This window comes from Rickettsia africae ESF-5 (assembly GCF_000023005.1).
Lineage (GTDB): Bacteria > Pseudomonadota > Alphaproteobacteria > Rickettsiales > Rickettsiaceae > Rickettsia > Rickettsia rickettsii.
In genome coordinates this window covers 634386-749728 of sequence record NC_012633.1, presented here as the reverse complement: position 1 = coordinate 749728, position 115343 = coordinate 634386, and the positions used below count along the sequence as shown (strand labels likewise).

Here is a 115343-nt window from a genome sequence, read left to right as displayed (position 1 = left end):
TAATATTGTTTTATTTTTATTAATTAAATCTATTGCTGCATAAGTAGCATGAGCTGTGCCTTTAGGTTCTTCTTGCAGTACAAAGCGACACATATTTGCATAGGGCGTTAAATGTTTTTTAAGTTCTTCTGAATACACTATAATTACATCATTTGTAACGTTAAGCGAATTCTTTAATACCGTTTCAAGCATTGGAACTCCACCGACTTTATGCATTACTTTCGGTAAATCGGACTCCATTCTAGTACCTTTACCGGCTGCTAAAATAATTATTTGATAATTTGCATCGTTATAAGTCATGGTTCTCCTTGTATTATTTCGTAAACATCATCAGATAACTCATAATTCCCAAAAACTCTTTGCACATCATCGCTTTCTTCTAAAACTTCCACAAGCTTTAGTAATTTTTCGGCTTTTTCCTTATCATCTATAATTATTGTATTTAATGGGATCCAGCCTATATACGAATCTTCAGGTATGCCGTATTTGCCAGTTAAAAATGCTAGAACTTTAGAGAAATTTTCAATATCCGTATAGATTGTATGGGTGGTATCATCGGATATAATATCATGCCCCCCGGCTTCTATGACTGCCTCTAAAACATCTTCATTAGATGCTATATTTATTGGATACTGAATAACTCCGCAATGGTTGAATAAATAATTGACACTACCGGTTTCGCCTAAACTCCCACCATATTTAGTAAAACTAGAGCGTACTTCTGCAGCAGTGCGGTTTTTATTATCGGTTAAAACTTCAACTATTATAGCAATACCATTCGGTGCATAACCTTCATATCTAATTTCCGTATAATTTTCGTTATTAGAAGAATCATTAGCACTATTAATAGCTTTATCTATTCTTTCTTTAGGGAGATTTTGACTACGTGCAGCGGTTAAAGCATTTCTAAGACGTGGATTATTTTCAGGGTTATTAGAAGAACCGGTTTTAGCTGCAGTAACTATTTCACGAATTAATTTAGTGAAAACTTTTGCTCTTTTTTTATCTTGAGCCCCTTTACGATGCTGAATATTTTTGAACTTTGAATGACCGGCCATATTTATTTCTTTTCTTTCAAAAGTAGTATTATATACTCTGAAGTAAAATGAAAAGTAATATACGAAGATCAACTGGAAAAAGAGCAAGAAGTCTGCAAACCGAGGAGCGGAGCATATAATAAACACTCAGCATCCGAGGACTTATAAAGACGACGTAGCTAATTTTTCAAGTTCATCGAGTATATTTTTTTTCTCCAAAAACGATTAATTAACCTTGTTTTGCTTTAAATCTTTTATTCTTTTTATTTATTACAAAAATTTTGCCTCTTCTTTTAACGATCTGACAATCTTTATCACGTTTTTTTAACGATTTTAATGAGCTAACAACTTTCATAAAATATACTTTTACATTTAATTTGGATTGATAATAAACATTTTTATTTAATCAGTCAATTAGGTTCTGTACTCTTGTAATAGAATAATCATAATTATGGCCATTTTTAGTTGCAAATTATAAGATTTTTTTGAAATATGAATAACTATTTCTGCAAAAATCTTATTAATTTTTGCTAAAAAATATCTCAAAATTATAATCATTAATCAAAAGTGTACAGGACCTAACAATTTAAAGTATTTAAAAAATACCATACTCAAGAAACTATAAATGAAATCAAGCACAATGGAAGAGAATGGAGTTTAAACAAACCATATTATGATGAATTTCTTGTTGAATTACCGAAATTAGTTCAAAAATTTGACCTATCTGAAATCATTACAAAAGTAGATTATAGATTATCCAGGTAAACATATATCCATATTTAATGCAGTAGGGGAGCTAGCATCATATGCTCAACTTGCTAAATGGGCTGAGAATGCTATTAAAGATGAGCAGCAAGGTGAAAATGAAAAAGCTAATAATCAATGGAAAGCTATAAAAGCAGTATTAGAGCATGCTAAAACATCAGGTATAGATTATTGTAGTTTAATAAGAGGCTGGGAAAATAATAAAGGGGCAGCACAAGGCGATCAGATACTGAAACTTCTTTTAAACAAAGTGAAACAAAATATTGACTTAAGTATAGATGAACTGAAGATAGCTAAAATCATAATAGACGAAGCAGATAAAGGAGAATACGGCTTATACGCTATTCCAAATAATTATAAAAATAATGAAAATGCAAAACATGCAGCTAACGAACATAAAAAATGGTATGAAAGCGTAATTAAAGATGATGATTTTTCAATGTTAAGCTTTAAGCTATAGTGTGGATACAAGCTCTATATTGCAAGCAAAAGATCTAATTGATCTATCTGAGGATGATTCTACTATATCTCCAGAAATGTCAAAGGAACAAAATAATCTTAACGATCAACAACTTGCAGCTTTGGTTCATCAAGCAACTGCTCACGCTAACAGAGAGGAAATACCACATATACAATCTTCTACTAGTTCTAATAGAGGAGAGAGCGGTACAGAAGGTACTATTTTAGGTATGCAAGCTAAGGATTTAGTAACATTAATTTAATGCCGGAGTTCAAGTTTTAGATGGGACTACTAATCCTCAAGATACTCAAGGTAGCACTGCTGAAGACTTTGTAACACAAGTAAGTAATCTTTTGCAAGCGACAGGAGGCGATATTAATAATTTGTTGGATATGGTACCCGATATATTAGGTAATCCTCAAAACACTAATGATGCTGCTTGGGATTGATATTAAATCCTTACCTCTTAAATTCTATAACTTCCCTTGCTTCATAAGATAAGTTATGGTAGGCTAGTTTATCTTATTGTAACTCAAGTTATTTTAGCGTTGTCGGTATGGTTTGGGAATTATGCCAAAATTGTTATTGCGAGCGACTACAAGGAGCGTGGCAATCCAGCAAAACAATAAAAAAATTCTGTAAATCAGAATTTTTTACTGGACTGCTTCGTCAATTACTCTGTAATTTTCCTCTCGATGACGTTAAAACCATACTACTCCTATTATTATCCTTTATCCTCTTCTCTAAGCCGGCTATTGCCGATCCTGAAATAGCTGAATCCTTTAAATGTTCAAAACTTTTTCCTTACTTTGAAAAAAAATTTAATATCCCATCTAATACGTTACATTCAATAGCTTTAAAAGAATCGGGAAAAAAACATACAACCCGTAAAATTAGAGTAGTATGGCCTTGGACAGTAAATGTTGAAGGAAAAGGCTATTATTTTAACACAAAAAGAGAAGCCGTAAGGTTTGTTAGAGTAGAGCTTATAAAAGGGCGAGAGAGTATTGATGTCGGATGCATGCAGATTAACTTAAGGCATCATTTAGGGGCTTTTAATTCTCTTGAACAGGCATTTGATCCAAATAATAACATTCGTTACGGTGCAGAATTTTTGCGTTCAAAATATGATCAGCTAGGGAGCTGGCACAAGGCGATAGCTCATTATCATTCGGCTACACATTCTTTAGGGTTTAAATATAAACAAGATGTAGTTAAAATAGCAAGTAATATGGCTCTTTATAAAGCATCCTTACATAGTTATCTAAATAATAATGAAGGGGCTTTAGAAGATACAATTCCAGTAAATAATAACAAAGTTCAAAAAAAATCACTTTTTAGTGGTAATAAAAGATACAGAAGTAGTATTATGATACAGGTTCCTGCTAAAATTAATTAATTCTATGAATATTAAATTAATTACATGTTTTTTAATATTAGTAAGTGCGGTAAAAGTAAATGCCGATTTTAACAATATTCAAGATAATTTTGAATATCAGGAAGAGCAATTAATAATAGAATTACCTTGGAGCGATTGTACCGAAATTCATAAATTATTAGAGGAAAAATTATCTTTTTCAGAACAACAAATAAAAAAAGAAAATAAAATTCGTGAGAAATATAAACAATTTTATTTAAAACATAATAATCCTACTAATTTTTCTATGCAATTTCTTGAGAAAAAATCTGAGACTAATGGAGTAGAAACTTTAATATCAGGTTTTTTAAAATTTTGTGAAGATAATTTTCAAACTAGTAAAAGTAAATCTAATTCCCTAAATTATTATATTAAAAAACAACAAGACCAATGGTTTAATGATATAAGAAATGAGAATTACAAAATATATTATAGAAAAAAATACGAAGATAATATCTTTAGAAATAATTAATTAAGGCAACTATATATCTTGTATAACCTAAATTGTTTCGATAATTTTATATAAAATTGTGTTAGTATAGTTAAGTGTTAGATTTTAAAAGTGTTGTTGATTTATTCGAAACATTACCTACTGAACAAAAGTGCATAATTATTTTACTGATATACGTTGGGCTAACGGAGCTTATTGTCCGTATTGCGGCAACCAAAAGATTTTTCATTATGTGGATGGAACGAATCACAAATGTTAGGCATGTAAAAAGCGTTTTAGTATCAAAGTTGGCACAATTTTTGAAAATAGTCAGATTTCTTTAAAGAAATGGTTTACAGCAGTTTTGCAAGTTACTACGCAAAAAAAAGTTTATCATCGTTACAGCTTTCAAGAGATATTAATGTTACCCAAACAACTGCATGGTTTATGTTTCATAGGATTAGAGAAGTGACTAAACTAGAAAGTTTTAGTATTCCTTTAAAAAGCACTGTAGAAATAGATGAGACGTGTATTGGTGGTAAAGACAAGAACAAACATCAAAATAAAAAAACTAAAAGTACACAAGGTTGCAGCACAAAGACAAAAACCGTTGTAATCGGCATGATAGAGAGAAACGGTAACGCTAAGGCTCAAGTTATAACAAAGGTTAATTCAAAGACCATAGAAAAAATTGCAATAAATAATATTCTAATAGGGTCAACTATTTTATCTGATAAATGGGGAGCTTACAAGGTATTAGAAAAGTTATATAATCATGAATATATAAATCACGACTTAGGTAAATATATAAGAGAGTCTGTGTCCACAAACACGATAGAAAGCTTTTGGGCGTTGTTTAAGCGTGGTATAATCGGACTCTCTTGTTCTATTAGAAAAAAACACATAGAGAGATATTTAAACGAGTTTGTATTTAGGTGCAACCATAAAAACTATAATGTAAGCAATATGTTTAATGCTATACTTTTAAATACAGGTAATTATTTTTTTTATAAAGCCTTGGTAGGTCGGTATGAAACTCAAAGTAGTTAAAAACGGAGAATTATCTTTTAACGAGGTTTTAGCAATGATAGGTCAAGCTCCGTTAAAAATTAATTCTCCAGAGATTGCAGAAGACAAAATCCCTAAACCGTTTATAAAATGGGCAGGGGAAAAAGAAGCCTTATCAAAGAGTTGTGCTTACGCTTACCTGCTAGTACAATAATCATTATGAGCCTTTAGGAGGAGTACTTTTTTTTGCACTCGTTCCAGACAAAGTTATTATATCAGATATAAACTTAGATTTCATACAAGGCAGTTAAGGATGAAGCTCGAGCATTAATTGAGCTGTTAGCTAAGCATAAAGCTAATCACTCTCAAGATTATTACTATGCTGTTAGAAAGAACGCAAATAGTGATAACCCTATTGAGATAGCAACACGTTTCATATACCTTAACAAGACTTGTTATAATGGTCTTTATAGAGTAAATAGCAAAGGAGAGTGCAACGTCCCGATGGGAGCTTATATGAATCCTAATATTTTTGATAAGGATAACATACTTGTGTGTAGTAAAGCTTTACAAAATGCTGAAATAATATGTCAGGATTTCAGCAATATTTCGCCTAAGCCTAAAGATTTCGTTTATATAGACCCGCCATATCAACCTATTAATAATACTTCATTTACAAAATATACAAAGCTTGGCTTTACAGAGGCAGATCAGGTTAAGCTTTATGAAAAATGCATAGCATTAAATAAGAAAGGTGTATATTTTATTTCAAATTCAGATAGCGATTTTATATTATATCATCCAGAACGTCACCCTAATTGCCTAGTTATAGAATCTCAGTGGCAACAATCAGGAGGATCGGTTGATGAACAATATACTTATCTTGTGCTAAACATAAAAAAACAAGGAATTTATGATACTATAATAATAATTGATGGTGATGGATATAAAAAAGAAGCCTTGAAATGTTTCAAGGATCAAGTTGGCAGTAATTTAATAGAAGTGTTTAGTATGTCTGAATTTACATCTTGGGTAAATAAAAAGAAAATATAGGTTATACAAGTATATAATTTCCTTAATTTATTTCAGTACTTGATACATATATTATTTAATTTATATTAACTGTTAATATACAGGGTTATTTATGTTAAAGAAATTTATATTAGTATTGTTGTGTATAAGTAGTTATAAATCTCTAGGAGAATCTAATAAGACCGAGAACAATGTTTCAGTGATAGAAAGAAAAAAAGTTTCTAGTAATGATAAACAACTAAAACCTGTCTACTTAGAGCATTTTGATCTAACTTCGGATTTAAATCCTACAGAAAAAAGCCTGTTGAGTTTAGAACCTTTATCACCTAATAATAACAATACGAAACCTATAATTGTAGATATTCAGGAGAATTTTGAAGGGCTAGATAGAATTAAAGGGGATGATATTCGCACTGCAAGATAGAGAGAACTTGTTCAAAATAGTTTGCTAGGAGATTTTTTAGGGGGTTTTATTTCTCGACCGCAACCAACAATTTTAGGAGAGAAAATTCAAGATAGGAGAGGATTATATATTCAACAGACTCAAGCTAAAAAATTACCGAAATAATGCAGTAGAGGCGATAAGTAACAGCTTATTTATCAAGCATGCAGCTAATGATATAATAAGTCGATTAGGGATGATTGATAAGGATTTTTCGGATATTCTAGAAATATCGGCTAAATGCGGTTATCTTACGAGCTTACTAACAAATGCTTATCGAAGTGCCGATATTACCGTAACAGATATGTCGCCTTTATTGCTTGATTCTTTTGAGCATAATCATAAATTATTAATCGATGATGAAGATTTAGCATTGCCAAAAGACTCTTTTGATTTAATTATTTATTCATTAGGGTTACACTGGATAAATGATGTACAACGCTTTTTATCTAATATAAGAATATTTTTAAAGTCTGACGGTATTTTTATCGGTAATTTTGTCGGAGGAAATAGCTTAAAGAATTTACGTAAATCCTTAATAGATGCTGAAATAGCAAGTGATTTTAAACACTCTCCTCATATTGCTCCTTTTATTCATTTTGATCATGTTCCAATTTTATTTTCGCAAGCAAGATTTGCCGCAGTAATTGTTGACTATGAAAATATAGAGCTAAAATTTGATAATCCTTTAGCTTTAATGAGAGAAATAAAAAATATAGGTGAGGCAAATTCACTAAATGCTAGTCATAATTATGCTATTTCTAAAAAGATGTTTTCTTTACTACAAAATTATACAAACGGCTTTGAAGATAATATTAATTTAATTAGTTTTATTGCTTCACCACATAAGAATAGTATAAGATTAAAGTTGTTATAAAGGTGATAGTGGTGTATTTTAGCAGTATTACATCATTGCGAGGAAATTATGTAAGTAATTGACAAAGCAATCTCAGGATATTTGACAAGATTGCCACGCAGCCTATGGCTGCTTGCAATGACGATCCAACAATTTATTAAGGTCAAACAAATATGCAAGAATTTGATTTAGTGGTAATAGGTAGCGGTCCAGCCGGTTATACAGGCAGTATTAGGGCTGCTCAACTTGGTATGAAAGTAGCGTGTATTGAGAAAAGCGATACTCTTGGCGGCACTTGTTTAAATATAGGATGCATACCATCGAAAGTTTTACTGAATTCTTCCGAAAAATATGAAGCAGCTCTAAAACATTTTGAGAATATAGGTATTATTGCGGATGTAAAACTAGATTTACAAAAAATGCTAGCTAATAAAGATAAAGTAGTTCTTGATCTCACACAAGGTATAGAAAGTCTCTTTGCCAAAAACAAAGTTACTAGGATAAAAGGTGAAGCTAAAATTAGCTCTAGTAATATAGTTGAAGTAAATAAAGAGCAAATTAAAGCCAAAAATATCCTAATTACTACAGGTTCCAGCATCATAGAAATACCGAATATCAAAATAGACGAAGAATTTATTGTTTCATCTACCGGTGCTTTGAAACTTTCTAAAGTACCTGAGAACTTAATAGTAGTTGGCGGAGGGTATATAGGCTTAGAACTTGGTTCAGTTTGGCGTCGTTTGGGAGCTAAAGTAACGGTTATTGAGTATGCACCGAGCATTGTACCTATGCTTGATAAAGAAATTGCTACACAATTTATGAAACTACAGCAAAAACAAGGTATAGAGTTTAAACTGAATACTAAAGTGCTATCTGCTGAAGTAAAGTCAGGAAAAGTAAATCTAACAATAGAGGAGGACGGTAAGAGTTCAGTAGTAACAAGCGATGTTGTGTTGATGGCGGTAGGCAGAAAAGCCTATACGCAAAATCTAGGGCTTGAGTCTGTCGGTATTATTACGGATAAGCAAGGTAGCATTGAGATTAATGACCGGTTTCAAACAGCAATTTCAAATATTTATGCAGTCGGTGATGTGGTAAAAGGAGCTATGCTTGCTCATAAAGCCGAGGAAGAGGCTGTAGCTGCCGTAGAAATTATGGCAGGGCAGGCAGGACATGTTAACTATAACTTAATTCCAAGCGTAATATATACTTATCCTGAAGTAGCAAGCGTCGGTGAAACGGAAGAACAGCTAAAAGAAAAAGGCATTAATTATAAAGTCGGTAAGTTTCCGTTTTTAGCAAATAGTAGAGCAAGAGCAATCGGTAGTACGGAAGGTATGGTTAAGATCCTTGCCGATAGTAAAACCGATAGGGTTTTAGGAGCTCATATTATAGGAGCTGATGCAGGTACATTAATTGCCGCGCTTACGGCTTATATGGAATTCGGAGCAGCTTCAGAAGATATAGCAAGAACCTGCCACGCTCACCCAACTTTAAGCGAGGCTATAAAAGAGGCAGCACTTAGTGTAGATAAGAGGACTATTAATATGTGATATATTTCTACGTCATTGCAAGGAAAAACTGTAAGTTTTGACTAAGCAATCTCAAGCGTCCTGCTTTATGAGATTGCCACGCTCCTTGCAGTCGCAGCGTTGTTGCATGGCTTGAAAAACCAGTTTGGTGTCATACCGTGGCTTGACCACGGTATCCAGTAAAACCACTCAAAATACTAATAATATTAGTATTTTTAAGATCCCACGAACAAGTCGTGGGATGACAGAGATGAAGCAAGCCATACCATAAGGCCTTCAGTCGCTCGCAATGACGAATTTAAGGATATTTATGACCAAACAAGAGCTGCGTCTTTATTTCAAAGAATTTTTAATACAAAACCAAGATAAGATTAATTCCGATTTAGTCAAAAATTCTCTAATCAATAAAATTAGCCGGTTATTACAGGAGTTAAAAGTAAAGACAGTAGGACTTTACTTTCCTCTAAAATACGAAATTAACTTACTTGAAATAACAAACTTACATCCTGAAATAAGATTCTTCCTACCGAAAATCATAAAAAATGAGATAAAATATTGTTCTTATCATTATAACGATCAATTGGCTTTAGGGGCTTTTAAAACCTATGAACCTATAAATAATGATTTTTTTATTCCTGAGTTAGTTATTATCCCAGGACTTGCGTTTAGTAAGGAGGGTTATAGACTTGGATACGGCCAAGGACATTTTGACCGATATCTTAATAATAACCGAAATATATTAACCGCCGGAGTTTGTTTAAAAGAACAATTAATAGATAATTTTTGGATTGAATCTCATGATCGTAAGCTTAAATTTATGATTTCGGTATAATAACCTTAACTTTTTATTGTATAAAATATTCATTTATATATTATTATAAAAATCAACTTAGGGTAAAATGGTTGATATAATAAAAAAATTGTCGTATTGATCGGTGTACCTTTTGCTTTTTTTGCACAAGCAGTTGGAGATTGGCTAGAAACAGGGCAAATATCCGGCGATACTCAGACTGGAGATATTTGCTTTCAATTAGCATTAGTAGGAGTAGGGACACTTATCATAGCCCAGGCATTTAGTAACTTGCCTGATTATGTATACAACGAATATGTCAAAGTAGTACAAGATAGTGAGATACAAGTTACATTAGTTGGCTAATTTTTTTCTATTTATAATAGGCTACAAGTTATTTGATTTATAGCTTTTGTCTTATAAGTTATTACACAAACTTATTATTTCATCTTTATATTTTTGTTTGTGTAAATATTTGCTTTTTAAATTTAGATTTTTAAAATCCTTGTGATTCAATGGCGGGTATTTACTAAGCTTTATTAAATCTTCATCTAAAATAAAATGCTTACGAGGAATATTTATAGTTTGTGCATTCTCTTCACGATAAGCTGCAAGCATTTGAATTTTGTGATTAAAACTCTTATCATCACTTCCATATTTTATTTTTTTCCAAGCATCTTTCGGCTCAACCTTATAATTTCTAACATCTAATAAAGCACTAAGAGTAGTTTGATATTTATTAGTTAAATTATTTCTAACAATTATATTATTTATCTCTTTATATATCTTATACAAATACTCCACGTCTAACATTGCATAATTTAACATATCACTAGTAATAGGGCGTTTTAGCCAGTTAGATTTTTGGTGGGTTTTATCGATAGTAATACCGATTAGCTTATAGCAAAGGTCATCATAGCTTAGCTGTTTACCGAATCCGCAAATATTTGCTGCAATTTGTATATCAAAAACATTAGCAGGTAGTGTGTTAAATAAATTATAGAAAATCTCTAAATCTTCACGAGGAGCATGAAATATTTTAGTAATATTATTATCTGCAAGCAGCTTATTAAAAATATTCAGATCTAAATTGCTTAATGCATCAATTATTCCGCAATATTCTTCTGCTTTAACTTGAATTATACTAAGCTGAGCATAATAAGTATAGCGACGCTCAAATTCCGTATCTATGCTTAAGCATGCCTTATTTGCTAACCGGTTACAAAATTCTTCTAATGTTTTTTGATTATCGATAATTTGCATAGAAGCTATTTATAAAGCTCCGATAATTTTTAAGAAAAGATTAGTATGAGATAACGACAGAACCACTTCAAGACCGATTAAAATAATAATAATCCACTCAAGTTTGGTGGAATGTTTATAATTAAGATCGTTTGAAAGAATGTTTAAAAGTTCGTGAATCATATTAAGACGATGATTCATTATATTTTGCCGTATTTCTATGTCTTGAAACTCTGCTGTCATGAGATATAGAGGCTCATAACTCGGACGACGCCAAAAAAATTCTGGAGTATCGAATATATCGCTATGCAAACTGATTGAATAACGCTCGTTAAATAATATACCTATTTGCTGTAATATCTCCTTTTTAGAAAGCGATACGCTACCGGTTCTAGCTAGTTCCTGTTGTATAGGGGTTGTCTGAACAATCAAGTTACTAACAGATTGCTCAAGAACGCTAAGTTTAACCGATTGTGCAAGAGCATGGGAAATAGAAAGTTTAACAAAAACTGATTTATCTGCTAAGATTATTTTATTTTTTTCTTCATCAATAAATGTTTTCTTGACTTCCGTATTATATTCAAAATAAATATAATCGGATACCGGCTCTTTAAGCTTATTTACTGGTACTAAATCAGTATCGCTTAAAACTATTTTTTCTTGAATTTCATCGCCGCCCCAAATAGTTACACAACCAAACGGAAAGAAAAATATCTCTATAAAATCAGAATCTTTATTTATCTCTTTCCGAATATATAAAACATCATCAAAATGTTGAGGTTCAAGACCAATCTTTTTTAAATTAGTAACTAGATCACTCATCTTATATTCGGAAGCAGTACAGTAAGATGAACATCTCATGATTATTACGTTTAATTTATATAAATTTAGAGTATAGTAGTTAGGAACCTATAAAGTCAATAATATTATAATTATGTATGAAATATTAAGTAATAGAGACGTGATCAAAATAATAGGTTTCGATTCCGTAAAGTTCCTACAAAATCTCATTACTAACGATATTTGTAAGAGTATAGTCAATTCAGTTGAATTCGGATACAAGGAGCGAGGAGCGAAGCCTATAATAATAGGCAAGACGATGAGTAACGCAGTAGGCGAGTCCAAATTAATTGACTATAATTATTGCTATACTTATTTGCTTAATAATCAAGGAAGATATTTATTTGATTTTTTCGTGTATGTTCATAACCCTGAGGAAATTTACCTTGATATTGATAAAAGTAATAAAGCTGCTTTGATAAAGTATTTAAACTTCTATAAATTTCGCTCAAAAATACAAGTAATAGATTGTAGTAACGAATATAAAGTTATCTACTCACTTCAAAAATTAGATATAGACTCGCTAATTACGGTTCGTGATCCTCGTTATGCTAAGCTTGGTTTCCGCTCAATAAATAAGCTCGATGTCATACCGCTGTGCGGTATCCAGACAATAATTAAAAAAGACTGGACCCCGTGGTTAAGCCACAGGGTGACAGAGGGGGAACCGTCCTCCTCAAAAACATCTCCCTGCGAAAACGGGAATCCAATATACCTAGAAGATAAATATAATTTTGCAATAATAGATGGTGTGGAAGATTTAATCACAGATAAATCTATTCCAAATATGTATGGTGCTGAGGAGTTAAATGCAATTAGTTTTGATAAAGGTTGTTATGTTGGGCAGGAAGTGATTTCAAGGACTAAATATCAAGGAGTTATAAGAAGAAAGATATATAAAATTACAGCAGATGAAGATTTATCTTCATTAGTTAAAGATGAAGAAATACTCGCAGATAACAATAAAATTGGCGTAATATGCTCAAGTTATCACAATAAAGCAATTGCCTTAATCAGAGAAGAAAAATATCTTGCCGATAAAGAAGCTGATGTTACCGTTAAAGGGATTAAAATCAACTTATCTCTCGCACCTTGGTATTAAATAATAGTTTATTTTTTAATAATTACTTGACATTTATCAAGTTTTCATGTATTATTATAATTATAAATAGATACAAAAGACACAAACCATATTTCATGGTATTTTTTATAAAAAATTAATATAAATTGGAGACTTTTATGTATACACCTTTTCAATTATTAACTTCAGGAAACATATAATTAATACCGGCTATATTAAACAGAACTAATGTTAACAACAAACTTAATATTTTTGAAGCTCTTTGTAGTTTAATACCTCAACAATAAGATCAGAATGTTAAAAATGTTTTAGAAAATATTGCTGTACAGATATTAAACAAAATGATCCTCATCCCTGACAATAATTGGGATAAGAAAGATACAAACGGTAATACTATACTTGAATGGGGTATTTGGAGTAATAGCTCCAATGTTATTGATGTATTTCATCATAACCCTGCACTTATGGCAAAATTTGTTTCAACTGAGAAAGCACAAATTCATAATTTTTTCTGTGTTGCTATGGAGTCGCATATTTCTGATGATTTCCGTAAGACACAAATTGAAAAATTTACACAATTAGATTTAGATATTAATGATCTTGGTCAAGATAATCATATTGCTTTATATTCTACAATAAATATCAGCTTATTACTAATAATCCGAGTAATCAAAATATAAGTGTATTTCAAACTCAAATGGATAAATCTTATAAAATAATTGAGAATCTAGTTAAATTTGGTGTTAATCCTTCGCTTGAAGCAAATAATATATTAAATTTATTAGCTACCGGTACTTTACAAATACAAAATACAATATCTAAAATGTCTTATAACGGTCATAAATATTTAGCTCAAGCAGGTTTTAAAACTTTAATAATGAATGTAAAGGAATTAGTAGAAAAAACATTAGGAAATTGTAACCTTGAAAATTCTACCGGCGGTAATAATATGATTGCTACGCTTGGTAATATAATATGGGCTATTAAACAAGATATTGCAAAAGCATCCGGTCAAGAAAAAACATTGTTAATCAACAATTTTAAAGAACTGAAATCTTTAGCTGAGCCTATAATAGAAAAAATAGTAAAACAGCAAGGATTTAATCCTAACATTATGGATCAATTGAATTCTAATGCAATAGCATGGTTTGGTGAATTTGGAGCCGAATTCTTAGAAAAATGCATAAAAATACGCATACAAAACCTGATGTAAATTTCTATGATAAGAGTGGTAAAACACCACTTGATTGGTATAGCGATTATAACGCTACTAAAATCGTAGAAACTTTAATAAAAAATGGCGGTAATGTATCTTGAGTGTACTTAAGATGCAGCTACTCCTAGCCATAGATTATTTTTAAACAATTCAAAAGTATAATGCTAGCAACTCAAAACTGCCAACTCTAAAAGCATTATTAAATAAAGAAAACAAGCCACCGTTTGATCCAAGTATCAAGATGGTAGGTAATAAACACTGCAGCAGATGTATGAGAAGAGAAAAAAACAGCTATAGTTGATGACAATGATTGTCATAATACACTTGATGAGTACACAACTTGGTATAATAACGATTATACTGTAGCATCATTAGGTTAGGGCAGTAGAAGTTTAATCTTTATGAATAAAAATGAGTCTTGTATGTCATTCCTAGCTAAAAGCGGCCTTATTGCATGGCTAGTTTATGTCATGTCCGCAGAAGCAGGAATTTCAGCATAAAGCGAGCTTTAAAAAAATCTTTTATAAAAAGTTTTGAAGTACTGGATTCCCGCCTACGCGGGAATGACATCGAGTCTTATGACACCCATGTGTATTCGTAGGAATGACATACTTTTTTAACTCCACAAAAATATTGTTTGTTTCTTTTTTTATCTTTATTATTATTTGCATAGAAAATCCCTATAACTTAACTCTATGCCAAATATAGATCTCCTTATTTTTACTAGCTTTTTAGCGATTAATTTGCTAGTTGGACTTCTAAATATCACAAATATAAAAAATATTTGCGAATATGCGATAGGAACAAGGAATTTTTCTACAGGTACAATAGTCGCAACTCTTATTGCTACTTGGATCGTTACTAGTACTTTTTTAATCGATAATTCAAGAATATATACGGACGGATTATTGTACTTATTACCTAGTATATTCGGTAGCGTTGTTAGTTGGTTATTAATTAGTGACTTTATAGCTCCTCGTTTTGAGAATTTTTTGGGTAGCTTATCGGTAGCAGAAATAATAGGGGAGGCGTATGGTAACAAAGTTCGTATTCTTACGTCGATAGTTAGTATATTAATGTCTATAGGTAGGATTGCCATGCAATTCCACGTAGCAAGTTTAATATTACAGCTATTCTTTAACATTTCAAATTTTTACATAGATTTATGTATTGCCACTGTAATAATAAGCTATTCTGCTTTTGGCGGTGTAAAATCGGTTACTTTTACCGAAGCCGTACAGTTTTTTACTTATAGTGCAATTATTCCAGTAATAGGAATTGTCGTATGGAATGTTTTTAGTGATCTGTATATAGTTATAGGCTCAAATGTACAAACTCGTCTTACTGATTTACAAGGATTGTTTCACTATACTAGTCCTAAATTTTGGATTTCTTTAAATATTTTTATATATTTTGTGATTCCGTCACTTGGTCCTTCAATTTTTCAAAGAATATTGATGGCAGAAGACACAAGGCAAATATCACGAACATTTTTTATTTCGGCAGTTATTTGTCTTTTTTTATCCGTTTTATTCATTTGGATTGCAATATTATTATTGTCTCAAGATCCGGTAGTTAACACCAATGAATTGTTTTTACGGATCATTAAAAGTTATATAGGATTTAAGGGGTTAATAGTCGGCGTTATTATGGCAATGATAATCGCAAGTACACACTCTTATATTAACGTTGCAGTGGTAACTTTTACTAATGACATAATTAAAAAAGCTTCATTAAATTATAATTATATAACCGCAATTACTATAGGATTAATAGGTTTTGTTATATCGCTCTACATTAAAGATTTAATAAATCTATTTTTATTATTGACTAGCATCTATTTACCGCTAATCACTTTGCCGTTAATTTTGTTAATATACGGTTTTAAATCAAGTGCCAAAAGTTTTTTTATCGGTATGATTACTGCAATATTAACTATTATATTGTGGCAAATATTTTCTTCAAGAGCAGTTCTAGGTATTTATCCGATACTACCCGCAACTATTGTAAATTTACTCTTTTTCCTTGGAAGCCATTATATTTTAAAGCAACCCGGAGGGTTTAGTTCTTTAAAAGAGCCGCTAACCGTTAAAATAATCAGGCAAGAGAGAGAAAGAAAAGGTTTGACTTTATTTCGTGATCTTAAGAATTTTAACATCTTTAAATATTGGGAAAGTACCCTACCAAATCAAGAAATTACTTATAGTTATGTCGGTATATTTATTTTAATATCGATGTTCTCATCTTTATATATCACATCAGGTAGCAGAATAATGAACCATTTGGAGATATATAATATTATTTACCATACCACACTTATAACTGCTGCAATATTAATTACTTATCCTTTATGGTCTTTAAAGTTTCAAAAGAATTATATTATATCTTTATCTGGGTTTGTGGCTACTTTCGTTATATTAATATTTTTCGGTAGTTTACTTGTTATATCAAGTAGTTTTGATCAACTGCATAATTGCAACGATATTCAGGTGGCAAGCTACTTTACTACTTATGACCGTTACGTTTGCTAGTATAGAGCTTTATAAATATTTTATGGATGAGAAGTTATTAATTAGCATAGATAGTTTTCAATTCAAAGTAGTATATTCCTAACCTTATTTAGTAGCCTTTTAATAGTATGCTTAAAACCAAGGCAGGAGCAAGAAAAATTAGTTAACCTAAAAAATACTCCTTTAGGTAATAGAGTTAATTATAGAGAGCAGGAATTAGAGAAGTTACTTGATTTGAAACATGAGTTCTTACGTAATATAAACCATGAAATCAATACGCCGCTAACCGGTATTATTAGCCTTGTGGTGAAACCTTATGGGCTAATTATGATAAATTTAATGAAGATCAGCGTCGCAATACATTAGAGATTATAGCTAAAAGCTCTATTAAATTAAATAGCTTGATAAATAATATTCTAGATTTTTCAAAATTATCCAGTCTTAATTATGCACTCAATAAAAAAGATATAAACTTAAGCGAATTGCTACATGAAAGGATTAAAATATGTAAGAAATTATATCTAAACGGCAAAATCTTAAATTTTGTATCTGATATTGAAAAGAATGTAATAATTATATTCTTTTCAATTTTAACTGTGATCCTCATTATATTAAACACACATTCGATAATCTAATAATAAATGCTATCAGCTATTGTAGTGAGGGAATAATAAAATATTATGAAAAAAATTATTTTTAATAAACAACGAGATTTTATATCAATTATAGCACCGGCGTCAAGCTGTCTAGATGCACAAGATAAATTAAAGGAAGCTATTAAAATACTAGCGTTGCATGGTTTTAAAACTTTAGTAGATGATAAGATTTTTTCAGGTGATGCATTGCCTTTTTTCGCTGCTTCTAAAGAGGAAAGGTTGAGAATGTTTAAAGAAGCTATGGAAAATGAACAGGTTAAAATAATTTGGGCTTTTCGTGGCGGATATGGATGCAGTGAATTTGTAGAAGATTGTTTTAATATAGCACAAAAAGGGGATAAAGTCCTGATAGGCTATAGCGATATTACCGTTTTGCATTTATTACTAAATAACCATTATAATATCCCAACTATTCACGGTTCAGTTTTAACTTCGTTACTACCGCCTACTAATCAGGATATTATGCCTATAATAAATGTTCTTAAAGGAGAAAAGAGTGAAATACAACTTATACCTATAAAGAAAATTAGTGAGGAAAATATAACAGGTACAATAACAGGCGGGAATTTAACGGTTTTAACTAAATTGATTAGTACTGGTTTGCAAATTCATTCTCATTCCTATGCTTCTTTATGTCATTCCCGCAGAAGCGGGAATCCAGAAAAAATAATACTGGATCCCCGTTTTCACGGGGATGACAATAAAATTCTATTGCTTGAAGACGTTAATGAAAAAGCCTATGCCGTACATCGTAATCTAGTTCAATTAAAAAATACCGGTATATTTGAATGCATAAAGGCAGTAATCTTTGGTGATTTTACTAAAGGGGATGAGTTTGTAGAACAAGCTATAAAAAGTTTTTGTTTAAATCATATTCAAAATATTGGAACTTATAAAGCAGCAGGCATAGGGCATGGAGAAGTAAATCATCCAGTTATTATGAATCATGAAGTAATTATAAACAGTAATGTTTTAAGTTTTACTAGCCCTTTTGAAATAATAGAAAACAAATGACAAATTCTATCAGAATAGGTACAAGAAAAAGTCCACTTGCTTTAATACACACTAATTTAGTTATTCAGCAAATCAAACAATTTTTTCCTGATATCAATTGTGAAATAGTGCCGATTATTACTAGTGGGGATTTAATCCAAAATAAACCATTATACGATATAGGCGGTAAAGCTTTATTTTTAAAGGAAATAGAGCAAGCCTTGCTTGATAAAAAAATTGACTTAGCTGTTCATTCTTTAAAAGATGTACCGGGTAGAATACCTGAACCGCTAGTAATAGCTGCTGTTTTAGAGCGTGAAGACCCCAGAGATGTTTTTGTTTGTCTAAAATATAAATCTATAGAAGAGCTGCCGCAAAATGCCGTAATAGGTAGCTCGGCAGTACGAAGAAAAGCATTTATCCAAAAAATAAGACCGGATTTAAAGGTAACGGTTTTTAGAGGGAATGTTGATTCAAGAATAAAAAAGCTAATGACCGGCGAAGTTGACGCAACAATTTTAGCATATACAGGTCTTAAAAGGTTAGAGGTGTTTAATCCGGAGTATTGCCATTTGATAGAGTATTCACAGATGTTACCGTGTATAGGGCAGGGAGTCATTGCAGTTGAGATTAGAAAAGATGATAATGCTATGCTTGAGATATGCAATCAAATTAATCATCTTCCCACTTTTGAACTCATAAAACCCGAAAGAGCATTTTTAGAGTATCTAGATGCTAATTGCCGCACCCCGATTGCTGCTTATTCACAATATCTAGATGCAAATCCTAGACATCTTTCCAAACTCGCTTATAGGGAGGTATTTGAAGGAAACACAGAAGCACTTGCCACCGCAGCGTACAAAAGCAATCGCACAGATGTGAGTACCGGATTGACGTACAAATTACCCCTAGAAGTAGAGTTTGGGAAGGTGTCTAATATACAAACCAATTTTATGCTCGGTAACCTTGACGGCAGTAAAATAACTTTCCATACCGAAACTACCAATATAAAAACTTCAACAGAAGCAGGCATAAAAGCCGCTAAAATGATGTTGGAAGCTATCTGTAAATAAATTTTAATCGATAATTTAATTCTTTTTTGCTGCAAATTATAAGATTTTTTTGAGATATGAATAACACCCTATCAAAAATCTTATCAATTTTTGCTAAAAAAGCTCTTTACTTGCTAATTACAATTTATTTACAGATAACCTCTTAAATCAACTAGATAAATAGCTATTTAGGGAATATACTCCTAAAATATCTAAATTTGTAAGATATTATCATGACAATATACAAAGATTTTTAGACTTAGAATTACCAAAAGGACAGTCCTGTTTTTTGTGGGGAACACGTAAAACTGGTAAGTCAACATATCTGCAACAACGTTTTCCGGATATATATAGATTTATTACAAGCTGATATCTATAAAGTTTACTTTCAAAATCCTGAACGTTTAAGAGAAGAGTTTAAGTCAAAAGACGGCATCTCAACTATTATTATTGATGAGGTGCAAAAAATTTCCTTACTGTTAGATAAGGTTCATTATTTAATAGAATCTAATAAATCTTTACAATTGATCCTTTGCTGCTCCAGTACTAGGCGCTTAAAATCAACAGGTAGCAATTTACTTGGCAGAAGAGCTTGGAGATATATGTTTTTGCTGCTCTATGATCTTCTGAGATAAAAGAGTTTGATTGGCATAAAATTTTTAATCATGGACTAATACCTGATCATTATATTGCATCAAAAAAGATTCATAAATATCTTGCGTCCTATTTATATGACTATATTTTACCTGAAGTACAGTTTGTGAAGCAAATTTAAGAAAACGCGAAGCACTTGCAAGGTTTCTAGAGATTATAGGCATTTCAAACGATGAGATGATAAATTATAGTAATATAGCAAGAGATTGCAGTGTTGATGCAAAAACCGTTAGAACATATCTTGAAATATTAGAAGATATGTATTTAGGATATCATCTTTATCCGTATAGATCACTTAACAAAAGGCAAATTATTACGGGAATGCCTAAATTTTACCTTTTCGATACCGCACTTAGCAAATTACCTAAGGAAATATGAATATCAGGAAATAACAGGGTTTGATGCTGGTAAATCTTTTGAGCATTATGTATTCTTAGAATTAATAGCTTATAAATATTTAAACAACAAAAGAGATGAATTATTTTATTGGCGTACTAAAGCAGGATATGAGGTTGATTTTATATTTCAAAATAATGATGCATTTGAAGTTAAAATTGCTTCTTCTATACAAAAAAATCATTTAGAAGGTCTATTAGAATTTAGTAAAGATAGTGATTTTAAATTACATATATGGACATTTAGTATAGAGCTAAGTATTATTAAATAAAATTAATATTGGGTAGCATAACGTAAGCTTTTATGAAGCTCAAAAAGCTTTTCTAGATATCAAAAGGATAATCCTTCAAGATGTAGACCATAGTGTTACAGAAAAAAGATATTTTTGTTTAGGTAAAGTTGATGGTAATATTTAACAGTCCGTTTTATGTTCCGAGGTAATCATATAAGCATTTTTGGAGCAGGATACTGGTGTAAAGGTAAGAGAATTTATGAGCAAGAGATAAAATACACTGATGGGGAAATAGGGGAAGTAAAAATAGTAAAAGATTTCTTACCACATCCTAGAGAACGGTTTATTAAAAGATGATTCAGTAAAAGTAACCATTTCTTTAAGTAAAGAGAGCGTAGAATTTTTTAAATCAGAAGCAGCAACTGCACATATGCCTTATCAAAAAATGATTAGGATTTTACTAGATAAATATACTAAGCACTATAAAGCAAATAAAATGGTATAATACTATAAACTAAGTTGGCGGATAGGGTGGGATTCGAACCCACGGTACGGTTGCCCGTACGCCAGTTTTCAAGACTAGTGCCTTAAACCACTCGGCCACCTATCCAAGAAGATTCATACCAAATAATCTTATATATTTCAAGGGAAATCTTGCAATATATGAATCTAAATTACAAATCCGAATTGTTCTTTCACTTCATTAACCGTTTCAGAAGCTCTAATTCTTGCTTTTTCTGCTCCTTTGTGCAGTATTTTTAATAAATATTCTTTATCATTCATTAATTCTAAATATTTATTACGTATCGGTTGTAGATTTGTAATAATAATTTCTGCCAAATCTTCTTTAAATTTTGCGAAACCTTGGTTTTGATAATTACCGATTATTTTTTCCAAGCTTTCTTCGGATAAACTGCTATAAATATCTAATAAATTACTAATTTCCGGTCTTGTTTCTTGATCATAGCTAACAAAACTTAAATGATCGGTTTTGGCTTTTTTTATTTTTTGATGAATAAGATCGTTATTGTCTTTTAAATTGATACGGGAAAAATCCGAAATATCAGATTTACTCATTTTCTTTAATCCATCCCGTAAGCTCATGATTCTTGTGCCTGTTTCACTAATTAACACCTCAGGAACTTTTAGAATTTCTTTGTTAAATTTTCTATTTATTACCCCTGCAATATCTCTTGTTAGTTCTAAATGCTGTTTCTGATCCTCACCTACAGGCACTATATCGGCTTTATATATTAAGATATCCGCTGCCATAAGTACCGGATAGGAAAATAACCCAAGACAAGCCTTTTCTTGATCGCTACCTGCTTTATCTTTAAATTGTGTCATGCGCTTTAACCATCCAAGCGGTGTAACGCAATTTAGTAGCCAAGCAAGTTCAGTATGCTCTTTCACCATACTTTGGGCAAAAATCGTTACTTTGTCGGGGTTAAGCCCTGCTGCTAAATAAACAGCAAGCACCTCCATAATTGAATTGTTAAGTTCTGATGGCTTAATATCAACCGTGATAGCATGCAAATCTGCTAAGAAGAAAAAACAATTATATTCTTCCTGCATTTTAACCCAGTTTTTAATTGCACCAAGATAGTTACCGAGATGTAAAGAACCGGTTGCTTGCACACCGGAAAGAACAGTTTTTTTCATTTAATACCTTTTTATTTTACTCATTGTAAAATTATGTTATAAATACCATTTTAATTAATATAATTATCTTAATAATTATGCTGTGGCGTTTAAGAATTTTATCATTTTACGGATTATTATCGTTATTTACATTTATTTTTTTTCTTATATGTTACATACCAGTAACATTTTTCAATGTCAACTATCACATAAGATATAGAATTGCCATTATCTTTTCTTATGCTTTTGTGTGGCTTGCAAAAATTTGTTGCGGTTTAAAATATGAAGTAGAGGGGCTTGAGAAATTACCGAAGACTATTGCAATCGTCGTGTCTAATCACCAATCCTTTTGGGATCAAATGTTTATGCAACTGATTATTCCTAAACATTCTTGGGTATTAAAGCGTGAATTATTTAATATACCCCTGCTTGGTTGGGGACTTCGGATGGTTAAACCTATTGCGGTTGACCGTGGTACTAATAGCTCGGTTGCTCAGATTTTAAGAGAAGGTCAGGAAAAAATAAAAGAAGGATTATGGTTAATAATATTTCCGGAATCAACTAAAGTTCCGCCTGATAGAACGGTAAAATTTAAACCAAGTGCCGTAAAGCTTGCTTCAATTACTAAAGTTCCAATTGTGATGATAGCTCATAATGCCGGTTTATTTTGGCCTAGAGGTTTTTGGTTTAAGCAATCTGGAACTATAAAGATAAAGATTATAGGTGTAATAGAAAAAGAAGAAATAGAGCAAACAGACGTACGTATACTTAATGACAAGGTTGAGCAAATTATTAACAGTGAAAAGCAAAAATTATTAAATTAATATTAGGTTTTAAAAATAATTAGTATTATCATAAAATTACAACTTAGTTTTTATGGAGGTATTTATGGTAAGGACAACAGCGTTAAAATTAATTGCGGTTATCGATAGTAAGCAAATGATGCTTTACGACGCTCAAGGAGTTAAAATTACTACTAATACACCTTTAAAATTATCTTTGGATTTAGAGGAGCATCACCACCATAGAGAAAAAAGACAAAGCCTTTACCAAAATAAATCTACACCGGCTTCGTTGTTTGAGCCGCATACTTCGCTAAAAGATATAGCACATAAAGAAGCAGCAAGGAGCGTTATTAAACATTTAGAGAAAGTAACTACTGCTGATCACGCTAAATATAAGGAATTGATTATTGTAGCAGAACCGCAAATGCTTGGATGTGTTAGACAAGAACTTAAAAACGGTCTAAAAAAGATGATTACTAAAGAAATTGCTAAGGATTTAGTGCAACATAGCGTAGATGCAGTGGAGCGAGTAGTATTTTCTTAGATAATCTTTATATGTCATTCCCGCGAAACCGGGAATCCAGTAAAACCTATACAAAACTTGTGTTTTTAGGTTTATTTTGTCAATAATCTGTAATTTTTATACTAGTATTAAGGTGATCCTTTCTAGACTCCCACTTTTGCGGGAATGACATAGAAGTCGTACAACAAGGTTTTTAGTCGTTTGTAATGATGATACAAATTAGGTGCCTAACTTATTAAATATTTCTTTTGTATTATTTGCAATAGTTAAACCAATTTGCTTATCTGTATTCTCAAAAGTTTTTATAGTCTTTTCATTAGGAATCTTAATATGTGGTTTGAAAGGCAAACCGCCGCTATTTATACATTGAGTTAGAAAAATATCCTCATGGCTTCTGACATAGTCATCCCCATTTGCTTAAATATTTCTGCTGCTTCAAGTTTTATATCTGCTGAAACGCGTAATCTAATATCTACTGTATTCATAATATAGCTCCATTTAGTTATCATTATCCGCTATAGTCAAATGATTTGAATTCACTTACATCGTCTCGCGTCGCTCTCCGATTATCTATAGGCTGCGCTTCTCGCTCTTTGTAATTACATCCAACTGATTTGACTACATTTTAGTATATATGGCGGCATGCGTCAATACACTCATATTTTAATTCAGAATAGTTGCACTAATAAGAAAAAGTGGTAAAATATCATATCGAACAAATTAAATATTATGAATAATTATGCCACAAATTTATTTTAACGGTCCGGAAGGACGAATTGAAGGAAGATATGCAAAAGCTACCGCGCCTAACGCCCCTATTGCATTAGTTCTTCATCCTCATCCTTTATATGAGGGTAATATGAATAATAAAGTAGTTTATAATGCCTATAAGATTTTAGCAGATAACGGTTATACCGTCTTACGTATTAATTTTAGAGGAGTAGGGGGATCACAAGGTAAATTTGATAACGGAGTCGGTGAAGTGGTTGATGCGGGGGCAGCTCTCGACTGGTTACAGCAGAATAACCCAAATGCTCAGTCTAATCTGATATTAGGATTTTCTTTCGGAGCATGGATAGCTATGCAACTTGTAATGCGACGTCCGGAAATAAATCATTTTATTGCTATTTCACCGCCAGTTAATACAATTCATAAATATGACTTCTCATTCCTCTCACCTTGTCCTATTCCAGGGTTTATATTACAGGGAGATAATGATAGTATAGTATCGGCAGATGATGTAAAAGACCTAGCAAATAGATTATCTAAGCAACAATCCCATATTAAAGTTGATTATAAAATTATCAATGGAGCTGACCATTTCTTTCGTTATAAAACTGAAGAATTTTCTAAAGCAATAAATGCTTATTTAATAACAATTCAATCTAATTATCATCACCATAATAATAATGTACATGAAGCAATTAGTAAACACCCAAAGAAATTATTTTTATATTAGTTTTTGTTGTGTGGTTCGGCTTATCCGTCATTGTGAGCAGGCGTTGTTGCAGGTACCCAAGTCGTCATGGCAAGGAAATTGCGTAGCAATCCAGTAAAAATTCTGATTTACAGAATTTTTTTATCACCACGCAGCCTACGGCTGCTTGCAATGACGACTCGGTATCCACGCAACAATACCTCGTGGGAATAACATAAAAAGAATCCATATCACAACGTCTACAATTCTAAATAAGCTTCTATTGCTAAAATTAATATTTCATCTTTTTTAGCATCTAACTCTTGAGTTAATTCTTCATAAATTTGCCTATCTGATAGAGAAGTAAATTTTTTAAATAGCTGCACTAATTTTAAAGAAGGGATAATACGAAAAGCATCTTTTAATATTTTGATCTTTTTATTAGCATTAAGCTTATTATTTAAATTAAAGTAAAATTCTAGTAATTCGTCGTTATAACAATTTAAATCTACAGCCGTTGCCAAATAATCTATAGCATTAGCCGTATTATTACTTTCTACTTCTTGTTTCGCTGCTAATAAATAATACTCAGCAATTTCCGGCATAGACTCATGTTTATGAAATTTTGCGAGCTTATTCGTTATAAAAATAAATTTTGTCCATAGAGAAAGTCTAGCATAACAACGCATTAAAGTAATTAAATTGTCAATATCAAGTTCATTGAAATTATAAGCCTTTGTTGCGTAATTTTCTGCTTGCTCATAAAAAGATTTATCATAATAAAGTTTTGCTAGATTTTTGCTACCGTAAAAAACAAATTCTTTAGATGTAATAAGTTTTTGAAAATAGGAAATTTTTCTATCTACATCCTCTTCAGTTACGGCTAAGATTAAATTATGGAATTCTTGTGAATCTTTTAGATCTTCAGAAGATAAATTTTTGCGAGCAATAGAAGCAGATTTAGCTTTATTATTCATAATATATTCGGCAAAAGCTAAAATTAAAGCATATCTATCATGATTAATTTTTCGTTTACTAAAAATATTATGTATTTTAGATGGTAAATCGATAATTAATATTAGAAATCTAATGACAATAAAACAAGAAATTAGTAATAAAAGGCCTAAAATAAGACTAAAGAACAAGGTAGTCTCTATATTATAATCATATAAACTAATAAAAACTTTTGAATCAAACCTCTCTATAAAAGTAAACCCGAAATAAAGCAGTAAAAAAGTAGCACATATTAATAATAACCTAAACATCTTGATTTACAAACTCCTGCATAAATTTTTCTGAATAAAGACAATCGATTAGATAGTTTAAGTTCTCTAAAATTAGAGGTTTATCTTGTTCTGTTATCATCATAGCAGAAGGTTTTTTTTCAATTTTGATAAACTTCTCCAGCCACTTATGGTTGGTAGGAAAAATTACTTCCGTACTACTTGATTTAGAAAAAAGATAATTATTATATGTTTCTAAGTTATTTAAAATATTCCTTATATCTTGAGGCAGCAGGCGGGATTTTACTATTCTTAGTTCTTTACTATAATCCTTATCTTGCATGAAATTATATACTAATAGATTTACATTTAATAAGTAATTAATATAGTTAAGTGATACCCATACGCCTACCTCATCACTCGTCGCTCTCCTATTAGTTATAGGCTTCTTCGCTCCTTGTTCCTTGTATCCGAATGAAGTTGAATTGACTACAGTGTCTAATTTTGGTTCTACTAAATTAGTCGGTGCTTCAGGAAACTTTAAAGAACTTATGTAATTTAAAAGCGACTTGGTAGATAATAGAGGAGCTGCTTCCTTTTCTTCCAGGGTAGTATTTTCTTTATTTTCTACTGCTTGATCAGGAATTTGGCTTAAATCCTTATTTTTACTTTTAAAAAGTTTTAAAATATCGGATCTATTATGATAAAGAGTAAAAGAAGATAAGACAAATATTACTATTGCTATAAAAAAGATGTTTTTGCTTTTAAATAAACTATCGAATTTGTGCATTTTCAGATAATAACTTGATTATATCGTTAAGGTTTTGATCATCACAATAAACCACATTTTTTATAAAAGGTCTAACTATATTTGCAACTTTCAAACTTATGGCTACAACTAAACTATCTTGTAAGTACTCTAGTAAATTATTTTGCAGTAATAATTTTACTAAAGTCCTAGCACTATTTTGAGAATAAAGTAATATAAAATCAATATTATTTGTAAATTCTTTTATAATAGATACGGGCAGCTCATTCAAATATTCTACATTATAAATGATATGTCTAGCTATTTTGCTAGGTAAATCTTGAGTAATTTCATTTGAAGATAAATATATAGTCTGCTCATATAAATCAGGAGGAAAATGCTTAATCAAATCTTCCACGTTTTTAGCAGTATACATTACTTTCTTGCCTAATAATCGTTTTGACTTACTACCTACTACCCAAATATCTTGTTTTAAGTTATGACCGGTTAAGATACTTGCTGCATATTTACTAGTTATTATTATATTTGAGTAATTATCTAAAATATCGATATTAAAATCTAAGGTTTTATATTTAATTAAAGGACAATGAATATCACGTAAATCTAAATTATATTTACTTATTTCCTTTATAGTTTCATTATTTTCTTCAATATGTCTAGTTAATAAAACCGATTTCATACAATATTTGTACTCCAATATAAAAAGCAACTGCCCAAATAATAATAGCAGCTATTTTATTAATTATAGTTAAAATCGTACTACTTTTATTTAGCTTTCTAATATTATAACCTGCAACTGCTAAAGAAAAAAACCATATCCAAGATATAAGTATGCAAGTTAAGGTAAATATAATTTTTGCAATACCGCTATACTTTAAAGCACTAATACCTATTACTATAATCGTATCCATAATTGCATGCGGATTTAATATTGACACCGATATAGCAAATAAAATTTGTTTTTGAGCTGAAAAAGCCCTGGAATTCATTGTAAGATCAATAGGCGGCTGATTCCAAGTATTATATCCCATATAAATTAAGAAAATAAATCCAACAATAAATATAGATAATTTTAACCAAGAAATTTCAAGAATTAACAAAGATATCCCAAGAACTGCCATACATATAAGCATAGTATCACATATTGAGGCTGCAATTATGCTAGGTAAAGTCTTGCTAAACTTTGGCTGTGTTGCTCCTTGATTGAATATAAAAATATTCTGTACTCCGAGCGGCACTATTAAACTGAGAGCTAAAACGATGCCATGTAAAAAAGCACTTAATATATCATTATTCATTTAAATAGCCATTTTATATACTAGAGCTATGCTCCAAATTGTTACTGCTCCCATTTTATTAATTATTTTTAATATTATAGCATTTTTATTTAATTTTCTAATATTATAACCAATTATTGCCAACGATAAAAACTATATACAAATAAACATGTAAATAATTTTAATGTCATTTCATTGATATTTGTAAAAACCAATATTTAATATACTCATTATATATGGGTTTAATATAGATAATATTGATATCACAATATAGAAACTAAACTTTGTTTCCACATAGAAATAGGCTAAGGTTCTATTGTTAAATTAAAATATGATTGATTCCAAGTATTATATTCCATACAGATTAGAAAAATAAATCCAATTATGAAAAAAGGTATTGCTATATACCAAATCATAAAAATAAAGAAGAAATCATGATTGAAAACGATTATATGTATAAGTATATTATAACATATCGAAGTAACAATTACACTAGGTAGAGCTTTTTTGAAGCTACGATATTTTGCACTTTGATTTAATATAAAAATACTTGGTATAATGGAAGAAATAGCAAAATACGGTATTAAAAATATTATACTTAATATATATCATTCATTATTGTAATTTAGTTTTTATTTTTAATAATATTAATAAAGACGGAATAGTTATAATAGTAGTAAATAAAAAGAAATTTTGCCAACCGAAATGTACTACTATATAGCCTGAAATTATAGGAAAAATTGAGCGCGAAATCCCCATCATCGATGAAAGAAAAGAATATTGAGTAGCTCGAAATTTACCTTGACAGAGTGCAGAAATAAAAGCGATATAAGCAGTCATTGTCATACCGCCGGTAATACTTGCTATTCCTATCGTAATAAATAATAATAAAGAATCTTTACCGTTTATTTCAAGAAAAATAAATAAAATATGTCCTAAAGCATGAATAATACCAAATAAAAATATACTATTTAATATATTTTTATGTTTCATAATAACCCCGCCGACAAGTCCACCGATTATAGCTCCTACAACTCCACAAAACTTTCCAACGCTTGCTATTTCAAAAGCATCATACTCAAGATGAAGCAAAAACGGATTAATCATAACATTAATTAAGTTATCCGGTAACCTATATAATACTAGGAAAATTAATATAAGAATAATGAAATAAACAGAACCTATAGGTTTTAACGCATTATATATAAAATTTATTATGTTTTTTTTATTTTGATTATTTTTTATATCATTCTTGATTATCTGTATATGTATGTTCTCGTTTAAATAACAATACTTAATTCCTACAATCAATAAAATTAAATAAATAAATACTAAACCGGCAAAGATTTTATATATTTCATTAAATGTTAAATAAATAGATAAATAAATAGCTCCAGAACCGGCTAAAAGCATACCGACCCGATAACCGAATATGTATATTCCTGAAGTAAACCCAAGCGATTCTTTAGGTACTATTTCCGTTCTTAAGGCACTTAATATAGTATCTTGTGCAGCACTAAAAAAAGAAATAATTAAAGCCGTGAAAGCAAATAATAATAGATTAGTACTAGGATCTAGAAAGCTGAAAATATATATAAGAAATATCAATGCACTACTAGTTAAGCAAATCCAAGATAATCTATGACCGAATATTTTGTTTAAATATTTAATTTGCACTGAATCAAAAATCGGTGCTAACAAGAAATTAATAGAGTAGGGAAGCGTTATGAATGATAATATACCGATTGTTTGCAGTGCTATATCTTCTTTAGCAAGCCAATAATTTAAAGTATTACCGGTAATCATTAGATTAAAACCGCTAATAAACCCAAACAACCAAATAATACATAAACGAGAGTTATTTAACATGAATTTATAGACTCCTTGCTCTTTTTGAAGTTGATCGAGTATATATGCTTTTAGCTCTAAGTTCCTATAAGCTTAATATGCAAAAATGTGAGTCTTCTGTTTATTTGCGGCATTTAATGTAATCATGTTATTTTAATTTCTCAATATCTTTCTTATCTAATTTTGTTATTGTGTCATAATAGTTTCTAAAGAAAGCCCTTCTTTTTTCATTTCTTTAGCCATAGTAATTTTCTCTTTTTTTCTACCTTCTTCAATACCTGCTTGTTGCCAGCTATGAGCTAAGCTATTCATAAGGTTTCCTCATTTTTTCTATTTCTATTTTATCATTTTCCCTAATCTGATTCAAGGTGTAGAGGACAAAATTAGCTCTATATAATCTATACCGATATTAACTTTAATAAATTCTGGTACAAGATCAGCTACTTCTTGCCATCTCTTTAATACATCTCGTTTGTGGATATGTTTTAAAAAAAACTGCAAGATTCCAGACCAAGCTTTTTCTTTTAATTTTTCATCAGAAATATTTTGAACATTAATTAACTGATAATCATTAATCCATATGTATTTTTTACAAGTTCACTGTTTTCAAATAACTCCCATAGATTAGTCATAAAGTGACAAAAGAATGTAAGAGAAATATAGCTCATTCTTATAAAAATAGCGGGGTAGTATTTTTAAACTTAAAAAATATGCAAAAAAAGCAAGATAAAACTTTACAAAAGTCAAAATGTGATTTTTCTTTTCCTAACCAAGATTTATTAAATCTTATCGATGAGATGGAACTGTTTTACATATTTTGAGATTCAAAGCCCTTATTTTTCTTATTTCATTTTACACTATGCAGGACCTAAGCCATGGACTACCGATAAGCAGGAATTATGGAAGACAAATCAGGATAAATTAGATAAGATCACAAAATATTACTGGCGATATAAAGAAATAACACCTTGGAGTAGTATAAATTAATTATTTTAATTGACTTTAGCACTTAAGAGATTTAAAAGTTAACTTTAATATGTAAGGTTACAATAAAAATGTTACCGCCTAAAATTTTCTTTGAAAAAGTTAAAGAAATAATGTGGCCTATAGAAAGGAAAGAATTAAAGCTATTTATACCTATGGCTTTAATGATGTTATGTATCCTTTTTAATTTTGGGGCTTTAAGATCTATCAAAGATAGTTTAGTAGTACCCTCTATGGGGGCTGAAATTATTAGCTTCTTAAAATTATGGTTAGTATTACCCTCGTGCGTAATTTTTACCGTACTTTATGTTAAACTTAGTAATAACTTAAATTTTGAATATATTTTCTACATTATAGTCGGCAGTTTTTTACTATTTTTCTTATTATTTGCCTATATTATTTATCCAAATCAAGATATTTATCATCCTAATGATGAAATGATAAATAAATTAATTGCTTCATACCCTAATTTTAAATGGTTTATTAAAATAGGTAGTCAATGGAGTTATGCACTGATGTATATTTTCGCGGAATTATGGAGTGCAGTAGTCATAAACTTAATGTTTTGGCAGTTTGCCAATCACATTTTTGATACTTCTAAAGCTAAAAGATTCTATCCTGTTCTTGGAATGGTCGGTAATATCGGTCTTATAATAGCAGGCAGCGTACTTGTCTTTTTCTCAAGCGGGCAGGACGTCATTGATTCAGAATTATTACCGGATTCTTTTAATTCATCTGCCGGAAATGCTATAATGCTTCAGCCAATCATGTCAATTATTGTTACTGCAGGAATAATTGCTATGCTTCTATTTAGAATAATAAATAGATTTATTTTAACAGATTCCATAAATGTTTTAGATGCAAAAAAAGTTACAGCTAAAATGAAAACAAAACTTTCGGTAATTGAAAGTATCAAATTAGTAATGCACTCAAAATATATAGGTCGTATTGCCTTATTAATAATCTGTTATGGATTATTAATAAATATAGTTGAAGGACCTTGGAAAGCAAAAATAAAAGAATTACATCCAAACACTATAGACTATGTTAACTTTATGGGCAGGTTTAATATTTGGATGGGGATATCATGCGTTACTTTCATGATAATAGGCAGTAATATTCTTAGAAGACTCGGTTGGCTCATTTCGGCATTATTAACTCCTATTATGTTGTCTATTACCGGCTTGATGTTTTTTATCTTTATAATTTTTATTGAAGAAATAGAAGAATGTTTCGGTGATTTTAATCTTCTATATGCAGCGATTATTGTTGGAGCAATTCAGAACATACTGAGTAAATCGTCCAAATATTCATTATTCGATTCAACAAAAGAAATGGCGTATATTCCTTTACCTTTAGAGCTTAGAACTAAGGGAAAAGCTGCCGTAGAGGTAATAGGTACTAAATTCGGTAAATCGCTTGGAGCATTTATACAGTCTTTGATATTTATTATTATTCCGACTGCTACCTTTGATTCTATTATAATATATTTATTAGTAACTTTTATAGTTATGATGAGTTTATGGATTTGGAACGTTATAAAATTGAATAAGGAATATGTAGAGCTGTGTAAGTAAACGTCATTGTAAGCGGGCATTGTTGCGTGGATACCACCCAGTCATTGGAAGCAGTCGTAGACTGCGTGGCAATCTCATGAAATAATAACAAACTCCTGAGATTGTTTCGTCAAAATTTTCAATTGTTTCTTGCAATGACGAAAAAACTTCTTCATACAACAACAGAAAATCACACTATAATACCGATTTAAAGATGAAAAAAATTCTTAAAATAATATTATTTATAACTATCTTTATTATACTCGCATATAGTGGGTTGTGGTTTACTATTATGTGCTCTTTATCACACTCTATAAATCAAAAATATGCCGGTACCAACCTCAATATAGAAGAGGCTGATAATAATCCTAATCAGCAATATCTTATTAAGTTTTCTAAAGTTCAGCCATATGGTTTTCCTTTCAAATTAGGTATTTCAGTAATTAATTGGCAAGAAGAGAGTATTAATAGAGTAACTGAATTTACCACACCGATAAATATCGGTTATGATTTACTTAAGCAGAAATTATTTATACATTTTTCCGGAGAAGCATTCGGAAAATTTAAGCCGGTTCAAAGAGGCTTTGGAGTAAGATTTTATAATGAGAACTGTATATTATCAACAAAAATACCGTTAAATTTTAAATTATTTGAAATAGTACGATTTAAAAAAGATTTATTTGAAGTTATAAATTTAATAGAAAATATTAAATTTACTTCCGGTAAAACAGAAATTTTTGACTTAGTCGATAATCAAAAATTATATGAAGAAGATCATACTATACTTACTATGTTATTTGACAAAAGTAAGTATTATACAAGTAAACAGGATTTCCTTGATAACATACCGCAAAAATTAGCAATTTATTATGAAACCGAAATAGTACAAAGTAACCTTGAAGATAGAATAATACCTGCCGGCTTATTATTATATAGACCCGCTTGGAATAATAATTTCAAATTTTCCGGTAATTTCTTGATTAGTACTAGTAGTGTGCATTTTAAAGATATTGCTAAAGATTTAACAATTGAAGTTACTAATGCAAAAATCAATAGTAATAACTTTGAAAATAATATTAATTTATTATATAAAGGTAAGTTAAACGATTTCGGCAATAATAATATTGATCTTTTGGTAGATTCGCAATTTAAGCTAAAACCTGGTTTTATAATAGGTTCATTAGAATTTATAAAGAAATATTACGATAAGCAAACCTATTTATTTAAACTTTCTGATAATAAGCTATATAAAGATTTTAATAATGAACTAAGCTATATTTTAAATAATAATAAACAATATAATTTTAGTATTTTTGAAGATAGGGAATATAATTTTAATTTAAATATTAATTTAGTAACTGAATTAAACAAATTAACTAGAGCACAGATAAATGCTTTAAGTTTCTATTCAAACGCATCGGGATTTAATATAACAAATGAAACTATAGTAAATGCTCTTAAAGATTCTTACAGTAAAGGTACGATAATAATTAATGATTACTCTAGAATAATAGATGTTTTAAGTGCATATATATACGGAGTAGGGGATTTTAAAGATTTTTCGGAAGAGAGTAAGGAAGTATACGGGAATGCTTTGAAATCATTTTTAAAAACTATTTCTGATCACCCGAATTCATCTAATTTAATTGATGCTAGCATTGAGTATGTGTTTGATTTGTCCGATTTAAACAAAGCTAAAATAGGTAATATAGATGATATAAATAAACTTATACCTTTATATTATTTATCTTTATATCAAGCAGCAGTAAAAAAAGTGCAACCCGGTGAAAATGTAAAAGAAAAAATTATGGAGTTAATTCCTAATGTTAATCAAAAAATATTAGAGGAATGTATACTCGATGAACTTCGTTAATCATCATTGCAAGCAACTGAAAGGAGCGTGGCAATCTCAGGGTTTTGGCATGAGATTGCTGAGTCAAAATTTTCAATTTTTTCTTGCAATGACAGAACAACCTATAAAAATACCAACCATGAATATTATAGTAGAAATACAGCAAGATTTAAAAGATGAAGTAACTAAGTTAAACAATTTAATCATTAGCTGTTTAAAAAGTGATGAAGAGTTAATAGAAAAGGTCGGTAAATATTTACTAGAAGCAGGAGGTAAAAGAATTCGTCCGCTTTTAACTATAATAACTGCTAAAATGTTTGATTATAAAGGTGATAATCATATAAAGCTCGCAAGTGCCGTTGAATTCATTCACACCGCCACATTGCTTCATGATGATGTGGTAGACGACAGTACTTTAAGAAGATTCAAACCTACGGCTAACGTTATTTGGGGCAGTAAAACAAGTATTTTAGTGGGTGATTTCCTCTTTAGTCAGTCTTTTAAGTTAATGGTAGCTTCCGGCTCTATTAAAGCTATGAATGTTCTAGCTAAAGCTTCAGCAATTATTTCCGAAGGGGAGGTAGTACAGCTAGTGAAGTTAAATGAACGACGTATTATAACTATAGACGAATATCAGCAAATAGTTAAATCTAAAACCGCCGAACTATTTGGAACTGCTTGTGCAGTTGGAGCTATTATAGCAGAGCAGGTAGACCATATTTCTAAAGATATGCAGGACTTTGGGAAATTACTCGGTACGATATTTCAGGTTATAGATGACTTGCTTGATTATTTGGGTAATGATAAACAGGTAGGCAAAAATATTGGCGATGATTTCTTAGAAGGAAAAGTTACGTTACCGCTGATTTTTTTATATAATAAGTTAGCGCAAGATAAGCAGCTTTGGCTTGAAAATATAATTAAATGTGATAAGCGTACTAAAGATGACTTTGTAAAAATACATGACTTAATGGTAAAGCATGAAATTTACAATGAAACAGTTAATTATTTGAGTAACTTAGAAAATGCAGCAAGTAAGTTATTAAATAAAATTCCGGTTCAGAATATTTATAAAGACTATTTATTTTCGATTATTAAATTTATTTTGGAGCGCTCTTATTAGTTATTTGCATTCGTAGCTCAGCTGGATAGAGCGTTGCCCTCCGAAGGCAAAGGTCGTTGGTTCAAATCCAATCGAATGCACCACCACTATCACTTATTTTCCATAATATAGATTATAGAACAATTTTGAAATATCTAATTGTAAAAATATTGAAAATTGACGAACGGCTGGGACGGGAGGATTCGAACCTCCGGATGACGATACCAAAAACCGTTGCCTTACCACTTGGCGACGTCCCAATATTTAGAAGTAGAAAATTAGAAATGTATAGACTTTATACCAATAAATGACGGAAACGTCAATTACAATATAAATTTATTTCATTATTAAGCCAATTCCTCGCTTGCGTGGATAATAAATCATAAATTTTAGCTCTAATTTTGTTATAATATTCCTTGATATAGTTTATTTCATCAATATTAAGTAGTTTCATATCAGTCAATTTACTAGAATAAGGCACTAGGCTTAAGGTCTCAAACTCAAGCCATCCATTATTGTCTTTTACATACATCAAATTCTCAATCCTAATACCATATTTTCCAGGAACATAAAACCCCGGTTCATTAGATAAGATCATACCTGCTTTAAGTATTGTTTTATTACGAAGATTTATGCTTTGCGGTCCTTCGTGAACACTTAAGAAGCTCCCTACCCCATGCCCTGTACCGTGTGGATAATCTAGCATTTCTTGCCATAAATATTGCCGAGCGAGTATATCAAGATTAGCTCCTGCGATGATATTTTTTGGGAATTTGGCTTTAGCTAAAGCAATATGTCCTTTAAGTACTTGCGTATAACGCTTTTTCTGCTCATCTGTCGGTGTACCTATTACTATTGTTCTAGTTATATCGGTAGTAGCACCTTGATACTGACCGCCGGAATCTATCAGTAATATCCCCTGCCCTTCAATTTTTTTAGCAGTTTTTTGGTCAGCTCTATAATGAATAATAGCACTATTTTCCTGAAATCCGCAAATAGCAGGAAAACTATCCGAAACATATCCCTCTTGTTTAGCTCGTTGCTCTGTAAGCTTTAAACCGAGGGAATACTCGGTCAATTCGTTATTATGTTTTTCTGGATCCCCGTTTTCACGGGGATGACATTGAGAAAAATCAGCAAAAAATTCACATAAAGCTACTGCATCTTTAATATGCAAATCGATTGTATGCTTAATTTCTACATCGTTCTTACAAGCTTTAAGCATTAAGCATGGATCGGTAATTTTTTGTACTTTTTTATCAGCTACTAAGTCCATTATATGAACAGATGCTATAGTATCATCAATAAAAATTCTATAAGCTGGTTTGGAAAGATGTGTATTCTCGCTATCTCTTAAAATATTTTCAAATTCTTCTTCCGGTAAAATCGTTATTTCAGGACGAGCATTAATAATTTCGGCATCGATTCTTGTAGGATTTATAAACAAATATAATTGTGTAGAAGTGAGTATAACTTTTGCAAACATTAAAGGCGTATAAGCAACGTCACTGGCACGCAAATTTAGTAACCAACATATGGAGGAGCTATCGAGAATGACTAAGGCAGATTGCTCGGTGTCATTCCCGCTTTCCTCTATGTCATTCCTGCAAAAGCGGGAATCCAAAAAAATTTCACGACATTTACTTATTTTATCAGTATGACTAACGCCCGCCAACCTAATATCATGCAAATAAACTTTAGAGTTTGGCTCTAGTGGCTGATTTGGCCAAATCTTATCAACTAAATTTCCATTAATCTTCTGAAAATTAAACTTTAAATTTGATATAGTGGGATAAGTAAATAATTCAGAATCATATCCTATTTTTGCATCTTTACCAAACTTAGATATATCTTTTAAGTCAAAAAGCTTAAAAAGCTCTAAATCCAGCTCTTTATTTGCTTGCTCTAAATAACGTCCATCGGTAAAGAATAATGCTGTATCTTTATATATAATAGCTATACCGTTTGAACCAGTAAAACCTGTTATATATTCAAGTCTCTTTGCATAGCTTGGAACATATTCACTCATATATTTATCGTTAGACGGAATTATATAACCGTCTATATCATATTCTGTGAATAAATTTCTAAGCAGATTAATGCGGATTTTTTTCATGTTTATATCTCTTATGTCCTTGCCCGCTGGCTGAGCCGTCATTGCAAGGAAATTACTTAAGTAATTGACGAAGCAATCCAGTTAAAAAATTCTGATTTACAGAATTTTTTTATTATTTTTTCTGGATTGCCATGCTGCTTGTAGTCGCTCGCAATGACAGCTCAGCATCCAGCTAGGCAACGCTCATAGACGGGAATGACATTTATACCATCCATAATACAAAGGAATACCAAAGATAGTAAAAGAACTAGCTATAATCAGAGTTTTAACAGGTGTTTCATAGATAACCCATGCACAAAAGATAATCGATATTATAGCTATAAGTAAATAATAATAAGAAAAATTTTCTTTTGAGCTAAAAATCACCTTTAAAAAAGCTAAGCTACAAATTAAATAGACGAATAAGAATGTGATTGCCGAGAAATCTATTATTTGTGTAATCTGTTTGGCAAAATTATCATTTACCGTAAAGACTAATAACGGCACAATGCCAAGGCAGCTTACAATAATTCCGTGAGTTGGAGCATTATTGCTATTTTTCTTAGCAAAAAATTTCGGTAATAAACCGTCTTCTGCAAGTCCAAGAGCTATCTGTCCGCTAGTTAGCACCCAAGCATTGAGCGTACCTATACATATAATCGAGGCTATAACCGTAATTACGCTTGACCATTTACCCCCGAATAATAATGAAGCGGCATCGGCATAAGGAGCTTTAGCACTGACAAGTTCAGAAGCAGGGATTAATCCCATTATACCTATGCTATTAATAATATATAACACTGCTACGCAAAAAGTTCCAACTATTATGGCTCGTGGAATGGTTTTTGCCGGATCTTTTACCGCACCTGCCGTGGTAGTTGCGCATTCTATGCCGATAAATCCCCAAAAAGTAAGAAGTACAACTCTTCCCATAATGCTCGGAATGCTTAAATGCTCTACTTCCTCGGCAATAGTTATATTATCTATATTAAAATGTGATAAAGCACATAAACCTACTATAAGCAATGGAACAAATTTTAAGAGAGTTAAATAAAACTCTGCTTTTCCTGCTACTTCAGGACCTTTTAAATTTAAAACCATAATAGCACCTAATAATATGATCTGTAATATTAAGTCTAAAATCGCTTGTGATTTAAAAAAAGGCGTTAGATAACCTATTGCCGAAATGACTACTATACTTGTACTGACAAAGGATATAACCCAGTAAGTCCAACCGGTGAAAAAAGCTATTTTATCCCCGAAATTTTCCCGTACATAAACGTGCGGACCTCCTGTTTTAGGAAATTTTGCACAAAGGGTAGAAAATACAAGTGCTATACTCATAGCACCGAATAATGAAAGTACCCAGCCCCAAATGCTGTATATACCGAACGGTGCTAAACTTAACGGCAATATAAAAACGCTAGTACCGATTTGACTGCCGGTTACTAAGGCAAAAACCGCCCAGAAACCTAATTTTTGTGACATATTAATCTAATTTAAAGAAACAGCTTTAACATAGCTGAAATAATGATTTTTAGCAATAGTGAAAACTACTATAATTATTTTACTCTTGATTTCTAAACAAAAGATTGATAGCTTTTTAAGCTATCAAAAATAATCTTAGGAGTTAATATGCCAAATCGCACCGCTAAAGTTTATACAGTGAAATCAGGAGATGCTTTATCAAAAATTTCACAAAATTATGATACTCCTGTTCAGGATTTAGTTAAATATACTAATATATGTGATCCTAAGCATATCGCAGTAGGCTGGGGGATTTCATTTTCCGGTGATTTGCATGATGTTTCTTAAAATAAATCTATTGGTGTAATAGTCAACTGCAATTGACTTTTTATGGATGTGCTGTAATTGCTAGAATAGTGTGATATTATCTTTGTTTGGTCCATAATACCAAAAAATTCTATAAGTAAAAAGAATTTTCAAAGTCATCATCTAAATATTTACTGGAATCTTCTATAAATTTAACTTGCCCTTTAGCAGAATCTTTAATACCGTTATTTAATTGCGTTAAAACCTTTTTGTGATTAAATAGCCAACTTTCTTTTAAAGGTATTTCCGTATAGGGTTCTAAAATAATTTGTCCTTTTTTACTATTGCTTCTAGAATAGACTTTTTATCATTTTCGATATCAGCATCTCTCATAAGTCTAATTTCAGCCCTGCTTTCCTTTTCTTCTGTATTAAGCGGAGAAAAGAAATCAATTCTTTCCTCTAGTGCTTTTCGTAAGCTTTCAATATTAGGTGAAGGATAAGAGAATCTTTTATTATAAACCCAGTTAAACATATTTTAAAACCTTTATTGATTCTAAAGTGTTACACGCTAAAAGATTTGCCGCAGCCGCAATTAGCTTTTTCATTAGGATTGGTGAAAGTGAATTGGGATTTGAATTTAGTCTCTACATAGTCCATTTCAGAACCTAGAATATACATTAATGCCTTTGGGTCGATTAGTATCCGTACGCCCTTTTCTTCAACTACTTCATCGAATTGATTTTTACTATCGGCATATTCCACGTAATAAGTCTGACCGGCACAACCGCCTGACTTAACCCCTACCCTAATACCAAAGGTAGGCTTGGCGCGTTTTTCTATTAGCAATTTTACTTGTTTTGCAGCAGAATCGGTTAATGAAATAACATTTTTCATATTTTAAGAGTCTTTTTTGCTTTCTTTTTTCTGTTTGTAATCGGCTATAGCTGCTTTTATTGCATCTTCAGCAAGTAGTGAGCAATGTAATTTGACCGGTGGAAGTGACAATTCTTTTGCTATTTCGGTATTTTTAATAGTCTCGGCATCTTCTACCGATCTTCCTTTAACCCACTCCGTTACTAAAGAACTTGAAGCAATAGCTGAACCGCAGCCGAATGTTTTAAATTTAGCATCTGTAATAATCCCGTCATCATCAACTGCGATTTGTAACTTCATAACGTCACCGCAAGCAGGAGCTCCAACTAGTCCTGTACCAACATTTTTATTTTCTTTATCAAGCGATCCAACATTACGAGGATTTTCATAATGATCTATCACTTTTTTGCTATAAGCCATTGTTATTCCCTAAAATTTGGTTTTGTATGTTATACTTGCGTGAATACCTGAGCCGTCATTGCGAGGAAAAACTGCAAGTTTTGACGAAGCAATCTCAGGATATTTGATAAGATTGCCACGCAGCCTACAGCTGCTCGCAATGCCGATATTCTCAATGTACAGCCCATTTAATCTTTTTCAAATCAATTCCCTCTTGCATCATTTCCCAAAGAGGGCTTAATTCCCTTAGTTTATCGATTTTTGAGCATATTAAATTTACTGCGTAGTCAACTTCCTGCTCGGTAGTAAATCTACCTATGCCGAACCTAATTGCAGTATGGGCAAGCTCTTCACCGATTCCCATAGAACGTAAAACATATGACGGTTCTAAAGAGGCAGAAGTACAAGCAGAACCGGAGGAAACCGCTAAATCTTTAATGGCAAGGATCATTGATTCTCCTTCAACTCCGGCAAAGCTTAAATTTAAATTACCTTTATATCTTTGATTTTTATCGCCGTTTAAATAAACTTTTGAAATTCGCTTATGTATATTATTTAAAAATCTGTCGAATAAGTAATTTATGTGCTTAGTATCTTTTTCCATCTCACTATACGCTATTTCAGCAGCCATGCCAAGCCCTACGATTAAAGGAGTCGGTAGCGTACCTGAACGTATACCTCTCTCCTGTCCGCCACCGTTTATGAGCGGTGTAACACGCACACGAGGTTTTTTCCTTACATATAATGCACCTATTCCTTTCGGACCGTAAATTTTATGCCCTGAGATACTGGCAAGATCAATATTAAATGCGTTAACATCAATTGGAATTTTACCAAAACCTTGAGCAATATCGGAATGAAAAAAAACGCCCTTTTCACGGCAAATTTGCCCGATTTCCTTTAAAGGCTGAACAACACCTATTTCATTATTAACCACCATAACTGAAACTAACATAGTCTGATCGGTAATGGCATTTTTTAGAGTTTCTAAATCGATTATTCCATTTGGCTTAATCGGTAAGTATGTGATTTTTATACCTTCTTGCTCTAAATGCCTGCAAGCATCAAGTACGCATTTATGTTCACTGACTACGGTAATAATATGATTCTTTTTATTGCTGTAAAATTTTGCTATTCCCTTTATTGCAAGATTGTTAGACTCAGTTGCACCGGAAGTGAAAATAATTTCTTTAGTATCCGCTCCTATTAACTTTGCTACCATACTCCTTGCTTCTTCAACGGCGTTTTCTGCCTCCCAACCGAAAGAATGGCTGCGTGAATGAGGATTGCCGAACTTGGTAGTAAAATAAGGCAACATTGCCTCCATTACTCTTGGATCTATTGGAGTCGTCGCCTGATAATCCATATATATCGGTAAGGTTAAATTGTTTAATTGTGGGTTCATATGGTTAAATTAATTCATGTTTTGGTATAGTTTAAACAGTCATCGATGTCATTCTTGCGGAAGCGGGAATGACATAAACGGAGCCGTGCAACAACGTAGCTTTTAGCTAGGAATGACATCGTAAATCTCCTCAAAAGCCTCTATAAAAGCCTCTATATCACGTACCGTATTAGTATGGCTTAAAGATATCCTAATCGAAGATTTTGCTTCTTCTTCCCCTACACCCATATTGGTTAATACATGCGATTTAGATATTTTTCCCGATGAACAAGCAGAACCGGAACTTACGCAAATATTATGTAAATCAAACCCGATTAATTTCGCTTGTGCATCCGTATTTGGTATAGTAATTAAGGTAGTATTAGGCAACCTAGCTACGTTATTACTAACAATATTTACATTAGGATATTTTTTTAATTTTTTCTCTAAATTTTCTTGTAACTTTTTGATTTTTATATAATTTTCTGAGATATTATCTGTCCTCAATGCAGAAGCTAAACCAAATCCTGCAATTGCTAAAACATTTTCAGTGCCTGAGCGTACTGATTTTTCCTGCCCTCCTCCTATAATCATTGGAGTAATTTGAAAATTAGAGCTAGAAATTAAAGCAGCACCACCCTGCCCCCCTCCTATTTTATGCCCTGAAATTGTAGCAAAATCTAATCCTAATGCTTTGATATTTATTGGTATTCTGCCAAAACCTTGCACTAAATCGCTATGAAATTTTGCCTCATATTTTTTAGTTATTTTACCTATCTCAGCTATATCTTGTAAAACTCCGCTTTCATTATTAGCCATTATTATGGAAACTAGTTTTTTACTAGTATTACTTTGAGCTAACAACTCTTCTAAATGTTCTAAATCAACTAGCCCTTGCGTATTAACACTTATAACTTTAATATTTGGAGCGTAGTTTATATGGTTATAGATCGATAAATGTTCAATAGCTGAAATAAAAATATCGCCGTCATAAAAATTTTTCATTATTAAATTATTACCTTCAGTTCCTGATGAAGTAAAAGTAATATCATATTCTCTAGATGATAAGGTTATACCAAGAGCCGTCGCTATTTGTGCGCGTACCGTTTCTATGAGATTCTTAGCAAATCTACCTGAGCTATGTGCTGATGAAGGGTTAAGCTCCTTGTCCATTAAACTTATTATGAATTCCTTAACTCTAGGGTCGATAAAAGTAGTAGCATTATGGTCTAAATATATCATATATTTAAATTTGAGTTTAAAGCATCTTTAATTGAGATATTTTCAAAATAATCTCTAATATGCTTACCAAGACCTTGCCATAATTTATGCGAATTACATTTTATTGTATCAGGCACGCAAGTTTTAACTGACTTCTTATAGCAGGTAGTCATTATAAAATTTTCGTTAACGGCGTCCATAATATCGGAAATTTTTATTTCTTCTAGGTTACCGATTAAAATATACCCACCTTTCGATCCTCTAATAGCCTTAACTAGATCAGCTTTTTTAAGTTTAGAAAATATCTGCTCTAAATAGTTAAGCGATATATTTTGTTTTACGGACATTTCATTCAAAGTGACCGGTTCGGCACTTGATTTTGAGGCCATTTCAAGTATTGCCATTACGGCATATCTTCCTTTCGTCGTCAGCATCATATAACCAACCTATTAAAACTTAAAATTGTTTAATATTTACAATACCCAAGTAATTTAGTCAAGTATATAATTATATTATTTAATAAAAAATTAGCTTGTTAATATAAACTAAAATTTAATTGTGTAAAAACTAGTAGCAGTAGAAAGGAAGGAGAGAATATTATAAATAAGTGTTAATCCAACATTGCCTAGGGACGTTGTTGCATGGTGCAAAAAACACCTTCGATATCATTCCTAGCTAGAAGCGGGAATCCAAAATTGCTTTGTCATCATCCCGCAAGCTTGTAGCGGGACCCAATTAAATATTAGTACTTTAAATTATTTTTATGGTCCCAGTGGTCAAGCGAACTAGGTGACATAATGGGTTTTACCAATCCATGCAACAATGCTGGAGTATGACATTTAGCTGGATGCTTGCTTTCGCAGGAATGACATTTAATTATAAATAGTTAATTTATTATCCACGCCCTCTGTTTGTTGTTCTATTTCTAGCTTTAGGTTTTGAAGAAGCAGCAATATTTTTTAAATTAGTTTGATAATTTTTAATTTTCTCTATTCTTTCCTCTCTTAGTTTTTCATAATGAGTTTTAGCATTTTTTTTGAAACCTACTTTGGTTTCCATATTTTTTACAAAATCAGTAACAAGTATTCGTAGATGCCCTTGAATATCGATTTGACAATTTTTATCTAAAGCACCGGGCATAGTTTCTTGTATTTTTTTACAGCACAGTACATATCTAAAGCTTCAGGTTGATAATGACCGCTATTATTACGAAGGTAATCAATTTTTCTCCTATCATTTATACCTATAACTCCTGCTGCTTCCGCAGGCTTTCCACTTAAAAATGAATCGTGAACAAGATTTTTAGTATTTGGCAAATATTGATTTTTATGAGTACCCATATAAATTGTTCCATCCTCTCCCATTACAAATGCTTGAACATTATTCATGCTTTTACTTTCTTTACCGATAGTAGAAGCTACTTTACCGTTAGCATCAAGTAATCTTTGAGAGGAGATATCATAGAATAATTGGTGATTTTTTTCTTCTGGTCCCATACGTAATATTTTAAATTTATACCCATCCCATATTTGTTTACCTTGAGCTATTTCTTGAAGATGATGTTCTGCAAGTTTTGGATTTGGATGAACTACTTTAACTCTTACAGAATCTACTATTGCATCGTTTAATTTTCCTAACTCATGTTCCGGTATTAAAGCATGCTTATATGATAATTGATTTTTCTTACATATAGTGCGATAGGTTCTTGTTAATTTGCCAAATAGCGACAAATACTAAACAAGTTGTAAACATTTGTAGTAGCTGTAATAATATGCTTAATTCCGGTATTAATATAATAATAACCGGTTGTAATATTATCGGGACTCCGCTTGAAAACATTACTAACCTTATAGAAGTTTGTATTGAAGTTTTAGTAGTAAGTAAATTAGCTAAGCTATATACTAACAAAACTATAATACTTCTCTCTAATAAGAATGTTACAAACCAAAATAATATAATAGCCGGCATACCGAAATAAATAAATAAATTTGGTGCATATAATAAATGATCGGCAAAATATTTTTTTATTATTTCAGGAGTTAAAATTACTTCATTTTGCTTGAATATCTCAGAATAGTTAACAGTACTTGGGAAATTTTTCTTAGTATTGGCTACAATTAAATTTATCTTCAGCTTATTCTCTTCAAGTACAAACGGTATTTTGCTTTTTTCTTTGTTAGAAACTTGATTTTTTGTATCAATGACGACTATTTTATTGTTATTCTTGCTATATAAATATATAGGTTCTACTTCTTCAACTGAAATGTTTGAATTATTATATTTAATTTCCGGTAATTGATTGATAATATATTCAATGTTGGCTGTAACTTTTGATGATTGTATTCCGTTAAAATAATCTTTTAAAGTTATTATGTAATTTAATATAAAAATACAATAAATTATTGATGGAATAAAAGATAAGGTAAATACATATCTTATTCCGTACCCTTGATAGTTTTTATATACATCTTTATAAAACTCTATAGAGCAAATTGATAAATATAATTGACGGAGTAATGCATTTAATCCTCCTAATATAAATGATAATAAATACATGTATAAGTAATTTATTTAAGTTTTTCAACCTCTTCCTTCTTTAATCCGGTTGAGGTAGCTATTAAATCAGTTTTTACACCAGCTGTGATTAAATTTTTGGCTATATTAATTGTGATTTAAGTATTTTTTCTATTTCTATTATATCATTTTTACCGCGTTTGGTCAAAATGTAGAATAAAATTAACTCTATATAATCAATCCCTATATTAACCTCAGCAAATATAGGTAAAAGGTCTGCTATTTCTTACCATCTCTTTAACAAATCTCGTGTATGAATGTGCTTCATAAAAAATTATAAAATTCCGGACCAAGTATTTTCTGTCAATTTTTCATCAGGAATTTCATGAACATTAATTAGCTGATAATCATTAACCCAAGCAGCTTTTACTAATTCACTATTTTCAAATAATTCCCATAAATTTAAAGGAGCAGTATATTTTTGTATGCCATTATAAAACACTAAAGGATATATGAAAGGAAATTTTGTGTTTTTTAGTACTTTCTATGATATTCAGCAATATTTAACATATACCTAAAATAACCGAAAAGCCATATAATAATATGAACCAATGTCTTAGAAGATAATTAAGGTGATCATAAGCTTTTTAAGCAAGTAGAAAATATGGCTTTGCAGCGTGACTCTCTTGTTGTATCGGTAAAACTACTTATTTCAGTAGAGGAAAATAATAAACGAATACAAAGGCCCGATAGAGTTTTGTGTTATAAATCTTTGAGTATTGAAGGAAACGCAGAGTTAATTAATATAACGCATTCTCATTTGTTAGAAATAGATGTTAGTGATCTAACGGCAAGTGCTTTAGCAGAGAAGATTTTAGAGCATACAAATAATATTGAGTAAATGAATAATATTTTAGATTACAAATCATACTACGATTTAATTGAGAATCTGAAGCTAGAAATCAAGCAAATACGAATTCGTGCACATTTAAGCGTAAATAAAGAATTGATAAAACTATATTGAAATATTGGTTTTCAAATAATTAAACGTCAAAAGCTTGAGAAGTGGGGAGCAAAAGTTATAGAAAATATTTCTTATATGAGGCAATTTGCTGAAGAATATAACGATGAACAAATCCCCCAACAGCCTGTTGGAGAAATTCTCTGAGGATATCATATAGTCATTGTCTCAAAAGTTAAAAATCATACTGAAAGGCTTTGGTATGTATGCACACAAAACTATAGAAAACGGTTGGTCACGTAACGTACTAACCTTGCAAATTAAAAGCAATTTATACGCAAGATCAGGAAAAAGTATAAATAATTTTGGACATACTTTACCGGCAATGCAGTCTGATTTAGCAAAATCAATTATAAAAAATCCTTATAATTTAGAATTTCTAGATATTAAAGAAAATATTTTAGAACGAGAACTAGAAAATAAGCTAATAGATAATATTAAGGATTTTTTATTAGAACTCGGTCAAGATTTTGTATTTATAGGTAATTCATACCTATAGAATTAGAAGGAGAGGATTATTACTTAGATTTAGTTTTTTATCATGTTAAACTTAAATGCTATGTTGTTATTGAATTAAAAACGGGTAAATTTAAACTTAAATTAACCGAAGAATTTACCTACGAAATTAAAAAGCTATTTACCTAGTCCAAAAGATTTAGCTAGGTTAAAGAAACGAAGAGAAAAAGGATAATTATGAGTAGTGTAAATATTAGTTTAGCAACTCCTGATAATATTACAAATATTTTACCTTTGATGGCTCAACTTGGCTATCCTTCTAGTTCAGAAGAATTAATAGCACGTTTTAAGAATTTTATAAATCGTGAGGGGTATGGTGTTGCTTTAGCTAGTTTAGATAATAAAATAGTTGGATTTATTGCTTGGTCTAAATCGCTGCTTTTCGCCTCAGATAAAACTAAAATTCATATTGAAGCTTTAGTGATTGATGAGAATTATCGGGGAAAACAAATAGGTAAAAAGCTTATGGAATATTTAGAAGAAATGGCAAAAAAATATAGCCTCGTAATCGTTGATCTTACTTCCGGTTATCGATGTGCTAAAGACAGTACGCATATATTTTATGAAGTGCTAGGTTATCATAATTCCGGAGAAATGGCTAAATTATATTTAAGAAAAGAGTTATGAAGAATGAATCTGTAAAGAATATACGTTTAACCACTGCAACCGTTGCTGATTACCCTCTAATCCAAAATATGGTACGGTTTTATATATATGATATATCGCGTTATTGTGGGTTTGAATCAGATGAATATGATTGGACATTGCCACGAGATGGTTTATATGAAGCTGATAATTACAAAAAATATTTTATAGAAACGAATAGGAAAGCCTATTGAATTAAATTAAATGACGAAATAGCAGGTTTTATATTGCTTAATAAGGTTGGAACGCATTATAAAATCGATTGGAATATGGGGGAATTTTTTATTATAGCAAGATTTCAAAATAAAGGAGTTGGTAGGCAAGTAGCTAAGCAAATTTGGCAAATGCATAAAAGATTATGGGAAGTTGCGGTTATTCCTGAAAATAAGCCGGCATTAATATTTTGGCGGAAAGTCATTAACGAATTTACCAAAGGTAATTTATCTTGAGGAAATTAAACTTGTTCAAATGAGTGATTATAAGGCCGAAAGAGTTATTTTTGAATTTGGTGCCAATATATTATTGAATATAAATTTTACTACAACCTAATCTCTGCTTTTGCTAAATCTTTTAAAGTGCGTGATCCGGTGCATAGCATGGTAATTTTAAGCTGCTCGATTATCAATTGTATCTCTTCGGAAAGCAAGCTTTCAGAAGTATCTGCTGCTTTTAAAAATTGACCGGCAAGTCCAAAAATATTAGCTCCTATACGAATTGCTTTTGCACCGTCAATGCCGGATTTTAACCCGCCACTGGTAATAATCGGAATATCTTTTGAAACTTCCCGCACCATTTTTAGAGAATCTAAAGTCGGGATTCCCCAGTTAATAAAGCTACTAGCTATACGGTTTTGTAACGAATTTGTAGCACGATAAGCCTCTACTTGACTCCAAGATGTTCCACCGCTCCCTGCAATATCAAGAACCTTAACCCCTGCGTCAATAAGACTCTCAGCAACTTTTTTAGATAAACCGTATCCTACTTCCTTAACAATTACCGGAATAGAGAGGTAATTAACCACTTCTCTTATCTTAGGTAACAGCTTTTCCCAGTTTCTATTACCTTCCGGCTGAGTCAGTTCCTGTAACACGTTTAAGTGTAAAATTAAGGCATCGGCTTTAATAGCATCCACTAAATATTGACATTCTTTAGGTGTCACTCCGTAATTAAGCTGTACTGCACCGATATTGGCTAGTAAAGGGATATCGGGAGCTATATGTCTTACTGCAAATGTCTTGATTGTATCCGGTTCCGTTAACAAAACCCGCATAGAGCCAAGCCCCATAGCAATACCGGCTTTTTGAGCGACCTGTGCAAGTCTATAGTTAATATCTCTAGCTCTAGTCGTGCCTCCGGTCATACTAGAAATTAGGATAGGTGCTTGTAAAGATTTTCCGAGGAAAGTAGTAGTTGTATTTACGCTATCGTAGTTAATTTCCGGTAATGCATTGTGAATAAAGTGAATAGATTCAAAACCGCTTTTAAGTGTAGATTCAACGTTTTTCGTAAGATTAATTTCAATATGGTCTTGCTTTCTTTCTATATCTAAATTCTGATCTTTTAGCATTTTCTCACTAATTCTTTTTACACTTAATCTATATTAATATATCTAGGTTCTGTGAAGATTTCTAATTGATTTTTTATAATTATTATTATTCTATTAAATGTCCACAGAACCTAAGCATTAAAGAAATAATCAAGTGCTGCAAGTTTTGAAGGTAAGTTTATTAATGGGTCTGAACGCTCAAAATCATAAGCATTGTAAAGGAGTACAGTCTGCTTCTATAATGTAAGTGTGTATATTTTTAGGCTCATTATTTTCTAGCTTATACCCTATAACATAGCTTGAGTATTTTTGTTCGATCAATTCTAAACTCCATTCTATATCCTTATCCCACCATAGTTTTATATGTGGCATTTCTAGCCATTTTAAAAAAAGCAAAAAATGAGAAGTAGAAAGTGGGGTAAAGCTTATGTTAATATATTGCTTATCATTAAATAACTTGTATTACCTTTAAAATGCCCCGCTTTGAGCTTTATATTCTCCGACCTGTTGTAATACCAATTAATTTAATTTCTGATAATTGTGTAATTACTTTATGCATTTTATAGCCTCTTATTAATTCACTAAGTAAGTTAAAACTAATCTAAAAAGGAATTATGATAAGATTTGAATATTATCTAATTTTTTTTGAAAAGCAAAAAGTCCTTAGTTTATGATATGTTTACTGTGTGAAGTATTTATAAATTGAAATAGCAATAAGATATGGTGGAGCCAGGGGGAGTCGAACCCCCGACCTTTTGAATGCCATTCAAACACTCTACCAACTGAGCTATGACCCCAATATAGTCGATTTGGACTCGCCTGCATCGTCATTCGTCGTTCTCCTATTAGTTAGGTTTAACTCCTCGCTTCTGGTGTGCAAATCCCACTGACTTGACTATAACAAATTAATTCTCTTATACTATAATAATAAAACTAAATCTATAAAATTTAATCTTTATTTTGCTAACAATGCCATAGCATCTCTGGAAGACAGTATATTATCTACTAATCCAAATTTTTTTGCTTCTTCCGGTGACATGAAATTATCACGTTCCATACTTTTTTCGATATGTTTTAACTCTTGTTCAGTATGTTTACTATACAATTCGTTAAGTAATCTTTTGATTTTTAGGGTTTCTTGAGCGTGGATTTCTATATCGGTAGCTTGCCCTTTATAACCTCCTGATGGTTGATGGATCATAATACGACTGTGAGGTAAACTATAACGCATCCCCTTCTCGCCCCCGCACAGTAAAAGTGAACCCATAGAACAAGCTTGACCTATGCATAATGTAGCCACTTTAGGTTTTATATATTGCATTGTGTCATAAATTGCAAGACCTGCGGTTACAACTCCTCCGGGGGAATTGATATACATATATATATCTTTTTTAGGATTTTCTGCTTCAAGAAACAATAATTGTGCAACAATTAAGTTTGCCATATGATCTTCAACAGTACTACATACAAAGATTATACGTTCTTTTAGCAATCTTGAATATATATCATAAGCACGTTCACCGCGTGATGTTGGTTCAATTACTATCGGTACATACGACATTAATATTTTCTCCTGAAATTGATTAATTAAATAGTTTTTCGTCATTACGAGGAGGTTATTTTAATAACCGACGTGGCAATCTCATGAAGTAGCATAGAACTCCTGAGATTGCTTCGTTGAAACTTACAGTTTCTCCTCACAATGACTTATAATAGATTATTACTTCTTATCTTCTAAAGCATTAGCAAGTATATCTCCCATATTGGTAGTATTATCACTAGAACCATATTCTTTGAGAGCTTTTTGACGTTCTGCTATTTTATGAGCTTTTACCGATAATAAAATTCTACCGGTTGATTTCTCGATAGAAACAACTTTGGCTTCTATTTCTTTGTCTATTTGAAACATTTCAGGCTTCTGCTCGTCTTTTTCATCCGATAGTTCAGTTCTTTTAATAAAACCTGCTACTTTATCGTTTAATAATACTTCGAGTCCCTCATCTTTAACTTCTGTTATAAGGGCTTTAACTATGGTGCCTTTTTTATATTCATCACTGATTTCTTGATATGGATTCGGCGACAATTGTTTTATACCTAAACTAACTTGTTCTTTTTCAATATTAATGGCTAGAACTTTGCATTCTATTTCATCACCTTTTTTGTATGATTTTAATAGATCCGTTCCTTTATCTTCCCAGCTAATATCACCTTCATGAATCATGCCGTCCATATTATTACCGAGTGCAACAAAAATACCGAAATCCGTAATATTTCTAATCGGTGCTTTAATTATAGTACCGACAGGATTATTTTCAGCGAACTTTGTTAAAGGATTTTCTTGGCATTGTTTAATACTTAAAGAAACACGATGCTTTTCAGTATCGACCTCTAAAACTACGAAGTCTACTTCTTGCCCTATAGTTAGCGTTTTTCTAGGATTTTGATTAGATTTTAACCAACTAATTTCGCTTGAATGAACAAGTCCCTCAAGCCCGTCTTTTAATTCTATAAATACGCCGTAATCAGCAAAATTTGTAACTTTACCGGTCATTTGTTTACCGACGGGGAATTCTTCTTTAATTGCTTCCCATGGGTTAGAATCAAGTTGTTTTATACCGAGTGATATTCTTTTGGTTTTTTCATCAAACTTAATAACCATTACTTTAACCTTTTGGTTAAAGTCTAACACTTCTGAAGGATGGTTAACTCTTCCCCAAGAAATATCGGTTAAATGTAATAAACCGTCGACACTTCCAAGATCGATAAACGCACCGTAATCAGTAATATTTTTTACGGTTCCTTCTAATACCATGCCTTCTTTAATTTTAGATAGCATCTCATCTCTAGCTTCGGAACGTGATTCTTCTAAAATAGCTCTTCTTGAAACTACTATATTACCAAGCTTTTTATCCATACTTAAAATTTTAAACGGTTGCTTGATATTCATTATAGAAGTAGGATCTTTAATAGGTCTAACGTCAACTTGGCTTCCCGGTAAGAATGCTACTACACCGGATAAATCCACGGTAAAGCCTCCTTTTACACGACCGAAAATCGTACCGTCGACAAATTCGCCCTTGGAACACATGATTTCTAGTTGTCCCCATAATTCTTCTTTAACTGCTTTTTCACGGCTCAATATTGTTCTGCCGTTACGTCCTTCAATTTTCTCGATGAAAACTTCAACTACGTCCCCAACTTCAGGTAAAGCTAAAAATTCAGACTTAGGTATTCTACCTTCATTTTTTAATCCAACGTCAACAATAATTATATCGTTTTTTATTTCGATTACTTGACCTTTAACTACCGTTTTTTCTTTTATATGACTTGTATCAACGGTTTCAAGCATTTTAGAGAAATCTTCCGCAAATTCGTGATTCATTGCTGCAAGTTGTGGAACAAATCGTTGTTTTAGTTTTATTGACATATTCTTCTCGTAGTATTAGCTAAAGTGCCTAGGCTAATAAAATTTTTTTGAAAGGTTAATAAAATTGGATGCTCTTTGCATGGCTAGTATGTCATTCCCGCGTAGGCGGGAATTCAGTAACTAAAAGGTAAAAACACACTGAATTTTTAATATTAAAAGCTCAATTTCGCTTTTTCTGGATTCCCGCCTACGCGAGAATGACATACTAGCCATGCAATAACGCCATACAATCGAATAAAATAACCTAGCACTTTTTCAAGTTATTTTATTCTTTATATAATTTGTTACTTCTTCTACAACTTCCATAGCCGAAAGCTTTGAAGTATCGATAATTAAAGCATCTGAAGCCGGTAATAACGGTGCAGCTTTTCGCTCTTTATCTCTTTTATCTCGCAAAATTATTTGCCGTAAAATCTCATCGAGTATACATGTTTTTCCTTTTGCTTGCAACTGCTTATATCGTCTTTCAGCCCTAATTTGAGGATTTGCGGTTATAAAAATCTTTAAATCGGCGTCAGGTGCAACAACGGTGCCTATATCCCTACCCTCCATAATCATTCTAGGTGTTGTTTTTACTAGATTAATCAGGTATTTGTTTAGATTATTTCTAATTTCACTTATTACGGCAATTTGCGATGCTATATTTCCTATATTCTCATTCTCTAAGTCAAAATTATTGTCGAGTTTTAATTCTTTAGATAAAGCAATTACCGCATCTATATCAGTGACATCTATTTTTTGACTAATACAGTCAAACGCAAGCTGCCTATAAACAATACTTGACTGAAAATATTTAAGAGAAAATTTCTTAGCCAGTATTAAACCGATAGTCCCTTTACCTGAAGCAGCAGGACCGTCAAGAGAAATAGTGAAATTTTGAGAAATATCAAAGGCTTTAGTTTTTAAATCCACCATAAAATTATAGACTAAATAATAAAATATTATAAATAATGGAAATAAAGCTTGAAATCTAGTACATTAATGAATTTTTTAAAAAAACAAGGGTTAAAAACTACATATAGATTTAGTAGTACACCCTATGATGGGGTAATCAACAAATTAATTTTTTGATTTACAGCTTTAGCGTATTTTTGAAGGCTTAAGACATTAGGAATATGATGTCCGCTTTCCATTCTTGCTATTTGCGCTTGAGCATTAGACATTTTTTAGCAACATCCGCCTGAGTCATATTAGATGCAAGACGAACCTTTATTAAAGTGCTTGCTATCTCAAATTCCATTTTTCGTTCTTCATAAGCTTTTTTTACTTCGGGGTTTGATAATAACTCTTTTTTAAATTCATCAAAGTTTTTCATTAAAACCTTCCTTTAATCTTAAGTTTTAGTTATTGAAATAGCTGTTTTAGGAGTTTTTTCTGTTTTTTTAATAAATGTATGCAATATAACTATTTTTTATCAATATAATCTTTTTAACATATAACTTGAACTAATCAATTGACACTTATCTTAATTGTAAATATTATAAGGTTCATAATTCAATAAAGCCAAAACTACATAAAGATTAAAAAAATTATCAGGGTGATTAGCTCAGCTGGTTAGAGCATTACGTTGACATCGTAAAGGTCAGGGGTTCAACTCCCCTATCGCCCACCACCTTCCCTCCAGGGTTTCTACAGTTTAGTATTGTTATCAAAAAATTCTTATGCTCCTTATATTCTCCTTTGAGATTAAGTTATCAGAGCTATAATTGCTTTCAAATCTCTTCTATCACTGAGATTCAGGAGAAATATTATGCATAATATATTCTCCTCTTTTTCCACCTCTAACTCTAATAATAAGTTAAATATTAACAATAGTGATAATAGCTCTGTTATATTCTACAATTTTGTCGGTAATTTTATTCCACCTGAATGGAATAATCTGACCTCTAATAATGGTAAAATCTTAAGTAAAACCTCAAGACAGCTCTTATCCCTGATAGTCTTCCGCTTACAAATCTATTATAACAATTCTATCGACGAACTCCAGGAAACCTATCATTTCTTTGAAGAATCTCTAGGCGTTTGTCAACGAAGAGTAAGACAATGTCTACTCGAACTAGAACAATCCGGGTTCATCAATCTTTCTACCACAACAGTAATTAAATATGGTATCAAATGTCGTAACACTCCTTGTATAAAATTAGCAAAAGATTTCCAGCCTTATAATCATACATCTTCAGCTGAAAACGAAAAAATTTTCAGCCATACACAAAAAATTTTTCGTTCCAACCCGAAAGAAATTTCAGGTCAACCTGAAAAAAATTTCGCCAACTACTTATATATAGATAATAATAAAAATATATCTAATAAATCTAGATCTAACAGATCTACAATTTTTCAAAATAAAAAAAATGAATCTAATTACAATAACCAAACTCAGTTACAAGAACAACAACTTGAAACAAATTTACAATTCAAGGCAACAAGCTTAATCAACGATCAACAACAAGCTGATAATACTAATTTCTCTAGTGCTAATATCACAATAGGTGCTACACGGATTAATACTGCACTACAAGCAGTTATTAATAAAATCTCTAAAAAATATAACTCTACACCATCAAACAGCAATAATGCATCAATTAATGGCGTTAATCATAAAAGCTGGTTCAAAAGAAAAAAATTAACAGATTTCCATCCATTAACCCAAGAAGAGGCTGATTTATTACAGATAAAATCAAATCGAGAATTTAATCTTACTTTTATTAACAAGCTCTTATTGAAATTAGCCGAACAATACCCAGAACATCATTTTGGTCATAAAAAAGTGTTTTTAAATTACATGGCTAAAGCGTTAGCTCATGAACTGAGAGAAACTACTCAAGCTAATTGTGAGAAGTTTCAGTTTAAATCTAGCAATGTGCATAAAGTTAAGGAGCAATATCTAGATAAAATAGAAAGCAGTAACAATACTAGCAGACAAGCCCAGTTAAAACGTAAAATCGTCGGTATTTTTGATCATGATACTGCCTATGAATTATTAAGCTCTTGCTGCTTTATTGGGGTAGTAGGTAATAACTATCAAATAAAACTGCTTAAAACTATTACGCTTTCAGAACATAGCAAAGATAAAATACTCCAGCAAGTACGAATGATCTATGGCAGTAGTATTGGGCAGTTACAAATCATACCATTTGCTGAGCTTGAAGCGAAGCAGAATAATATTGAAGATCAAAGACAAGATTATTTATGGCAATTAAGTAAACAATTAAATCCTGATTCAGTATGGTACCAGGTAAGAAAATTTCTTATTGAACGTTATAACCAATATATTGATTTTGGGGTATTAGGTAAATTAGTAGTGGTAGAGGAAGATATAGTCAACAAAAAGGTAATCCTTAAATCAACAACGGCTTTTAATGATTACTATGTTAGAAATCGTCATATGCAAGATCTAGAAGAAGTTTTTAAGACTCAAGATTATTGCTTTGAATTAATCAAGTTTGAATATAACTAAGCTATTGTGGTAATTGATAATTTGTAATAACTACTTCATCAGATATTTTATTGTGCTCAGGCATAGAATATTTAACTTTAATAATCTTAATATTGAAATTCTTGTATAAGTTTCTAATAAAAGGAGTGTCGCTATTAGAAATCATTATTTTAACATTTTTATTGTTTAGCTCTAGAGCAAAATCTCTAAGTCTAGTTTGCTCATTTTCATCAAATGGCAATCTAGTATAGAATTTCTCACCTGATTTATGATAAGGAGGATCAAAATAAACAAAATCATCTTGTTGTGGTTCAATAAAAGAAAAATCTATAGCACAAATGGATGTGCCAGCAAGTAAGCTACTACATTGCTTTAGTCTAGACGCAATATCAGATTTGCTATAATTCCTACCAGAGAAAGTTTGAGCTGGTTTGCCATCAATATTAATCTGGTAAATACCTTTAAATGAATATCTATTAAAATAAATAAATCTTGCAGTAATTTTTATTGGATCACTACTATCATTATTAGCTCTCACTTGATAATAATGCTCTTTAGAGTGCTTTGCTTTATGTGAGTCTAGTAATTTACTAACCGCATCAGGATTTGTCTTAACTGCGTTATAGGACGTTACTAGCTCAAGGTTAATATCAGATAAATAGCATTGTTTAAATTTATCTCGTACATGAAAGAATAAAGCTCCACCACCAAGAAATGGTTCATAGTAGTTGTTTAGTCTTTCAGGAATAAATTTAACTAATTGATCAACGATTTTTCTTTTACCACCCACCCATTGCAGGAATGGTTGTGGTTTATCTAAGTTCTTTACTGACATAATTTGTTATTTATCTTTATTTTCTACTAAAGATTATATCAGAAAAGAGGCTTAAATGCGAGCAAAACAGCATATTCAAAAGGATTTTAATATTTATTATAGCATCACTTAGTGTTATTTTATCTATGTATAATTGATAAAGAATAGGGCTAGCAAATATTATATTTTAAGTCTGTCTCATTTGTGCAGCTGTTTGCCCAATTGTATAAAAATCTGTCATAAAAGCTCTTAAATCCTCTGTACTTCATAATATTGTGGTGATATCTGTCCTTGTTAAGAGCGGCCGTGGTGCAACTCTGGTTCAGAGGTTAAATTAAAAAACTACAAAATTTTAACACTTTAACCTCTGAGCTGTTTTCTTAACTTTAACAGTAAGGAAATGCTATGACAATTAATAATCAAAATTAACCAAAAGATAATCATAATATTACTAATCTTACTAAAACAAATTGGAATCTTCAATTATCTCCCATATCTGTCACATTAATACCATATCAGCAAGAAGAGAATATCATTAACTCGACGATCACAAATTATACTGATATAATTAAATATAAATTAGAATTACAAGAAGCAAATAATAAATTGAAAGAATCTGAGTTATTTAAAAGAGATGTAGTTCAAAATATGGTACATGGATTAAAGATTCCATGTAATGGGATTTTTTCATTAGTAACAGCTCTTTATGAAATAGAAGATAATCCTGAAAAAAAGGATTATTTAGCTAGTGTGGTAAATTGTGCTGAAGAATTACTGGATTATTATAACAACATAATTAGTTACCTACAGAATAATTCAGGATTACCTCCTATAGTTTAAAATAAGTTTGATCCAAAACATTGGTAAATAAGATTATTGATAAAGCGATGCCAATAGCTCAACGTAAAGGATTAAATTTATCTTGTAATTTTCAGTATGATTTAACAAATGCTATAATTAGTGATACTTATAGAATAGGAGCAATATTAGAACAGTTAATAGATAACGCTATTAAATTTACTAAAGAAGGAAAAGTTGTGGTAACAGTGAACATGTTTGCTACTAGTCCTGCATTATCAGAATCAGAACAACAAAATAGAGAAATGGTATTCCAATTTATGGTGCATGATAGTGGTGTTGGTTTATCTAAAGAAATCAGGCAACATCTTCATGAAAAGATTGATAAATTTGATGTTGCTACGCAATATCATGAACTTGGATCAGGATTAAGTTTTGTAAAACGTCTAATTAGTGAGCTAAATGGAGAGATTGAAGTAACGAGTGAAAAAGGTAAAAGTACTACTATCGTCTGTAATATACCAATTAAGTTACCTCTTCTTGATGATCTGATTTATGATACATAATGTTGATATTGATAAGTTTTTGATGATTATGTATGATAATAGACCTCTTGCGAAACTCTACTTTTGATGATAATTTATACGTTGGTCCGGTGCTCGAATCCACACGCACAGTATATTTATGTTGAGGTTTTGTGCTTCGTGTTGCATTCAAATTCTTAACCATAAGAGAGTTTCGAAAGAGGTCTAATGATAATTTTCTTGATTATTGTGCTTCACTTGCTACACTTAAGTAAATTATAGTAAGGAAGGATATATGGCAAAAAGTCAAGAAAATCATCAAAAAACTATAGATCCTATTATAGGCAAGTTAAAACCTATAGATATTGAGCTAGACAAAGTAAAAATTACAGATCTATCAAATTGCCGATATAGTACAAGACTATTAACTAAGCTCATGCTCATTAATAAGATTTCTAGCAACAAAGTTGATCTTAATAAAATTAAAAAAGCAATTTATTTTACTAAAAAGTATCATGGCAGGCAAAAGCGAGAAACAGGAGAATTGTATTACTCACATCCTTTAGAAGTAGCATATATGGTTTCTGATTATTTATTTAGAACATATATTATAGTAACTAGCATATTGCACGATTGTATTGAAGATACATTAACTTACCAAAGAAATGATTATACAAGAATTTGGCCATAAGATTGCTAATCAAGTTGAAGATTTAACACGAGTTAAAAATGATAAAAAAATTAGTTCAGCAGAAATGGTTAAAATATTGTATCAGCAGCAGAAACAAGAATTGCTATTAATTAAATTATTTGATCGATTACATAATATACAAACAGTAGGAGCTAAACCTCCTGAGAAAGGAAGAAAAATAATTTTAGAAACTTTACAGATCTTCTTGTCTATTGCTACTTATCTCAAGGTACCGAGAGTTGCAAGGCAATTATATACACATTGCTTTAATATAGCTGCAAATTACAAAAAATTAAATGTACTGAGAGTGTTGCAAGATAAAACTTTTATTTCAGAATGAAAGTATTATGATTTCAGGATATATATTTTATAGTGTGGTTAAAAATTTTTTATCTTGCAACGCTTTCACAGATGCTTAAGTAAATAATGTTATATCAAAATATCACCAATAATTCATGTATTAATCAAGCTTTAGAGTTATACCATCAATACTGCTCTGATAAAACAACCTATCCTGACCAAATACATACCATTACAAAAGCATTACAACTAGATTCTTCCTCATTCACAGCAGTACTATTACATGAAAATATACAACATCTTAATCTAGAAGATTATAATCATTTTAATAATAATATTATATATCTAGTTGATGTTATTAATAAATTATCTACTATTCACTATAAACCATATGCTGAGCAATATATTCATTTTCATGAGCTGTTACTAACTATTAATCCCAAACTACAGGAAACGGCAATATTAACTTCGCTTGTTCCATTATTACATAAGGTGAGTATCTTTAACCTTGAGTATAATAATACCGATGCTCAGCATATATCAGAGATCATCACTAATTGTTATATCCCTTATCTTTTATCATATACAGCACACAATGACCTTGCTTATCTTTTACAAGATTTATGTTTTAAGATTCAATATCCTGAAGAACGTAATAGAATTCTTCATTATATGCATTGGCTATATCCTGACATAGATAATATAATTCACAATATAGAACAGCAATTCAGAAATATATTTAGAAAACTAAATATAAAAGCAAGCCTAAGCTACAGAATTAAGTCCCCATATTCTATATGGATAAAAACACTTGTTAAAGATATCCATATTACAGCACTTAATGATATTTTGGCTTTTAGAGCAATTGTACCAAATAAAAAAGCATGTTACGATTTTTCTAAATTAATTCATCTACATTATAATACCATAACATCACAGTTTGTTGATTATATTAGATATCCCAAGAATAATGGATATCAATCAATACATTTAGTCATATCAGGTGGTAGTAATAAAGGTAATATTGAACTTCAAATACGCTCTACCACTATGCATAGGCAAACACAATACGGTAGTGCACATCACACTTATAAAGCAAATAAGTATTATGTATCTCGTACTAATAATTAGGATACTCAATGTTGATATAAGCATCGTAACTATTACCAGTAAAATAATCAATAACGTGAGTACTTATAATACTTTTGCTTCATTTATCCACACTCAACATAGTACTCATTTTGTTGTCAATAACACTACAACATGCACATTGTCTCGGACCACCACCCCAGAATATATAACGTTATTATAATAATAATTTATCACTTTTGATAAAAGACACTAATACTATACCTTACAACTTTTCTCTCAATATAAATCTCAATTTGCATAATATTTTAGAATATAAATTAGTACCTTTAGCAGTAGTACAGATTCCGGTAAGTAATCTATTATTCGAACATAATAGTGTTTTTATTAATATCACTTACAAACCAATATTAGCTGAATGTGCTTTTCCGGCAACTATAACTTATACAAAGAGGCATGAAGATTCCAATATCAGCTCAATATTTAAGCTATCCTCACCAAAAACAGATATAATTAACACAACATACAATACATTATTGGCTACCATAAACGATAAAGTTGTTTTGGAACAATATGGTCAAAAGGAATTTTTATCAACTACTATAAACACAAACATTACTCAAATGCTTCCTATAATAACCTTATTAGTAGATCCATCAGAGCTGAATAAGAGAATAAATGATATATCAGATAGTAATAAGGAGCAGTTATTACATCTTGGACTTCAACTTGGCTGTGTAGAATCAGTGCCATTATTAATCACACATGGTGCTAATCCTAATGCTACAAATTGTCATGGTGTAATATCATTACACTGTGCTGCTAAGAATGGTAACTTAGATTTAGCGAAATTATTAGCTAAAAATGGTGCTGATGTTAATGCTAAAACCGATAATGGTCTAACAGCATTACACTATGCTGTTGAGTCTGGTAACTTAGCGTTAGTATCATTGCTAATGGTCTATGGTGCTGATGTCGATGCTAAAAATAATAGTGGTGAAACAGTATTAAACAGTATTATGGAGTTTAACAATTGTAATATTTTAAAATCTTTCATATTAGGCGGTGCAGACATTAATTTAGAAACAATGTTACCAGATGATCAGACAGACAATATAATCAATTTGTGCGGTGATTTATGTATCAGTTAAATTGTGGAATATAGTGGAAAAAATGTGTGATTTATAGACATAGTTATAATGTAAGATCAAAGTATATGAAGTTACAACTAACTTTTATTCTTTAAACTCCAGTTTCGCAAGAGATCTAATAATAATAAAATCCTTTGATGCTGTTATACCAATAGATGGTTTAACAAGACTCAATAATTATGATGTTGGTATACAAGATAAACAACAATAAAATAACTGTTTTGTTAATAATGAATTTGTTTTTACGGTTCAACAAGATAACTTTTTTATAAAACCAACAGAGTTAACAGGAGATATTGTATCATATACTACTTAAAAAAGTGCCAAGAATAGAGCTATTGCTTATGTTCTCTAAATAATGAGGCAACTCTGTAATGAGGTTTTTAGATAATGGTAAAATAGAGATTGATAACAATGTTGCTGAACGAGCATAGTGGTAGGTATGGAAAACTGGCTTTTTTGTTGGATCATATGCTGGTGGAGAAATCACAGCTGTTATATATATAATCATATAATCAAAAGATATAGGATTACTTGGAAAATTTAGGTAAAAAGTATTGAAAATAATTAATAAGCATTAATGAAAAAGATAGAAGGTTATCAAACAAATTTTGAGATATGTATTTATGCTAAGAAGTTATTAGATAAAGTAATATATTTAAATAGTGTAGTAAAAGTACCACCAGTGGGTGTATTGGAGGTAAAGAAAGCTATATACTATGCTAAGAAATATCATGGTAGTCAGATGCGTCAATCAGGAGAACCATTTTATTCACATCCGATAGAAGTAGCATATATGATATTAGATTACTTATTTAGAACAGATATACTAGTAACTAGTATATTGCATGATACTATAGAGGATACAGAACTTACCAAGGAGAAAATATTACAAGAATTTGGAGAGAATATAGCCAATCAAGTAATGGATTTGACGAGGATTAAGGAGCATGGTATAAAGATTAGTTCTGCTAAAATGGTAGAGATGTTATACAAAGAGAAGAAACATGATGTACTTCTGATAAAGTTATTTGATAGACTGCATAATATACAGACTATTATATTATACATTGACGAAGATAGAGCAAGCTGATAGAATAAAGCTAGAGGATTTATTATCAACAAAGTTGAATCCGGAAATAGGAACAAGGCTTATGAGAAGTTTAGCACAGCATTGGCAACAAGAAGGAAAAGAATTAGGTGTTCTTGAAGGTTTACAAGTTGGTGAAGCTAAAGGTATCCAAATTGGTGAAGCTAAAGGAAAAGCTGAAGAAAGAGTTGAGATAGCAAAAGAAATGCTATCTCAGGGTTGTAATATTTCTTTAATTTCTAGTGTAACCGGTCTTGATGAAGCTTTTATTAGTTCTTTAGAATAAACATATTTCTTACATATTTCTTGTAAAATTTACTCTGCTGTTTGAAAAATCATTTATAAAAATTCTGAAATAACAAAAAAGTTTTTTATACACAGCTTACCTCTAAAACTCGTAATACTAAATTGGCGATTTAAAGAGGTATTATAATAGGATTTTTCTTTATAAGGTAAATCCCCCCCTATCAAACAATTAAAATCTTTTAAAAATGCCATTAAAATGGTTTTATCTTTTTAGATTTAAATCAAGTTTGTAAATTCATCGGTAATTTAGTAATAGGGAAATTACCCGCAAGTTTTACATAACAGGTAAGATCTGGTAGATTCATAATTTCAGATGGCATTACTAATAACTTCCTTTTCTCTAAGCTATGCATATTTACTCCATCACGCATGGAGTTAGCACCATAAGAGAGATTCTCTTGAGTCTCGATTATTTCTTGCTCACCAAGCATTAAAGCTGATTTATGTGCTGTTTGCCAGTCACTTACCCGAAAAATAAATTTACTACCAAATAGATCAAGCATTGAAGCTGCTCCTGCATGACCATATATTTCCTCTAATTGATGGATATTCTGCATACCTGCAACAACGCAGCCACCATATTTCCTGCTTTCAGCTAAAGCTATAGGGAGTGAAGATATCTTGTGTAAAGCTGGCATCTCATCAATCACAAACCACATATTACTATGAACATTATTGATATTCCTATTCATTAATGCTTTTATCGCTATGCTAATCCATGCAGTAATAAGTGGTCGTAGCATTACTCTTGGGTTAGGAGCTGCTGTGATAAATAACCAACCCTTGTTCGCAGTAAACCACTTTCTAATACTAAAACTACCTGCATTATTATAATATTTTATAGCCAGTTCTAACTGACCAGTTTTATAATAAACAACCCCCTAAGTTATACTGACACCAACCTATATATCGTTGGCATTTACTTGATCATCTATAGTGATATTGCTAAGTGCTGCCGTAAGCAATTTTTTAGCTTCATCTAAGTGATTATTATTAATTAATATGGTAGAGAGCGTATATGTAATATTGTAATAATGCCTTATATGAGGCGTTAAATCTTTAATAATTTTATCTCCATACTCCATGATATAAAATGATTGACTAACTCAAATAAAGTATTGGTATAAGCTTTATGAATTTGAAATTCGTATTGGGAATATATTAAATTTAAATCTATATTTGCTTTTGACAATATATCTATAAATAATTTTTCTGCTACTTCCACATGGTTATTCATTATACTGCAATGTATAGCAGTGATCATCCCTTGAAGTTGAAGAAAAATATTTATAAAATTAATAGTTTTGGGTTCTTTATTTACAATAGGAGTACTATAAGTTTTGGGGCTTATAAAAATGCTAATTTCTTTATTCGCTTTTAATGCAACATGATATTTGCTTAAGGCTTCTTTCAGTACTTTATGTTCTTGAATATTTTTATATTCATAATTATCAAATAAAGTTTTTAGTGTATTAAGTTTTAGACTTGTTACTTGTGGAATACCCAATTTTGTTGTTGTTTTGCTATCTAAAGAGTTTAAAAGAGTTGTTGCTATTTCTGCACTAGCATCTATAGAACTTTTTACATTTTTTAATGGTTCTATTCATTCCCCCACTACAATTAAAGCCTTTTGTGATTTAAACTCTATTATTTTATTGTATGACAATGCTATAGGATTAAATTTTGAGACTGCTGAAGATTTAGGATTTTTTATCATAATAAATACTTATTAATAAATAGGCATATATTATAAAGTAAACCCACTATTTTGTAAAGAAAATACTAACTTTTTAATTAAAGTTAATAACTTGAAGCATTTCTATTGGTATTTCACCCCTACTATTTTAACTCTTAATAAACACCAATTCGTTATCGGATGAGTGTTTAGTACTAAAGGCATAACCTAAATATGAGAAATTCTTAAGTAGCTCAGGTGAGTCAATTAGGTTGTTAGCAATAACCTTGACCATCGCCCCTCGAGCTTTTTTAGCATTTATACCGATTGTTGATAATTTACCGTTCCTATTTTCTTTAAAATGAACGTTAACTAATTGATATTTAAGTTTATTTGGGTTTATTACAGATGAATATTCTTGTGATGCTAGGTTGAGTAAATATTTATTTTTCTGTTTAGCAAGGATTTTATTAATATAATTAGTGATTTCATCTTGCCAAAAGTTTGTTAAATTTATTTCATTTAATTTTGTTGCCATTTCTAATCTATACGGCTTAATAGTATCTAGCGGTTTTAAGCCCCCGTAAAGTCCTGATATAATAAGCAAATGTGATTGCAAGAAATTTAATGCATGATTAGTTAATTTTTCTATATGTATATTATTAAAAACATCTCCTGCATAAGCAAAAATAGCCGCTTTACTCTCTTGATTATCAAAATCCTTAAATCTTTCTTTATTTATATGTGCAAGTTTTGCACTTATATTCATTATTTTCGATAATTGATTCTCAGAATAGCTTTGGAGTGTAGAAAGTAGTTTATTAGTTAACGTAAGGAACATTGGAATCGTCAGCTCCGTCTTGGGAGCTAACTTCTCGAAATTTAGAGTTTTAGCAGAAGAAATAATAGCAAGCATTTCTATCTAGCCGGAGTACTCGGAAGAGATGAAGTAGTGCTAGCGATATTTCTGTTAGTACTATCGATTGTTTGCATGATTGCATAGCTTGGATCACTGTCAAGTTCTATTACTTCTTTGGGTTTCGTAGTTTTTGGACCGGTACAGCCAATTAAAGCTATAGAAGCAAATAAAATTATTAAATACCTTATCATAAATACCCTGTTTTAATTTTACACTTAAGATAGCTGCCTATTATTATAATGTCAAGTGAGAGGAAAATTTTATTACCCTACCCTATAACCTTTCAGTAATAGTCTAAAGATGCTTCATAATATTTTAAATCTCATTCTGCATAATTTAAATTAGGTGCATCTTTGCTTCTTTCTATTTTGGGTTCAGGTTTAAGCTTATCATAATTTTTTCTAGTTTTTAAATAATATTCTAAAGTTGCTTCATATTCCCATCTAGGTAGAGGGTGATTATCAGATTCTTTTTCTCAATATATCATTATTGATGATGTTTTTTCCTTTAAAGATTCGTTACATAATTCTTCAACAATAGGATAATATTCTTTCTTATTCAGATACTAAAGGCATTATTGTTGGTGTACTATCATTTAAGTAATTATATAATGCTTCAAAAAAAGAATCATATTTCCCATTCCCTATAATATTGTGATATATAAAAGAGTCTATATTAAGTGCTTGAATAATCAGCTTCCCATCTATCGATAATATTTTTTTGAAGAGTTCTAAATCTTCAGTATGAAGAGCCATGGAAATTTATTCCTTAAATAAATTTTTAGGCATTCTGTAATAAACCGTATTATAGAATTTTTCGCTTTCAGGAAATTTGCGTTTGCGGATAGAGAAATTACCGAAATTTCTGATTTCGATACGCTTTTGTTTTTTAAGAGATTCGTTTAAATAATCTAAAATTAAATCTACTGAATCTTTAACATCTTCTTTAGAAAGATAATTCAGCTTATCATGTATTTTATCTATTAAATAATTCTTAGTAATCATTATTAAAAAATCGCTTTGATTCCGTTAAAACTATTTTTAAAAAAACTAGGTGCTATACTATCAAAATCTTCAAGTATTATGTCCATTAATTTTGGTTTTGGTTTTAATTGATAATCTTTAACTAGTAGATTAACATTAATTTTCTGAACTTCCTGTAACCATTTTAATGCAGTATCTTCCGAGCCTATAGCATCCACAAGCTTTAACTTTAAAGCCTGACGACCTGAATATACTCGTCCATCTGCGAGCTTTTTTACTTCTTCTATAGGAAGATTACGCCTCTCTGAAACAAGTTCAAGGAAGAAATTATAAGTATCTTCTATATTGTCCATAATGGCTATCCGCACTGCTTCCGTCAGTTTTTCGGTAGGATTTGGGACAGCTTTTAATTCACCCGATTTGAAATTATTAAACTTAATCCCCAATTTTTGAGCAAGCTCCGTTACCTCGGCTGTTTGTAGTATTACACCGATTGAACCCGTAATAGTTCCGTTATGGCTGATAATATAATCACCTCCAAGAGAGATTAAATAACCGCCGCTTGCAGCCATTGTTCCCATAACTATCACTACCGGCTTTTTTGCGGATATTTTACGCAGAATATTATAAATTTTTTCAGCGCCGACTACCGTACCGCCGGGAGAATTTACGTTAACTATTAACGCTTTAATATGAGAATCATCGATTATTTTTTTGAGTTTTTTGTCACGTTTTTCGTCTTCAAGAATTATTTCGTCTATTAATACGGAAGCTATATAGTCTTCATTACTATTAATAGGTAACACCTCTTTTGGAGCAAAATCTTTACCGACTAGTAAGAATACGATCGCAATTAAAATAATAGCTGTTAGCTTCCAAATTAACAAACGAGATTTTATTTGTCTTCTTTCAATTAAATAATCAGGTGTTATACTCATGATCTTATATACTTTTTTAGAATACTAAATGCAGCCCTATACTGTGACAGGCGTGAGGAGCGAAGCCTATAATATAATAAGGTGAGGCCGACGCACAACGAAGCACAATATAGGTATTAATTGACTATAGACCGTTCTTAGGACGTTCAGGACTCTTCATCATCTCAAAAAACTCACCGTTAGTTTTAGTATTTTCAAGTTTTTTGAGTAAAAATTCTATTGCTTCACTGCTACCCATTGGATCGATAATACGACGAAGAACCCACATTTTATTTAATATTATTTTATCTACTAATAAATCTTCTTTTCTAGTTCCTGATCTAGTTATATCAATAGCCGGATAAATACGCTTATCGGCAATCTTACGATCTAGAACTATCTCGGAATTACCTGTACCTTTAAACTCCTCAAAAATTACCTCATCCATACGAGAACCGGTTTCAATTAAAGCCGTACCGATTATAGTAAGCGAACCGCCGTTTTCAATATTTCTTGCTGCTCCGAAAAATCTTTTAGGTCTCTGAAGAGCATTAGCATCAACACCGCCCGTTAATACTTTACCTGATGACGGCACTACGGTGTTATAAGCACGAGCTAAACGTGTTATCGCATCTACTAAAATTACCACATCTTTTTTATGTTCTACTAAACGCTTTGCTTTTTTGATAACCATTTCTGCAAGCTGCACGTGCCTACTTGCCGGTTCATCGAAAGTAGAGCTAACAACCTCCCCACGCACGGAACGTTGCATATCGGTTACTTCTTCAGGTCTTTCGTCTATTAACAGTACTATTAAAAATACTTCCGGATTATTGGTTGTAATTGCATGTGCTATATTTTGTAATAATACGGTTTTACCTGTACGAGGCGGTGCTACTATTAATGCACGTTGTCCTTTACCCATAGGGGCAACAAGTTCAATAACCCGTGTACTAAAATCCTTACTATCTTTACTATTATTTTCAAGTTCTAATCCTAATTTTTCATCAGGATATAAGGGGGTTAAATTATCAAAATGAACACGATGATAAGCTTTAGAAGGGTCTTCAAAATTTACTCTATTGACTTTCAGTAAAGCAAAATAACGTTCTCCGGCTTTTGGAGCTCTGATCTGACCTTCTACAGTATCACCGGTACGCAGACCAAAGCGACGAATCTGACTAGGAGAAATATAAATATCATCAGGGCCTGCTAAGTAGTTTACTTCCGGCGAACGTAAAAAACCAAATCCGTCAGGTAGTACTTCAAGTACCCCCTCGCCCACTATTAAAACTCCCTGCTCTACGGATTTTTTCAAAATTGCAAAAACTAATTCTTGTTTAAGTAATGAATTAATATTTTCAATTTTTAATTCTTCTGCTTGAGCTTGTAGTTCCTCCGGTAATTTACGTTTTAATTGTTTTAAATTAATAATATTACCGTTCTCTGCAAAATTATTATAATTGTTATTGGATTCGGTATTGTTAAGTTCTGCTGTGGATTCTTTATTAGTTGTGTTCATTATTTTATTATTAATAGATTATAATTGAAAAGTTGAGTTAGCAATCAAGTTTAAAGGTAAGTAATATACTTATTTAAGTTAGGAATCAAATTAGATTTTTAGAAAGTTTTATTTATTCTTGCGGTTTAAAGAATTATTTATCTTGTTAGCTTATAAGAGCTGGCTATGTATGTAAAAGCATACTAACAACGTTAATAGTACATTGTCAACCCAAATCGTCATTGCGAGCATGTAATCGGTAAATGGTCATTGCGAGAAAATTACGAAGCAATCTTGGGAGTTTATTATTATTGCATGAGATTGCTGTACAGCTTACGGCTGCGTAGCTCATGACGACCCTGGTAACCTCTTCTCGCAATGACGGATGAATCAATCCACGTAACTCTAGCAATCCTTTGATTTTAACAATAACACATTTGTATTAAGTAATGGCATGCATACGTTTTTAGCTTCATTTAATAAGGCCTCATTGCGTATTTCTTGGTTTAATTCGTTGCGTACCGCATCAAATATTTCTCTTAAACTTTTCTCTTCTACCATATATTTAAAAATATATTTAGTGCTTCTAAATATCGACATTGAGATATTAACATTATTTAATATCCCATTATTAATAGTAAAATTAATAGCATTATTTACTGCTGAAGGATTAGATTCCAAATGCTCATAAATTTGTTTAGCAAAATTGGTAATATTATGGAAGTACGGTATATTATCAAGGTCATCAAGAGAGGCTACACTATCTTTTTGATTTGATACGTAAAATGAATGTTTAGTAATATTACCGGTAAGTATTTCGGAAATTGCTTCTCTAGTTACTTTATCCATCTTTTTAACTTTTTGTAGAAGTGAAAAATCTTTTATATAATTTTCCGGTCTTAATAAAATTTTCTCTAAAGGATCAAGATAATCAACAAAATTTAAGCTTGCTTTTTCTACGAATTCATATAACTCAGGAACGGAATAGGCTCTATCCTGTTTGTGCAGGAACATATCATAAACTCCGACGTCACCGAAATTTTGGTAATCTGAAAATAACTCCCAACCTCTTTTATACCAGTTAGTAGCAGGCAAATTATCTAGAATTAGCTTCCCGTTCATTACTTCTTCGATACGGTTTTTAGTATCTTTATTTATCATTTTCATTAAATCCTGAATTTGATAAACACCGGTACGTCCGTATTTAGCATATACCATTAAACCCATACCGCCGGTCGGCTTTAAAGAATCTTTTAGATTTTTTAAACCTTCATCAGGATTTGCTAAATGATGAAGCACGCCGGTACAATTTATATAATCGAATTTTCCAAGTTTTAGATTAGGTATATTTAAGATTGAATCATTAATCCATTTAATATTTTTAAGACCTCGTACTTCTGCACGTTTTTGTGCTACTTCCATGCTAGGCTTGCTGAAATCTAGATATATTATTTCGGCATTTTTATCTTTTAACTGCTCGGCAAGATAAATAGTCGAATCACCGGTGCCGCCGCCTGCTATTAAGCATCTAAAATTATTATTAAAATTTTCTTTTCCTTGATATAGAAAATGGTTTAATTCTCCTAAGAACTCACCGCATGTTGCAAGTAAATATTCTTTTTCTTGATTTGGGTCTCTGAAAGGATAAGGATAATCTTGATAATGTTCTTGTACTTCTGCTAAGTCTTTAGAAATTGTAGTATTTTTTGTTTTCTTTAAATTTCTCATAAATTATTATTTTTTAAGTTGTTATTATATATACTTAGTCTATCTACTCTTTTAGAAGTATATCTTTTATAATTAATTGAATAGTATAATTATCTTGCCAATTATTAGTTTTTAACGTTCCTATTGCGGCAATATTTTTTGCTTTAGGGCTTAATAAAACATCTTCAAATGCAGTTCCTACCGAATTAAAAGCAATAGCAGATAAGGCTTTATTACCAAAGCCTCGCTTATTTGGAACAAGCATACATTTAATATGCTTACTTCCAACGATATCCGCTTTTAATACAAATAAATCATCAAATTTAAATATAGGCTCATGATTTCCTTGACCGAAAGGCTCTAAAGTGTTTAATTCCTCCATTAAAGGGAAATTCACACTATTAACCGTTAAATCAATATCATATTCCGCATGCTTATAATTTTCTAGTTTAGTTATACTAATTCTAAAAGCATTATTAAAAAAATTCTGCAATTCTTGTAATTTTTCAGCCGTTACGGTAAAACCTGCCGCCATAGCATGACCTCCGCCTGCTATTAGCAAATCTTTGCTTTTAGCATTGATAATTTCAGCACCAAAATCAATACCTAAAATAGAACGGCATGAAGCTTTACCAATCCCGTCATTTAAGGCTATAACTGCCACCGGCTTATCAAATTTTTCTTTTAATTTGCCGGCAACGATTCCTATAACGCCTGGATGCCATCCTTCTTTTACGATAAATAATAAACTACTATCTTGTTGTGTCAAAGCAATTTCCATCGCTTCTTCTATCATTAATAACTCAATTACTTTACGCTCATTATTGTGTTTTTCAAGTTCTTTAGCTAATTTAGTTGCTTCATTAGAACAACTAGTAGATAGGAGATGAGCACCTAAACTTGACTTTCCTACTCTACCGCCTGCATTGATACGCGGACCTAGAATAAATCCTAAATGATAACATTTTGGTATTTCATGAAGCCCTGCCATATCATATAATGTTTTAATCCCTATATTTTGCCTTTGTTGCATTACTTTCAATCCGCTTGCAACAAATGCGCGATTTAAGCCTGTTAATTTCATCATATCGCAAACAGTACCAAGAGCCACTAAATCTAGATACTGCATTAGATTAGGCTGAAGCATTGTTTGCGTGAAATAATTTTGCTTCTTTAAATTCGATAATATTGCAGTTGCAAATAAGAAAGCAACTCCTACGGCTGCCAAATGTTTATATTCGCTTTTTTCATCAATACGATTTGGATTTACTATAGCTACTGCATCCGGTAATATTTCCGTAGCTATATGATGATCGATTACTATAACATCAAGGTTAACGTCTTTTGCGTATTTTAGGGCTTCATGTGCCATAGCACCGCAATCAACCGTAATTAATAATTCTGTACCGTTATCTTTAATTTTTTGCATAGCAAAAGGAGTTGGACCGTATCCTTCAGCTATACGATCAGGAACATAAATATCACATAGTATATTTAAGTCTCTAAAAATATTTTTAAGTAAAGCGGCTGAAGTAGCACCGTCTACATCATAATCGGCAAAGATACATATTTTTTGGTTATTTAAAATAGCTGTAACAGTTCTATCTACAGCCTTTTCCATATCAAGTAGATGAAAAGGATTAGGTAATAAATTTTTGATTTTCGGTCTCAAGAAATTTTCTACTTCCTCTAGATTATTTACTCTTAATGATACTATCCTAGCAAGTAAATCACTAATTTTGAAACTACGACATAACTCGGTGACTATATCTTCGTTAATCAGTTTCTGCTGCCAGATTTTACCGTTTATAGATGCTTGTGGTTTCATTTGTTTATTAGGCTGTATTTTTGCTGTATATCGTCATTGTGAGTAGGCATTGTTGCGTGGATCAATTTCACCTCTGTTCACCCCGTGGCTTGACCACGGGATCCAGTTAAAAATACTAACATTATTAGTATTTTTTATTATTTTTATGGACCCCGTGGTCAAGCCACGGGGTGAACAGAGGTGAAATTGATCCACGCAACAATGCCTACTCACAATGACGATATACAGCAAAAATACAGCCTAATAAACAAATGAAACCACAAGCATCTATAAACGGTAAAATCTGGCAGCAGAAACTGATTAACANNCCCCNCCCCCCCCCACTTTTTTAATTCTATATTTAAATAAAATATAAAATAAAAATAGAAATTACAAAAAATAATATATTTATTAATTAATAGTAGCAATGACTAATACAATAACAAAACTAAGAAGATAAATAAAATAAATATATTATCTAATATAAAAAAATAAGAATTTCCACGCTCAATACCACAAAAAATTAAAATTTAGTTATAAGAAATAATAATATATACTAAAAACAGAAGGTAAATATCAAAGAGAGAGAATGATTGTCATGAAGACAGAACCAAACCTCCGAGGTATATAATTATTTCCCGATAAACATAAGAACAAGTCGAACATCAGCAGAAATTCACCCAATAACAAAACCCGCCATGCATAGAAACAACAAAACAAGACATATCAACCAATTAAAATAATCTAAAAACACAGATAACCAGAAACCGACAAAAGAAAGAGAGCAATTTATATACACTTTATAATGTTAATACACTTCACAACAAAAACCATATCAACATCTAGTATACGCTATATAAAGATACAATACAGTTGATAAAGAACAGAAAGCACAGCCAACTAGAAAAAAAAGNCAATATAAATACGAATAGTATAAAAGATAAAACTTGTCAAAATAGATAAAGACAACAAAAAACATTTATGACACAATCACTAAGTACTCCACAAAATACATAATACATAACAGACATTAATATGTATTTATAGTGCTAGGAGGGGATGAGAGTTTCCCCCCCCTGGTTTTTTTTTTTTTTTTGTTTTTTTTTTTTGGGGTGGTACTCCTCCGGTGGGCGCCACAAGCGCCGCGGGCGGTGAGTGCCGCGCGCCAAAAAAATACGTATAATAATATATAAAAAAACCCACCCTTCTTCCCCCCTATTTTCCCCCCCAACAAAATTATTACCCCGGTCTTTTTTTATAAATTAAGTGGGCGGGGGTTGTTTGGGTTTTTTTTTTATTCCCATTACAAAATTTTTTTTCCCTTCAAAGAAAACCAAGCCACCATTTTGGGGCGGTTCCCCTTGGTGGATTTTGGGGGGAGGGGGGATTTCCCATTCTTCGGTTTGCTTTTTTTCCCTCCCCGGGTTTTTTATCCAATAATTTCCCCCTTTTTAGCAAACCATATTTTTTAGGGGCCGTAATTGGGGGGGGATTTTCGCAGTTAAAATTTCCCAGGCCGGCAATGCCTCAATTTGTAGCGGGATTTCCTTTTTTTGTGGGTGTTGGTGCGGGATTTGTGGCTTTGGTACCAGTACTTGCTCCTGAAAATTTTTTTTATAGGAATAGCAGGGAAGTTTTACCGATTAATGCATTAATGGAAATATCAGTAGGCGTCTCTATCGGTGCTTTAACTTTTAGCGGTTCGATTATAGCTTTTCTAAAAACTACAAGGCTTAATGAAAAGTAGCCCGTTAAATTTCTACGGTCAGCAATATATATGCTTATTAACGGCAATAATATTGGTTATTCTAGTAATATTGTTTATTCGTTCAGAGAATATATTTTTATTTAATCTAATAGTCTTTTTATCACTGTTAATCGGAGTATTAGTAGGCATTGTTGCGTGGATCAATTTCACCTCTGTTCACCCCGTGGCTTGACCACGGGGTCCATTAAAAATAATAAAAAATACTAATAATGTTAGTATTTTTAACTGGATCCCGTGGTCAAGCCACGGGGTGAACAGAGGTGAAATTGATCCACGCAACAATGCCTACTCACAATGACGATATACACTTATATCTCCAAAAGTTTTTTAGCTTCATCATCTGCAATTAAAGCTTCAACAAACTCATCTAATTGTCCGTTTTTAACTACTTCGTCTATCTTATAAAGTGTTAAGTTTATTCTATGGTCGGATACTCTTCCCTGTGGGAAATTATAAGTACGTATCCGTTCCGAACGATTTCCCGAACCTACCTGCCCTCTTCTGCTATCGGCTCTTTCTTGTTCCTTTTTACGTCGTTCTTCTTCATAAATTCTAGCACGTAGAATTTTTAACGCCTTTGCTTTATTTTTATGCTGTGACTTCTCATCTTGCAAGGCTACGGTAATACCGGTGGGGATATGAGTTATACGTACGGCAGAATCAGTAGTATTAACGTGCTGTCCACCAGCCCCTGAAGCTCTATAAGTATCGATTCTTAAGTCTTTATCTTCAATTTTAATATCAACCTCTTCAGCCTCAGGAAGTACTGCAACCGTTGCTGCCGAAGTATGAATACGTCCTTGTGATTCCGTTTCCGGTACTCTCTGTACTCTATGAACGCCTGACTCAAATTTGAGCTTAGAGAATACATCTTTGCCTTTTATTGACGCCGATGCTTCTTTATAACCGCCTATTCCCGTATCGGAAATTGCTAATATCTCAAAACGCCATCCTTTTAACTCAGCATATCTTTGATACATATTAAAAAGTACGGCAGCAAAAAGTGCCGCTTCTTCTCCGCCGCTTCCTGCTCTAACTTCAATAATAGCACTTTTACTATCCGCATCATCTTTTGGTAATAAAGCAATTTTTACGGCTCTTTCAAGTTTTGGTAACGAATTTTCAAGAGTGTATATTTCGTCTTCAATCATTTCTAAAGTGGCATTATCAAGTCCCACTTCTAGCTTAAAATTATTTGCTTCTTCAAGCTCAGATTTAGCCTTATTATATTCTTTAATTTTTGCTACAACATCTTCAAGTTCTGCATATTCTTTAGATGCCTTAACAAACTCGTCTCCCATAATGCCGGAAGATAGTTTGTTGCCTAAATTTTCGTATTTGTCTAAAATTTTTGCTAAATTATCTGAAAAACGCATGTTATTTTATTGTGATTTGTTTATGGGTGAGATTTCAACGTTATTGCGAGAAGCAACTGAAAGCTGCGATGAAGCAATCTCAGGATATTTGACGAGATTGTCACGCAGCCTATGGCTGCTCGTAATGACGACTTATATCAACATCAAAACGGGACTCTCTATAAACTTTTTAAATGCTGCCAAGAACTCAGCACCGACTGCTCCGTCTACTACTCGGTGATCGGCAGAAAGAGTTACGTCCATAATTGTTGCTATAGTTATTTGATCATTCTTGACTATAGCACGTTTTGCACTAGCTCCGACGCCCATTATACAACTTTGTGGTGGGTTAATTATAGCATTGAAATTCTTAATACCGTACATACCGAGGTTAGAAATGGTAAACCCTCCGCCCTGAAATTCTTCAGGGGTTAATTTATTATCTTTTGCTTTCTTTATTAATGCTTTCATTTCACGAGATAGTTCTAGAATATTTTTTTGATTGGCATTTTTAACTATCGGTGTAACAAGCCCGTTCTCAATCGCTACCGCTACTGAAATATCGACATTATTGTAATATCTAATTGCATCTTCTCCCCAGCTAGCATTGGCATTTGGCACTTCTTGTAAAGCTTTGGCTACTGCTAAAATAATAAAATCATTAACCGATATCCTTGTTGATTTATCTTCAGAAAAAAATTTATTAATGTCTTCTCTTATATCTAACAATTTATCGACATTACATTCTATAGATAAATAAAAATGTGGAACTGTTTGTTTAGATTCAAGCAGACGCTTGGCTATAATCTTGCGGATATTATTATTTGGTACTAAACGATATTCTTCAGGATTCCTGCTAACTATTTTATTATGAGCAGTGCTAGGAGTATATGATAAGATATCTTGTTTGACTATTCTACCGTGCGGACCGCTACCTTTCACGCTCTCAAATCTAATATTTCTCATTTTTGCAAGTCTTTTTGCAAGCGGTGAGGCGAATATTTTACTAGCATCATGTTTTATAACTGTTACCTGTTCTTCTACATTAGCTATATTCTCGTGGGGTTTCGGAAGATTAGCATCTGTTTTCGGTGACGGTGATACACTATTATTTTTTGCAATAAACGCATCAATGTCTGTTTTTTCTTCTCCCTCTTCACTTAACACGGCAATTAAAGAGTTAACAGGTACATTTTGACTATTTTGTGGGATAACTATTTTGGCAAGTATACCTTCATCTACTGCTTCTACTTCCATCGTTGCTTTATCGGTTTCAATTTCAGCAATTACTTCTCCAGGATTAACTTTGTCCCCTTCTTTTTTTAACCACCTAGCTAGATTTCCTTCCGTCATAGTTGGAGATAAAGCAGGCATTAAAATTTTAATCGGCATATTTGACTTTTTATTGTTGTTATTACATGTCATTGCGAGGAGAGGCCAAGCCTCGACGCGGCAACCTCATGAAACAGTAAAATTCCTGAGATTGCCACACTCTCTACGTTCGCGCGCAATGACGATTTGAGTAGCTATTGCACCTTAATATCAGGGCTAACGATCATTATCATCTGTTTACCTTCCATTTTAGCATGCTGATCGATTTTAACGAGTCCTTCGAGCCCTACTTCTATACGTTTAAATAGTTCTTGACCGACCTCTTTATGAAGAATCTCTCGTCCCTTAAACCATAAAGAAATTTTTACTTTATCTCCGTCTTTTAAAAATTCTTTTATTTTTCTTAACTTAGTTTCAAAATCACCTATACTAATATTAGGTTTAAATTTCATTTCTTTAAGTACGACGATTTTTTGTTTTTTGCGTGCTTCATGCAAACGTTTTTTGCTTTCGTACTTAAACTTACCAAAATCTAGAATTTTACAGACAGGGGGTACAGCATTCGGTGATATCTCGACTAAGTCAAGACCGGCTCTTTCCGCCATATCTAATGCTTCTCTAATATTTACGACGCCGTGCATTTCGCCGTTTTCGCCTACTAAACGCACTTCTCTAGCTCTGATTTCTCTATTAGCCTTAGGAAAATTATTTTTAGAAATAAAATGTCTCCGTATTATGTTTATAAATAAATATATATTGCATTTAACTTATTTTATTTAAAATTACAAGTAAATAAAATATTTTATCTTTAATTTTATTTAGAAGGTTTTAAAAAAAATTGAAACTACAAGGCAAATTCCAAATATTAATAAACAGATGCGTGTTAATTTAGCGACTCTTGCCTGTATTTTCAAGTTTTTTAGGTCTATAGCATGCCTATGAGCTTGCTCTTGTTGTGCCATATGCATTAATTCCTGTAAAGTACCGGGATAAATACTCTCATACTCACTGATTAAATCAATTGGCGGTAATATATGTTCAAATTTTTTACGGTAAAAATTATTATCAGGTTCGTTTACACTAAAAGTCTTAGCATAACCTTTATTTAATCTATTATTTTTGTAAAAAAAACGTTTAGTCTCTTTCATATCCCTGTTTTATTTTTTGAAATGTATATAATATATTACTTTCAACTATTTTAAAATAATCAATTAATTGCGTTTCTTTTTTTTGCTGTTGTTTGGAGCTTTTCATATTTATTATATTCTGTAGCTCTGCATATACTAGTTTTATAAAACCTTGTTTCATTGATTATACTAAATTTATAAAATCTGTTTTTGGTATTAGCGGTTCGTCCCTAAAATTTATAGCATTATTAAATTTATTGCAACAGGTTATAAAATTTTTATCACATCCGGCAGTAATTTTTACTTCCTCGGCATCTTTAACATAATCCGGTATAATATCCTCTAATATAATCAAATCACCGAAATTGCTTAGAACTTTAATGTTAAAACGATTTTGCTGAATATAATTTGACCGCCGTTATAATAGCCGTTTTCCTCAAAAATACCTTCAATGATTATATGGTTTTGTGCGGAATCGTTAAATTCTGCTTCTTTTAAATCTAAACTGGAATTCGGTAAAAAAACTCTCTCTTCACTTTTTATAGCATGATCGCTATTTGTTGAGTTTAATTCCTCACCGCTAGCTCGCTTAATTTGAAAACAATAAACAAAATTCGTAAGCTTTGTAATTACCTCTTCAATCGCAATACTCATATAATCACCTCCACTAACTCTATGTTGTATAACGCTATAGAACCGTCATTACAATAAGAATATTCAAAACTATCTATACTCAATCTAACTGCTACGTCAAAAGTAAAATCAGTAGTTAAAATTACGTCTTGACCTAAGGGACTTGGTAAGGTCATTATACTATCGTTGTAATCTACAATGCCCATAGTTCTTACATTATTAATGTATAGAATGACACTATTATTAACCGGTTTAGTGATAACTCGTTCGTAAGGAGCAATAGGATCGCCATATATCTTCCTTAGCTGAAATTTATTTAAATTACCGTCCCCTTTAGCAATAACTTCGTTAATTCCTCTATAATCTGCATAATTCCTAAATCTCAAAGCAAAATTACTTCCACATCTTGCTTTAAAAAAGCTATTAAATTGCTCAAATGCCGTACTGCTTAACCTTGCATTTTTGATTAAATATTTCTGACTCGTTAATTGCGAAAGGATCTTCACTATTTTGCTGTTGACATATTTCAATAGTTTTTACGTGAGTCACAACACTTGGTTTGAGAAATTTTTCATTAATATTTACTGACAATAAGGAGGTATTTATACATTGTTCATGCTTAAGTTCCCTTCCGACTAAGACCATAATATCTCTAAATTGTGTTATATTTATGTTTTGAAGTTCATAATTAGGCATTTTTTATTACTTCGTCATATAATTCTACTAAACCTTCACATGCGTTATTATTACCTGTAAATAGTGTACATTTAAAAGCTTTTTCAATTTTATAAAATCTTGCATTAATGTACGAATGTTATTAGAAGAAAGTTTTTTAAATTCGTTTAATTGCTCATATGCATTTGTTAAAAACGCTTGAGACAGATAACTTGGGTTGTTATTTTCTTGGGGCATATATTTATTACCTTGTTAAATTGGAGCTTAAGTAGAAGTTAACAAAAATTAAATCTACAATTTAAATTTAGTAATATTTTTGCTAAAAAAAAGTTCGGCAGTGGAAAAAGAGATTATTTTTTTGGACGGTAGTTGCAATATTATTCTGCCGGTATTATCGATATCTTTAAAAATACCGGTTACTATATCATTTTGATATTTAACGCTAATATTTTCATATAACTTATAAGCATGTTCTAACCATTTTTTTCTAATAAAAGGAAAACCGTTATTATGCCAAATGTGATAATATTCTTCAAAATTTTCTATTAATATCTCAAGTAAAGCTTGCGGTTCTATAGGTGGTAGATTTTCGCTTATTAAGCTAGTAGTAGGCTGGTCGATATTATCAGGGTGATAGGTAATATTAATGCCGATACCGATAATAAGGTAATAATTATTTTCTACTTTAACAGATTCAAGAAGTATACCGGCAATTTTCCGACTGTTAATTAATACATCATTGGGCCATTTTAGTTGTATAATGTTATTTTCGTTCCTTATGTCATCCCCACGAAAGCGGGAATGACATAGAGCACTATGGGAGTGACATAAAGAGGTTATACTATCATAAACGCTAAGTGCTGTAACAAAAGATAATTGCGGCAATAATTCTAGCTCTTTATCAGGCTTTATTAGTAAACTTACATGTAAGTTACCTGACCTAGACTGCCAGTTTTTGCCGCTTCTACCGCGTCCATTAGTTTGAGATTTGGCAAGTACTGCATAGTTTGAATCAACTTTAGCATTCTGAGCCATTTTCATAGCCTCAGAGTTTGTACTGTCTAGTTTGTCAAAAACAATTAGTTTAAATTTACCGATATTCATTTTTTTTAGTAGCCGTCATTGCGAGGAAAGGCGAGCTTTGTTGCATGGCTTGAAAAACCCGCTCGATGTCATTCCCGCTTTCGCAGGAATGACATAACAACACCTAACTCGCCCCCTACTGACATGACTTGTAGCTACACTATGTTTGCTTTGAGTTTTTGGTGCTTCGCTTTTACTCTTAGTTATAAAGCTTTCTAAATCTTGTTTAGTAAATTTAAACTTAGCAATATTTTCATCAAAGGTTTTAGTTTTATCAAATCTTACATCTTTATTTTTATCTATTCCAAGTACCTCAATGAAACTATCTTTTATTTTACTTGAAGCAGCAGTATCATTTATAAGGTATACAATAAAGCGTTCCATGAGTTTGTATCGGCTTTTAGTGTATTATTACGACTAGTTGCAGCAATAATTACATATTCTTTAAGCTTTTCATTTAATTCTTTTTCGTTTAATGCTCCGGTTTTACAAAATGATAATAACATCTTTGCTTTATCATCATGATTTTCAATAACTCCTTCTTGCCATTTAGAAGTATTATTTTCTTTTGACTGAATAAACATTTCTAACAATTTAGTGCCAGATGTTTTATGTAGATTTTTATTATCATAAACTTCATAAACATTTAGTAGAAATTTTTGATGGTCAAATATTTTATCTGCTTCTTTGCCAAGGTCATGATTATTCAAATGTTCTCTAGTTTGACAATATCCTTTAATATGCAAATAATTAGAATATTTTTGTGCATCTTTGAAATCCAAAGTATCTATTCCGGCAGTATCTAAAACAGCAGTGTTTAAAGCATTTTCACGTAACTGTTCATTAGTTGCTTTTAGAGTTTTCAGTATATTTAAATTTTCCTCCTACTTTTGCAAGTGTCTTAAATAATATATCAGCTAAAAACTTTACGGTATCACTTGGGCTTTCAAATTTTTTTGCACTATATATAGCAATATTTGCATCAGTTTCCATACCCGTACGTACCAAAAGCCATAGCTAGAGTTCTACCTTGTTTTTTAGCTAAGGTAATCTCCTCCATATTATCAGTTATTGCTTTTGTATCAAATTCCAGTTCATTGCCTTTAAAATATTTTGTCGGTATATTATCTCTATATCTGCCGTCTATATATTTTTTACTGTCAATTTCTACCGGCTTAAAAACAAGCGGTATAGAAGCAGAAGCACAGCAAGCTAAGGTAATTTCAACATTTGGCGTATCAAAACTATTGAAAATAGTTAGTTCACTTGTCTCTTGCTGAGTTGCCATAATTACTAAATCTTTATACTGCACTGGATTGTATTTTCGCAGTAACGCTATATCCTTAAAATATATTTTACCGTCTTTTTGGTTGTATCTTTCTCTTAATTCATCAAGAGCTTTATCATCTTTAACATTTACTATATCTGATCTCTGTAAAAAATTTCCTGTATTATTCTTTAATAACAAGTTCTAATAGAGCATATAAAGGTTTACTGTCTTTATTTAACTGTATTATATCCGCAGAAAATCCTTTTTTTCCAAGTAAAGTTTGCAGATTTGTATTTTTAGAAATTTCTTCAAATTGCTCAGGCGGGTGTCCCAAGAGCTACCACTGTGGCAGTTATAGCACCAGCGGAAGAACCTGCTACCGTCTTGACATTATCTAAAATACCAGCTTTTTTGCTGTCTCATAGGCTCCGGAATATATTGCTCCCTTAGCTCCTCCTCCACTAAAAGCTATATATTCGATAGGAGCTTTCTGTGCTTGCTCTAACTCCTGCAATGTTTTTGTTTGATTGCTAGAAGATTGTTGAATTTTTGTAGGTCTTTTAACTCCTCTAATATATCAGATTGCTCATTAACTCCAGGAGTTTGTGACTCTTGCTTCAGATTATTAATAATAGGATGTTTTCTTACCTTTATATCAGCCATAGTTTTATTTTATTAAGTTATCTTCTACAAACTTCCAGTTGATCATATGCTTAATAAATATGTCAACATAATCAGGTCGTTTGTTACGATAATCAATATAATAAGCATGTTCCCATACATCACATGCAAGAAGCGGCTTCATACCGTGTGCTATAGGTGTACCGGCATTAGCGGTTTTTATAATTTGTAACCTATTATCGTGATATATAAGCCATGCCCAGCCGCTACCGAATTGCCCTACTGCCTCTTGCTTAAACTGTTCGCAAAACTCTTCAAAACTACCGAAATCTTTATTAATTTGTTCTAATATTTTACCGCTTGGCTTACCTCCGCCCTGCGGCTTTATTGAATGCCAAAAAAAGGTATGATTCCATATTTGGGCTGCGTTATTAAAAATAGCCGCATTTGAGTTTTGTGATGACCATTCTATTATTTCTTCTAAATCTTTTTTTTGTAATTCTTCTTTATCTTTGAGTAAATTGTTTAGATTTTGTACATAAGTATTATGATGCTTACCATGATGATAATCAAAAGTCTCGAGAGTAAAATGTGGTTTAAAACTTTCTTTCTCATAAGGTAAATCAGGTAAGATAAAAGGATATGAGGTTTGATTAGATTTGTTGCAATAGGTCATGTTATTTTCTCCTATGTTGGTTTTTATATATTTATAGCGAGAATCAATACGTCATTGCGAGAAAAAATTGAAAATTTTGACGAAGCAATCTCAGGAGTCCTACTTTATGAGATTGCCACGCTCCTTGCAGTTGCTTGCAATGACGATTTAGTATCCACGCAGGCATGACATCATAGTAACTTATAAAAATCGGAAGCTAAATAAAGCGATCCGGTTATTATAATATTTGCTTTATTATCGCCGTTTATCTTCTTTATATCACTAATTGCTTCTTCGAGTGAGTCGCTTGCGCTAAAATCAATACCACTCTTTCTGCCTTCCAAATGTATTGTTTCTGCACTATGGCTTAGCGGTTCGGATAAAACTTTAACGCCGTAACCTTTAATTGTCAAATCCTTAAAGTAAGAGCAAAATTCCTCAATATTCCTATTTTTAGTCATACCGAGTATTAAATATATCGATGATTTTAAATTATCACGCATCCAATTTGCCAAAACTTGAGCTCCGCTATTATTGTGAGCTACGTCTATCCAAATTTGAACATTATCACATATTAATTTAGAATATTTTTTCGGTTCTATTTTTTCGATTCTAGCAGGCCAAATAGTATTTTGTAATCCTTTAGCAATAACCTCATTACTAATATTAAATTGTTTGTTAATAAGGCTTATTAAGGCAATAACGCTTGCAGCATTTATTAATTGATGATCACCAAGTAGCGAAGGAGTAGGAAACTCATAGGTAAAATTTTGTGATGAATAAATAAATCCGTTGTCCGTCTTTTTAATACCGAAATCATATTCATAACAGAAACTCGGTACTTCTAACTCTTCAGCCTTGGCAAATAATGTTTCATAAACTTCCAAAACTTGCATACTTATAACGCAAGGAACGCAAGACTTCATAATACCAGCTTTCTCAATTGCTATTAGGGGTAATGTATTACCCAGCATATGCATATGATCATATGAAATAGGTGTAATTAAAGTAATTAACGGTTGTTCTATTATATTTGTTGCGTCTAACCGACCGCCTAGTCCCGTCTCTAAAATTAATATATCGGCTTTTGTTTTCTCAAATGCTAGAAACGCTGCTGCCGTAGTACCTTCAAAGAAGCTAGGTTCAATATTAAATTTTTCGCTTGCTACCCTCACCTGCTCACAAACCTGCCATAATTCATTATCCGAGATTTGCTCACCTGCTACTACGATTCGTTCATTAAATTCTAATAAATGAGGAGATGTATAGCAATGTACCTTATAACCGGCAAGCGTAAAGATGCTTTTAAGCATAGCACTACTTGAACCTTTACCGTTTGTACCTGCTATATGTATGACGGGAGGAAGCCTTAAATGAGAGTTACCTAAGGCTCTTAAAAGTCTTGCTATATTTTCAAGATCATATTTAATGTTATTTTTCCAGGTCGGCACCGGAAAATGCGGCATTAGCATTGTTATTTATTTTTTTCATGAATGATAGAGTTATATCATATTTGTTGTCAACTTAAAGATCGATATCATTCCCGCGCAAGCGGGAATCCGTTACTTTTAAGCTTTCTAAAAGCTTGATTTATCTCGCTTTACCCTGGATTCCCGCTTACGCGGGAATGGCATCGAAACTTTAGATCAACTGTTTTTAGGCAATACTGAAGTTCATCGAGTTTTTGGTTTTACTGCATTGATAAGTCCAATTAATAATACTGATTTAATTATTCCCGGTATTATAAAAGGTAATACGCCGCCGTAAAAGGCACCGCTTGCTCCTAAGAGTGTAGAGAGCCACATCCAGCCTAAGCTCATAATAATTATATTACCGATCAAACATAAAGATATCTGATTTAACCATTGATTAGAAGTAAAAATTTTATCTTTTAAGCTCGCCATAACATATACGGCAATTACAAAACCTGCTAGATATCCTCCGGTAGGACCGAATAATATTTGTACACCGCTTGAAAATTCTCCGAACACAGGGATTCCCATTGCTCCAAGAGTTATGAAAGATAATATTGTTAAAGGTGCGGTAGTCTTATTATATGTAAGTCCGATGAATATCACTGCAACGGTTTGCAATGAAATAAATATAGGCTTTATAGGTATTACTATTTGTGAACAAATAGTAAGTAATGCCACTCCTAAAACTATTTCTATTGCTTGCCTTGTGGTTAACGGTAGTGAGATTGAATTAAGTTGCATAGAATTACCGCATGATTTATTTTTAAGTAATTACACTAAATAGAATTATATAATGTCCTTGTCAAGAATATAAAAATGAAAATAAAAATTTATAATGATCTAGGAGTTTCAAAAGAAAGTATTAAGCATTGCGTGCATACCTTAAGACTTTATGCTCCAAAGTATAACGTAGATTATATTACTGCACAAGAAATTATAGACGAAAAGTGGGTTCAAAACACCTTATTACTTATTTTACTCGGTGGAAGAGATTTATACTATGTACAAAAATTGCAAGGCAAAGGAAATGTTAATATAAAGAATTATATTAAAAACGGTGGTAATTTTCTTGGGATATGTGCAGGCAGTTACTATAGCGGTAACTATGTAGAATTCGCTAAAGGAACAAATATAGAGGTTATAAGTAAAAGAGAATTAAAGATTTTCAATGGAACGGTTAGAGGACCATTGCTTGCTCCTTATTGTTACAACTCACATAAAGGAGCAAGAGCCGCTTATTTAAAAATAAATCCAACACTTAATTTAAATATTAAGGATTGTTATGCTTTTTATAATGGCGGTGGATATTTTATTGATGCAGAAAATACCAAAGATACTGAAATAATAGCAAGTTATGAGAATTCTCAGGCTGCAATAATAAAATGTACTTACGGCGACGGGACAGCTATTTTAAGTGGAGTGCATCTTGAATATGAGCCTGCACTCATAAAAAATCAATCTCTTAATAATATTCATAAAATACTAAAAGCTCATGATACGGAAAGAATCAAATTATTAAATTATATATTAGACTTCTTCGGAAACACGCTTATAGAGAGGAATTTGTAGGAAATACGCAGCACAACAGAACCGCAGCGTACGTAGAAGTACGTGAGAGGATGTGAGCAGCGAATTGACTCGCAAATTACCTCTAGAAGTAGAGTTTCCGAAGAAGTCTATTCAAAAATCTAAATCTGTATAATAGTTTGGAGGGGTAAAGCCAGGGATTCTATCTTGTAGTAATAACCTAAAAGCCGGTCTTGATTTAATTAGTGAATACCAATGTTTGATAAGCGTCCATTTATCCCAATAAATCTCACCGAAATAATCGAGTACCGATAAGTGACAACTTGCGGCAATATCGGCAATAGTTAGTGACTCCGATACAAGATAACTTCTTTTTTCTAGTAAAAAAGTTATATATTCTAAGTGATAATTTAAATTATTTTTTGCAACACGTAAAAACTCGGTTCGTGGGCTGCTCATTTTAGCAATTGATCTTATAACTTTTTCATTGATAATAATCTTAGTAACTTCACGATAAAATTTATCGTTAAACCAAAAGAATAATCGTCTAATTTCGCAACAAATATCAATATCTTCATCTAAAAAATTAAAATTCGGATATTTGCCATTAAGATATTCAACAAAAGGATAAATACCTACCACAAATAAACCGTATGATTCTGCTAAAATAGGTAAAGTTCCGGCAGGATTTATTTTTAAAAAATCTTTATTGAATTGCCAATAATCTTCTTTAATCGTAGTAAATTCTATATCTAATTCTTTTAAGAAGACACGGGCTTGTCTTGAAAGAGGACAAATAGGATTATGATATAACTTTTTCATTAAATTGTGTTACAGTCCTAGTCATTCCGCGACTTGATCGCAGGATCTATCAATATTTGTTAAGCTATTTTCTAAGTTCCCGCGATCAAGTCGCGGGATGACAATAAGGTCTATAAGCCGGATTCTGTATGAATATCAATTCATTGCAGTTATTTATCTAGGATAAACGTTACCGTTTACCTCAAGCGATCTACCCGCATTACAAGTCGGTTAGAGATAACCCGGGAACTTGATAAGTTCTGTAACGCCTATTTGATCTTGCTCTTGGTGGGGTTTACCATGCGTAATTTGTTACCAACTTACCGGTACGCTCTTACCGTACCTTTTCACCCTTACCAAAAATACTCGATCAACTGCAAAAATTGGCTGCGTCATTTCACAAGTACTACGGTACTCACGTATTAAGTATACGCTCCGTTCCTCGTCTTATGAACTCCTAGCTCTTTTTGAAGTTGATCTTCGTATTCATACTTGGCGGTGTATTTTCTGTGGTACTGTCCCTAAAGTAATAATACTCTGCCGGAGGTTAACCGGCACCATACCTCTATAGAGTCCGGACTTTCCTCGTGATCTATAGCTTTGCTATATTATCACGCAACTGCACGACCATTTAGAATTATGGTCAATTTTCTTAAATTAGTCAATAACATTTAGAATAAGTTCAATTAACTTATTAGGTTCTGTGAAGGTTTCTAATTGATTTGCTATTTTGAGATATTTTTTAGCGAAAATTAATAAGATTCTTTTTGAAAATTTGACTTTTGTACACAGAATATAATTAAATTAATAAGTATAATAATAAATTTAAAATTTCAACTATTTTATTAAAGATATTCTTAATTTAACGTTGCTACTATTTTTTTCATACTGTATAAATATGTATTTAATGCTCCTAAACACATAAATTGTTAGCAAATTTTGATATATGATATGAAAAAATTAATTTATTATTTTGGCAGTAATGGTAGTGATGGAAACGCTAGCATGAAAAATATACTTGGTAACAAAGGTGCTGGTCTTGCCGAAATGTCCAACCTCAAACTACCTATTCCTGATGGTTTTACAATAACTACAGAGCTATGTAATTATTTTTATACCCACAATAATAACTTTCCTAAAAACTTTCAAAGCGACTTAAAAAAAGCTATCACTGAACTTGAAATAATTACCGGTAAAATTTTCGGCAGTACAAGCAATCCTTTATTGTTATCGGTGCGTTCGGGCTCTACGGTTTCAATGCCTGGAATGATGGATACTATCCTTAATCTTGGAATGAATAACGAAGTGTGTAATGCTCTTGCGGATTCCTGCGGTGATAAACGATTTGCTCTTGATAGTTACAAAAGATTTTTAGAAATGTACGGTTCAACGGTATTATCTATACCTAGTGATCTATTTGAACAAATTTACGAAAAGCACAAGATGCAAGCCGATATTCATAAAGATAGCGATATTACTGTAGAATTATTAGAAAAAATTATTGATGATTTCAAACGGTTGCATATTAAGTATACTAAGCAACTGATTAATGATCCTTATGAACAGTTAGAATCGGCAATTAAAGCGGTGCTACATTCTTGGATGAGTAATAGAGCGGTTATATATAGAAAAATCAATAATATTTTGGAGGATTTCGGTACGGCTATTAATATCCAAGCAATGGTTTTCGGTAATTTAGGTAAAACTTCAGCTACGGGAGTTGCTTTTACTAGGTCACCTTCTACAGGAGAAAAAAAGCTCTTTGGAGAGTTTTTAATAAATGCTCAAGGTGAAGACATAGTATCGGGAACTAGAACACCTATGCCTATTATTGCAAATGATTCAAATTCTATGCAAGCAATGATGCCAGAAGTGTTTAAGGAGTTATCACAAATTGCACAAAAGCTTGAAGAACATTACTTAGATATGCAGGATATAGAATTCACTATAGAAAATAATAAGCTATATATTTTGCAAACACGTACTGCAAAAAGAACAGCCATTGCTGCTATTAATATTGCCGTACAAATGGTAGAAGAAAAGCTTATTTCTAAAGAACAGGCCTTAATGCGAATCGATCCGGAATCATTAAATCAATTATTACATACAAGAATTGATTACAGTAAGGGGCTTACTTCTATTGCTGAGGGGCTACCTGCTTCTCCTGGGGCTGCAACAGGTATTGCAGTATTCTCACCTTATGATGCCGAAAAATTATCTCATCATCATAAAGTAATTTTAGTACGCCATGATACTAGTCCTGAGGATATTAACGGAATGCATGTTTCTTCAGGTATTTTAACTATTAGAGGGGGAATGACTTCACATGCTGCAGTTGTAGCAAGAGGTATGGGGAAGCCTTGTGTTTGCGGTACAAGTAATTTATCTATAGATGAGAAAAAGCAAATATTAACAGCAGGCGACATAGTTATTAAACAAGGTGATATTATAACGATTGACGGAGGTAGCGGTAAAATCTTCTTAGGTGAAATGCCGTTAATTCAACCTACTTTCAGTGAAGAATCAAAATTAATTTTAGATTGGGCAGACGAGATTAGTAGCTTAAAAGTTCGTGCAAATGCTGAAACAGTTAACGATGCTTTAGTATCTGTAAAGTTTGGAGCTCAAGGTATAGGTTTATGTCGTAGCGAACATATGTTTTTTGATAAAAATAAAATTCCTTTAGTAAGAGACATGATTATTGCTCCTGATATAGAACGGAGAAAGCTTGCCGTGCAGAAATTATTACCTTTGCAAACTGAGGATTTTAAAGCTTTATTCAGAGTAATGAAAGATAAACCGGTAAATATTAGATTACTTGATCCGCCGTTACATGAGTTTTTACCTACCACCGAAGAAGATAAAAAGAATTTGGCCAATAGCTTAAATCTACCTTTATCCATGATTAATCAACGTCTTCATGCTATGCATGAAGTAAATCCTATGCTCGGTCACCGTGGATGTAGACTTGGTATATGTTCGCCGGAAATTTACCAAATGCAAATTGAAGCAATTTTTACAGCTATTTTTGAGCTACATAAAAAAGAACATATAGAATGTAACTTAGAATTAATGATCCCTTTAATTAGCAATGTAGGTGAAATACAAAAGCTTAAAATGGATATTTATGCGGTAATAGAGGAATTAGAGCAACGTTATAGATATAAGTTTTCCTTTACGCTCGGTACTATGATAGAACTACCCAGGGCAGCACTCGGCAGTAAGAAAATAGCTAAGGAAGTTGACTATTTTAGTTTTGGTACTAATGATTTAACTCAGACTACATATGGAATTTCTAGAGATGATATTGCCTCTTTTCTTCCATATTATTTAGAAGAAAAGATTTTTGAATCCGATCCATTTACTACTCTCGATGAAGAAGGAGTAGGAGAATTAATTGAAATTGCTATAAAACGCGGAAAAAGCAGTAATGCTAATTTGAAACTCGGAGCTTGCGGAGAACATGCAGGGAACCCTGCCTCTATAGAATTTTTTCATAGAATGAATTTAAACTATGTTTCTTGTTCTCCATACCGTATCCCTATAGCAAGAATCGCCGCAGCACAAGCTAAAATTAAATACGGGTGATAAAGGCGTTGTTGCGAGCGGGTATTGGATACCTATAGTACCGGACATTTTCGTTCTATATCATTTCCGCGTGGCCTTGTTGTGTGAATCAATTTCACCTCTGTCATCCCGTGGCTTGACCACGGGATCCAGTTAAAAATACTAAAATTATTAGTATTTTTTATTGTTTTTTGGACCCCGTGGTTAAGCCACGGGGTGACACAGTGGGTTTTACCGGTTCACGCAATGACCAAAAAATTATTTACAAATTAATATGATCATAATACCAATATTAAGCATTTTTGGGGTTTCGTCTTTTTTTGCCAAATATTTCAAAACAAAATTGACTTTCGCTATTCCCATAACAATCAGCATATTAGTACCGATTTTATATTGTTTTGCTATGTTAAAGCTATTACCGGCTGCAACATATATATATTATTTCATCGGTATATTTTTAGCTTTCATGTCATTCCTGCATTTTATAGGCGTTGTTGTAGGGGGTGGCTCCGCTCCTGTCATCCCGCGACTTGATCGCGGGATCCAGTTAAAAATGTTTAGTATTTTTAAGTTATATTTTTGGATACCGTGGTCAAGTCACGGTATGACACCGCACGCATTTCTTGATCTACGCAATAATACCTCCTTCATGTCATTTCTGTGGAAGCAGGAATCTAGAAAAAATATAATTGAAATCATTGTATTTACTTTATTGATTCTTTTGTTTTTTCTTTATACCAGAGATGCATCGCTGCATTCTTATGATGATTTCTCACATTGGGGAATATTTACTAAAGAATTGTTATATTTCGGTGTTTTTGAAAATCAGTCTTCGTTAACTTCCATTATTACTACTCATGCCCATTATCCAAGAGGAGCTGCCGTTTATCATTATTTTATGCTGCTACTTTCAGGTTATTCGGACGGTAACGTATTATTTGCTCATTTCTTATTACATTTAGCATTTCTAGCTCCTTTAGCCGCAAATAAGAAATTGTGGCAAACCGGAATGTTGTTTTCACTTTTACTTTGCGACGTAGTATTATATACGACCGGAATTCGTTCAATATATAACGATAGTACTATTGGCTTAATGTTCGGAGCTATTTTTGCAATTTATATCCTTGCGGAAGATAAGAAAAAAGCATTATTACTTATTTTACCTATTACGATATTACTTGCCTCTTTCCGAGAAATTGGAACATGGCTTGCTAGTTTTGCTGCGATAATTCTTATAGCTCATTATACAATTTTTTATAAAAAGCCTAAAAAATCAAGTGATTATATTATGTATCTGATTTTACTTACTTTACCTATTTTGTGTAGTTTTATTTGGATGAGTTATTTTAAAAACACCCATGATTTTTTTGACAGATGCGAACATAGTTTTAGCAATTTAGTATATATTGCTGAAAATTTTAATGAACAGCATAGATCATTATTACTAAATTACGGTAAATTTCTCTTGTTATTCTTATTAAAAGAAGGAAGTTTAGTTGTATATACTATTTGTATAGCTGCATGGTACGGAATTTGTAAATATAAACCGGATTTGCTGAAAGAATATAAATTTTTCCTGATAAGTACGTTTGCGTGTTTTATAATTTTTGCTTTGTGGCGGTTATATTTATATTTCTTTAACTTTAGTTATGAAGAGGCAATTAGAGGGGCATCATTACTTAGATATCTTGGATGTTATGTTATAGCTATCGGAATGATTGCAGCTTCGTATGTTAAAAATAGTATTTTCTTACACAAGCAAAGTAATAAAGAGTTATTTATATTCCTTCTGCTTCTTGCTGTTTCTACGTTTTCCGTAGTAAAAAATATACTAAGAATCAAACACTTAAACTTAGAACAAAAGAATTTTATCCAGCAAACAACAGAAGTTAAAAAGCTATTGGAGCAAGGCAATAAAATTGAATTTAACTTTAGCGGTAAGAAAGATAATTTACAATGTTATATATTAAATTATAATCTAGTACCGTATTTAGGTAAGAAATCTTTACAAGAATGTATAAAAGCTTCTAAAGAAGCGATTATAGAAACAAAGGAAGAAGCGGTATATGCTCCTTTTAAATAGCGTTGAGGATTTGTTGCACAGCTCCTATGTCATTCCTGTGTGGCCTTGTTGTGTAGATATTACCCCATCATTGCGAGCAGTTGTAGTACTTGCGTGGCAATCTCATAAAATAATAACAGATTTCTGAGATTGCTTCATCAATTGCTATGCAATTTCCGTAGCTCAGATGGGAAAGCTGATTCACGCAACAACATCACGCGAGAATAACATAAAACCAATATAGATTTTAACAATTATGGATATAAAATATAATTTAGCTGCCGCTTACCGAATAATGGCGTATTTATCGCTGGATGATCATACTTATACGCATCTATCCGCAAGACCTAAAAATGCCGTTTTTTACTATATTTATCCTTTTGGACTAAGATTTGAAGAAGTAACTACAGAGAATCTTTTAAAAGTTAGTTTAGACGGACAAATTTTAGAAGGCGAAGAATATCAATATAATAAAACCGGTTACTTTATTCATGGTAGTATTTATAAAACACGCCCTGATATTTCTGCTATTTTTCATTATCATACTCCTGCAGCTATTGCCGTTTCTGCTTTAAAATGCGGGCTTTTACCGATCAGTCAATGGGCATTACATTTTTACGATAGAATATCATATCATAATTATAATTCTCTAGTACTAGATGCCGACAAACAGAGTAGTAGACTTGTTACTGACCTTAAACAGAATTATGTGATGTTACTTCGTAATCACGGTGCTATTACCTGCGGAAAAACTATTCATGAAGCTATGTTTTATACTTACCATTTAGAACAAGCTTGTAAAACGCAATGCCTACTAAATTCTACAAAAGAACAAGAGCTTATAATCCCTTCCGTAGAAATATGTAAGCAGACGGTAAAAGACTTATTATTGTTTGAAGAAGATTTAGGCAAACGTGACTGGGCAGCTTGGCTACGACTTGTGAAGATGTGATCACAATACTACGACCCCAGCGGCTTTACTTGCTTGTTTTAAGGATTTATCAAGTGTTGCTATTGGTAACCCACAGCGTAATACTAGCTCTAAATAGCTAGCATCATAAAGTGTTAATCCATATTGTACGGCTAAATCCATTGTCTCAAACCATATATGTTCCAATGTTATTTGATCAATTTTGATGTAAAGATCCTTTAAAGTATAAATTGCTTGGTGACGTTGATTTGCAGTAAGACGTTTTGCACGCTCTGCACATAATAATACATTTCCAATCTCAAGCCCCCAAATAGCAGGGACAATTGCTCCTTCTGTTATGGTTTTATCTAGTATATCCAAGCTTGCTACTTCATCAGGCATAAGCCATGATAAAGCAATTGAAGAATCTAAAACAAAAGAGACCATTTTTTACTTCTTACCCTCATTTTTGTAATTTAGCCATACTTCTAAATCCGATGGTTGTAAATTAATTTCTTTTGCAAGCTTTTCGCAGTCTAAGAGCTGCAATCTTTGCTATTTCAATATTATTATGAGAATCAATAGGAACAATTTTTGCAGCAGCTTTTCCTCTTTTAGTAATTAAAATTTCTTCACCTTTACTAACTCGGTCTAATAATTTAGAAAAATGGGTTTTAGCATCAAAGGCTGTAATTGTGTTTTTCATATAATGAACTAGTTAATTAACTAGTCAGTTATAACATATTTTAAATTTAAATGTCAAAAACTTTAATAGACATCTTTCCAAACACTTATAGAGAGGAATTTAAAGGAGACACGAAAGCACTTGTCACCGCAGCGTACAAACTAGTACGTGAGGATACGAGTCTAGGCTTGATGTATAAATTACCTCTGGAAGCGAAGTTTGAGAAAATGTCTAATGCCTACAACCGCTACCGTGAATATGTGGAGGATGGAGTTTGATATGCTTTAGCATCTTTTTAAGTAGTGTATCACGCTTAAGTTTTGATAAATAATCTAAGAAAGTTTTGCCGTTTAAATAATCTATTTCATGCTGAATTACAGTTGCTAAAAAGCCTTCTGCTGCTAGTTCTTGCTTATTACCGTTATAATCAAGATATTTTACCTTGATTGCTTTTGATCGTGTAATAGATGCTTCAATGCCTGGAAACGATAAAGAACCCTCAATAAAAGTTTGTTTTTCTTCTGAAAAATAAGTTATGTTCGGATTAATAAAAACTATAGGCGATGATTTATTATTTTCATGTAGGTCAACTACCGCTATACGCTTTAATATTCCTACCATATTAGCACCCAAGCCCACTGCCCTTTCTATATGTAAATTCTGAAGCATTTTATCGACAATAGTACGAATATTATCATCAACAATGTCTATATATTCTGCTTGTTTTTTAAAAATATCGTTTGGTGCATAAACTATTTGATAGTAAGGTTTATCTTGATTCATTAATATACTCCGATAAATGAAGAGTTATTTTTGCATTGCTAAATAAAGATAGATATCGTTATTGCGAGCGAGCATTGTTGCGTATACCGGTTTTCCCGTCATTACAAGGAAATTACAAAGTAATTGACGAAGTAATCCAGTAAAAAATTCTAATTTACAGAATTTTTTAATTATTTTCTAGATTGCCACGCAGCCTACGGCTGCTCACAATGATGACTCAGTGTCCATGCAACAACGCATCCTTGTAATGGTGTAGCTTTTTCAAACCATCAATATTTATTTAGCAATGCCATTATTTCATTACGATAGCTGATAATATATTCTGATTATAAGGTTCTTGCAAATGATATGAGCGTCTTTTACTTGGATATTTTAACGGATTTGTGTAAGTATCTTCAGCAATATTTTTTATATCTTTGACGCCTGCTTCTTTAAGTTTTAACTCTACAAAAGTCGGTAAATCAAACATATAATGATTTTCTTTTATAGAGTTTATAAAAAACTGTTTATTGTTAATATCCTTACTTAAGAAAGCTTTATAATATTCATCATCAACTTCATATGAACTTTGAGCTATAGCAGGACCTATCACTGCTATTAAATTCTTTGCTCCTTTTTCTGTTATTTTAGTAACTATATTGCTAATAATATTATTTATACTTCCTTTCCAACCTGCATGTGCCGCTCCGATTATTTTACCGTCGCCGCTTGCAAGTAATACCGGTACACAATCTGCTGATTGTACCGCTAATATTAAATTTTTCTTAGTTGTAATGCTGCCATCTGCTTCAGGTACGGCAATTATGGACTCATCAGCATTAACAATTTGATTGCCATGTACTTGGTTTAAAATTAAAATATCTTGTGCTTTAAAATAAGTAATAATAGATTTTTTGTTTTCAACTATTTCTGTTTCATTTATAGAGTTATTTTTTTTTATATATCTATGACTAGAATTATTGAATGTTTTATCAAAAATTTTATAATAAACTGATCCGTTTATTAATCCTTCCATGAAAATATCCCATATTAATTATAATAGTTTTATTAATACTTTATCCGGTCGTTTACAAAAAAATAAACAGCTAGAAAAAATAATAGCACAATTTCATCAAGACTATAACCTAATCCCTATTATTGGCGTAGAAATAGAGTTTTATTTAAGTCACAATATTGATATAGCTAAATTTGAAATACTTTCAAGAAAATACTTAGCTAGATTTAAAATTGCTAAAATAAAAAAAGAAAAAGGCAATAACCAATTTGAAATAGATCTTCCCCCTTCTGTAAACTTAATACAATATATAAAAAATATATTAGAGGTTAAAACTATTTTAACAAAAATGGCACAGCAGTTAAACGGTTATATAGATTTTTCGCCTAAGCCGTTTTTGGATGATTATGGTAATAGTATGCATTTTCATATTAATTTTAATTCCGAGTTCAATGATTATTATATAATTTTAGCAGCACAAGGGCTATGTCACTATATGTTAGACACCCTACTCGCTTTTATGCCTACTACTCTAGATTATGCACGGATAAATAAAAAATTTATGGCTCCTACGCATATATCGTACGGTGGAAATAATAGAAGCGTAGCCGTACGAACTCCAAATGCTTTTCCCAAACGTTTAGAACATCGCTTATCTTCCCCCGAAACCGATCCATATATAGCAATTTTTACTATTTTAAAGTCAATATTGTTGGCTTTAAAATCTCCAAGTTCGCTCCAAACAATAGAAAAAATTTACGGGAATGCTTTTGATCCACAATATAATTTAACTCCATTACCGACATCATCTCAGGTGAGCTTTATGTTATTTAAACCGGATTTTTTTAAATAATTTGTATTTTGTTCACAAAACCTAAAAACTAAACAATAATTGTTTTTACAACTAAAATAAAGATTGATATAAAATATTAAATATAAAACTGCCGAAATTGTTTCAATTAAGTATTTTATTTTTCTGATGAAGTGCTTTAAGCTGCACTTCACTCTATATTTTCATAATTTTTCATTAGATAATTAAATTCCGCACCATAGATAAATATCATATTTATAATATAGAAGAATATTAATGTAACTATTATACTACCAAGTGAACCATACATTAGATTTAATTGATTATAGTAGACTATATAAGTTGAAAGTAAATAGCCGCTTATTATCCATAATATCACAGTTAATAAAGCCCCTGGAAATACATCAATAAAATTTAGTTTTACATTAGGTAATATATAATACAAAGATGAGGCACCTAAAAATAATAAAATTAAAATTAAAAAATATCTTATAAAATTTAAAATGATCTTATATTTTTCAATGGTCTCTAATATTATCGGAATTTTTGTAAATAATATTGGAATCACCACTAAAAGAAACATAGTAAAGGTAATCAAGGCACTAATTATAAGAAACTGTATAATACTAAGTAATCTTCTTCTTATATAAGGGGGTGGGGATTTTATTTGATATACACGATTTAAAATAGTCCTTAAACATTCTACAAAAGAAGAAGCAGTCCAAATACTGCCTACTATGGCAAGATTCATTAAACTTTGAGGAGGAGCACTTAGTAATTCGCGTATTCTTTTTTCTATTGATTCCGTTGCTTGTTCCGGAAGACTCTCTAGAAAAATTTGTATAAAATTTTGACCAAGTTCTGAAGCTCCTAAAAAGCTTGTTAAAGCTAATAAGAATACTAGGAAAGGGAAAATAGATAAAAGTATCATGAATGACATATATCCCGAATGTTCAATGCCATCATCTTCTATTGTTCTAAATAAGGCTACGTAAAGACAATTAAAAATTTTTCTCATTATAAAAGCTAAGTTGTTACTATTAATTTTATATTTAATCTTAAATAAGTTCGCTGTAAATAATTAATTTATAATTAAAATGAAACTATACTTTATCCTTGATTTGAAATATTAATATAGAAATGAAATTTTTTCCTTGCATTAATTTTATATTTTTCTATAATGCACCAAAATTTTATTTTTTATAAATTGTTAATTTATGCTTCAGTAAATAAGTTTTTAAAACATAAGGTATTTATATTTTACAAATAATTTTAAAGTTCTTATGATATTTTTATTTGATAAGAAATAATTTTATTCTTTAATAATTATTTACCAAATGATTACAAAAAACTTAAAAAATGTTATTTTATAGTTGCTTATAATATTAATTTATGGTATCATTTCTACTTACACTTGGATAAGTTTAACGGTATTAAATTATTAATAACCACGTGTTTTATAATAATATAGGATAATATCATTTGTGTTCAAAGAAAATTTTTAAATATAGATGTAATTAGTAGTAACCAAGGAGAGGATAATGGGTAGAAAAAACGATATTATACAAAAAATCGATAGTTTTATCGGCAAGAAAATTTATTCTTTAAGACTCGCTAAGGGGTTGTCTCGTCAACAACTGGCTGAAGTAATTGATGTTACGCATCAACAATTACAAAAATACGAAAAAGCAATTAATAGAATTTCTGTAGGAAGGCTAGTACTAATCGCAGAAGCTTTAGATAGGAATATTGATTATTTCTTTGAAGGTTTAGAAGAAGCTAATAAACCGCAGCCCGTACATACTCAACATCAACGTATGTGCATTGAAGTTTCAAGAAATTTTATGAAAATTAATAGCACGGAAGAACAACAAGCCGTTAATAATTTAGTAAAATGTTTAGCTGGAAAGAAAAACTAAAAACTAATACATAACGGCAAGCTGCCATCCTGATTACGTTGTGATATAATTTATGTCATCCCCGCAGAAGCGGGAATAACATTGCTTGCCTTGATAATATACAGAATACAAATCTTAATCAGCGTTGTGGAGGGGAAGACTCTCTTTTAATAGGTATTGATTTATTTAAATTTTCCGACTGAATGATATCTCTTGCATTCATTAATGCTCCCATAATTTTTATATTCCCTTTGATATTAACTCTATCTCTTCCTACTACCATTTTAGCTTTTTCAATATCTGGATTATCTTTACTTATAGGTTTTAATTTAGACTTTCCTGATACTACCCTTACATCTTCCGTTTTAACACTAGGGTTTTCAATTGCTTCTGCTCGTTTTTGTTCTTGTAATAACTTATCTATAGTTTGTAAACGTACCTCTTTAGATAAAGTTTTATCATCAATTAAATTAGTTTTAATGAAACTTTGCTGTTCTTCAGTAGAAGATTTAGTACCAAATGCCTTTACCAGCTCATCTACTTTTTTTATTGATTCCTCTTTTTTTTCTTCAAGAGTTTTAAGGTTACCATTTGGAGAAAGCATAGCACGCAAATTATTGACTTTCTCAACTGCAAGCTTAGAGATATTATTTAATATACTAGAAGTTTCTTGTACAATTCTGTCTTCTGCCGACACTACCGGTTCTTTAGATTTTTCTAATGCTTCTATAACAGGATTAACAGCGTTAATTACTTCTCGAGCTTTGTTATATATATCATCGTGAGGCTTGTGTTCTTCTATATTCTGTCCTTTTAACCCTTCAGTTAAATTTTGAGTGTCTCTATCTAAAGCTGCCTCACTCGCTGCATCTTTAGCTTTTTTAAGTGCCTCTTTCTCAGAGTCATTAATATTACTATTATCGATCCCGCTAGAAACTGCCTTAGTTATTTCAGGACCTCCTTTGCCTTCATAAATACCGTCTACTAACCCTTTAGTCATTAGCTCTCTATCAGGTAAATTGGTCTGACTTTCTGCAATACCTTTTTCCGCTGATGCCATAATAAGTGCTTTATTAGGTAAGGATAAAGAGGTATCACTATGAGTAGCTATAGTCTCGCCTACCCCTTTAATAATCGCTGCTTTGTCTTGAGCTTCAAGCGAGCTTCCTGCAACTGTGTTAGTAATTTCTTGAATTATTTCGCCTTTGACTTCTGCTGTAGCCGGACCATCTAAAACATTAGACGTAATGGCTTGTATGTTTGTTGTTTTTAATTCAGTATTACTTAGAGGATCAAACAAAATATCATTTACTTTTTTTATTGTATCTTTTTTAGTTTGTTCTGCCGTAATCTTATCTAAATGCTGCTGCATCAATTGTTGTTGTGCCGGACTGAGAACTTGGGCTTCTACATCTTTCTTTAATACAGAACCTAATAATTTTTGTTTTTCCGCATTGCTTAATTCAGATACATTAACCTTATCACCTACTGCTATAAGCATTGTCCCTTTATCTTCAGTAGAAAGGTTACTTTTTATTACAACATCCTTAATACCGTCAATTGTTGCAGCTCTACTTGCATCATCTTTAAGACTTAAACCGACATCTACTGCCTTTTCTAACATCTGCTGTTTTTGCTTCGACTCAAGATTCTCTGAATTTAAAACGATAGCTACTGTAGCTTCAAGCATTTTTGATTTTTCTAGGTTTGGGGTATTCTGATCATTTTTTATGGTTTCTAATATTGCATTGACTCCAGCTACTTTTGCATCCGGTTTGAGGTTTTTATTATTGACCGTATTTTCAGCTAAAGCAATGATATTAGCCTGCTTTTCAGCAATATCACTTTTCTCATTATTAAGAATTGCCGTGGCTGCTTCTTTAATTAAATCAATTTGTTTATTGCTATCAATTTCTTTTGTTAAACCTGCATTTACATAATTTAATAAATCTTGCATGCTGCCTGATAAAGCCGTAGCTGTATTAAGAAGATTTGGAGTCACTTGTTGCGACTGTTGCATTTGTGAAGTCTCAGGTTGCAGTGGTTGGTTAGTAGGAGTAATTGGCGGTACTTGTTGTTTATACTGAGGTGGTTCAACCGATGAACTTGTTGTTTGCTGTGGAGTTATTAGCGGTTGTTCCTTACTTTGTCCTTGTCCTATTATAATATCTTCAGCTTGCGATAAATCAACGCTCTGTCCTTGGTTTAGTTCTACCTCCTTCATCATTTCTTTATATTTACCGCGTGTTACCGCAAGTGTATAAATTTCTCCACCATGCTCTATATAAGCTATTGCGTCATCTCCGGTTCCGGCAAATTTTAAAGGTTTTGGTGAGCTTATTTCTTTAAGTTGAGGTTTACCGTTTGGTCCTTCTTCGTAGTGGGCAGTGAAATATACGGCTTTATCTTTGGAGGGCTTTGTGCCATCAGCTTTTAATGCTACCATCGATAAATGCATTGACCCATCGGCTTTATCAAGTTTTATAGGAAAATCTATTTCCCTATATGAGCTGATCTGAACCTGAGTACCGTCTTGTTTAGCTAAAGTAAAAGGCTTAGTTTTAACAGTTGTTTCATTTAAGGTACAGAGTTCATCACCTGCATCATTTTTAACTACTGTTGCTCTAAGATCGCTTGCACTGACGTGATTTTCCCACTGTACCGGTTTAAATCCACCAGGGTATCCACTAGCGGCGCTAAATGTATTATGCACATTTTTATAGCCGGCTATTTCTATTGATTCTAATTTCTTTTTAAGTTCAGGATTGTCTAAAGCCTTATCAATAAATTCTCTATTAGCCGGATTACCGAAAAAAGTACTTAATGTTTTATCTTTTTCTTTTTCCTCTTCTATTTCTTTTCTTTTTTGTTCAGCTAAATCACGGTCTGTAAGGGCTGCCAGGTCTTTTAATATTTGTTCTATTAAATTATCTTTTTGCGGTTGTATAATTGTTTCTCTTACAGCCTTGGTTATTGGGTCTGATGTCTGACTGTCAGGAGAGATATTGCCCGATAAAGCACTCATTGAAGGGGTAGATTGAGCAAAAGATGCAGAAGTAACGATAAAACCATCGTCAGCTTCTAGTTCTGGGGTTGTAGTTTGAGATAAAAATTCTTTTTGCCCTTGTTCTAATGTTTGCTTTTGTTCTGCTGTATATTCCTTATTTGCTAAAGTATCAAATTCACTTGTATCTAGGTTACCGTCTTTACTCATAAAACCTCTCATTTAACCAAAAATTAATTAGCATAAACTGTAAGTGATGCGTAGTCAAGCCGATGTTGTTACATTGATCTTTACCCTCTTATGTCATTCCCGCGTAGGCGGGTATCCAGTCACTAAAAAGTCTAAGCACACTAGATTAAATTAAAAGCTCGATTTATTTCGCTTTTTTCTGGATTCCTGCCTACGCGGGAATGACATAACACATCCTTTTTTCACAGTTTGAGTTATACTGTCAAAGATAGTATATAGAGATTTTAGTAATATCAAGAAAAAACTAATATTATTGAGAAAATTTAATAGAATTTTTATATTCTTTATTGAGTGCTTTAGTTGCCCAAAACCAGATTAAGCAAGTAATTATAAATATAATCATTAAACAGGTGGAAATAGATTGATAACTAGCGGAAGGTAATATTATAAATACCAATGATTGTAAAAATGCACTACCAGATTTACCGAGTTTTGTACCTATCACGTCGGCAGCAGCTTTGCCTTTTATTTTTATTTCCGGATCTAAAGGAACATAGGCCATTTCTTTTGTTGAATCAAATAAGGTATATTTGCTTGATTTACTAAGCACATTTTGAATAGCACCTATTGTTATAGCAATTAAAGCAGGATCGGTTAGAATAAAATTTGCTATTATTAAGCCGGCAAATCTTTCAAAATTATTAACGGCAAAAAATAATATACCGGTAATAAAAACTATTAAAGGGGTGATAACAGCCGCCGTAAACCAGCCAATTCTTCTAACTATATTTGAACCAAGTACGACAAATAAAATAGTAAATACTCCGGTATAGCTCAAATAACTTCCTATAAAAGCTGCATATTCGGTTGGAGTTTTATAAATTTTAGTAGCTGCTGCTTTCCAAGGACCTTCTACTAAATTAATGGCAATGCCATAGCAGATAAGCAAAGTTGCAATTAATCTAATATGTCTTGACGATAGAAGCATCTGAAAACTTTCGGCAATAGTCATAGATTTTTTCTTTGCTTTAAACCTGAGTAACGCCATATGCTCTTTGTCTAGTACTTTATGATTAAGCAACCAAAAAGTTTTAATAGTTATTATTCCTAAAATTAATACTATAGTTAGTATAATTTGTATAGAAAGTGTATGAAAAGACGATTGCAATGCAAATTTATTAGTTACGTAATCATTAATATTACTTAGATTTTCTAAAAACTGCCCTGCTAAATAAATACCTGTTTGACTAAGTAAACCGAATAACGGATAAAATCTTTTAGATTCTTCTACTGTAGTAATATTATTAACAAACTGCCAAAAAAGTAATGCGAAAACTACGTTTGGCCATAATTCGGCTATTATATAAAATAATGAAAAACTCCATTTTGATAAAAGCCATATAAACCATTTTAAATTAGGTAAACTTGCCGTTAAATTTTGAACGGTTACAGGACTAAAATGCAGCACTTCATGATTTGGAAAAATAACGTAAGCAAAAAGAGCAAAGAATGTTAAAAATATTGATATAATAAGATAAAATATATTTTCTGCTTTCATCTTATTAACAAGCTTTACATATATAGCAGTCATTAAAAAAGCTGACGGCATCACTCCCCAAAACTTCAAAAACGAGATAATCTCGGCACCGATCATAGTAGTAACAATACTATCTTTTAAAGCTCTGATTAGATTTTGGATAAATAAAATACAGAACATTAATAAAGTGATGAATAAAAATTTAGAAACTTCATGGCGTTTTATAGGCCAGATATAATCGGTAAGTTTAGAAAAATAGCTATTGATTTTAGAGGAAGAATTTTCTATGTTACTGGGGTTAATCGTCATTTTATTTGGTCTAAGCTATCTTGCTATTGGCTAGAGTTATATATTAAAGATTGTCTAAATTTAAGTCAAGTTAAAATCACATTAAAATGAGTAATTATTGGTTAAATATTTATAAACCAAGAGGTATAAGTTCTGCTCAACTTGTTAGCATAGTAAAAAAAATACTCGGTAAAACCAAGATAGGACATGCCGGTACTTTAGACGTAGAAGCGGAAGGAATATTACCGTTTGCCGTAGGTGAAGCTACAAAACTGATACATCTGCTAATTGATGCTAGAAAAACCTATATTTTTACCATAAAATTCGGAATGCAAACCAATAGCGGCGATTGTGCCGGTAAAGTAATAGCAACGAAAGATTGTATCCCTTCTCAAGAAGAAGCTTATGCCGTATGTTCTAAATTTATCGGTAACGTAACACAAATACCGCCGGCTTTTTCAGCTCTTAAAGTTAACGGTGTAAGAGCTTATAAATTGGCTAGAGAGGGAAAAAAAGTAGAATTAAAGCCACGAAATATAACTATTTATGATCTAAAATGTTTAAATTTTGATGAGAAAAATGCTACCGCTACATACTATACGGAATGCTCAAAAGGTACTTATATAAGGACTTTAGCAGAAGATTTGGCATTGTCCTTGCAAAGTTTAGGATTTGTGATAGAATTACGCCGTACTCAGGTTGGAATATTTAAAGAAGAAAATGCTATCCGAATTAAATCGCCTGACGAAATTACCAAAAATGCCCTAGAGGAAAAAAGTATAAAGATAGAAGCAATACTGGACGACATCCTGGTTCTTGATGCAACTGACAGCCAAGCACAGCAAATTAAATATGGACAGAAATGTTTATTTAATTATGAAAAAGACTTTAGACATCTTGCCAAATTTGCTTATAGAGAGGAATTTAAAGGAAACACGGAACGCAGCACCACAGCGTACACTTTAGTACGTGAGGATGCGAGTACCGGATTGACGTACAAATTACCTCTAGAAGTAGAGTTTGGCAAGATGTCTGTGGATCTTTTGTGGGTTCGCTATAAAGGCACTTTGCTTGCAATAGGTAGCTTAAACAAGAGTTGCTTTAATTCTTTACGAGTATTTAATTTAACACAAGACTTCTTTTAAAACTGGAAGTCTATATATTTAAGGAGAAATTATCGATGTCGATTACTACAGAACGTAAACAACAATTAATTAAAGAATATGCTATAACGGAAAATGATACCGGTTCAAGTGCAGTGCAATGTGCTATCTTAACTGAAAGAATCAATAATTTAACCGAGCATTTTAAATCTAACCATAAAGATCATACTTCAAGACGCGGATTATTAATTTTAGTTGGGCGCCGCCGCAGATTACTTAACTATATTAAAAAGAATAATGTTAGCAAATATTTAGATTTAATAAGTAAGCTAGGAATTAGAAAGATTAAGTAGTTGGATAATCGTCATTGCGAGCAGCCGTAGGATGCGTGGCAATCTCGTCCAATATCCTGAGATTGCTTCGTCGAATTACTTCGTAATTTTCCTCGCAATGACGTGGTAGAATACAATAAAATATAAATTATGAAATGAGATAAATAGATGTTTAACGAAATAACTAAGAGTGTTACATGGAACGGGCAAGTTCTTGAGCTTAGTACAGGTAAAATAGCAAGGCAAGCTGACGGGGCAGTTACGGTAAAAATGGGTAATTCCGTTTTATTATGTACGGCAGTAGTAGCTAACAAAGCAAAAGAGGGTATAGGTTTTCTTCCTTTAACAATTAATTATAGAGAAATGGCATATGCTGCCGGTAAGATACCAGGGGGATTTTTTAAACATGAGGGAAAAGCATCAGATAGAGAAGTTTTAGTATCTCGTTTAATAGATAGACCGATTAGACCATTATTTCATCCGGCTTTTGTGAATGAAACGCATGTAACTTGCAGTGTTCTTTCATATGATCCTGAAACTCCGGTAGATATACTTGCAATTATCGGTGCATCGGCTGCACTTAGCCTATCCCCTGCTCCTTATCTAGAAATAGTTGCGGCAAGTAAAGTAGGTTTAATCAATGGTGAATTTGTTTTAAATCCGACACTTGCATTATTAAAAACAAGTCAGCTTGATTTAGTAGTTGCAGGAACATCAGATTCAGTAATGATGGTTGAATCGGAAGCTCATTTACTTTCTGAAGAACAAATGTTAGAAGCCGTAAAATTTGGATTTGAAAGCTTTCAGCCGGTAATAAAGATAATTAAAGAACTAGCAGAAGAAGCTAAAAAACCAAAACTTGAAATGCAAGCTTTATACCCTGCTTCATTAAAGAAAGAAATTGAGAAGTTATTTGTAAAAGAAATTGAACAAGCTTTTGCAATTAAATCTAAACAAGAACGTAGCACTAATTTAGATTTAATACCTGAAAAAGTTCTTACACATTTTGTAAGCGACATAGAAAATAAAAAATATAGTAATTATCAAATCGAATCAGCTTTAAAAGCTATTGAATCAGATATATTACGTAACGAGATTTTAGAAAAAAATAGACGTATCGATGGAAGAAGTACTACGGATATAAGACAAATTGCTTGTGAAATAGGTTTACTACCTTCCGCACATGGTTCAGCTTTATTTACTAGAGGCGAAACGCAAAGCTTAGTTAGTACTACATTCGGTACTAGTTTAGATGAGCAGATAGTTGACAGTTTAGAGGGTGAGTATAAAGAGCGTTTTATGCTCAATTATATCTTTCCGCCCTACTCTGTAAATGAAGCAATGCCAATGAAAGCACCTAGTCGTCGTGAAGTCGGACACGGTAAACTCGCATGGCGTGCTATTAATCCAATATTACCTAATAAAGTACAATTTCCTTATTCTATTAGAGTAGTTGCCGAAACTACGGAATCTAACGGTTCTTCTTCAATGGCAACTGTTTGCGGTAGTTCTCTTGCTTTAATGTATGCCGGCGTACCGATAAAAGCACCGGTTGCGGGTATTGCTATGGGACTTGTTAAGGAAGGTAAAAATTTTGCCGTATTATCGGATATTCTCGGCGATGAAGATTATTTCGGTGATATGGACTTTAAGGTTGCAGGAACTAGCGAAGGGATTACTGCATTACAAATGGATATCAAAATATCCGGAGTAGATTTTAAAATAATGAAAGTAGCTTTAGAGCAAGCACGACTCGGTCGTTTGCATATACTGGAGCAAATGAATAAAGTTATCAGTAAACCAAATAACGAACTAAGTAAAAATGCTCCTTCTACTACTACTATAAAAATAGATAAGGATAAAATTAGAGATATTATAGGACCGGGCGGTAAAGTAATAAAGGAAATTTGTGAAACTAGCGGTGCTAAAATAGATATAAGCGATGACGGTACGGTGTCTGTTTATGCTTCAGATAGAGATAAGCTAAAAGTTGCCTTAGATAAAATTAAAGCTATTGTCGTTGAACCTGAAATCGGTGAAATATTTAACGGTACGGTAGTGAAAGTCTTAGATTCCGGTGCTTTTATTAATTATGTAGGTAATAAAGACGGCTTTGTTCATATTAGTGAAGTATCAGGAGAAAGAATAGAAACGGTTAGCAGTGTTTTAAAACAAGGCGATATAGTAAAAGTTAAGCTAATAGGCTTTGATAATAAAGGCAAAGCAAAATTAACTATTAAAAATGCCGATAAAGATAAATCTTCAAATAATACAAAGCCAAAAACCAATGTTAATAATACTAAGGACAATTCAGAACCTGAGCAGCGACGTGATTCTAGTAAAAAACGAGCTTGGAATGAAGATAATAATGCTGAAACTGCTGAAGTAATTACAGAACGTAAGTATTTTAATTGATATGAAGCTTAATAGTCATTGCGAGGAAGTTACGAAGTAATTGACTAAGCAATCTCAGGAGTTTGTTATTATTTCATGAGATTGCCGTGTAGCCTACCGCTGCTCGCAATGACGGTTTGGGTATCCACAAAAATAGCTCATAATACTAATAATTTGCTGGATACCGTGGACAAGCCACGGTATAACAATGAGTAAATAAATGACCAACACAAATAATTACCGAATTATCGCAAAGAGGGTTATTTCTAGTGAAGCAAGTGCTTTAGAAAAATTATCCGAAAATATCCCTGAAGACTTTAACAGAATTATAGAATTTTTACTATCTTTCAAAGGACGGATAATCCTAACCGGCATAGGCAAAAGCGGTTATATTGCAAGAAAAATAGCTGCTAGCTTTTCTTCAACCGGTATGCCTGCTTTTTATTTACATCCGGCAGAAGCAAGTCACGGCGATTTAGGTATGGTGACGAGAAATGATCTAGTAATTATGTTATCTAATTCCGGCGAAACTAAAGAACTATTTAATATAATTGAATATTGCAAGAACTCTTCCATAAAAATTGCTGCAATGACAATGAATAAAAATTCTACTTTAGCTAAAAGAAGCGATTTTTTATTAATAGTACCTGAATACCCAGAAGCTTCTGTAATTGGAGTTCCTACTATATCATCTTTAATCATGCTATCACTTGGTGATGCTTTAATGACTGTTATACATGAAAAACGAGGCTTTACTAAAGATGATTTTAAAATTTATCATCCGGGAGGTACAATCGGCGCTAATTTAACAAAAATTAAAAACCTAATGCGTAGCGGTGATGAAATACCTTTAGTATATGAAGATACTTCCTTTGCCAAAACTATAATTATTATGAATAAAAAACGTTTAGGTTGTACGCTTGTAACAGATAAAAACCAAAATTTGGTGGGAATTATAACCGATGGGGATTTACGTCGTCATATTAACGATCAAATCCACTTAAAAACAGCATCAAGCATTATGACCAAAAACCCTATTCATATCTCATCGGAAATATTTGCAAAAGAAGCTTTAAATTTAATGAAAGCCAAGAATATCACTAATATACCGATTGTTGATGATAATATTATTATAGGCATTATTCATATTCATGATTTACTACGCATAGGGGTTAGCTAAAATCTATGCCCTCTTCTTATAAACTGCGAAAAAAAATTTGGAAATCTGTATATCTTTTAATAACAGTCGGAATTTTATATATAGGGTATATATTAATTAAAAGCGGTTATATTAATGAAAAAAACGATATTAATGTTACAAAAAAAAGTTTAAAAGACAATAAAAATTTTGATTTAAAGTATAATATTATATTGAAAGATTCAATTTTTGAAGGAGTAAGTAAAAATTTAAATGCGTATAAGATTAAAACTGAACGAGCTATAAAAGAGTCGAATAACAAATATAAACTAGATATAATAAATGCTATTTATAACGTAAATCAAGACCAAACTCTTATTATCAATGCGAAAGAAGGCTTTTTAGATGAAGAATCAAGAATATTAGATTTAAAAAACGATGTAAAACTTTTTTTTGATGAGATCATATTTAACACTAATGATGCAAGGATTGATTTAGTAAATAAGAATATAACCGGTCATTCCCCTGCTAAGTTACTTTACAAAAACTCTTCAATTACTTCGGATAGTTTTAATACAAAAGATGAAAATAATATTATAATTTTTAAAGGCAATGTCTCTACAATCATCGATTTATCGGATTAGACATCTTGCCAAACCAGCTTATAGAGAGGAATTTAAAGGAGACATAGAATGTAGCACCGCAGCGTACAAAGAAGTACTTGAGGGTACGAGTACCGATTCGACGTCTAAATTACCTCTAGAAGCGAAGTTTGGAAAGATGTCTATTATTAAACTTGTTTTACTTCTTATAATTAGTACTATAATATATGCTAATGATAAAAATATTTCAAATTTACATATCACATCTGATAGTTTAATTATTGATAGAACCAAACAAAAAGCAGCATATCTTGGAAATGTTATTGTTTACTTCGATAATGCGATACTTAGAACGAAAGAATTATATATTTTTTATAAAACAATAGATGAAAAGCAAACTATTGATCATATAGTTGTCCCTACTAAATTGACTGTAGAAAGAAAAATAAAGAATGAATTATTACTTGCAGATAGTGCTAAATATTTTTGCGATAATAAACAACTTATTCTACTTGGTAATGTAATATTACAGCGTGACGATAATGTTTTAAAAACTAATAAACTAATCTACTATGTAGATATTATTAAAAAATAGAGCTATTTACCGTTGGTACGTCATTGCAGCAAGCGATTGCAAGAAGTGTGACAATCCCAGAAAATAATAAAAAAAAATGCTAAAGATTAATATTTTTAACTGGATTGCTTCGTCAATTACTTACGTAATGTCCTCGCAATGACATTGAAAATTAATCCACGCAACAAAATCTTAACAAATAAAAAAGATGGACAGCTTACACGTTAAAAATATATCAAAATCCTACAAAAAAAGGAATATATTAACTGATATATCTCTGAATATAAAACAAGGAGAGATAGTTGGTTTATTCGGTCCGAATGGAGCCGGTAAAACAACTTGCTTTAACATTATTATCGGTTTAATGAAACTGGACTCAGGGCAATTACTTTTAAATGATATAAATATTACCAACTTGCCTATTTATTTACGAGCAAGGCTTGGACTCGGTTATCTTCTTCAAGAACCTTCGATATTTCGGGAATTGTCGGTTGAAGATAATATTAAGGCTGTAGTTGAGATATCTAACAATGATAAAGAAGTAATTGAACAAAAAACCCATAATTTGTTAGAGAAGTTTTCGATAGTTCATTTAAAAGATTTATCCGCTGCTAGCTTATCAGGCGGTGAAAGGCGTAGGCTTGAGATTGCACGTGCACTTGCAATAGAGCCTAAATTTATCATGCTTGATGAACCGCTTGCCGGTATTGACCCGCTTGCTATTTCCGATATTAAAAATCTAATTACTTATTTACGTGAATTTAATATAGGTATATTAATTACCGAGCATAATGTACGTGATACTCTAGATATAGTCGACCGTGCTTATGTTATTTTTGAAGGTAAAGTATTATTAGAAGGAAGTGCTAAGGAAATAGCAAATAGCAAGAAAGTTAAGGAAGTGTATTTAGGTGAGAGCTTTAGTTTCTAGACTATACAAATTCGTCATTGCGAGCGACTTGCAGGTGTTGTTGCATGGATTGTTTTATGTCATTCCCGCCTACGCGGGGATAACATCGAGTAGGTTTTCCGAGCCATGCAACAAGGCTCTTTTGTAGGGATGACATAAGAGCCATGTAATAATATTCAAAACAGTTTTCTATGCAAATTAACAAAGAAATTTTTAGGGCTTATGATATAAGAGGCAATAGCCTTAAAGATTTAACAGAAGAAGTAGCTTATAAAATCGGCTTTGGTTTTGCCGAGATGACTATAACGAAAGATAACGATAAAATCTGTGTCGGTTTAGATGGTCGGCTTAGCTCCCCTACCCTTTGTAAAGCTTTAGAACTAGGATTAACTAATGCAGGGGCTGAAATCATAAATATTGGCGTAGTTCCAACACCAGTTTTATATTTTGCCGATAAACACTTTACGCCCGCCGGTAGTATTATGGTCACGGGGTCACACAATCCTCGTGACGATAACGGCTTTAAAATACTACAAAACGGTAAACCTTTTTTCGGTGATCAGATACAGGAGTTATTGACTAAGATTTTGGATAACTACTCCAATACCACACCAGCATCCCCTTATGTCATTCCTGCGCAAGCAGGAATCCATAATATACAATCTAAATACCTAAAACGTATTTTAGATGGAATAAACATTAATCCAAAATTAAAAGTGGCTTGGGATTGCGGCAATGGAGCAACCGGCGATATTGTTGAAGAACTTAAAAAGCATCTCTCAAACAAGAATATAATCATACATAGTAAGATTGACGGGAATTTTCCAAGCCATCATCCTGATCCTACAAATCCTGCTAATTTGCAGGAGTTAATAAAAGTGGTTAAAGAACAAGATTGTGACCTTGGTATAGCTTTTGACGGTGACGGTGATAGAATCGGCATTATAAGCTCAAGCGGTAAAATATTATTAGGTGATCAAATTTTATGCATTTTTGCTGAGGATATTTTAAAGGAAAATCCAAACGCAACTATAATAGTTGATGTAAAAGTCAGCCAATTTATAGTCGCTAAAATAAAATCATATGGAGGACATCCTATAATATGGCGAACAGGTCATCCTTTTATTAAAAGCAAAATGCTTGAGACAAAGGCTTTACTCGCTGGCGAAATGAGCGGGCATATATTCTTTGCCGATAAATATTTTGGTTTTGACGATGCAATTTATGCAGCTCTTAGATTTTTAGATTTACTTAGTAGATCAAGTAAAACTCTAGATGAGATAATAGAGGATGTACCGAAAAGCTATAGTACACCGGAAATTAAAATTTTTGTTCCTTCAGAGTTAAAATTACAAATTATTAAAGAGATTAAAGACAAATCATTAGAAGAGAAAATAGAGTTTAATGATATAGACGGTGTACGAGTAAATACTGCACATGGTTGGTGGCTCTTGCGTAGCTCTAATACCGAATCTATTATAGTTGCAAGGGCTGAATCAGATAGTAAGAATGGTTTAGAGGAAATAATCACTATAATTAATAAATATCTTGAAAAATACGGGTTATTAATTAATTATTAAAACATTATTGCTTTCTAAAATATTATTTTATATATTTTTCTTACATATTTGTTGATACTAAATTAGTTACAATAACGCCAATAGGTGTAAATACATTAAATATTAACATTGAGGCACCATTAGTAATAAAACATAAAGACCTTGCGCCTACTGATAATCCTCTTAACAGTGACGTAGCCGCATCTAACGGTTTAAATAGTCTGACCATTGACTACAGTGATGCGGGCTTATTTAGTGGTCCAACTATTAGTTATGACAACAAACTTGGTACAATAACATTTAGTGGACCAGCAGATAGTAATGCTAATACTAACGCTTTAGGAAATACTAATGAAACCGTTTAAGGGTATGAGGTCATTCTTGCTAGGCGTTGTTACATGGATAGGTTTTCCCGTCATTGCGAGGAGTTGCGTTAGCAACGACGCGGCAATCTCATAAGATAATATAAAAAACTCCTGAGCTTGCCACGCCAGCATAAATGCTGGCTTGCAATGACGATACAAGTTTGTATTTATTAGTTAAACAAGTGACAAAGAAAGAAATATACTCAAATGACTTGGAGAATGGGAATGTAAAACGAGGAGCGAGTACGCACAACCTATATTTAATAGGTGATCCGAAGTGTTGCAGAAACAATTCTTCAAAGCAGAAGAGTATAATGATATTATGCGGGCCGACTGCTAGCGGGAAGTCTTATTTAGGTCATGAACTGGCTAAAGCTTATAATGGCGAAATTATTAATATCGACTCAATGCAGGTTTATAAGGAAATTCCTATTATTACCGCCTCCCCTCCGAAAAGCTACAAAACTGAAATCTTGTATCACTTATATAACTTCTTATCAATGACAGAAGATTTCTCGGTAATAAAATATCTAAAACTTGCGACAGAAAAAATAAAAGAAATAACCGACAGGGGTAAGCTACCTATATTAATAGGTGGAACGGGTTTATATATTAATTCTTTAGTTTTTGGCTATAATAATATTCCTGATATATCAGAAGATTTACAAGAACAGGTAAGAAATTTACATGTTAAAATAGGCAATATAGAATTATGGAGTAAATTAGAGAAGTTTGACCCGCTTGCTGCTTCTAAAATAAACCAAAATGATACTCAGCGTTTAATTAGAGCTTATGAAGTATTCATGCAAACCGGTAAATCTATTTTTTCTTTTCAAACTTTGCCAAAAGAACAAATCTTACCTGATTTTAATTTCAAAATTATTTTCTTAAATCCTGAGCGAAAGTTTTTATATAAAACATGTGATGAGCGTTTAGATAAGATATTTAAAGAAGGGGCAATTGACGAAATAGCTTTAATAAAAAAGCAATTTGCTCCTAAAGATTATACGAATTTGAAAGCTGTGGGGATAAAAGAAATTTTAGCTTATTTAAACGGCAATCTCACTTTAGATGAGGCTTTAAATGCAGCTCAAATACGAACCCGTCAGTATGCTAAAAGACAAGTTACTTGGTTTAAAAATCAGATACAAGATAAAATCACATTGGAATATGCTAACCAAGAAGAATTTACTCAAACTTTAAAAAAAACCTTTTAAAATTATATAGCTTATCTACGTATTGCTTCTTTCTTTTTATTATTGGAAATAGGAGTAATGGAAAGTGTATTTGTCTTAGGTCCTACAATATTAATCTTACTATTTAAATTTGAGACGATACTTTGTGCTTCTTTTAATACATCAGCCGGAACTTTATTTTCTAATTCTGGTTTCTTATCAGATTTTTGATTAAAATAACCAACTCCCGCTTTAACAACATTTAGTATTTGTTTAATAATATTCAGTGCTTGTCCTTCTTTCCAAACTAAACTACCTATACTAGTAGCAACATTAATATATTTTTTATTTTCAATATTTTCTAAGATTGGAATCAGCTTATCCGGTTGATTGAGCATAGGTGTTAGTATACTATATAATTCTTTCTTATCGAGCTTATTTATACCGGGTACATCTTTTAAAGTTTTATCTAAAATACCTGTAAATATTTCCTTATTATCGTTTAAATATTTTTTGATCTCGGGATTATCTTTAGTTAACATTACCAATTCTTTAGCTATTCCCGTATAATCACCTTTAACAAATCCATCAAAAACCTTTTTTAATTATTCAGGATTATCAAGTAATATAGGCATTACATTCGTAAGTTTTGTAGTATCTTTTGTTTCTAGTCCATAATTTTCAAGCTGCTGTTTATAGTGTGGCTATTTTTTTCATTTTGCTCTAAAATGCCTTTAATTAAATTATCGAATAAACCATCTTTACTTTGCTCTACTAATATATTTTAACTTAAATGAAGGTTCGTTAAAAGCAGTAATTATACGGCTTGTTACGGTCATATCATCGCCTTTATTTATATCTGTAATAATAGCATGTGCAATTTCCGGTTTTGACATAACTTCACCTACTATACTAAGCATTTGTTTATCGAAATTATATTCTTGCGTTATGCTTTGTATATTCGGAGTATTTTCAATAATAGCTGCGGCAATATCTGGTAAGACTGTTTTATTATCAGCAAAAAAACTTTTTAATTTATCGTCACCCGCTACCATTTCTAAAGATTTCTCGCGAGCCACCATTACTCCTTGATTTGCATTCAGAGTATCAAAAATCTCTGTTGTTTCAGGCATTTTATTTAATAAAATCTACATCAACTTTATAGCTTTCAAAATATTCTTTTAAGAAAGGTTTAGCTTGTTCTTTAGTTTCTATTAAGAAACCTTCTATAATTATTTATTTTTCAGGAGATAATTTATTAAACCTTTTTAGAGCATTAGGATTGTTTATATTTTCAGCCAGCTCTTGTTTAAACTCAGGATGTTCATTAAATATTTTTATAACTTTTGCATATATGTCATTTACTTTGAGGTTTTTGTAATATCAAAAGCTTTGATAT

At 31.7% G+C, this 115343-nt stretch carries 120 protein-coding genes, 5 tRNA genes, 1 other RNA gene and 19 pseudogenes (2 of these 145 cut by a window edge); 66 read left to right on the top strand and 79 right to left on the bottom strand.

From position 1 onward, the window contains the following. From RAF_RS04000 to ykgO, 3 genes are all read right to left on the bottom strand, one after another. A protein-coding gene (locus tag RAF_RS04000) for a sugar phosphate nucleotidyltransferase (RefSeq protein ID WP_004998219.1) crosses the window boundary here: on the bottom strand, positions 1–300 show its start. It extends 447 nt beyond the left edge of the window; only the first 300 of its 747 coding nucleotides appear in the window; the start codon lies at positions 298–300; its stop codon lies off the left edge, out of view. Beyond that, the gene (locus tag RAF_RS03995; RefSeq protein ID WP_012719804.1) at positions 297–1058 is read right to left on the bottom strand and encodes a YebC/PmpR family DNA-binding transcriptional regulator; all 762 of its coding nucleotides are present in this window, start codon (positions 1056–1058) and stop codon (positions 297–299) included. The genes RAF_RS04000 and RAF_RS03995 overlap by 4 nt, the downstream gene beginning before the upstream one ends. A gap of 208 nt (positions 1059–1266) precedes the next feature. Next, on the bottom strand, positions 1267–1392 hold the full coding sequence (gene ykgO / locus RAF_RS03990; protein ID WP_004998227.1) for a type B 50S ribosomal protein L36: 126 nt from the start codon (positions 1390–1392) through the stop codon (positions 1267–1269). 660 nt (positions 1393–2052) lie between these two features. Between ykgO and RAF_RS03985 the strand changes: the two genes are divergently transcribed. The 14 genes and pseudogenes from RAF_RS03985 (at position 2053) to RAF_RS03930 (ending at position 10135) form a co-directional block, all read left to right on the top strand. Continuing rightward, a complete protein-coding gene (locus RAF_RS03985; protein ID WP_004998229.1) occupies positions 2053–2262 on the top strand; it encodes a hypothetical protein in 210 nt (69 codons plus the stop codon). 1 nt (position 2263) lies between these two features. Beyond that, a complete protein-coding gene (locus tag RAF_RS03980) occupies positions 2264–2524 on the top strand; it encodes a hypothetical protein (protein ID WP_012719803.1) in 261 nt (86 codons plus the stop codon). A 294-nt stretch (positions 2525–2818) separates the two neighbouring features. Continuing rightward, a complete protein-coding gene (locus RAF_RS03975; protein ID WP_012719802.1) occupies positions 2819–3661 on the top strand; it encodes a lytic transglycosylase domain-containing protein in 843 nt (280 codons plus the stop codon). A 4-nt stretch (positions 3662–3665) separates the two neighbouring features. Next, entirely contained in the window at positions 3666–4151 is a 486-nt protein-coding gene (locus tag RAF_RS03970; RefSeq protein ID WP_012719801.1) for a DUF2532 domain-containing protein, read from the top strand. Positions 4152–4281: 130 nt separating this feature from the next. Next, positions 4282–4389, top strand: coding sequence for a transposase (locus tag RAF_RS10770; protein WP_146709197.1), 108 nt, complete (start codon positions 4282–4284; stop codon positions 4387–4389). A gap of 68 nt (positions 4390–4457) precedes the next feature. Next, positions 4458–5159: an IS1595 family transposase gene (locus RAF_RS03965; RefSeq protein WP_012719800.1), complete on the top strand. Its 702-nt coding sequence runs from the start codon at positions 4458–4460 to the stop codon at positions 5157–5159. Continuing rightward, positions 5140–5331 carry a hypothetical protein gene (locus RAF_RS03960; RefSeq protein WP_148206967.1) on the top strand — a complete coding sequence of 64 codons (192 nt, stop codon included), beginning with the start codon at positions 5140–5142 and terminating at the stop codon, positions 5329–5331. Before RAF_RS03965 ends, RAF_RS03960 begins: the two co-directional genes overlap by 20 nt. A gap of 77 nt (positions 5332–5408) precedes the next feature. Next, positions 5409–6170, top strand: a complete 762-nt coding sequence (locus RAF_RS03955) for a Dam family site-specific DNA-(adenine-N6)-methyltransferase (protein WP_083762108.1) — start codon at positions 5409–5411, stop codon at positions 6168–6170. A gap of 91 nt (positions 6171–6261) precedes the next feature. Continuing rightward, positions 6262–6717 (top strand): annotated as a pseudogene (locus RAF_RS03950) (hypothetical protein). Between the two features lie 31 nt (positions 6718–6748). Beyond that, a complete protein-coding gene (locus RAF_RS03945; RefSeq protein ID WP_268738942.1) occupies positions 6749–7468 on the top strand; it encodes a methyltransferase domain-containing protein in 720 nt (239 codons plus the stop codon). 152 nt (positions 7469–7620) lie between these two features. Further along, a complete protein-coding gene (gene lpdA / locus RAF_RS03940; protein WP_012719796.1) occupies positions 7621–9000 on the top strand; it encodes a dihydrolipoyl dehydrogenase in 1380 nt (459 codons plus the stop codon). Positions 9001–9102: 102 nt separating this feature from the next. After that, positions 9103–9261 (top strand): annotated as a pseudogene (locus RAF_RS10765) (MFS transporter); the annotation flags it as partial. Positions 9262–9289: 28 nt separating this feature from the next. Beyond that, entirely contained in the window at positions 9290–9811 is a 522-nt protein-coding gene (locus RAF_RS03935; RefSeq protein ID WP_041471883.1) for a 5-formyltetrahydrofolate cyclo-ligase, read from the top strand. Between the two features lie 96 nt (positions 9812–9907). Next, positions 9908–10135 carry a hypothetical protein gene (locus RAF_RS03930; protein ID WP_004998256.1) on the top strand — a complete coding sequence of 76 codons (228 nt, stop codon included), beginning with the start codon at positions 9908–9910 and terminating at the stop codon, positions 10133–10135. A gap of 51 nt (positions 10136–10186) precedes the next feature. On the opposite strand, the gene RAF_RS03925 is transcribed toward RAF_RS03930, so the two are convergent. After that, positions 10187–11032, bottom strand: a complete 846-nt coding sequence (locus RAF_RS03925; protein ID WP_012719794.1) for a ribonuclease D — start codon at positions 11030–11032, stop codon at positions 10187–10189. Positions 11033–11041: 9 nt separating this feature from the next. After that, a complete protein-coding gene (locus tag RAF_RS03920) occupies positions 11042–11833 on the bottom strand; it encodes an RMD1 family protein (protein ID WP_014410794.1) in 792 nt (263 codons plus the stop codon). Between the two features lie 112 nt (positions 11834–11945). Between RAF_RS03920 and RAF_RS03915 the strand changes: the two genes are divergently transcribed. From RAF_RS03915 to RAF_RS09885, 10 genes and pseudogenes are all read left to right on the top strand, one after another. Next, complete coding sequence (locus RAF_RS03915; RefSeq protein ID WP_012719792.1) at positions 11946–12953, top strand: YgfZ/GcvT domain-containing protein; 1008 nt, start codon at positions 11946–11948, stop codon at positions 12951–12953. A gap of 320 nt (positions 12954–13273) precedes the next feature. Then, positions 13274–13612 (top strand): hypothetical protein, encoded by a 339-nt coding sequence (locus RAF_RS03910; protein WP_012719791.1) that lies wholly within the window; start codon positions 13274–13276, stop codon positions 13610–13612. 17 nt (positions 13613–13629) lie between these two features. Further along, entirely contained in the window at positions 13630–14145 is a 516-nt protein-coding gene (locus tag RAF_RS03905; protein ID WP_012719790.1) for a hypothetical protein, read from the top strand. A gap of 698 nt (positions 14146–14843) precedes the next feature. After that, positions 14844–17358, top strand: a pseudogene (locus RAF_RS03895) (sodium:solute symporter family transporter). Continuing rightward, a complete protein-coding gene (locus tag RAF_RS03890) occupies positions 17339–18328 on the top strand; it encodes an LD-carboxypeptidase (RefSeq protein WP_012719788.1) in 990 nt (329 codons plus the stop codon). The pseudogene RAF_RS03895 and the gene RAF_RS03890 overlap by 20 nt, the downstream one beginning before the upstream one ends. Continuing rightward, positions 18325–19380 carry a hydroxymethylbilane synthase gene (hemC, locus tag RAF_RS03885; protein ID WP_012719787.1) on the top strand — a complete coding sequence of 352 codons (1056 nt, stop codon included), beginning with the start codon at positions 18325–18327 and terminating at the stop codon, positions 19378–19380. The genes RAF_RS03890 and hemC overlap by 4 nt, the downstream gene beginning before the upstream one ends. A 287-nt stretch (positions 19381–19667) precedes the next feature. Further along, on the top strand, positions 19668–19994 hold the full coding sequence (locus RAF_RS07880) for an AAA family ATPase (protein ID WP_083762106.1): 327 nt from the start codon (positions 19668–19670) through the stop codon (positions 19992–19994). A 181-nt stretch (positions 19995–20175) separates the two neighbouring features. Next, positions 20176–20391, top strand: coding sequence for a DUF4143 domain-containing protein (locus RAF_RS03880; protein ID WP_410524340.1), 216 nt, complete (start codon positions 20176–20178; stop codon positions 20389–20391). Next, positions 20288–20680 carry a DUF4143 domain-containing protein gene (locus RAF_RS07875; RefSeq protein WP_410524339.1) on the top strand — a complete coding sequence of 131 codons (393 nt, stop codon included), beginning with the start codon at positions 20288–20290 and terminating at the stop codon, positions 20678–20680. Before RAF_RS03880 ends, RAF_RS07875 begins: the two co-directional genes overlap by 104 nt. Before the next feature lie 156 nt (positions 20681–20836). After that, positions 20837–21146 (top strand): annotated as a pseudogene (locus RAF_RS09885) (hypothetical protein). Positions 21147–21161: 15 nt separating this feature from the next. Here RAF_RS09885 and RAF_RS03870 read toward each other — a convergent pair. After that, a tRNA-Ser gene (locus RAF_RS03870) sits at positions 21162–21251 on the bottom strand. A 59-nt stretch (positions 21252–21310) separates the two neighbouring features. After that, positions 21311–22303 (bottom strand): tryptophan--tRNA ligase, encoded by a 993-nt coding sequence (gene trpS, locus RAF_RS03865; protein ID WP_012719785.1) that lies wholly within the window; start codon positions 22301–22303, stop codon positions 21311–21313. 77 nt (positions 22304–22380) lie between these two features. Between trpS and RAF_RS03860 the strand changes: the two genes are divergently transcribed. Both RAF_RS03860 and RAF_RS03855 read left to right on the top strand, forming a co-directional pair. Next, the gene (locus RAF_RS03860) at positions 22381–23106 is read left to right on the top strand and encodes a lysophospholipid acyltransferase family protein (RefSeq protein ID WP_012719784.1); all 726 of its coding nucleotides are present in this window, start codon (positions 22381–22383) and stop codon (positions 23104–23106) included. A gap of 64 nt (positions 23107–23170) precedes the next feature. Next, positions 23171–23611, top strand: coding sequence for a host attachment protein (locus RAF_RS03855; protein WP_041472025.1), 441 nt, complete (start codon positions 23171–23173; stop codon positions 23609–23611). 198 nt (positions 23612–23809) lie between these two features. On the opposite strand, the gene RAF_RS09360 is transcribed toward RAF_RS03855, so the two are convergent. Beyond that, on the bottom strand, positions 23810–23938 hold the full coding sequence (locus tag RAF_RS09360) for a hypothetical protein (protein ID WP_012262417.1): 129 nt from the start codon (positions 23936–23938) through the stop codon (positions 23810–23812). 23 nt (positions 23939–23961) lie between these two features. Continuing rightward, positions 23962–24075, bottom strand: a complete 114-nt coding sequence (locus RAF_RS10395; RefSeq protein WP_014273549.1) for a type II toxin-antitoxin system RelB/DinJ family antitoxin — start codon at positions 24073–24075, stop codon at positions 23962–23964. Between the two features lie 254 nt (positions 24076–24329). Between RAF_RS10395 and RAF_RS03840 the strand changes: the two genes are divergently transcribed. Further along, the gene (locus tag RAF_RS03840) at positions 24330–25049 is read left to right on the top strand and encodes an alpha/beta hydrolase (RefSeq protein ID WP_012719781.1); all 720 of its coding nucleotides are present in this window, start codon (positions 24330–24332) and stop codon (positions 25047–25049) included. Between the two features lie 218 nt (positions 25050–25267). Here RAF_RS03840 and RAF_RS03835 read toward each other — a convergent pair whose 3' ends face one another. The 8 genes and pseudogenes from RAF_RS03835 to RAF_RS08715 form a co-directional block, all read right to left on the bottom strand. Further along, positions 25268–26272, bottom strand: coding sequence for a tetratricopeptide repeat protein (locus RAF_RS03835; RefSeq protein WP_012719780.1), 1005 nt, complete (start codon positions 26270–26272; stop codon positions 25268–25270). After that, complete coding sequence (locus RAF_RS03830; protein WP_012719779.1) at positions 26265–27020, bottom strand: palindromic element RPE2 domain-containing protein; 756 nt, start codon at positions 27018–27020, stop codon at positions 26265–26267. Before RAF_RS03830 ends, RAF_RS03835 begins: the two co-directional genes overlap by 8 nt. Then, the gene (locus RAF_RS03825; protein ID WP_041471881.1) at positions 27004–27678 is read right to left on the bottom strand and encodes a uroporphyrinogen-III synthase; all 675 of its coding nucleotides are present in this window, start codon (positions 27676–27678) and stop codon (positions 27004–27006) included. Before RAF_RS03825 ends, RAF_RS03830 begins: the two co-directional genes overlap by 17 nt. Next, positions 27656–28297, bottom strand: a complete 642-nt coding sequence (locus tag RAF_RS03820) for a LysE/ArgO family amino acid transporter (protein WP_012719777.1) — start codon at positions 28295–28297, stop codon at positions 27656–27658. Before RAF_RS03820 ends, RAF_RS03825 begins: the two co-directional genes overlap by 23 nt. Next, entirely contained in the window at positions 28298–28420 is a 123-nt protein-coding gene (locus RAF_RS03815) for a hypothetical protein (RefSeq protein ID WP_012150903.1), read from the bottom strand. 471 nt (positions 28421–28891) lie between these two features. After that, positions 28892–30145 (bottom strand): AmpG family muropeptide MFS transporter, encoded by a 1254-nt coding sequence (locus RAF_RS03810; RefSeq protein WP_012719776.1) that lies wholly within the window; start codon positions 30143–30145, stop codon positions 28892–28894. 127 nt (positions 30146–30272) lie between these two features. Then, a pseudogene (locus RAF_RS08720) lies at positions 30273–30491 on the bottom strand (transposase). Then, positions 30488–30667, bottom strand: a complete 180-nt coding sequence (locus RAF_RS08715; RefSeq protein ID WP_234943938.1) for a hypothetical protein — start codon at positions 30665–30667, stop codon at positions 30488–30490. Before RAF_RS08715 ends, RAF_RS08720 begins: the two are co-directional and overlap by 4 nt. A gap of 86 nt (positions 30668–30753) precedes the next feature. Here RAF_RS08715 and RAF_RS10600 point away from each other — a divergent pair. The 5 genes and pseudogenes from RAF_RS10600 to RAF_RS03775 form a co-directional block, all read left to right on the top strand. Next, positions 30754–31111 (top strand): annotated as a pseudogene (locus tag RAF_RS10600) (glycosyltransferase family 8 protein); the annotation flags it as partial. A 68-nt stretch (positions 31112–31179) separates the two neighbouring features. Next, the gene (gene tlc3, locus RAF_RS03790) at positions 31180–32685 is read left to right on the top strand and encodes a nucleotide exchange transporter Tlc3 (protein WP_012719774.1); all 1506 of its coding nucleotides are present in this window, start codon (positions 31180–31182) and stop codon (positions 32683–32685) included. Positions 32686–32878: 193 nt separating this feature from the next. Further along, positions 32879–34537 carry a hypothetical protein gene (locus tag RAF_RS03785; protein ID WP_012719773.1) on the top strand — a complete coding sequence of 553 codons (1659 nt, stop codon included), beginning with the start codon at positions 32879–32881 and terminating at the stop codon, positions 34535–34537. Between the two features lie 118 nt (positions 34538–34655). Further along, positions 34656–35639 carry a polyprenyl synthetase family protein gene (locus tag RAF_RS03780; RefSeq protein WP_041472024.1) on the top strand — a complete coding sequence of 328 codons (984 nt, stop codon included), beginning with the start codon at positions 34656–34658 and terminating at the stop codon, positions 35637–35639. A 6-nt stretch (positions 35640–35645) separates the two neighbouring features. Further along, positions 35646–35722, top strand: a tRNA-Arg gene (locus RAF_RS03775). A gap of 84 nt (positions 35723–35806) precedes the next feature. Here the strand turns inward: RAF_RS03775 and RAF_RS03770 are convergent. The 4 genes and pseudogenes from RAF_RS03770 to RAF_RS03760 form a co-directional block, all read right to left on the bottom strand. Beyond that, a tRNA-Gln gene (locus RAF_RS03770) sits at positions 35807–35878 on the bottom strand. Positions 35879–35937: 59 nt separating this feature from the next. Continuing rightward, the gene (locus RAF_RS03765) at positions 35938–37776 is read right to left on the bottom strand and encodes an aminopeptidase P family protein (protein WP_012719771.1); all 1839 of its coding nucleotides are present in this window, start codon (positions 37774–37776) and stop codon (positions 35938–35940) included. Positions 37777–37789: 13 nt separating this feature from the next. Beyond that, positions 37790–37902 (bottom strand): annotated as a pseudogene (locus RAF_RS08705) (lytic transglycosylase domain-containing protein); the annotation flags it as partial. A gap of 15 nt (positions 37903–37917) precedes the next feature. Then, the gene (locus tag RAF_RS03760; protein WP_012719770.1) at positions 37918–39201 is read right to left on the bottom strand and encodes an APC family permease; all 1284 of its coding nucleotides are present in this window, start codon (positions 39199–39201) and stop codon (positions 37918–37920) included. A 147-nt stretch (positions 39202–39348) separates the two neighbouring features. On the opposite strand from RAF_RS03760, the gene RAF_RS03755 reads away from it, so the two are divergent. Further along, entirely contained in the window at positions 39349–39528 is a 180-nt protein-coding gene (locus RAF_RS03755) for a LysM peptidoglycan-binding domain-containing protein (protein WP_012719769.1), read from the top strand. A gap of 276 nt (positions 39529–39804) precedes the next feature. Here RAF_RS03755 and RAF_RS03750 read toward each other — a convergent pair whose 3' ends face one another. The 10 genes and pseudogenes from RAF_RS03750 to RAF_RS10760 all read right to left on the bottom strand — a co-directional run. Next, positions 39805–40020 carry a hypothetical protein gene (locus RAF_RS03750; RefSeq protein ID WP_041471879.1) on the bottom strand — a complete coding sequence of 72 codons (216 nt, stop codon included), beginning with the start codon at positions 40018–40020 and terminating at the stop codon, positions 39805–39807. 29 nt (positions 40021–40049) lie between these two features. Beyond that, complete coding sequence (locus tag RAF_RS03745; protein WP_004998325.1) at positions 40050–40382, bottom strand: iron-sulfur cluster assembly accessory protein; 333 nt, start codon at positions 40380–40382, stop codon at positions 40050–40052. 3 nt (positions 40383–40385) lie between these two features. After that, a complete protein-coding gene (gene iscU, locus RAF_RS03740) occupies positions 40386–40781 on the bottom strand; it encodes a Fe-S cluster assembly scaffold IscU (RefSeq protein ID WP_010977348.1) in 396 nt (131 codons plus the stop codon). A gap of 151 nt (positions 40782–40932) precedes the next feature. Next, entirely contained in the window at positions 40933–42165 is a 1233-nt protein-coding gene (locus tag RAF_RS03735) for an IscS subfamily cysteine desulfurase (RefSeq protein WP_012719768.1), read from the bottom strand. A 102-nt stretch (positions 42166–42267) separates the two neighbouring features. Then, entirely contained in the window at positions 42268–43386 is a 1119-nt protein-coding gene (locus tag RAF_RS03730; RefSeq protein ID WP_012719767.1) for a cysteine desulfurase family protein, read from the bottom strand. Next, complete coding sequence (locus tag RAF_RS03725; protein WP_012150915.1) at positions 43383–43802, bottom strand: Fe-S cluster assembly transcription factor; 420 nt, start codon at positions 43800–43802, stop codon at positions 43383–43385. Before RAF_RS03725 ends, RAF_RS03730 begins: the two co-directional genes overlap by 4 nt. A 457-nt stretch (positions 43803–44259) precedes the next feature. After that, entirely contained in the window at positions 44260–44505 is a 246-nt protein-coding gene (locus RAF_RS03720) for a hypothetical protein (RefSeq protein WP_041471878.1), read from the bottom strand. Next, the gene (locus RAF_RS09875; protein WP_234943865.1) at positions 44490–45095 is read right to left on the bottom strand and encodes a hypothetical protein; all 606 of its coding nucleotides are present in this window, start codon (positions 45093–45095) and stop codon (positions 44490–44492) included. The genes RAF_RS03720 and RAF_RS09875 overlap by 16 nt, the downstream gene beginning before the upstream one ends. After that, on the bottom strand, positions 45049–45921 hold the full coding sequence (locus RAF_RS03705) for a DUF1189 family protein (RefSeq protein WP_012719766.1): 873 nt from the start codon (positions 45919–45921) through the stop codon (positions 45049–45051). The genes RAF_RS09875 and RAF_RS03705 overlap by 47 nt, the downstream gene beginning before the upstream one ends. A gap of 106 nt (positions 45922–46027) precedes the next feature. Then, a pseudogene (locus RAF_RS10760) lies at positions 46028–46458 on the bottom strand (Rpn family recombination-promoting nuclease/putative transposase); the annotation flags it as partial. Positions 46459–46543: 85 nt separating this feature from the next. Here RAF_RS10760 and RAF_RS03695 point away from each other — a divergent pair. The 5 genes and pseudogenes from RAF_RS03695 (at position 46544) to RAF_RS03670 (ending at position 48510) form a co-directional block, all read left to right on the top strand. Further along, positions 46544–46780, top strand: a complete 237-nt coding sequence (locus RAF_RS03695; protein ID WP_041471877.1) for a hypothetical protein — start codon at positions 46544–46546, stop codon at positions 46778–46780. A 322-nt stretch (positions 46781–47102) separates the two neighbouring features. Next, positions 47103–47545: pseudogene (locus RAF_RS09865) on the top strand (PDDEXK nuclease domain-containing protein). Between the two features lie 48 nt (positions 47546–47593). Further along, positions 47594–48043 (top strand): GNAT family N-acetyltransferase, encoded by a 450-nt coding sequence (locus tag RAF_RS03680; protein ID WP_012719763.1) that lies wholly within the window; start codon positions 47594–47596, stop codon positions 48041–48043. Next, on the top strand, positions 48040–48255 hold the full coding sequence (locus RAF_RS03675; RefSeq protein ID WP_012719762.1) for a hypothetical protein: 216 nt from the start codon (positions 48040–48042) through the stop codon (positions 48253–48255). Before RAF_RS03680 ends, RAF_RS03675 begins: the two co-directional genes overlap by 4 nt. A 33-nt stretch (positions 48256–48288) precedes the next feature. Then, positions 48289–48510, top strand: coding sequence for an acetyltransferase (locus tag RAF_RS03670; RefSeq protein WP_012719761.1), 222 nt, complete (start codon positions 48289–48291; stop codon positions 48508–48510). Positions 48511–48599: 89 nt separating this feature from the next. Here RAF_RS03670 and fni read toward each other — a convergent pair whose 3' ends face one another. The 7 genes from fni to RAF_RS09860 all read right to left on the bottom strand — a co-directional run bounded on the left by fni (position 48600) and on the right by RAF_RS09860 (position 54349). Then, entirely contained in the window at positions 48600–49628 is a 1029-nt protein-coding gene (gene fni, locus RAF_RS03665; RefSeq protein ID WP_012719760.1) for a type 2 isopentenyl-diphosphate Delta-isomerase, read from the bottom strand. Between the two features lie 183 nt (positions 49629–49811). Continuing rightward, a complete protein-coding gene (locus tag RAF_RS09340; RefSeq protein WP_200858165.1) occupies positions 49812–49979 on the bottom strand; it encodes a hypothetical protein in 168 nt (55 codons plus the stop codon). Positions 49980–50328: 349 nt separating this feature from the next. Beyond that, a tRNA-Ala gene (locus RAF_RS03655) sits at positions 50329–50404 on the bottom strand. A gap of 158 nt (positions 50405–50562) precedes the next feature. After that, complete coding sequence (clpP, locus tag RAF_RS03650) at positions 50563–51168, bottom strand: ATP-dependent Clp endopeptidase proteolytic subunit ClpP (RefSeq protein WP_014410745.1); 606 nt, start codon at positions 51166–51168, stop codon at positions 50563–50565. A gap of 159 nt (positions 51169–51327) precedes the next feature. Beyond that, positions 51328–53034, bottom strand: coding sequence for a 30S ribosomal protein S1 (locus RAF_RS03645; RefSeq protein ID WP_012719758.1), 1707 nt, complete (start codon positions 53032–53034; stop codon positions 51328–51330). A 255-nt stretch (positions 53035–53289) separates the two neighbouring features. Beyond that, a complete protein-coding gene (cmk, locus tag RAF_RS03640; protein ID WP_012719757.1) occupies positions 53290–53949 on the bottom strand; it encodes a (d)CMP kinase in 660 nt (219 codons plus the stop codon). Positions 53950–54172: 223 nt separating this feature from the next. Beyond that, a complete protein-coding gene (locus RAF_RS09860; RefSeq protein ID WP_012719756.1) occupies positions 54173–54349 on the bottom strand; it encodes a hypothetical protein in 177 nt (58 codons plus the stop codon). Positions 54350–54569: 220 nt separating this feature from the next. Here RAF_RS09860 and RAF_RS03635 point away from each other — a divergent pair. Both RAF_RS03635 and RAF_RS03630 read left to right on the top strand, forming a co-directional pair. Further along, a tRNA-Val gene (locus RAF_RS03635) sits at positions 54570–54646 on the top strand. Positions 54647–54784: 138 nt separating this feature from the next. Beyond that, positions 54785–56491: a hypothetical protein gene (locus tag RAF_RS03630; protein ID WP_012719755.1), complete on the top strand. Its 1707-nt coding sequence runs from the start codon at positions 54785–54787 to the stop codon at positions 56489–56491. 1 nt (position 56492) lies between these two features. Here RAF_RS03630 and RAF_RS03625 read toward each other — a convergent pair whose 3' ends face one another. Then, a complete protein-coding gene (locus RAF_RS03625; protein ID WP_012719754.1) occupies positions 56493–57305 on the bottom strand; it encodes a DNA adenine methylase in 813 nt (270 codons plus the stop codon). Positions 57306–57731: 426 nt separating this feature from the next. Between RAF_RS03625 and RAF_RS10595 the strand changes: the two are divergent. The 7 genes and pseudogenes from RAF_RS10595 to RAF_RS07825 form a co-directional block, all read left to right on the top strand. Beyond that, a pseudogene (locus tag RAF_RS10595) lies at positions 57732–58648 on the top strand (sensor histidine kinase). 253 nt (positions 58649–58901) lie between these two features. Then, positions 58902–59637, top strand: a pseudogene (locus RAF_RS03615) (HD domain-containing protein). 86 nt (positions 59638–59723) lie between these two features. Next, on the top strand, positions 59724–60728 hold the full coding sequence (locus RAF_RS03610) for a bifunctional (p)ppGpp synthetase/guanosine-3',5'-bis(diphosphate) 3'-pyrophosphohydrolase (protein ID WP_041471876.1): 1005 nt from the start codon (positions 59724–59726) through the stop codon (positions 60726–60728). A 197-nt stretch (positions 60729–60925) separates the two neighbouring features. Beyond that, complete coding sequence (locus RAF_RS03605; RefSeq protein WP_148206963.1) at positions 60926–61837, top strand: ankyrin repeat domain-containing protein; 912 nt, start codon at positions 60926–60928, stop codon at positions 61835–61837. A gap of 371 nt (positions 61838–62208) precedes the next feature. After that, positions 62209–62271, top strand: a pseudogene (locus RAF_RS10755) (hypothetical protein); the annotation flags it as partial. Between the two features lie 146 nt (positions 62272–62417). Further along, a pseudogene (locus RAF_RS03600) lies at positions 62418–62897 on the top strand (HD domain-containing protein); the annotation flags it as partial. Further along, a pseudogene (locus RAF_RS07825) lies at positions 62893–63213 on the top strand (transposase); the annotation flags it as partial. The pseudogenes RAF_RS03600 and RAF_RS07825, both read left to right, overlap by 5 nt. A gap of 241 nt (positions 63214–63454) precedes the next feature. Here the strand turns inward: RAF_RS07825 and RAF_RS03595 are convergent. From RAF_RS03595 to RAF_RS03585, 3 genes are read right to left on the bottom strand one after another with little or no spacing between them, the layout of a single operon-like run. Further along, positions 63455–64081: a type IV secretion system DNA-binding domain-containing protein gene (locus RAF_RS03595; protein WP_410524338.1), complete on the bottom strand. Its 627-nt coding sequence runs from the start codon at positions 64079–64081 to the stop codon at positions 63455–63457. 54 nt (positions 64082–64135) lie between these two features. Then, positions 64136–64318 (bottom strand): hypothetical protein, encoded by a 183-nt coding sequence (locus RAF_RS03590; protein ID WP_041471874.1) that lies wholly within the window; start codon positions 64316–64318, stop codon positions 64136–64138. Next, positions 64285–64740: a hypothetical protein gene (locus RAF_RS03585; protein WP_004998372.1), complete on the bottom strand. Its 456-nt coding sequence runs from the start codon at positions 64738–64740 to the stop codon at positions 64285–64287. The genes RAF_RS03590 and RAF_RS03585 overlap by 34 nt, the downstream gene beginning before the upstream one ends. Before the next feature lie 13 nt (positions 64741–64753). On the opposite strand from RAF_RS03585, the gene RAF_RS03580 reads away from it, so the two are divergent. After that, positions 64754–64966 carry a hypothetical protein gene (locus tag RAF_RS03580; RefSeq protein ID WP_041471873.1) on the top strand — a complete coding sequence of 71 codons (213 nt, stop codon included), beginning with the start codon at positions 64754–64756 and terminating at the stop codon, positions 64964–64966. A 111-nt stretch (positions 64967–65077) separates the two neighbouring features. Here the strand turns inward: RAF_RS03580 and RAF_RS03575 are convergent, their stop codons facing one another. The 8 genes from RAF_RS03575 to recJ all read right to left on the bottom strand — a co-directional run bounded on the left by RAF_RS03575 (position 65078) and on the right by recJ (position 72763). Then, a complete protein-coding gene (locus RAF_RS03575; protein ID WP_012719750.1) occupies positions 65078–65824 on the bottom strand; it encodes a YaaA family protein in 747 nt (248 codons plus the stop codon). Positions 65825–65826: 2 nt separating this feature from the next. Further along, positions 65827–66018, bottom strand: coding sequence for a hypothetical protein (locus RAF_RS03570; protein WP_041471872.1), 192 nt, complete (start codon positions 66016–66018; stop codon positions 65827–65829). Between the two features lie 363 nt (positions 66019–66381). After that, positions 66382–66582: a hypothetical protein gene (locus RAF_RS03565; protein ID WP_041471871.1), complete on the bottom strand. Its 201-nt coding sequence runs from the start codon at positions 66580–66582 to the stop codon at positions 66382–66384. Positions 66583–66588: 6 nt separating this feature from the next. After that, positions 66589–66831, bottom strand: coding sequence for an HU family DNA-binding protein (locus RAF_RS03560; protein ID WP_004998379.1), 243 nt, complete (start codon positions 66829–66831; stop codon positions 66589–66591). A gap of 2 nt (positions 66832–66833) precedes the next feature. Further along, a complete protein-coding gene (gene sppA, locus RAF_RS03555; protein WP_012719749.1) occupies positions 66834–67748 on the bottom strand; it encodes a signal peptide peptidase SppA in 915 nt (304 codons plus the stop codon). A gap of 124 nt (positions 67749–67872) precedes the next feature. After that, a complete protein-coding gene (rho, locus tag RAF_RS03550) occupies positions 67873–69249 on the bottom strand; it encodes a transcription termination factor Rho (RefSeq protein ID WP_004998383.1) in 1377 nt (458 codons plus the stop codon). A 384-nt stretch (positions 69250–69633) separates the two neighbouring features. Next, entirely contained in the window at positions 69634–70956 is a 1323-nt protein-coding gene (locus RAF_RS03545) for a class I SAM-dependent methyltransferase (RefSeq protein ID WP_012719748.1), read from the bottom strand. A 43-nt stretch (positions 70957–70999) separates the two neighbouring features. Beyond that, entirely contained in the window at positions 71000–72763 is a 1764-nt protein-coding gene (gene recJ, locus RAF_RS03540; RefSeq protein ID WP_012719747.1) for a single-stranded-DNA-specific exonuclease RecJ, read from the bottom strand. Between the two features lie 1444 nt (positions 72764–74207). On the opposite strand from recJ, the pseudogene RAF_RS03535 reads away from it, so the two are divergent. After that, positions 74208–74634: pseudogene (locus tag RAF_RS03535) on the top strand (NAD(P)(+) transhydrogenase (Re/Si-specific) subunit beta); the annotation flags it as partial. A 184-nt stretch (positions 74635–74818) separates the two neighbouring features. Here the strand turns inward: RAF_RS03535 and prfA are convergent. From prfA to RAF_RS03465, 18 genes are all read right to left on the bottom strand, one after another. Continuing rightward, positions 74819–75886 carry a peptide chain release factor 1 gene (gene prfA / locus RAF_RS03530; RefSeq protein ID WP_012719744.1) on the bottom strand — a complete coding sequence of 356 codons (1068 nt, stop codon included), beginning with the start codon at positions 75884–75886 and terminating at the stop codon, positions 74819–74821. Between the two features lie 132 nt (positions 75887–76018). Continuing rightward, positions 76019–77257 carry a pyruvate dehydrogenase complex dihydrolipoamide acetyltransferase gene (locus tag RAF_RS03525; protein WP_012719743.1) on the bottom strand — a complete coding sequence of 413 codons (1239 nt, stop codon included), beginning with the start codon at positions 77255–77257 and terminating at the stop codon, positions 76019–76021. A gap of 134 nt (positions 77258–77391) precedes the next feature. Then, positions 77392–77952, bottom strand: a complete 561-nt coding sequence (gene infC, locus RAF_RS03520; protein WP_081420718.1) for a translation initiation factor IF-3 — start codon at positions 77950–77952, stop codon at positions 77392–77394. Between the two features lie 63 nt (positions 77953–78015). Continuing rightward, positions 78016–78345 carry a DUF2335 domain-containing protein gene (locus tag RAF_RS03515; protein WP_010977381.1) on the bottom strand — a complete coding sequence of 110 codons (330 nt, stop codon included), beginning with the start codon at positions 78343–78345 and terminating at the stop codon, positions 78016–78018. Beyond that, complete coding sequence (locus RAF_RS09335; RefSeq protein ID WP_012719742.1) at positions 78332–78505, bottom strand: hypothetical protein; 174 nt, start codon at positions 78503–78505, stop codon at positions 78332–78334. Before RAF_RS09335 ends, RAF_RS03515 begins: the two co-directional genes overlap by 14 nt. 3 nt (positions 78506–78508) lie before the next feature. Then, on the bottom strand, positions 78509–78679 hold the full coding sequence (locus RAF_RS07820) for a phage BR0599 family protein (protein ID WP_004995615.1): 171 nt from the start codon (positions 78677–78679) through the stop codon (positions 78509–78511). Positions 78680–78693: 14 nt separating this feature from the next. Next, positions 78694–78978 (bottom strand): DUF2163 domain-containing protein, encoded by a 285-nt coding sequence (locus RAF_RS03510; RefSeq protein ID WP_012719741.1) that lies wholly within the window; start codon positions 78976–78978, stop codon positions 78694–78696. Then, the gene (locus tag RAF_RS03505) at positions 78975–79463 is read right to left on the bottom strand and encodes a TIGR02217 family protein (protein ID WP_041471870.1); all 489 of its coding nucleotides are present in this window, start codon (positions 79461–79463) and stop codon (positions 78975–78977) included. The genes RAF_RS03510 and RAF_RS03505 overlap by 4 nt, the downstream gene beginning before the upstream one ends. A gap of 460 nt (positions 79464–79923) precedes the next feature. Next, positions 79924–80736: a biotin--[acetyl-CoA-carboxylase] ligase gene (locus tag RAF_RS03495; RefSeq protein ID WP_012719739.1), complete on the bottom strand. Its 813-nt coding sequence runs from the start codon at positions 80734–80736 to the stop codon at positions 79924–79926. 15 nt (positions 80737–80751) lie between these two features. Then, on the bottom strand, positions 80752–81099 hold the full coding sequence (locus RAF_RS10750; protein WP_410524335.1) for a hypothetical protein: 348 nt from the start codon (positions 81097–81099) through the stop codon (positions 80752–80754). Continuing rightward, the gene (locus tag RAF_RS10745) at positions 81072–81497 is read right to left on the bottom strand and encodes a hypothetical protein (protein ID WP_410524334.1); all 426 of its coding nucleotides are present in this window, start codon (positions 81495–81497) and stop codon (positions 81072–81074) included. Before RAF_RS10745 ends, RAF_RS10750 begins: the two co-directional genes overlap by 28 nt. 61 nt (positions 81498–81558) lie before the next feature. Further along, positions 81559–81708, bottom strand: coding sequence for a hypothetical protein (locus RAF_RS10740; RefSeq protein WP_410003118.1), 150 nt, complete (start codon positions 81706–81708; stop codon positions 81559–81561). Next, positions 81698–82183 carry a patatin-like phospholipase family protein gene (locus RAF_RS10735; RefSeq protein WP_041471869.1) on the bottom strand — a complete coding sequence of 162 codons (486 nt, stop codon included), beginning with the start codon at positions 82181–82183 and terminating at the stop codon, positions 81698–81700. Before RAF_RS10735 ends, RAF_RS10740 begins: the two co-directional genes overlap by 11 nt. Next, positions 82167–82319 (bottom strand): hypothetical protein, encoded by a 153-nt coding sequence (locus RAF_RS10730; RefSeq protein ID WP_410524333.1) that lies wholly within the window; start codon positions 82317–82319, stop codon positions 82167–82169. Before RAF_RS10730 ends, RAF_RS10735 begins: the two co-directional genes overlap by 17 nt. A 167-nt stretch (positions 82320–82486) precedes the next feature. Next, complete coding sequence (locus RAF_RS10725) at positions 82487–82648, bottom strand: hypothetical protein (RefSeq protein ID WP_410524332.1); 162 nt, start codon at positions 82646–82648, stop codon at positions 82487–82489. A gap of 4 nt (positions 82649–82652) precedes the next feature. Next, on the bottom strand, positions 82653–83282 hold the full coding sequence (locus RAF_RS03480) for a superoxide dismutase (RefSeq protein ID WP_010977391.1): 630 nt from the start codon (positions 83280–83282) through the stop codon (positions 82653–82655). A gap of 170 nt (positions 83283–83452) precedes the next feature. Continuing rightward, the gene (locus RAF_RS03470) at positions 83453–84733 is read right to left on the bottom strand and encodes a folylpolyglutamate synthase/dihydrofolate synthase family protein (RefSeq protein WP_012719738.1); all 1281 of its coding nucleotides are present in this window, start codon (positions 84731–84733) and stop codon (positions 83453–83455) included. Between the two features lie 201 nt (positions 84734–84934). Further along, complete coding sequence (locus RAF_RS03465; protein ID WP_012719737.1) at positions 84935–85477, bottom strand: biotin transporter BioY; 543 nt, start codon at positions 85475–85477, stop codon at positions 84935–84937. A 75-nt stretch (positions 85478–85552) separates the two neighbouring features. Between RAF_RS03465 and RAF_RS03460 the strand changes: the two genes are divergently transcribed. After that, positions 85553–86305, top strand: coding sequence for a BPL-N domain-containing protein (locus RAF_RS03460; RefSeq protein ID WP_012719736.1), 753 nt, complete (start codon positions 85553–85555; stop codon positions 86303–86305). After that, positions 86248–86429 (top strand): annotated as a pseudogene (locus tag RAF_RS10720) (palindromic element RPE1 domain-containing protein); the annotation flags it as partial. The gene RAF_RS03460 and the pseudogene RAF_RS10720, both read left to right, overlap by 58 nt. Here RAF_RS10720 and RAF_RS03455 read toward each other — a convergent pair. Together RAF_RS03455 and rnpB are read right to left on the bottom strand one after the other, a co-directional pair. Beyond that, complete coding sequence (locus RAF_RS03455; RefSeq protein ID WP_012719735.1) at positions 86417–87085, bottom strand: glutathione S-transferase family protein; 669 nt, start codon at positions 87083–87085, stop codon at positions 86417–86419. The pseudogene RAF_RS10720 and the gene RAF_RS03455 sit on opposite strands and share 13 nt — an antisense overlap. Before the next feature lie 97 nt (positions 87086–87182). Next, positions 87183–87699: RNase P RNA component class A (rnpB, locus tag RAF_RS07120), an RNA gene on the bottom strand. Between the two features lie 316 nt (positions 87700–88015). On the opposite strand from rnpB, the gene ppdK reads away from it, so the two are divergent. From ppdK to RAF_RS03440, 3 genes are all read left to right on the top strand, one after another. Then, a complete protein-coding gene (gene ppdK, locus RAF_RS03450) occupies positions 88016–90652 on the top strand; it encodes a pyruvate, phosphate dikinase (RefSeq protein WP_012719734.1) in 2637 nt (878 codons plus the stop codon). Between the two features lie 253 nt (positions 90653–90905). After that, complete coding sequence (locus RAF_RS03445) at positions 90906–92714, top strand: hypothetical protein (RefSeq protein WP_012719733.1); 1809 nt, start codon at positions 90906–90908, stop codon at positions 92712–92714. Between the two features lie 235 nt (positions 92715–92949). Then, positions 92950–93645 (top strand): class II aldolase/adducin family protein, encoded by a 696-nt coding sequence (locus RAF_RS03440; protein WP_012719732.1) that lies wholly within the window; start codon positions 92950–92952, stop codon positions 93643–93645. Here RAF_RS03440 and RAF_RS03435 read toward each other — a convergent pair whose 3' ends face one another. The 5 genes and pseudogenes from RAF_RS03435 to pgeF all read right to left on the bottom strand — a co-directional run bounded on the left by RAF_RS03435 (position 93646) and on the right by pgeF (position 96086). Continuing rightward, the gene (locus RAF_RS03435) at positions 93646–94050 is read right to left on the bottom strand and encodes a type II toxin-antitoxin system VapC family toxin (RefSeq protein ID WP_004995653.1); all 405 of its coding nucleotides are present in this window, start codon (positions 94048–94050) and stop codon (positions 93646–93648) included. It abuts the gene before it with no gap. A 3-nt stretch (positions 94051–94053) separates the two neighbouring features. After that, positions 94054–94309, bottom strand: a pseudogene (locus RAF_RS03430) (type II toxin-antitoxin system Phd/YefM family antitoxin). Positions 94310–94519: 210 nt separating this feature from the next. Then, a complete protein-coding gene (gene def, locus RAF_RS03425) occupies positions 94520–95071 on the bottom strand; it encodes a peptide deformylase (RefSeq protein ID WP_004995657.1) in 552 nt (183 codons plus the stop codon). 108 nt (positions 95072–95179) lie between these two features. Then, positions 95180–95292: pseudogene (locus RAF_RS09845) on the bottom strand (lytic transglycosylase domain-containing protein); the annotation flags it as partial. 71 nt (positions 95293–95363) lie between these two features. After that, on the bottom strand, positions 95364–96086 hold the full coding sequence (gene pgeF / locus RAF_RS03420) for a peptidoglycan editing factor PgeF (RefSeq protein ID WP_012719730.1): 723 nt from the start codon (positions 96084–96086) through the stop codon (positions 95364–95366). Here pgeF and RAF_RS03415 point away from each other — a divergent pair. Beyond that, the gene (locus tag RAF_RS03415) at positions 96085–96918 is read left to right on the top strand and encodes a glutamine synthetase family protein (protein ID WP_012719729.1); all 834 of its coding nucleotides are present in this window, start codon (positions 96085–96087) and stop codon (positions 96916–96918) included. The two genes, pgeF and RAF_RS03415, sit on opposite strands and share 2 nt — an antisense overlap. 148 nt (positions 96919–97066) lie before the next feature. On the opposite strand, the gene RAF_RS03410 is transcribed toward RAF_RS03415, so the two are convergent. Then, a complete protein-coding gene (locus tag RAF_RS03410) occupies positions 97067–97894 on the bottom strand; it encodes a YihY/virulence factor BrkB family protein (RefSeq protein WP_012719728.1) in 828 nt (275 codons plus the stop codon). A 523-nt stretch (positions 97895–98417) separates the two neighbouring features. On the opposite strand from RAF_RS03410, the gene RAF_RS03405 reads away from it, so the two are divergent. Next, positions 98418–98795 (top strand): helix-turn-helix domain-containing protein, encoded by a 378-nt coding sequence (locus tag RAF_RS03405; protein ID WP_010977292.1) that lies wholly within the window; start codon positions 98418–98420, stop codon positions 98793–98795. Positions 98796–98913: 118 nt separating this feature from the next. Here the strand turns inward: RAF_RS03405 and RAF_RS03400 are convergent, their stop codons facing one another. Together RAF_RS03400 and tlc4 are read right to left on the bottom strand one after the other, a co-directional pair. Further along, positions 98914–101988, bottom strand: a complete 3075-nt coding sequence (locus RAF_RS03400; protein WP_083762143.1) for a Sca4 family spreading effector — start codon at positions 101986–101988, stop codon at positions 98914–98916. Between the two features lie 289 nt (positions 101989–102277). Continuing rightward, on the bottom strand, positions 102278–103813 hold the full coding sequence (gene tlc4 / locus RAF_RS03395; protein ID WP_012719726.1) for an NTP/NDP exchange transporter Tlc4: 1536 nt from the start codon (positions 103811–103813) through the stop codon (positions 102278–102280). Positions 103814–103899: 86 nt separating this feature from the next. Between tlc4 and truB the strand changes: the two genes are divergently transcribed. The 10 genes from truB (at position 103900) to miaA (ending at position 113986) form a co-directional block, all read left to right on the top strand. Further along, positions 103900–104937 carry a tRNA pseudouridine(55) synthase TruB gene (truB, locus tag RAF_RS03390; protein WP_012719725.1) on the top strand — a complete coding sequence of 346 codons (1038 nt, stop codon included), beginning with the start codon at positions 103900–103902 and terminating at the stop codon, positions 104935–104937. 35 nt (positions 104938–104972) lie between these two features. Continuing rightward, positions 104973–105248 (top strand): 30S ribosomal protein S15, encoded by a 276-nt coding sequence (rpsO, locus tag RAF_RS03385; RefSeq protein WP_004995678.1) that lies wholly within the window; start codon positions 104973–104975, stop codon positions 105246–105248. A gap of 147 nt (positions 105249–105395) precedes the next feature. Next, positions 105396–107642: a polyribonucleotide nucleotidyltransferase gene (pnp, locus tag RAF_RS03380; protein ID WP_012719724.1), complete on the top strand. Its 2247-nt coding sequence runs from the start codon at positions 105396–105398 to the stop codon at positions 107640–107642. Between the two features lie 199 nt (positions 107643–107841). Next, on the top strand, positions 107842–108801 hold the full coding sequence (locus RAF_RS03375; protein ID WP_004995680.1) for an SIS domain-containing protein: 960 nt from the start codon (positions 107842–107844) through the stop codon (positions 108799–108801). A 5-nt stretch (positions 108802–108806) separates the two neighbouring features. Continuing rightward, a complete protein-coding gene (gene lptC, locus RAF_RS03370) occupies positions 108807–109403 on the top strand; it encodes an LPS export ABC transporter periplasmic protein LptC (protein ID WP_012719723.1) in 597 nt (198 codons plus the stop codon). 136 nt (positions 109404–109539) lie between these two features. Beyond that, positions 109540–109956, top strand: coding sequence for an LptA/OstA family protein (locus RAF_RS03365; protein ID WP_410524337.1), 417 nt, complete (start codon positions 109540–109542; stop codon positions 109954–109956). A 187-nt stretch (positions 109957–110143) separates the two neighbouring features. Continuing rightward, complete coding sequence (gene lptB, locus RAF_RS03360) at positions 110144–110866, top strand: LPS export ABC transporter ATP-binding protein (RefSeq protein WP_012719721.1); 723 nt, start codon at positions 110144–110146, stop codon at positions 110864–110866. A gap of 170 nt (positions 110867–111036) precedes the next feature. Further along, positions 111037–112425, top strand: coding sequence for a phosphomannomutase/phosphoglucomutase (locus tag RAF_RS03355; protein ID WP_012719720.1), 1389 nt, complete (start codon positions 111037–111039; stop codon positions 112423–112425). A 29-nt stretch (positions 112426–112454) separates the two neighbouring features. Beyond that, on the top strand, positions 112455–112769 hold the full coding sequence (locus RAF_RS10585) for a hypothetical protein (protein ID WP_083762142.1): 315 nt from the start codon (positions 112455–112457) through the stop codon (positions 112767–112769). Positions 112770–113083: 314 nt separating this feature from the next. Next, a complete protein-coding gene (gene miaA / locus RAF_RS03350; RefSeq protein ID WP_327203434.1) occupies positions 113084–113986 on the top strand; it encodes a tRNA (adenosine(37)-N6)-dimethylallyltransferase MiaA in 903 nt (300 codons plus the stop codon). Positions 113987–114168: 182 nt separating this feature from the next. Here miaA and RAF_RS09840 read toward each other — a convergent pair. Further along, positions 114169–115343: pseudogene (locus RAF_RS09840) on the bottom strand (hypothetical protein) (its annotated part continues 579 nt past the right edge of the window); the annotation flags it as partial.

What these genes read in the sequence shown, in the direction of transcription:
- RAF_RS03510 (WP_012719741.1), bottom strand. Translation starts at nt 78,978, where the DNA reads ATGAGTATTGCGATTGAAGAGGTAATTACAAAGCTTACGAATTTTGTT.
- RAF_RS03720 (WP_041471878.1), bottom strand. Translation starts at nt 44,505, where the DNA reads ATGCCCGGTGCTTTAGATAAAAATTGTCAAATCGATATTCAAGGGCAT.
- RAF_RS10740 (WP_410003118.1), bottom strand. Translation starts at nt 81,708, where the DNA reads ATGGAAACTGATGCAAATATTGCTATATATAGTGCAAAAAAATTTGAA.
- tlc4 (WP_012719726.1), bottom strand. Translation starts at nt 103,813, where the DNA reads ATGACGATTAACCCCAGTAACATAGAAAATTCTTCCTCTAAAATCAAT.
- RAF_RS03965 (WP_012719800.1), top strand. Translation starts at nt 4,458, where the DNA reads ATGGTTTACAGCAGTTTTGCAAGTTACTACGCAAAAAAAAGTTTATCA.
- RAF_RS03755 (WP_012719769.1), top strand. Translation starts at nt 39,349, where the DNA reads ATGCCAAATCGCACCGCTAAAGTTTATACAGTGAAATCAGGAGATGCT.
- iscU (WP_010977348.1), bottom strand. Translation starts at nt 40,781, where the DNA reads ATGGCTTATAGCAAAAAAGTGATAGATCATTATGAAAATCCTCGTAAT.
- truB (WP_012719725.1), top strand. Translation starts at nt 103,900, where the DNA reads ATGAGTAATTATTGGTTAAATATTTATAAACCAAGAGGTATAAGTTCT.
- RAF_RS03910 (WP_012719791.1), top strand. Translation starts at nt 13,274, where the DNA reads ATGATCCTCATCCCTGACAATAATTGGGATAAGAAAGATACAAACGGT.
- RAF_RS03730 (WP_012719767.1), bottom strand. Translation starts at nt 43,386, where the DNA reads ATGATATATTTAGACCATAATGCTACTACTTTTATCGACCCTAGAGTT.
- RAF_RS03725 (WP_012150915.1), bottom strand. Translation starts at nt 43,802, where the DNA reads ATGATGCTGACGACGAAAGGAAGATATGCCGTAATGGCAATACTTGAA.
- ykgO (WP_004998227.1), bottom strand. Translation starts at nt 1,392, where the DNA reads ATGAAAGTTGTTAGCTCATTAAAATCGTTAAAAAAACGTGATAAAGAT.
- hemC (WP_012719787.1), top strand. Translation starts at nt 18,325, where the DNA reads ATGACAAATTCTATCAGAATAGGTACAAGAAAAAGTCCACTTGCTTTA.
- RAF_RS03365 (WP_410524337.1), top strand. Translation starts at nt 109,540, where the DNA reads ATGTCTATTATTAAACTTGTTTTACTTCTTATAATTAGTACTATAATA.
- RAF_RS03400 (WP_083762143.1), bottom strand. Translation starts at nt 101,988, where the DNA reads ATGAGTAAAGACGGTAACCTAGATACAAGTGAATTTGATACTTTAGCA.
- def (WP_004995657.1), bottom strand. Translation starts at nt 95,071, where the DNA reads ATGAATCAAGATAAACCTTACTATCAAATAGTTTATGCACCAAACGAT.
- pnp (WP_012719724.1), top strand. Translation starts at nt 105,396, where the DNA reads ATGTTTAACGAAATAACTAAGAGTGTTACATGGAACGGGCAAGTTCTT.
- sppA (WP_012719749.1), bottom strand. Translation starts at nt 67,748, where the DNA reads ATGAGTATAACACCTGATTATTTAATTGAAAGAAGACAAATAAAATCT.
- RAF_RS03625 (WP_012719754.1), bottom strand. Translation starts at nt 57,305, where the DNA reads ATGTCAGTAAAGAACTTAGATAAACCACAACCATTCCTGCAATGGGTG.
- RAF_RS03375 (WP_004995680.1), top strand. Translation starts at nt 107,842, where the DNA reads ATGACCAACACAAATAATTACCGAATTATCGCAAAGAGGGTTATTTCT.
- RAF_RS03680 (WP_012719763.1), top strand. Translation starts at nt 47,594, where the DNA reads ATGAGTAGTGTAAATATTAGTTTAGCAACTCCTGATAATATTACAAAT.
- RAF_RS03765 (WP_012719771.1), bottom strand. Translation starts at nt 37,776, where the DNA reads ATGACGGCTCAGCCAGCGGGCAAGGACATAAGAGATATAAACATGAAA.
- RAF_RS03405 (WP_010977292.1), top strand. Translation starts at nt 98,418, where the DNA reads ATGGGTAGAAAAAACGATATTATACAAAAAATCGATAGTTTTATCGGC.
- RAF_RS03575 (WP_012719750.1), bottom strand. Translation starts at nt 65,824, where the DNA reads ATGCTTGCTATTATTTCTTCTGCTAAAACTCTAAATTTCGAGAAGTTA.
- RAF_RS10750 (WP_410524335.1), bottom strand. Translation starts at nt 81,099, where the DNA reads ATGGAACGCTTTATTGTATACCTTATAAATGATACTGCTGCTTCAAGT.
- RAF_RS03705 (WP_012719766.1), bottom strand. Translation starts at nt 45,921, where the DNA reads ATGTATTTATTATCATTTATATTAGGAGGATTAAATGCATTACTCCGT.
- RAF_RS10725 (WP_410524332.1), bottom strand. Translation starts at nt 82,648, where the DNA reads ATGGCTGATATAAAGGTAAGAAAACATCCTATTATTAATAATCTGAAG.
- RAF_RS03560 (WP_004998379.1), bottom strand. Translation starts at nt 66,831, where the DNA reads ATGATTACTAAGAATTATTTAATAGATAAAATACATGATAAGCTGAAT.
- RAF_RS09860 (WP_012719756.1), bottom strand. Translation starts at nt 54,349, where the DNA reads ATGAAAAACTTTGATGAATTTAAAAAAGAGTTATTATCAAACCCCGAA.
- prfA (WP_012719744.1), bottom strand. Translation starts at nt 75,886, where the DNA reads ATGCGTTTTTCAGATAATTTAGCAAAAATTTTAGACAAATACGAAAAT.
- tlc3 (WP_012719774.1), top strand. Translation starts at nt 31,180, where the DNA reads ATGTTACCGCCTAAAATTTTCTTTGAAAAAGTTAAAGAAATAATGTGG.
- RAF_RS03480 (WP_010977391.1), bottom strand. Translation starts at nt 83,282, where the DNA reads ATGACCTATTGCAACAAATCTAATCAAACCTCATATCCTTTTATCTTA.
- miaA (WP_327203434.1), top strand. Translation starts at nt 113,084, where the DNA reads ATGATATTATGCGGGCCGACTGCTAGCGGGAAGTCTTATTTAGGTCAT.
- RAF_RS03675 (WP_012719762.1), top strand. Translation starts at nt 48,040, where the DNA reads ATGAAGAATGAATCTGTAAAGAATATACGTTTAACCACTGCAACCGTT.
- RAF_RS03455 (WP_012719735.1), bottom strand. Translation starts at nt 87,085, where the DNA reads ATGAAAAAGTTATATCATAATCCTATTTGTCCTCTTTCAAGACAAGCC.
- trpS (WP_012719785.1), bottom strand. Translation starts at nt 22,303, where the DNA reads ATGAAAAAAACTGTTCTTTCCGGTGTGCAAGCAACCGGTTCTTTACAT.
- RAF_RS03825 (WP_041471881.1), bottom strand. Translation starts at nt 27,678, where the DNA reads ATGAAATCGGTTTTATTAACTAGACATATTGAAGAAAATAATGAAACT.
- RAF_RS03570 (WP_041471872.1), bottom strand. Translation starts at nt 66,018, where the DNA reads ATGATAAGGTATTTAATAATTTTATTTGCTTCTATAGCTTTAATTGGC.
- RAF_RS03355 (WP_012719720.1), top strand. Translation starts at nt 111,037, where the DNA reads ATGCAAATTAACAAAGAAATTTTTAGGGCTTATGATATAAGAGGCAAT.
- RAF_RS03975 (WP_012719802.1), top strand. Translation starts at nt 2,819, where the DNA reads ATGGTTTGGGAATTATGCCAAAATTGTTATTGCGAGCGACTACAAGGA.
- RAF_RS03410 (WP_012719728.1), bottom strand. Translation starts at nt 97,894, where the DNA reads ATGAGAAAAATTTTTAATTGTCTTTACGTAGCCTTATTTAGAACAATA.
- RAF_RS03590 (WP_041471874.1), bottom strand. Translation starts at nt 64,318, where the DNA reads ATGGAGTATGGAGATAAAATTATTAAAGATTTAACGCCTCATATAAGG.
- RAF_RS03565 (WP_041471871.1), bottom strand. Translation starts at nt 66,582, where the DNA reads ATGGCTCTTCATACTGAAGATTTAGAACTCTTCAAAAAAATATTATCG.
- RAF_RS03695 (WP_041471877.1), top strand. Translation starts at nt 46,544, where the DNA reads ATGGCTTTGCAGCGTGACTCTCTTGTTGTATCGGTAAAACTACTTATT.
- RAF_RS03445 (WP_012719733.1), top strand. Translation starts at nt 90,906, where the DNA reads ATGATCATAATACCAATATTAAGCATTTTTGGGGTTTCGTCTTTTTTT.
- RAF_RS03935 (WP_041471883.1), top strand. Translation starts at nt 9,290, where the DNA reads ATGACCAAACAAGAGCTGCGTCTTTATTTCAAAGAATTTTTAATACAA.
- RAF_RS03645 (WP_012719758.1), bottom strand. Translation starts at nt 53,034, where the DNA reads ATGTCAATAAAACTAAAACAACGATTTGTTCCACAACTTGCAGCAATG.
- RAF_RS03820 (WP_012719777.1), bottom strand. Translation starts at nt 28,297, where the DNA reads ATGAATAATGATATATTAAGTGCTTTTTTACATGGCATCGTTTTAGCT.
- RAF_RS03545 (WP_012719748.1), bottom strand. Translation starts at nt 70,956, where the DNA reads ATGAGAAATTTAAAGAAAACAAAAAATACTACAATTTCTAAAGACTTA.
- rho (WP_004998383.1), bottom strand. Translation starts at nt 69,249, where the DNA reads ATGAACACAACTAATAAAGAATCCACAGCAGAACTTAACAATACCGAA.
- RAF_RS03440 (WP_012719732.1), top strand. Translation starts at nt 92,950, where the DNA reads ATGGATATAAAATATAATTTAGCTGCCGCTTACCGAATAATGGCGTAT.
- RAF_RS03835 (WP_012719780.1), bottom strand. Translation starts at nt 26,272, where the DNA reads ATGTTTAGGTTATTATTAATATGTGCTACTTTTTTACTGCTTTATTTC.
- RAF_RS03925 (WP_012719794.1), bottom strand. Translation starts at nt 11,032, where the DNA reads ATGCAAATTATCGATAATCAAAAAACATTAGAAGAATTTTGTAACCGG.
- RAF_RS03435 (WP_004995653.1), bottom strand. Translation starts at nt 94,050, where the DNA reads ATGGTCTCTTTTGTTTTAGATTCTTCAATTGCTTTATCATGGCTTATG.
- cmk (WP_012719757.1), bottom strand. Translation starts at nt 53,949, where the DNA reads ATGGTGGATTTAAAAACTAAAGCCTTTGATATTTCTCAAAATTTCACT.
- RAF_RS03735 (WP_012719768.1), bottom strand. Translation starts at nt 42,165, where the DNA reads ATGAACCCACAATTAAACAATTTAACCTTACCGATATATATGGATTAT.
- clpP (WP_014410745.1), bottom strand. Translation starts at nt 51,168, where the DNA reads ATGTCGTATGTACCGATAGTAATTGAACCAACATCACGCGGTGAACGT.
- RAF_RS10395 (WP_014273549.1), bottom strand. Translation starts at nt 24,075, where the DNA reads ATGAATACAGTAGATATTAGATTACGCGTTTCAGCAGATATAAAACTT.
- RAF_RS03995 (WP_012719804.1), bottom strand. Translation starts at nt 1,058, where the DNA reads ATGGCCGGTCATTCAAAGTTCAAAAATATTCAGCATCGTAAAGGGGCT.
- RAF_RS03920 (WP_014410794.1), bottom strand. Translation starts at nt 11,833, where the DNA reads ATGAGTGATCTAGTTACTAATTTAAAAAAGATTGGTCTTGAACCTCAA.
- rpsO (WP_004995678.1), top strand. Translation starts at nt 104,973, where the DNA reads ATGTCGATTACTACAGAACGTAAACAACAATTAATTAAAGAATATGCT.
- RAF_RS03960 (WP_148206967.1), top strand. Translation starts at nt 5,140, where the DNA reads ATGAAACTCAAAGTAGTTAAAAACGGAGAATTATCTTTTAACGAGGTT.
- RAF_RS03630 (WP_012719755.1), top strand. Translation starts at nt 54,785, where the DNA reads ATGCATAATATATTCTCCTCTTTTTCCACCTCTAACTCTAATAATAAG.
- lptC (WP_012719723.1), top strand. Translation starts at nt 108,807, where the DNA reads ATGCCCTCTTCTTATAAACTGCGAAAAAAAATTTGGAAATCTGTATAT.
- fni (WP_012719760.1), bottom strand. Translation starts at nt 49,628, where the DNA reads ATGCTAAAAGATCAGAATTTAGATATAGAAAGAAAGCAAGACCATATT.
- RAF_RS03915 (WP_012719792.1), top strand. Translation starts at nt 11,946, where the DNA reads ATGTATGAAATATTAAGTAATAGAGACGTGATCAAAATAATAGGTTTC.
- RAF_RS03465 (WP_012719737.1), bottom strand. Translation starts at nt 85,477, where the DNA reads ATGCAACTTAATTCAATCTCACTACCGTTAACCACAAGGCAAGCAATA.
- lptB (WP_012719721.1), top strand. Translation starts at nt 110,144, where the DNA reads ATGGACAGCTTACACGTTAAAAATATATCAAAATCCTACAAAAAAAGG.
- RAF_RS03855 (WP_041472025.1), top strand. Translation starts at nt 23,171, where the DNA reads ATGGTAAGGACAACAGCGTTAAAATTAATTGCGGTTATCGATAGTAAG.
- RAF_RS03610 (WP_041471876.1), top strand. Translation starts at nt 59,724, where the DNA reads ATGTTATATCAAAATATCACCAATAATTCATGTATTAATCAAGCTTTA.
- RAF_RS03830 (WP_012719779.1), bottom strand. Translation starts at nt 27,020, where the DNA reads ATGCACAAATTCGATAGTTTATTTAAAAGCAAAAACATCTTTTTTATA.
- RAF_RS03515 (WP_010977381.1), bottom strand. Translation starts at nt 78,345, where the DNA reads ATGAAAGAGACTAAACGTTTTTTTTACAAAAATAATAGATTAAATAAA.
- RAF_RS03840 (WP_012719781.1), top strand. Translation starts at nt 24,330, where the DNA reads ATGCCACAAATTTATTTTAACGGTCCGGAAGGACGAATTGAAGGAAGA.
- RAF_RS03470 (WP_012719738.1), bottom strand. Translation starts at nt 84,733, where the DNA reads ATGCTAATGCCGCATTTTCCGGTGCCGACCTGGAAAAATAACATTAAA.
- ppdK (WP_012719734.1), top strand. Translation starts at nt 88,016, where the DNA reads ATGAAAAAATTAATTTATTATTTTGGCAGTAATGGTAGTGATGGAAAC.
- RAF_RS03525 (WP_012719743.1), bottom strand. Translation starts at nt 77,257, where the DNA reads ATGCCGATTAAAATTTTAATGCCTGCTTTATCTCCAACTATGACGGAA.
- RAF_RS03495 (WP_012719739.1), bottom strand. Translation starts at nt 80,736, where the DNA reads ATGAATATCGGTAAATTTAAACTAATTGTTTTTGACAAACTAGACAGT.
- RAF_RS03750 (WP_041471879.1), bottom strand. Translation starts at nt 40,020, where the DNA reads ATGTTTAACTGGGTTTATAATAAAAGATTCTCTTATCCTTCACCTAAT.
- RAF_RS03970 (WP_012719801.1), top strand. Translation starts at nt 3,666, where the DNA reads ATGAATATTAAATTAATTACATGTTTTTTAATATTAGTAAGTGCGGTA.
- RAF_RS09340 (WP_200858165.1), bottom strand. Translation starts at nt 49,979, where the DNA reads ATGCCACATATAAAACTATGGTGGGATAAGGATATAGAATGGAGTTTA.
- RAF_RS09335 (WP_012719742.1), bottom strand. Translation starts at nt 78,505, where the DNA reads ATGAAACAAGGTTTTATAAAACTAGTATATGCAGAGCTACAGAATATA.
- pgeF (WP_012719730.1), bottom strand. Translation starts at nt 96,086, where the DNA reads ATGGAAGGATTAATAAACGGATCAGTTTATTATAAAATTTTTGATAAA.
- RAF_RS03785 (WP_012719773.1), top strand. Translation starts at nt 32,879, where the DNA reads ATGAAAAAAATTCTTAAAATAATATTATTTATAACTATCTTTATTATA.
- RAF_RS03780 (WP_041472024.1), top strand. Translation starts at nt 34,656, where the DNA reads ATGAATATTATAGTAGAAATACAGCAAGATTTAAAAGATGAAGTAACT.
- RAF_RS03760 (WP_012719770.1), bottom strand. Translation starts at nt 39,201, where the DNA reads ATGTCACAAAAATTAGGTTTCTGGGCGGTTTTTGCCTTAGTAACCGGC.
- RAF_RS03890 (WP_012719788.1), top strand. Translation starts at nt 17,339, where the DNA reads ATGAAAAAAATTATTTTTAATAAACAACGAGATTTTATATCAATTATA.
- RAF_RS03810 (WP_012719776.1), bottom strand. Translation starts at nt 30,145, where the DNA reads ATGTTAAATAACTCTCGTTTATGTATTATTTGGTTGTTTGGGTTTATT.
- lpdA (WP_012719796.1), top strand. Translation starts at nt 7,621, where the DNA reads ATGCAAGAATTTGATTTAGTGGTAATAGGTAGCGGTCCAGCCGGTTAT.
- RAF_RS03860 (WP_012719784.1), top strand. Translation starts at nt 22,381, where the DNA reads ATGCTGTGGCGTTTAAGAATTTTATCATTTTACGGATTATTATCGTTA.
- recJ (WP_012719747.1), bottom strand. Translation starts at nt 72,763, where the DNA reads ATGAAACCACAAGCATCTATAAACGGTAAAATCTGGCAGCAGAAACTG.
- RAF_RS03745 (WP_004998325.1), bottom strand. Translation starts at nt 40,382, where the DNA reads ATGAAAAATGTTATTTCATTAACCGATTCTGCTGCAAAACAAGTAAAA.
- RAF_RS03905 (WP_012719790.1), top strand. Translation starts at nt 13,630, where the DNA reads ATGGATAAATCTTATAAAATAATTGAGAATCTAGTTAAATTTGGTGTT.
- RAF_RS03415 (WP_012719729.1), top strand. Translation starts at nt 96,085, where the DNA reads ATGAAAATATCCCATATTAATTATAATAGTTTTATTAATACTTTATCC.
- RAF_RS03460 (WP_012719736.1), top strand. Translation starts at nt 85,553, where the DNA reads ATGAAAATAAAAATTTATAATGATCTAGGAGTTTCAAAAGAAAGTATT.